This is a genomic window from Yoonia maricola (assembly GCF_002797915.1).
Classification (GTDB): domain Bacteria; phylum Pseudomonadota; class Alphaproteobacteria; order Rhodobacterales; family Rhodobacteraceae; genus Yoonia; species Yoonia maricola.
The window spans coordinates 522672-635341 of the sequence record NZ_PGTY01000002.1; the positions used below are offsets into that span (position 1 = coordinate 522672).

The window sequence follows — 112670 nt, forward strand, 5'->3', positions numbered from 1 at the left end:
TTCCATCTTCATCTTAACTTGTCCTCAGCAAATTCTTCGCACCAGCATTAACACCTGTTTCAAGTGCAGCCAAATAGCAAGAATAACACCATCTTTATTGCCATAACGGAAACAGACCAGCACGGCAAAAATATGGCGTATTCGCTAAAATTTCTACAAGAGTAACGGCACGTTATGCCGCCAGGTCTACCTGCAGCTCTCGCTTTATCTGGAGCATAAGGCTCACCGCTTCAAGTGCGACATCGTCGCTCTTTTCCATTTGCATCAGTTGTACCATATCTGCTGCATCAAATGCAGTGTCGCGCATGCGCTGCAATGATTGGTCGGCATCGTCACCGTTTTCGTTCAGGTAGTCGCACAGCCATTGAATATGATCAGATGTCATGGAAATCACTTCCGCAGGTCCATCGTCTCCCTGTTCCTCCAACACCGCCGAAAGTTCTGCACCCCGATCCTCGATATAGGTGATCACATGGGTGTAGGCGTCGCGCGTCGCAGGTTTCAGCGCCGGCACTACCTTTTTCTGTGCTGCCGCGGTATCTGGTTTTGCGGCTGCATCGCGGGAGATGTTTTTGCGCGCCGCAAGTTCGCGTAGACGCGAAATCGCGTCTTGAGCGGCGGGTTTGGCCTCTGCCGGTGTTTCCGGCTCTGCCGGGGCTGGGGCGGGTGTCTCTTTTGCTGCAGGCTCTTCTTGTTTGACAGCCACTTCTGGAGCGGGCTTTGGTGGGATCGCCTCTTGAGGTTCAGGTGCCTTGGGGGCGGTTTGCTTGGGCGCTTGTGCCAAGATGTCAGCATGTTGGTGCAACAGCACATCAGCCATATCCACTGCTGACTGACGCCCGCGTTCCACCTGCTTCAACACGGCAGAGATAAGCGCAGACCCACCGCTGTCGCGCATTGCCACTTTATCGACGGTGCCGTCAGCGCGACGTGCTGTGATGGCTTGGGTCGTGGCAATAGGCAGCACTTCGGCAAAGTCATCCTTTGCAGCCAGCTTGACCGCACCAACGGTCGTTTCCAGCATACCTTCAGTCTTGAGGAAATCCGCGCGCGTGATCATGCAGAAGGCGTGATCCTTGGTCAGATCAGGCATTGTGCTCCAAATCCGTTGCTCGGTGTCGTTAAAACCGCGGGTTGCCCATAGGGTCACGTCGCAGCGTTTAGCGGCCCATTGCGACGCGCGATGCACGGCATTGGGATCATTGGGTGCAACGACTTCAAGAACCGAAATTTTACGCAATGCGGGTAGTGGCATTCGCATTTCCACAAAAACCGGCGACAGGGCCGCAATCTCTGTCACATCGACATGATCCAATGCGGTCTTTGATCCATCAGGCAATGTACAGACAGATTTTTCAGCTGCGCCATATGACACTTGCAGTGTCGGCAGTCGCAAACCTTGCGGGATGACATCATGGCCAACCAGCAGATTCAGCAGCGTGGATTTCCCTGAAGCGGGCATACCCAATAAGCCCAGACGTACGGGTTTTTGCAGGCGCGCCAAAAGCTGTTCCGCTTTCGGCTGTACAGAATCAGGAAGCAGGCCGCTTTGAACGGCCTGCTCAAGATCCGTCTGGACCCGGTTCCCCAGCGATTGATTCGACATCACTTACCTCCGGCGGCAATCTTAGCCGGCGGCTCAGCCGCATCAACCTCCTCTGTCATTTCAATGTCATCGTTCAGCTCAATTTTCTGGAGCGGCTTGACCTCTTTGATCATCGTAGGCTCCGATGTATTGGCTGCAGCGGGTGCTATTGGCTCAAGCTTTTCAGCAGGATCATCGACTTTTTCAGGCGTTTTTTCCTTTTCAGGTGCCTTTTCCACATCGTCCAGCTCGACCACACGGGTCACGTTCGCCGTTGGCGCATCAACATGGCCAATTGGTTTCGCGCGGATCGCGCGGATAACCGGCTTGTTGTGGTTCAACTTGATCACCGAAAATGTGCAGTTGTCCTGATCGGGATCAGCCAGCGTTTCAATCGCCTCAAGCAGATAGCCCGCAATTTCCGCTGCTTTCTTGCGGCGGTAACGGTGCAGAATCTTTTGGATTTTGGGATCTTCCAAATATTGCAAACCATCACTGGAGACGACAACGATATCGCCAACCTGCAATTCAAACGGTGTCTTGGGGCAATCCGACTTGGCCACACGATCGCCCAGGATCACAGAGGTCAGGCAGTTGCGGTCAGGGTGGTTCCGGCCTGCTTCTTCATCAAGCAAACCCTGTTTCACCATGAAATCAATCTGCGGTGCCATGGAGTGATCTTCGTTCAGCTGCTTCATCGTACCGGCGCGGTAATGATAAAGCGGGCTGTCACCGATCGACATCCAATACATCCGATTTTCAACCAAAACGACAGACACAAGTGTCGCGCCCATGCCGCGGGTTTCGGGGTGCGATTTGACGTGATCGCGAACATAGCGGTTTGCGTTTGACGCAGACTCAGTCAGGAAACGTGGAATTTCGTTCTCATAGTCGGCGAAATTCGCGCTTTCGAACTTGAGTTCGCTAAAGACTTCTGTGACGACAATTTTACTTGCAACGTCACCAGCGGCATGGCCGCCCATTCCGTCAGCAAGCACGACAACGCCACTATCTGCCCCAAAGGGAAAATCAGCGACAATGGCGTCCTCTTGATAGTCACGCCCGCCCTGACAGATCGCAGATGCGACGTCAAAACGTGGTTCAGGCGATCGCCACATCTTCGTCCTCCTCGGTCGTACCGTCCGACCAGTTGAATGACTTGCCGCAAAGCGCTGCAAAGCGCAAAACAGTTTCACCGATGCGGATGCTATCACCGGACTTCAGCGTTTCATTGCTGATCAGCGGTTTGTCGTTCAGACGCACAATGTTCGATTTGCCGCCATGACCAAGCAAGAACTCCTTGGTATCGGCATCAAAGACAATTGCTGCATGGTTGGTACGCGAGATCGAATTGTCGCCGAAATCAAGCTGAACCGCCTGATCTTCGCCGCGCCCAATCTGTGACATGCCGGCCAGCAAAGGAAAGCTTTCGCCGCGTCCGGGACCTTCTGCGACAACAAGCCAGCCAACAGGGAACTTCACGCTCCGTGTCGGTGCTGCCTTTGGGGCATCATTGAAAAGATCCACCACATCACCGTCAGATTTATCAAACCCGATCAAGCGCGTTTTTGTACGACGCGACCGTGCCGGAGACCGTGCTGCTGCGGCAGACGCCACTGCGTGTTCGGCAGCCGGTGCTGCAGGCGTTGCTGTTGGTTCTGGCAAGGCGGACGCTGTTCCGTCATCTTCCAAATCCCAGATATTAACGGCAGCCGCCTCTGTCGGTTTTGGCTCAGCGCTGGCGCTTACGATCCGCACTTCTTTGGTCAAGACGTCGCTTGGCGTTGGTTGTTCATCCAACGGCACGGTTTCGTCGACCATCGATCCGATCGTGTCACGATAGGATTGCTCAAGAGAGTCCATCGGCGGCGCTGTCCGCGGCGGTTCTTCATTGCGTTTTTTACCAAGCAGATCACGAATGAATTTCATCTTAGCTACCTTCCTATTTACATAACGCCAGCCGCCCAACCGGGGCGTACTATACTATGTTACTCTGTAGTGCCCGTTGAGGCGAGTGATGCAACCCAAAGGCTGCCATCGCGTTGCACGGCAAACATAAACTGTTCCGTGCCGTTTTCGAATTCCCGCTGAAAAAGTGAAGCCAGCGAATCGCGTTGATCAATAACTTCGCCTGTCGGGATGTAAGATGTAATAACGTCGCCTACTTCCAAACCACCGGTTTGTGCAGTGTCCAGCGCAGCGATCGATGTGCTCCAGCCTGAACCGGCATAGACGGTTTCAAAACGTGTTCCATCATTAAGCGTGGCGCTTTGGACAACTGGCAAGATCCAGTTTTCTTGCGCAGCGCGACCGGATGACGGGTTCAAGGTGCCGAAAGTCACAGGGATTGTCGGCGAATCACCGAATGTATCGGCTTGTTCACGCAACACGGCCGGAATATCGGCAATCGCATCAATGGCAACTCCATTGACGCCTGTAATCACCAGACCTGGCTCTACCCAAAGTGGGGAAACTGGGCCTGCTGAGGCAATGATGTTTGAGTCGGCGCCAGCAGCGGTGAAGGGCAGCTGAACGCTCCACTCAACGACAACGGGCGGCGGTGCCAGTTCATTTCCGGGTGTCACAGCGGCAATTTCAACTTCAGGGCCGTTACCGATGGCTTCGACAGTCTCTGGTGTCGAAGGCAAATCAACTTCGGCACCCTGTGATGACGCAACCGGGCGGTTCGCAGATCCTTCAGGCAAAGCCGCACCTGTAGCTGGCTCTTCGCTGACAGGACGAGGGGTCTCAACCGGCTCTGGCAGTGGTTCGGCCTCGGGAACAAGCGCCAGTTCGACAGCACCAGGACGCGATGCCGGGCGCACCGTTGGCGTCGCTGCATCTGCGGCGTCAGGGCCCTCTACCACAGAAGGTGGCACCACAGTGTTTTGTGCGGCAATCGCGGATGGATCCCCAGAAATCTGCGGTGTTTCCGTATTCGCCAATTCCGCGGCCAATTCTTCTGCAACGGTTGGGGTCGCAGGTTCTGTAACAACGACTTCTTCTTCAGTAGCAGGCGCTTCGGTCACGGTTTCTGCAACCGTCGGTTCAGGGGCGGGTGCAGGCGTCGTCAGGAACGACGGCAGCTCGGCCTGAACTGGTGTTTCTTCAACAACCGGGGTGTCGTCACCACCGGTTGATGTCAAGACACCAACACCGATAAGCAAGGCAACCGCTGCGGCTGAACCAAGCAGCAAGGGCATTTTTGATTTCTGCTCTTTGGCAGCGACGGGTGCCGCTTTAGATGTGTCTGCCCCACTTTCCGTGGCAACGGCCCCACCCACGTTCAGCGTTGTCACGTTGCCATAGGTGCCGTCCATCATCTCGATCCAGTCTTTCGCAGACTGAACACGATCTTTGGGCAGCACGGCCAGGGCCTTGTCCATCGCTTCAAGGAATTCAGGCTCATAGTCGTCGAAACGGCCAGCCAGCGGCTGATATGGATCGGGCTCACCAGAGGCGATTGCAGCTAGGCGTGCTTGCGAGTTGGGCGGTACGTCACCGTTGATCAGATGATAAAACGACGCTGCCAATGCATAAAGGTCACTGCTAGGGCTTTGCTCGGACCCGGCGATATAGAATTCCTGTGGTGAGTATCCGTCCTTAACAACGCGCAACGCTGATAGAACGCGACTTTGCTTGGTGGCCTCTTCGCGAGCGGCACCAAAATCGATCAAAACCGGGTGGAAGTCTTTGTTGATCAGAATGTTATCCGGCGAGATGTCGCGATGCAGAATGCCCTGATCGTGGATAAAGCTGACAGCACCAAGGACCTCTTTCAGGATCGACTTGATCTGCACAGGTGTCAGGTCATTGTTGGGATCTTCGATCGTATCCAGCAGATCGCGACCCGTCACAAAGTCGAGCGCCATATAAGCTGTTTCGTTGTCTTCGAATACCTGGTGCACACCAACAATATTTGGGTGATCCAGCTTGGATAGACTGCGCGCCTCTTGCACAAACAGGCGAACGATGGACTTCAGCTCGTTCTGGTGCGCACGCGAACGGGCTTGCACCACGTAGCGGCTGCGACGGCAGAACGCGCCGGGGAAGCATTCTTTGATGACAACCTTACGATCCAAGCTGTCGCGGGCAAGATAGGTAATGCCGAAGCCACCCGCATTCAGAAAGCTCTCAATCGTATACTGGCCGTGCATCAGTTTGGTGCCCGGCTTCAGCTCATCAACGAAGCTGTCCTTATCGGTTGCATCTTCTTTCTCTTGCGGCTTAGCCATCTGTCTATCCAGCTTTCAAAAATCACTCATCATTGGTCGTATGACCTCAGACTTCTAGTTCTCATTCAAATTAGGCCAAAAAGTGACGCTAACTTGTTGTTTAGTGGTTCTTAATCTTTGCGTTTATTGCGGATTACACACATTAAGTGAAACAGTGACCGGCGGAAAATCGCCGATTTTGCTCAATTTTAACTGAAAACACGTCGCTTTGTGTTCCGCCTGTGTCTTAGCAGCAAATGAGGCAGATTTCTTAGGGAAATAGCCGAAAATCGTAATCATGATTAAAATTTCTGCATTTTTGATACGATTCTGTGCCGCATCCACGCAATCTTGCACCGAAACGTGTTTCCAATGCGCCCGATTCTCTGACCACTGTTGAAAGAAGACGTAAAGCGCACAAGGCCGAAACCCCGCTTGTGGCAGCTTTCGCAAAGGTGCAGCATCACGTGCAGAGCGGAGGCATGAAATAATGGTGCGTGTATTTATCAACGGCTTTGGCCGGATCGGTCGGACAATGTTGCGGATACATGCATCAGGCGCTTGGCCTGAGGTCACAATCGTCGGCATTAACGATATCGCTGACCCAGCCCTCTGCGCGCATCTCTTCGAATATGACAGTGTTTTTGGCCCCTTTGATGGTGACGTCGCCTATGCTGAGGGCGGGCTTCACATTGATGGAAAGGCGATACAATGGACACAGACTGACGATATATCGACGCTTGACCTGTCAAACATCGATATCGTTCTCGAATGTACAGGCAAGGCCAACAGCCGCGATATCGCCGCGCGCGGCCTCCTTGCCGGTGCAGGGCGGGTCTTAATCTCGGGGCCGTCAGACGCGGCAGACCTTACGGTGGTTCTGGGTGCCAATGACGATCTTCTCAAGGATCAGCCGATTGTGTCGAACGCATCTTGCACCACCAATGCGCTGGCACCGCTGGTCAAGTTGATTGATGAAACATGGGGGCTGCAAACGGGGTGGATGACAACGATCCACTGCTACACCGGCAGCCAGCCCAGTATTGATGCGCCGCGGGGTGACATGTTGCGCAGCCGGGCGGCGGCACTGTCGATGGTGCCGACAACAACCTCGGCACAGCGGCTATTGAACGAAGTGCTACCGGATATCGCGGGCCGGATCGAAGCCGCAGCCTTGCGCGTACCCGTTGCATCAGTGTCGGCGGTGGATTTGTCCGTCACGCTTGATACCGCCGTGACACTCAAGGATGTCCATGCTTTGTTGCGTGCGCAATCCGGCGTCATCGGCTGGACCGACAAACCGCTGGTGTCGACCGACCTGCGCGCGCGATCGGAAAGCCTGATCGTGTCATTGCCGGAAACGCGGGTTACGCAGGGCGGCCTCGTCCGGGTCTTTGGTTGGTATGATAATGAATGGGGCTTTTCGTGTCGGATGCTTGATGTGGCGCGCATGATGACACAATCCCGATCATAGACGTCTGAAAGGGCCGTTGCGGTGGGGGCCGCCATGCGTTCAAGCACGTGTGAACCTTATGTCCCTTGTGAGAAACACCAAGTTGGCCTAGTTTTTACATGGGGCGGTCGGGAGTGAGGACTTGATATGTTTGGAAAATTCTTGCGCAGTGGGGCCGCAATACCCTTAGCGTTGCTTGCGGCACCGCTTAGTGCTTTTGGCACAACCTACGGAAACGAAGCCTGTAACAACGATACCAGTTATCTTGAAGAAAATGGTATCGTCTGTACCGCCGTTTTTTCGGATACGAACGTTTGGGACTTTCTCAATAACCTGCAACGCAGGATTACATTTGATGAACTCGTGGCGCTGAACCCGCTCCTTGAAATTGAAGGTTATGACACCGTATTGATTGGGATCACTTTCGTGCGGGTGCAGTAGGCGCTACACTTCGACCACGCGCGGCAATTACGTGCGTTTTTGCACATGGTCTCCATCACCATCCTGCAGCGTTATGGTCTTTCCCTTCTGCGCTGATAGCATTACTTTCGGGTGATAAAACAAAGGCCACCCCATGTCCGCAATCGTATCCGTCAATAACCTGCGTAAAGCTTACGCGGGGGGCTTTGAGGCTCTGAAATCTGTAAATCTCGACATCGAAGAAGGTGAGATCCTTGCACTGCTTGGCCCCAATGGCGCAGGTAAGACGACCCTGATTTCAACGATTTGCGGGATTACGGTCCCGACTTCTGGCATAATCACCGTGGGTGGCTTTGACACCCAGACCCAATTCCGTGCCGCCCGCAATCTGATCGGACTGGTGCCGCAAGAGATTAATCTTGAACCATTCGAGACGGTCATGAACTCGGTTAGCTTTTCGCGCGGGTTATTCGGCAAGCCGCGCAATGATGCCTATATCGAGGATGTTCTCAAACAACTGTCGCTGCATGACAAGAAGGACAGCAAGATCATGACGCTTTCGGGCGGCATGAAGCGGCGGGTGCTGATCGCCAAAGCACTCAGCCACGAACCCCGCGTTCTGTTCCTTGATGAGCCCACCGCCGGTGTGGATGTCGAGTTGCGCAAGGATATGTGGGAGGTCGTTGCAGGGCTGAAAGCCTCTGGTGTGACGATTATCCTGACCACGCACTATATCGAAGAAGCCGAAGCAATCGCCGACCGCATCGGCGTCATCAACAAAGGTGAAATCCTGCTGGTGCAGGATAAGGCCGACCTGATGGCGCAGATGGGGCAAAAGCAGCTCAAGATCGAACTGACCGATTCTGTCGATGTCATCCCTGACGGTTTGGCGACCTACGATCTGGAACGCGCCAAGGATGGCCTGTCGCTGACCTACAGCTACGATACCAAAGGCGAACGCACCGGGATCACAACCCTTTTGAACGATCTGCAAAAGGTCGGTCTGCACCTCAAAGATATCCAAACCCAGCAAAGCAGTCTTGAGGACATCTTTGTCGGCTTGGTGAAGGAAGAGCCATGAACCTCAACGCCGTTTGGACGATCTACATCTTCGAGATGCGCCGCTTTTTCCGCACAATCACGCAAAGCCTGATCTCACCGGTCCTGTCGACGTCACTCTACTTTGTGGTTTTTGGTGCCGCCATCGGTAGCCGCATCCAAGAAGTTGAAGGCGTCAGCTATGGCGCTTTCATCGTGCCGGGCCTGATCATGCTATCGGTGATGACGCAGGCGACCTCAAACGCGAGTTTTGGCATCTACTTTCCCAAATTCATCGGCACGATCTACGAACTTCTTTCAGCACCTGTCAGCTTTCTCGAAGTCGTAGCAGGCTACGTTGGGGCCGCTGCAACCAAGGCGCTGTTCATCGGTGTGATCATCCTGATCACTGCCTTCTTTTTTGTAGATATTCAGATCGCACACCCCATTGCGATGATGGCTTTCCTTGTCCTTACCTGTGTCAGCTTTGCGCTTCTGGGGTTCATCATCGGCATCTGGGCGGACAATTTTGAAAAACTGCAACTGATCCCGCTTCTGGTGATCACCCCGCTCGTGTTCCTGGGCGGTTCCTTCTACTCCATCACCATGCTGCCCCCGGTCTGGCAGACGATTACGCTGTTCAATCCTGTTGTCTATTTGATCAGCGGTTTCCGCTGGTCGTTCTTCGGCGAAGCAGATGTTGCGATCGGTGTGTCCCTTCTTGCCATTGCCCTCTTTACCGGCGCATGCCTTGCGATCATATGGTGGATTTTCCGCACCGGCTGGCGGATCAGGCAGTGACCCTTGCGTGCGACCTTGTAAGGCCTAAGTAGTTGAGCATGAAAAAATATATCCCCTTCATGAAGTCAGAGCCTTTTGTTGCCGTCATCCGGCTGCAAGGGGCTATTGCGAATTCCGGGCGCGGCTTGGATAATCCCGGCCTCGCGCCGGTGATTGAAAAAGCCTTCAGCAAAGGCAAACCCGCCGCTGTCGCGCTGGAAATCAACTGCCCCGGTGGATCGCCCGTGCAGTCCTCATTGATCGCCTCACGTATCCGCCGTTTGGCTGACGAAAAGAAAATCCCTGTTTTTGCCTTCGTCGAAGACGTCGCAGCCTCTGGGGGCTATTGGTTGGCCTGTGCTGCGGATGAAATCTACATCGACAGCTGTTCTATCACCGGATCTATCGGTGTGATCAGCGCGGGATTTGGTCTGCCCAATGCGATCGAAAAAGTCGGCGTGGAACGTCGTGTTCACACCGCCGGAAAATCCAAATCCATGATGGACCCGTTTAAGCCCGAAAAACCGGCTGATGTGAAAAAGCTGAAAGGCTGGCTGGAAGACCTGCACGCCACTTTCATCGACTACGTGAAATCGCGGCGCGGTACCAAGCTGTCGGATAACCCGGACCTTTTCACCGGCGAAGTCTACATCGGCCAGAAGGGCATCGACGAGGGGCTGGCAGATGGCATCGGCCACCTTGCCCCTGTGATGAAAGAACGCTTCGGCGATGACGTGAAATTCCGCCGTTACGGGCAGAAGAAGCCACTGCTGGCGCGTTTCGGCGCACAAATCGTCGATGACGCCGTGGCAGGCATCGAAGAACGCGCGGCCTTTGCGAGGTTCGGTCTTTGATCCTCAAGGCGATCTTTGTCTTTCTGGCGTTCATGCTGGTGCTGGCGATGTTCGGCAAATGGCGGTTCCCGGGACAGGCGCGGTTGGCGCAAGCCAAATGCCCCAAATGCCTGCGCTACCGCATCGGCAAAGGGCCATGTGCCTGTGAGAAACGCAAATGAGGGCGCTGGTCACTGGCGCAGGCGCGCGGCTGGGGCAGGCGATGGCGCTATATCTGGGGCAACGTGGCTATGATGTGGCCGTGCATTATGCAGGGTCAGAGGCTGGCGCAGAGGATACCGTGGCCCAGCTCGCAGCGCTGGGGCGTTGTGGTGCGGCATTGCAGGCTGACCTGTTGGACGAAGACGCCACGCAGGCGCTGGTTGGCCGCGCGTCCGATGCGTTGGGCGGTCCGCTGACCTGTCTGGTCAATAACGCTTCGATTTTTGAATATGACAATATAAGCACCGGCACTCGCGACAGCTGGGACCGGCATATGGAATCCAACCTGCGCGCGCCATTTGTTCTAACCCAGAACTTTGCAGTACAAGTGCCCGACCCTGAAATGGATGACCAAGGCGAGCCTGTTGCCAAAGGCCTTGTCATCAATATGCTCGACCAGCGGGTACATAAGCTGACACCAGAGTTTATGAGCTACACCATCGCCAAAATGGGCCTTTGGGCCATGACGCGGACCACAGCGCAAGCACTGGCCCCACGCGTGCGGGTCAACGGCATTGGTCCGGGGCCGACCCTGCAAGGCGGGCGGCAAAGCAAGGACCACTTTAACAGGCAGCGCGCGGCGACTGTCCTCAAGCGCGGCGCGAACCCGTCTGACATTACCGCGGCACTCGGATATTTCCTCGATGCACCCGCGGTCACTGGGCAAATGCTGGCGGTCGACGGTGGTCAACATCTAGCTTGGGAAACGCCAGATGTGCTGGGTGTTGAGTAGATGCGCCGGCAAGTTGTACACCTCGTCTGACAGCAATTCACGAAACTGTCACAAAGGGTCTATTTTTCAAGGCGTTAACCAGATCGTAATTAAAATATATATATTTTTCAATGTCTTGCAAAAATGCCTAATTTTTAAGCAAACCAGTGAAACCAGCTAAATACAACGAAAAAATACACCTCTCCGGGATTAACCCACGGAGTTATCCACAGAAACCGTGGATGCCTTTTCTCTTGTCCCCGGTGCGTTACCATTGCAGCCAAACGAGAATCACAGAACCGATAGATGACCGAGCAGCCAACCAAACAGACAAAGACCGGATATGACGTGATCCACGGCTATCTGCGGACGCTCGATGCATCGCCGGGCGTCTACCGCATGCTCGATGGTGACAGCCGTGTTCTCTATGTTGGCAAGGCACGCAACCTGAAGGCGCGTGTTTCGAATTACGCCCGTCCCGGCCAGCATTCGCCGCGTATCACCCGCATGATCCGCGAAACCGCGTCGATGATGTTCCTGACCACGCGGACAGAAACCGAGGCGTTGCTGCTCGAGCAAAACCTGATCAAGCAGTTGAAACCGCGCTACAATGTGCTGCTGCGCGATGACAAGTCCTTCCCCAACATTCTCGTCGCCAAAGATCACGCTTTCCCGATGATCAAGAAGCATCGCGGCGCAAAGAAGCAAAAGGGTAACTACTATGGCCCCTTTGCTGGTGCCGGGGCGGTCAACCGCACACTCAATCAACTGCAACGGGTCTTTTTGCTGCGTAACTGCTCCGACAGCGATTTTGAGACCCGCACGCGTCCTTGCCTGCAATATCAGATCAAACGCTGCTCTGGTCCTTGCTGTGGGCTGATCTCCGAGGCTGATTACGCAAGCTCCGTCCGCGACGCCGAGAAATTTCTGCAAGGCCGTACCAAAGGCATCCAAGAAGCGCTCGCCAAACAAATGCAGGATGCCAGCGAAGCGATGGAATTTGAACGCGCCGCCGCATTGCGCGACCGGATCAAAGCGCTGACGCAGGTGCAATCGGCGCAAGGCATCAACCCCCAGAACACGGCGGAGGCAGACGTGATCGCCCTCCATCGCGACGGCGGCCAAGCCTGCGTGCAGGTGTTCTTCATCCGCGCGAACCAAAACTGGGGCAACCACGACTACTACCCGCGCGTGTCCGGGGACGAGGACCCCTCAGAGGTCATGGAAGCCTTCGTTGGTCAGTTCTATTCGAACCGCGAACCGCCACGCATGCTGATCTTGTCACATGGTCTCGATAACGACGATCTGATGGCAGATGCTTTGGCCGAAAAGGCAGAACGCAAAGTCGAAATCATCGTCCCCCAACGCGGCGAAAAAGCCGAATTGGTGCAAAACGCCTTACGCAACGCCCGCGAGAGCCTCGCGCGCAAGATGTCCGAAACCGCGACGCAAGCGCGCCTGTTGAAAGGTGTGGCCGAAGCGTTTGAGATGGATAAGGTCCCGCAACGGATTGAGGTCTATGATAACTCCCACATCCAAGGCGCGCATGCGGTTGGCGCGATGGTGGTTGCGGGGCCGGATGGTTTCGACAAAAACCAATACCGCAAGTTCAACATTAAGGACGATAGCCTGACCCCTGGCGATGACTTCGGCATGATGAAAGAGGTGCTGACCCGCCGCTTCCAACGCCTATTGAAAGAAGACCCGGAGCGGACGCAAGGTACGTGGCCAGACCTGTTGCTGATCGATGGCGGCCAAGGACAGGTAAGTGCGGTGCGCGAAATAATGGACGACCTCGGTGTCAGCGACATTCCTATGGTGGGCGTGGCCAAAGGCGAAGACCGCGATGCGGGCAAAGAGGAATTCCACCGCACCGGCAAACCGGTCATGGCATTGCGGCACAACGACCCGGTGCTTTATTTCATCCAGCGGATGCGGGATGAGGTGCACCGCTTTGCCATTGGCACACACCGGGCGAAACGATCAAAGGCAATCGGGGCAACCCCGCTGGATGACGTGCCGGGCGTCGGGGCCACGCGTAAGCGGGCCTTGCTGGCGCATTTCGGTTCGGCCAAGGCGGTCGCACGCGCGAATTTGGCGGATTTGAAGGCGGTGGACGGCGTGTCAGCGAAACTGGCACAGACGGTCTATGATTATTTCCACGAGAACGGGTGAGGCGAAACCGACCTCCTCAATCAATCCTTGTAGTACTTCTGCCCGCGGTACCAATAGGCTTTGCGTTCTGTTTCTTCTTTGGGCGGTTCATCAGGCGTGATAGCCGGCGTATCCGCCTGTTCTTCGCCAGCCTCTTCGGCCGTGGCAAGAACGGGCAGATCATCCAGATCCATCGCAGTCGATTTGGCCTTCCGACCGACACCTAACTTCACCACAACAAACGACGCGTTGTCTTGATCAGGATGATCCAGTTCCTGAATGGCCTCGATCAGCGCATCGGCAATGGCGTTGCTTTGCCCATCCTGGGTCAGCTGCAGCGTTTTAGCGATCAGAGAATTGGATATCGTTTGCAACCCGTCGCTAGCCACGATCAGAAGATCATCGGGAAGCAGTGCAATCGGTCGGCTTGGGCAGTCGATCATGTCGATCTCTTGGCCGGTTATCGCTGAGGTCAGTGTATTGCGGTCCGGGTGGTCGCGACCGACGTCAGCCGACATTGTGCCGGTCTTGACCATCATGTCGATCTGCGGTGCCATTGAGTGATCCTTGTTCAGCTGGCGCAGCGCGCCATCGCGGAACAGCAAAAGGGGTGAGTCACCCACCGATACCCAATAAAGCTTGTCGCGGCTGATGACGATGCTGAGAAGCGTCGATCCCATACCGTGGGTTTCGTCATGCTCTTTCGTGTGCATTGCGACGCGTTTGTTTGCGGCGTCGGTGGCCTCTCTTAGCGTGGCGGGGATGTTCAACACGCCATCCTCGATCATCTGATCGTTGGTTTTCAGCTTTGAAAACATCTCAGCAACAACAAGGGCGCTGGCGGTGTGGCCTGAGGCATGGCCACCCATCCCATCGGCAAGCACGGCGAAACCCGTATTCTGACCGATAGGAAAACTGCAAACAAGACTATCTTCTTGATAAGGGCGCGCGCCCTTCAAAGCGACGGTTGCGACATCAAAACTGAGGGTATTTGTACTGACTTCTTTAATATCTAACATGATAATTGTACCAACTCACAAACGCCAAAGGGGGCGGGTTACACGGAAACCGCGTTAATATACTGTTAAACAACGGTCGTCGCAGACGTGGCGAAGAGTTGGCGAATTTATGGTTTATTTGTGACTTTGCCTTATCTGTGTTGGTTTGTCAGACCCGGAAAGGTTGAGCTGCTGAAATTTTGTGCAACTCTTCGCTTTATACGCAGTTTTGTGGTTGGGTTTTGGGGGCCGTAACGGCGCGTACGGACGTAGCAAGATTGCTATATTGCATGATTCGAAGTGGATGTTTTCTACAGCGCAGCCGGAATAGCAGTTCGCACCGAAGGTCTCGCTATATGTCCGCCAATGACTGTGGGACCAAGCGCAGGTTGTGACATCAGCACAGACCGGACGAATTTGAAAGCAGTGGACGGGGTGTCAGTGAAATTGACGTGAACGGTGTATGATTATTTTCATGAAAATGGGTGGGGGTTGCCCGAAGCCGACAGCGGCGCGGCAGTTCTTAAGTGAACCTTAAATGGCAGCTTTGCGGGACGAAGCGGACTTTCATTGCAGCTGTCCGAATGGCTACTATTGGCCTTGGAACTCAATGCTCACATTGAAGCAGCGAAAAACTGCATCTGGAATCTTTTGTGAAAAAAAGACACTGGTCGTACCATTCCCTGAATCGACAAACTGCATGTCCCTGCCTGTTCTGTGAGAATTTATTGTCACGCTTTCTGGGGTTTCTTCAAAGAGCGCAGCGAGCCCAGGTGTTTGTGACAAGTTTGAACTCAGTTCCTCTCCATTTGCATTGATGCGGCATGCAATCACTTGGCCAATTGTCGTATTTGGTACCTGTATCTCATAAGGGTGAGCCATCCTAAGCGGAAATGACTTAACAACGAAATCCGAGATTTCATCGTATTCTACGACAGCCCTAGAGTTATACGGACTGCGGTTAGTCGACTCCGCAAAAGCTGCGTGAGATATCGCCAAGGACAAGGAAAGAGCAAAAACCGCATGCGCGACTTTATATTGTTTCATCATGTCGAAATTGCCTCGTCTCATGTTTGCAACGCTTGGGTGGCTGCTTAGCAGACATTCGAGCAAGCTGCAGCGTTTAGAAGTTTGGGCTTTCAACGGCCATTCAACGCCTCACCCCCCCACCATATAAGGCATCAGAATAACTTCGTTTTCCGGCCCGATCTTCGTGAACCACGCCTCGCGGTAGATCACCCCGTCCAGCGCCAACGACACCCCCCGTTTGATCTGCGGTGCCAATCCGGGGTGTTTCTCGGCCAAGGCGTCCAGCAATTCCTTGAAATTGCTGGCCTCTACCTCGACCCATTCCTCGCCATCCGCCAAGGCACGCAGCGATCCCCAGAGTTTCACGCGGACCATGTGCCTAGCCAGTCATCGCCTTCAGCAAACGGGGCGGCGACATCGGCAGTTCCGTCATCCGCACACCCGCCGCCCGTGACACCGCATTCGCAATCGCGGCCAAAGGTGGGACAATCGGCGTCTCGCCCACGCCGCGCACGCCGTAGGGGTGGCCGGGGTTGGGGATTTCGAGGATCACCGTTTCAATGTCCGGCAGGTCTGACGCCACAGGCACGCGGTAGTCGAGGAAGCCTGCGTTCTGCAACCGCCCGTCTTCGCCGTAGATATACTCTTCATTGAGCGCCCAGCCGATACCTTGCACGGCCCCACCCTGCATCTGCCCTTCGACGTAGTCGGGGTGCACCGCTTTGCCTGCGTCCTGGAACACGGTGTAGCGCAGGATTTTCGTAGCCCCGGTTTCTGGGTCCACTTCGGTATCGCAGAGGTGCACGCCAAAGCTGACGCCCGCCCCGTCTGCGTTCACTTCATGGTGGCCTGCAATCGGCCCGCCGGTGTTGCCCGCAATGGCGGCTATCTCGGCCAGGCTCATCGGTGGATGCGTGCCCGCGTTGGGCCCTGCCGGTTTCGCGCAGCCGTCTTCCCAGATCACGGCGTCCTCATCAATGTCCCAGATTTTCGCGATCCGGCGACACATCTCTTTGATCGCGGCGCGCGCGGCCTCAATCGTGGCGAGCCCGACGGCAAAGGTCACGCGGCTGCCGTCCGTGATGTCGTTGAAGCCCAGCGATGAGGTGTCGGCGATCACCGTGCGCACTTTGTCGTAAGGCACGCCCAATTCTTCCGCTGCCATCATTGAGATGGACGCGCGAGAGCCGCCGATATCCGGGTTGCCTTCGACGACGCCCACGGTGCCGTCATCATTGATGTTCAGCGACACACAGGTATTGCCACCGAAGTTGAACCAGAACCCACAAGACAGGCCCCGCCCTTGGTTTGGGCCAAGGGGAGCGGTATAATGTGGATGTGCCTTGGCGGCCTCAAGCGTGGCGACCAGCCCGATATCATTGAAGGTCGGTCCATAGGATGACAGCGTACCTTTGCGTGCGGCGTTCAACAGGCGCACGTCTAGCGGATCAAGACCCAACTCCTGACATAACTCATCCACCACACTCTCGACTGCATAGATCGAGGTCGGCGCGCCCGGCGCGCGGTAGGGGATTTCCTTGGGCCGGTTTGTCATGGCGTTCCAGCCAACGGTTTCGACCGCTTCCAGATCATAGGCCGCAAAGGCCGCCTGCGCGCCCATGTCGACGGTCGCATTGGGATAGGCCCCGCCGGAATAGCGCAACTCACCGCGCGCCGCAGTGATGCGCCCGTCTTTGGTCATACCGATCTTGATATCCATTGAGGACGAGATTGTGGGCCCTGTGGCCTTAAGTACCTCATCGCGGGTCATCACGATTTTGACGGGCTTGCCCGCTTTGCGGGAAAGCGCCAATGCGACCGGTTCGATAAACGTCGATGTTTTGCCACCAAAGCCGCCCCCAATTTCGGAAGATGTGATGCGCAACTGGCTTTCCTCAACGCCTAGGACAGCTGCGCAATTCGCACGTACCATGTATTGGCCTTGGGTGCAGCACCACACCTCGCCACGCCCATCGCTGCCAAGGCTCGCCATGCAGGCTTGTGGTTCGATATAACCTTGGTGGGTGGCAGCCGTCTTGAAGCTGCGTTCGATGATCTTGTCAGCCTTGGCAAAGCCCGCGTCCAAGTCCCCGTGCCCAAACTGGCAATGGGTCGTCACGTTCTGCGACATGCCCGCAGGCACGGTTTCCAGCGCGCGCCCCTCCTGCACGACGGGTGCGTCAGGCTTCATTGCTGCATCGACGTCGGTCACATGGGGCAGAACCGCATAGTCGACCTTGATCAGCCGGATCGCCTGTTTTGCGATTGATTTGCTGGTCGCTGCCACTGCTGCAACGGCATGCCCATCGTAAAGCACCTTGTCGCGGGCAAGGCAGTTGATCGCGACATCGGCAAAGCCTTCGTCCTCTGGCTGTGCCAAATCCGCTCCGGTCACAACCGCCTTCACCCCGGCCAACGCCTCAGCCGCCGACGTATCAATCGATACGATCCGCGCATGGGCATGCGGGCTGCGTAGGATACGGCCATGCAGCATGCCGGGGGCAGAGATATCCGCTCCATAAGCGGCTTTGCCAGTGACCTTGTCGATCCCGTCGGGGCGCGCGACCCGCGTACCGACAACTTTGAAATTACGCTCAGCTTGTGCATCGAATGCCATGTTACGCGCTCCTCATTTCAGCCGCAGCGGTTTGGACCGCTTTGATGATTTTGTCGTAGCCCGTGCAACGGCACAGGTTGCCTGCCAGCCAATAACGCACCTCGGTGTCGGTCGGATCAGGGTTCTTTTCCAGCAAGGCCTTGGCCGCGACCAGAATGCCCGGTGTGCAGACACCGCACTGCAAAGCCGCTTCCTCAACGAAAACACGCTGCAAAGGATGCAGCTCCTCGCCATTCGCCATGCCTTCGATGGTTTCGACTTCTGCGCCTTGCGCCTCGACGCCCAGCACCAGACACGCGCAAACCAGACGCCCGTCCAGCATGACGCTACAGGCCCCGCAGTCACCCGTACCGCAGCCTTCTTTTGCCCCGGTCATCCCAAGCCGGTCGCGCAGTACGTCCAGCAGGCTTTCGTCGGGCTGGCACAGGAATTCTGTGCTATCGCCATTGATTGTTGTTTCAACTGGGATCGTTTTCATGCCTGACCTCCGGCGCGTGCATACGCGATATGGGCGGCGCGCTTGGCCAGCACGCCTGCGGTTTTGGTGCGGAACTCAATGGTGCCGCGTTTATCGGTGATGGGGTTGCACGCAGCTTCGACCACGCTGACGAGACTGGCGATGGCTGCGTCGTCCAGCTTTGAGCCGATTAATGCATCGCCTGCGTCTTTGACAAGCAAGACGGTTGGCGCAACAGCGCCCACGGCGACATGCGCGGTGGCAACAACTCCATTCCCATCAAGCTCCAAACTCACCGCAGCAGATGACACCGCAATGTCCATCTCGGTACGCGGGATAAAGCGCAGGTAAGCGTCGGACGCGTTGTCCGGGCGTGCAGGTAGGAAGATTGAGGTGATAAACTCGCCCTTGGCCAGTGAATTTTTGCCCGGTCCCGTTGGAATATCGATGACCGGCACGTCACGGACACCATCAGGGCTTTGTACGCGGGCAACCGCCCCGGCCGTCACCATGGCAGGCACGCTGTCACCCGCAGGCGACCCGGTACACAGGTTGCCCGCCATCGTCGCGCGGCTTTGCACCTGAGACGATCCAATCAACTCAACCCCCTCAACCACACCCGGCCACATGGCTTTCAGCGCGGTATGCTCGCCCATCTCAGCGCCCGAGACAGCGGCGCCCACACGAAACCCACCATTCTCGGCCGCAATATCACGCATGCCGGGTAGATGTTTCATGTCGACCATCAAGTCAGGCTCAACCATTTCGGCCTTCAGCTGCACCAGCACATCTGTGCCGCCTGCCAAAATGCGCGAGGTTCCATCCTCATCGCGCAACAGCGTTGCTGCCGCCTCAAAGCTTTCAGGCTTAACGTATCTCATCGGGTGTTCCCATGTATCGGTAGAAGGCGCGGATCACATCGCTCCGCTTTATGCATATTGTGTCCTGAGTCCCCCAAAGGGTCAAACCCATTCCGGCCTAGAGAATGCAGATTCTCGCCACGCCCACTGGTATCGGGCGCATACCCGCGCTACCACTCGGTCATGACAATGAACCTGCCTAATGTCCTGACCATCCTGCGGCTTGCCGCGGCACCCGGTGTTGTTGTGATGTTCCTTTATTTTACGCGGCCATTGGCGGACTGGTTCGCACTGGTCCTTTTTATTGTCGCCGCTTTGACTGATTTCCTTGATGGATATCTGGCGCGGGCATGGAAGCAGGAAAGTAAATTGGGTGCTATGCTGGACCCGATTGCAGATAAGGCGATGGTGATCATCGCATTGGTTGTCATTACAGGTTTCTCTGGCATGAACCCATGGATTTTATTGCCCGCGACATTGATTATCTTTCGTGAGGTCTTCGTCTCTGGTTTGCGCGAATTTCTGGGCGACACCGCAGGCACACTCAAGGTTACCAATCTTGCCAAATGGAAAACCACAGCACAGATGGTCGCGATCTCCATGCTGTTTGCAACCGGCGCGTTTGAGCATTACTTTGGTATGCAATCGCTCGCCATGACCCAAGAAATGGTGACTGCTGCGATCGAAGGCACCGGCCCGGACGAGTTGGGCCTGTGGTGGAAACACCAAGGCATGATGATCAGCTGGTGGGGTGGTATCATCATCTTGTGGATCGCGGCGTTGCTGACGATACTGACGGGATGGGATTACTTTAATAAATCACGTCCTTATCTGACGGATACGAAGACATGAACGTTGTCTACTTCGCATGGGTCCGCGAACGGATCGGCTTGCCGCAGGAAACGGTCGAAACGGATGCTCTCACGGTCAACGACCTGATCGCTGAACTCAGCAAACGCGAAGACCGCTACGCCGCGGCCTTTGCCGACATCAGCGCGCTGCGGGTGGCGCTGGATCAGGAGCTATCGGATTTCGATGCGTCCTTGCATGGCGTGCGCGAGGTCGCCTTCTTTCCGCCGATGACAGGTGGCTAATGACTGTCCGTGTCCAGTCTGAGCATTTTGATGCCGGGGCAGAGCTCAATAGCTTTGCCCAAGACCGTACCGACATCGGGGCGGTTGTCAGCTTCACCGGGGTTGTACGCGACACCAAGGGCGATCTGCAAGAAATGCTGATTGAGCACTACCCCGGCATGACCCAAAGCGCGATCACCAAGATCGCGGACGAAGCGGTGCAGCGCTGGGCGCTGGTCGATGTTTTGGTTATCCACCGCTACGGTCCGCTAAAACCGGGTGAGCCGATCATGATGGTCGCGACCGCATCCGCACATCGGGCAGCAGCTTTTGAAGCGGCAGACTTCCTGATGGATTATCTCAAGTCCCGCGCGCCGTTCTGGAAAAAAGAAGTGACCAATAATGGCGCATCATGGGTCGATGCCAAGGACGCTGACGAGGACGCGCTTAAGCGCTGGTAGGCCAAACCTCTGCTGGATCACGGGCCAATGCGGCACAGGGTTCATGACGAGGGCAGGTGGTCAGGTGGTTGTTGATCAACCCCGTCGCTTCCATGAATGCATAAACAATGGTCGGGCCGCAGAAGCGAAAGCCAGCCTTCTTTAAATCCTTCGATATCTGCGCAGTCATCGGTGACTGCGTCGGGATCAACGCGCGATCAGCGTGTGTCGTGCGGAGTGGGATGCCATCAACGTAGTTCCACAAGAAGCGATCAAAGCCTACCTTCGTGTCCAGTTCCTGCCATGCGCGCGCGTTGCCAATGGTGGCCTCAATCTTGCCGCGATGACGAATGATACCAGCGTCGCCGAGCAGACGTTCCACATCCTTTTCCGTCCATTTAGCGATTACGTTGGGATCAAACCCCTGAAAAGCTGCGCGAAAATTCTCACGCTTTTTCAGGATCGTGATCCATGACAGACCGGCCTGAAACCCATCCAAGATCAGCTTCTCCCACAGGGTCCGGCTGTCATACTCTGGCACGCCCCATTCTTCATCGTGGTAGTCGATGTAAATCTGCTCAGGTCCGGCCCAGCCGCATCTTTCCGTCATCATTCTGTCCTTAACCGGTTGTTCACGCCCCCGGCGCATATTGGCCGCGTCAGTATGGAGCGGATACATGCAAAACACCACGCTCAGCCGCGCGCATCTGGAAGAACAGGCGCTGGTTGATCCTCTAGTATATGCTATGGCAAGCCGTGATGCGGACGTGCCGCGTCTTGTGCGCGAGGCATTATCGGATGGGCGGGGGCAATTGGCTTTTCATCCTGTGGTGACCGCTGACAATGACAATCTGGTCGCTTTTCACGAAGGGCTGATGCGGCTTTCTGATGAAGACGGGCGTTTGATCCCCGCTGCGCATTTCATGCCGCAAGTGGAAGATTCCGATCTGGGGCGTGAAATTGACTGCCTATCGCTGGAACTGGCGCTGCAACAATTGCGCACACACCCGGGTTTGCGACTGTCAGTGAATCTGTCGGCAAGGTCCATCGGCGACGGCGAATGGCGACGTACGCTGGATCGGGGATTAATGAGCGGGGATAATCTGGGGGATCGCCTGATCTTTGAGATTAGCGAAACCTCGGCCATGATGCTGCATGAAAACGTCATTCGTTTTATGAGTGAGATGCAGCCAAAGGGCGTTGGTTTCGCCTTGGATGGGTTCGGGGCTGGACTGATCGCATTTCGGCACCTCAAATCGTTCTTCTTTGATCTGGTGAAGATCGACAAAAGCTTCATCCGCGGGATCGACAACGACCCCGACAATCAAGTGCTGGCCGAAGCACTGATCACAGTCGCCCATCAGTTTGAAATGTTCGCCGTGGCCGACGGGGTCGAAACCGCAGGCGAGGCCGCTTTCCTGCAAGGGCTGGGGGTGGACTGCTTGCAAGGATATCATTTCGGGGTCCCCCGGCTGGAGCTTTGAAAGGGGTTGCGACTGGCGCATAGGGGCTTTGATTGCCTCACGTCAACTTGTCTTTTACGCGATGTTTCGAGCGGTAAACGGGGATTGTCTTGCACCTGATACGCGTAGATGGCACCCTTATGGCCAGCTAGAAACCCGAGGGGAACCACACATGACCAACGTCGTTATCGCATCCGCAGCCCGCACAGCCGTGGGCAGTTTTGGCGGATCATTCGCAAACACACCCGCCCATGACCTTGGCGCTGCGGTCCTTGAAGCCGTTGTTGAACGCGCAGGTGTCGATAAATCAGAGGTCAGCGAAACGATCCTTGGTCAGGTTCTGACAGCCGCACAGGGGCAAAACCCGGCACGGCAGGCGCACATCAACGCCGGTCTGCCAACAGAGTCTGCAGCGTGGGGCATTAACCAAGTGTGTGGGTCCGGTCTGCGCGCTGTGGCGCTGGGCGCACAGCACATCCAATTGGGCGACGCCGCTATCGTGGCCGCGGGCGGTCAGGAAAACATGACGCTCTCCCCCCATGCGGCACACCTGCGTGCGGGCCAGAAAATGGGCGATATGAAGTATATCGACACCATGATCCGCGACGGTTTATGGGATGCCTTCAACAACTACCATATGGGTCAAACTGCTGAAAACGTCGCAGAAAAGTTCCAGATCACGCGCGATATGCAAGACGAATTCGCCGTCGCGTCTCAAAACAAAGCCGAAGCTGCGCAAAAGGCCGGCAAGTTTGATGACGAAATTGCAGCCTATACTGTGAAAACGCGCAAGGGCGACATCGTCGTCGATAAAGACGAATACATCCGTCACGGCGCGACCATGGAGGCCATGCAAAAACTGCGGCCTGCGTTTACCAAAGACGGTTCTGTCACAGCGGCCAACGCATCCGGCCTGAACGATGGCGCGGCAGCTACATTGCTGATGTCCGCGGATGAGGCCGAAAAGCGCGGGATCGAGCCTTTGGCCCGTATTGCGTCCTACGCCACAGCCGGTCTCGACCCATCTATCATGGGTGTGGGTCCGATCTACGCATCGCAAAAGGCATTGGACAAAGCGGGCTGGTCCGTCGGCGATCTTGACCTTGTCGAAGCCAACGAAGCTTTTGCGGCACAGGCCTGTGCGGTGAACAAGGAAATGGGCTGGGACCCTGAAATCGTGAACGTGAACGGCGGCGCCATTGCGATTGGGCACCCGATCGGTGCGTCCGGTTGTCGCGTCCTGAACACGCTACTGTTCGAAATGAAGCGCCGCGACGCCAAAAAAGGCCTCGCTACTTTGTGCATTGGCGGCGGCATGGGCGTTGCCCTGTGTGTTGAGCGCCCCTGATCTAAATCAGGGCGGCGCATCCTTGCGCCGCTCTACATCTGAATAATCAAATACCTGAGGAGGAACTACTATGGGACGTGTCGCACTCGTCACGGGGGGGTCGCGCGGAATTGGCGCGGCTATTTCAACAGCATTGAAGGACATGGGATGCAGCGTTGCGGCAACCTATGCCGGTAATGATGAAAAAGCCGCCGCCTTTACTGCGGAAACGGGCATCAAAACCTACAAATGGAACGTGGCTGATTACGACGCTTGCAAAGACGGCGTGGCACAGATCGAAGCGGATCTTGGCCCTGTTGAGATATTGATCAACAACGCTGGCATCACCCGCGATGCACCTTTCCACAAGATGACACCACAACAGTGGCACGAGTGCATCGACACGAACCTCAACGGTGTCTTCAACATGACCCATAACGTCTGGGGCGGCATGCGGGAACGCAAGTTCGGGCGCATCGTGACGATCTCTTCAATCAACGGGCAGAAAGGTCAGTTTGCCCAAGCTAACTATGCGGCGACCAAGGCGGGCGACATCGGCTTTACCAAGTCACTGGCGCAAGAAGGCGCACGTGCTGGCATCACAGTGAACATCGTGGCCCCTGGCTATATCAACACCGAGATGATGAGCACGATCCCCGAGAAGGTTATGAACGAAGTAATTCTGCCGCAAATTCCGGTTGGCCGCCTTGGCGAAGCCGCCGAGATCGCGCGCGCAGTCTGCTTCTTGGCGTCTGACGACGCAGGTTTCGTGACAGGGTCGACCCTGTCTGCAAATGGCGGTCAGTATCTGGCGTAAGCCGAGCCGTACGACAAATAACAAGGGCCACGCTGATCAGGCGTGGCCCTTTTCCGTTCGGCTGCCGGGTGTGCAGCCGGAGCGAAGTTCTTAGCGGCGGCGTGTGAACCAACGAACGGCATTGCGCAGTGCTTGTGCACGCTCTTTATGCGCACGTTGGATACCTTCACGGATGCGGGGGCTTGTTGTTGTCTCGTACATGGTGCGTTCCTTTGGTGTGTGTTTTTGTTTGTCTTGATGTCCTCAATATGCGTATTGCGCGCCCTTTGGACAAACGAGACTTTCTATTGCTTCAGTTAAGCTGTATTAAACTGAAACATGTCAGATAGATTGCCCCCACTTACCGCCCTGCGCGCGTTCGAAGCGGCTGCCCGCCATATGTCATTTGCCAAGGCAGCAGATGAATTGAACGTCACACCCGCTGCGTTATCCTATCAAATAAAGGCATTAGAGGCGGATTTGGGGCAACCTGTCTTTCGCAGGCTCAATCGTGCGGTAGAGTTGACAGAGGCGGGGCGCTGCCTTGCGCCGGGCGCAACAGATGCCTTTACCACGCTGTCCACTGCGTGGCGAAGTACAAAAAGATTAACTGACAGCGGCGTGTTGACGGTCACTGCGGGGCCTGCCTTTACGTCAAAGTGGTTGGCACCACGCATGTATGATTTTGCCCAAGCCCACGAAGACATCGACCTGCGGTTTTCAGCAACCTTGCGGATCGTTGACTTCAACCGTGATGAGGTAGATGTCGCCATCCGCTTTGGTCTTGGCGGGGACGAAGGCGTGTATTCACGTCCGATCTTTGATGAATGGATGACGCCAATGATGACCCCGCAATTGGCAAAGGCATACGACACGCCAGACAAGCTTGTGAAGGCCACGTTTATTCACGACGACTCCATTAATTTCCTTAAGCTACCCACGGGGTGGGATGCCTGGCTGAAAGCTATGAAGATCAAGGCTGATACATCGCACGGCCCCCGCTTCTCGCAGGCGGACCATGCCATTGATGCAGCCATCGCCGGGGCAGGGGTTGTGATGGGGCGGGCATCACTTGTCGCCCGTGCACTGGAAGACGGGCAGTTGGTTGCCCCATTTGACCTTGGTCTGACTTCAGAGGCGCAGTATCGGTTCATTTGCCCATTGGGAAATGAACGGCGCCCACATATTGCCGCGTTTGAAGCATGGGTCTTGGAAGAAATTCAATCGTCCAAGCACATCGCTGAGGGGCGAAGGTTGATCAATGCCAGTGATCTGCTCTGACAGCGGGTTACACACCAGCTGTCAGCGCGTGGTGTGAGTGGCTAATGTGTGCTCAGGCGCGTGATTTCTTCCTTGAGCATCAGCTTTTGCTTCTTAAGCTTCGCAATTTCCATGTCGTCAGAAGCAGGGCTGCGCTGCATCACTTCGACATGCTCGGAGAGGTGTTGATGTTTCTTCTTCAGTTCCTGCAAATGCGAACTCAAGCTCATGGTCGTCCTCCTCTGGTTTGGTGTGTTACTGATTGCAACATATCTGACCGACACTGTCACGCCGCATGGCAGCAATGTAACAGAATTTCAGGGTGTCAGACGATTGTTGCCAATTCGTTAAGGCAGAATGGGCAATTCCGCGCCACTTCGCAAAGCATCCGAAACCAAAGGTGTATAACTATCCTGATCGCATTGATGTGTGTCACCTTCATGCATGATCAGCGCAGGCGCCATCCGAAACGGTGTTCTCCCCTCTTGCCGTGCTTGCAACAGAAACAACTCTGGCGCACGGCTCGCGCGCCCCGCAACGGGCCGTACGACAATCGCACCCAGACGCCCGACCAGCGCATCCAAAACCTCTGGCAAACGCTCCATCCGTTGGATCAGGGTTAGATATCCCCGCGGACCAATACGCTTTGCCCCGGTATCGATCCAATCGCCCAACGGGGTGTCACCACCGAAGGCAATATCCTTGCCTGCGTCGTCCGACACCGTGCCAGCGGCCCGATCATAATAAGGTGGGTTCATAATCACGTGATCAAACCGCTTTTGGCGGAGGTCGGCAGGCAAGGCGCGCAGGTCCGCAGTAACTGCCGTAAACGGCATGGCGTTCTCGGCTCCGTTGCGTCGGGCCAATGCGGCATAATCGGCCTGCACCTCAACCCCAGTGATCTGCAAATCTGGCACTCGCGCGGCCAGACAGAGCGACGCCACGCCAACGCCGCAGCCCAATTCCAACACGGATTGCCCGGGTTTAGCGGGTACGGACGCTGCCAAAATCACTGGATCAACGCCCGCGCGATACCCCCGCCGAGGCTGCCAGATCTTAATCTTGCCGCCTAGAAAATCATCTTGTGTCAGTTCCTCAGACACGGCCTAGATCAATCTCGCCATCGCGCATCACGGCCTCTGCCATGAACAAATCGCGGTCCAGCACCATCAGCCGCCGCGGCATAATGCCTATGCTGCCTTCAAGCACGCTCATGTTTACGTCAAAGGCGAACCAGTCTATACCCTCGCTGTCCAACAGGGCGGTTGCAAAGGCAAGGACGGTGGGGTCATTGGTGCGCAAAAGCTCTTTCATAATCCAAGACCTAAGACGCCCTTTTGCGGATGTCTATTCACATGACGGAAACTTGCATGAGCCTTGATCACGCCGCCACCAAACCGCACGAACAACTGGCAGCGGCATTGGCCGATGATCTGACGGCAGTAAACGGGTTGATCCGCAAACGGATGGCCTCGGAGCACGCCCCCCGCATCCCCGAGGTCACAGCGCATCTTGTCGAGGCAGGCGGCAAACGTTTGCGCCCAATGCTGACTTTGGCAGCGGCGCGGATGTGCGGCTATGACGGCCCCTATCACGTGCATTTGGCCGCAACGGTTGAGTTTATTCACACTGCGACCTTGCTGCACGACGATGTGGTCGATGAAAGCAGCCAGCGGCGCGGGCGGCCCACCGCGAACCTTTTATGGGACAATACATCGAGCGTTTTGGTCGGTGACTACCTTTTTGCGCGTTCGTTTCAGTTGATGGTTGAAACGGGTTCGTTGCGCGTCCTCGATATTCTGGCAAACGCCGCTGCGACCATCGCCGAAGGCGAGGTGCTGCAACTTACCGCAGCCAGCGATTTGGCGACGACTGAAGACATCTACTTGCAGGTCGTGCGCGGCAAGACCGCCGCACTTTTCTCTGCTGCGATGGAGGTTGGTGGTGAGATCGCGGGCCAAGACGCCGCTACGAAACAGGCGCTCTTTGACTATGGCGATGCGTTGGGCATCTCGTTCCAGATCGTTGATGATTTGCTGGACTATGGGGGCACCAAGGCAACTGGAAAAAACGTCGGTGACGACTTTCGTGAGCGCAAGCTTACCTTGCCAGTAATCCGTGCGGTTGCGGCGGCGAATGCCGAAGAACACGCGTTTTGGGAGCGTACTATTCAGAAGGGCAAACAGGAAGATGGCGATCTTGACCATGCCATTGCCCTGCTTGCCAAACACGGCACAATGGAAGCGACGCGACACGATGCCCTCGTTTGGGCTGAAAAGGCCAAATCCGCGCTGGACGCGCTTCCTGATCATGCGCTTAAGACGATGTTGACTGACTTGGCCGACTATGTGGTTGCGCGCATTACCTAAGAAAAAGGGCTGCCTATTAGACAGCCCAATCAGTTTATTCTGATGAACGACTCGCCGCGACAGCCGCCCGCGCGCTTTCAACTAACGCCGCACCGTCGTAACCCTTGGCGTCCATCTCGGCGATCCATGCGGCGGTCACATCTGCGCCCAGTGCCTTAATCCGGTCCGTCTCAGCCTCGGATAGCTGCGCAATCTCATTGCCATCCGCGGCCATCAGATCACGTCCCACGACATCACCGGTGTCATGCGCACGCCCCGCCCACTGGCTGGCCATCATGCCAGAATTAGCGTCGATAATCGCGCGCAGATCATCAGGCATGCCTTCGTAAACATCCTTGTTCATCGCCCATATGAAATAGAGGTTATAGAGCGCTTTATCGCCTGCGACGTCGGTATGGCTGTCGGTCAACTCATCCAGCTTGAGAGATGGCGACATTTCCCAAGTGATCACACCACCATCGACGACACCGCGTGATAAGGCTTCGGGGAACTGCGGTACGGGCATGCCGATTGGTGTTGCGCCGAGTTCTTCCAACAAAAGGGTTGCTGGACGCGATGGACCACGCAGTTTTAGGCCGGCAAAATCCTCTACGGTTTCAACCGATGCGCCGCGCTTGTGCACGATACCCGGCCCATGCATGTGGGCGGCGATGACGTGCACATCGGCGAAGTCATCCATCAGATATTCTTGGGTGAATTCCCAAGCAGCGGCACTGGCCTCTTCACCCGACTTCGTCGTCATGAAAGGCAGTTCCATCGCTTCCGCTTCGGGGAAACGGTTTGGCTGATAGCCTGGGATCACCCAGCCACCATCAATCGCGCCGTCGCGGATCAGATCGAACTGATTGGGTGCGGCACCGCCTAATTGCATGAACGGATAAAGCTCGACCTTGATACGACCCTCGGATTGTTCCTCAATAGCGTCAGCCCAAGGCTGCATGAAATAAGTAGGGTTCGCACTGGCGGGGGACACAAAGTGCTGAAAGCGCAGCGTGACCTCCTGAGCGGCTACAGAAGTTGCACAAAGACCAAGAGTGGTCAGCAAAGCGGCAGATTTAAACAGGTGCATAGCGTGCATCCTTTTCGTCAGGTTTTCAGGGGAAAGGCGTCACCGCTAGCGACGCAAATAACATAGGCGATGGCGGAACTAGTTGCAAGTCATTCGCAAGAGGGGAAATTGCAGGCGATTTTCCCTCTATGCTTAGCCACCGTAGGTCGGATGAAACTTACCGCTGGGCGAGAGGGTAAAAATCTCGCACCCATCTGTGGTGATCCCAATGGAATGCTCAAACTGCGCGGAAAGTGATTTGTCGCGGGTCACTGCGGTCCAATCATCGCCCAGAACCTTGGTTTCTGGACGGCCCAGATTGATCATCGGTTCAATGGTAAAGAACATCCCTTCCTCAAGCCGTGCACCGGTGCCGGGGCGACCGTAGTGCAGCACATTGGGTGGGGCATGAAATACACGGCCCAGCCCATGCCCGCAAAAATCGCGAACAACAGACATGCGGTGACTTTCGGCATAAAGCTGAATGGCATAGCCGATATCGCCAAAGGTATTGCCGGGCTTGGCCGCCTCGATCCCTTTCATCAGGGCATCATGGGTGACTTGGATCAAACGTTCGGCTTTGCGGGGCAGGTTGCCTGCAACATACATGCGGCTGGTATCGCCAAACCAGCCGTCCAAGATGACAGTGACGTCGATATTCAGGATATCACCATCCTTCAGCTTTTTGTCGCCGGGGATGCCGTGACAGACTACATGGTTGACCGAAATACAGCTTGCGTGCTGATAACCTTTGTAGCCGATCGTGGCCGATACAGCGCCAGCATCTTCAACCCACTGGGTGATCAAACGGTCCAGCTCACCGGTTGTCTGGCCGGGCATGACATGGGCCGCGATGTCATCCAGAATTTGCGCGGCCAAGGCGCCTGCCTTTGCCATGCCGGCAAAGTCGCCAGACTCGTAAATCCGGATACCATCTTTGGTCAGATGCGCTGTATTCGTTTCCAACGGGGTCGTTCCTTTTGCGGTGTTACTGGCGACATAGGCGAAAGCTGCGCCAAATTCTAGGGTTGGAACAGGATCGGATCACCAAGAGTGATTGCCTCGGGGCTTATCATACAGGATTGCGCCAGAACGGTCACGCCCGCGACTGCGGCATTATCAAAAGCGGCTTTATAGGTGGGGTCAATATCAGCGGCCAAAGTCATCGTGGTGCAATCTGTACGCTGGACGAGATAGAACATAATCGCGCGATGGCCTGCATTTACCATGCGTCCCAGTTCCGCCAAATGCTTTGCCCCACGCGCCGTCACGCTGTCGGGGAATTCGGCCAGTCCCGATTGGCGCGACAAAGTCACGCTTTTCACTTCAACATACGTATCGGGGCCACCGCCACTGAGCAGAAAATCAATCCGGCTGTTTTCACCGTACTTTACCTCTGACCGCACCAGATCATAGGCAGGCAACCCCGGCACCTGATGCGCCATCAAGGCGGCCTTCAGGGCACGGTTCGGGACCGACGTATCAACACCGGTAAAATGTCCATTCTCGTGGTCCACCAAGCGCCACCCGAACTTGAGTTTCTTTTTGGGGTCATCATTGGGTTCCAGCCAGACTTTCATTCCCGGCTCGGCCAGCCCCAGCATTGATCCGGGGTTCGCGCAATGGGCTGTCACTTCGCGCCCATCTTCAAGCCGTACATCGGCCAGAAACCGTTTGTAGCGGCGGATCAGACGGGCAGGGACAAGGGGCGTGGCAAATTCCATGGGCACGCTATAACCTTTTACATAAGACAGGAGAACACCCCATGCCCAACCCCACCGCCGCGATGCTTGTGATAGGCGATGAAATCCTTTCAGGACGAACGCGCGACGCGAATATGCACTACCTTGCCGGGCAGTTGACTGAAGTAGGTATCGACCTGAAAGAGGTGCGCGTTGTCAGCGATGACCGCGATGCGATCATCGCTGCGGTCCGGGCGCTGTCGGGCGGTTACGATCACGTCTTTACCAGCGGGGGCATTGGCCCGACGCATGATGACATCACTGCCGATTGTATCGCTGCGGCCTTTAAGGCGCATATTGATATACGTGATGATGCGCGGGCCTTGCTTCAGGCCCACTACGACCGGTCTGGTCTGGATCTGAATGATGCGCGACTGCGCATGGCGCGTATCCCAGATGGGGCCACATTGATTGACAACCCGGTCAGCACCGCACCGGGGTTCAGCCTTGAAAACGTGCATGTGATGGCGGGTGTACCGTCTGTATTCAAAGCGATGGTGGCCAGTGTCCTGCCCACACTGACAGGCGGCGCACCGCTGTTGTCACGGACCTTGCGTTTGATGATGGGCGAAGGGGATATCGCCGCACCTTTGGGCGTTTTTGCCGCAGAGTTCCCCGATCTTTCCGTCGGATCCTACCCGTTTCAAAGAGATGGCAGCTATGGCTGCAACATCGTCGTGCGCGGTAGCGATGCCACCTTGCTGGAGAGAGCGATGACAACACTGGAGGCGCGGTTCCCCGGATGAGCCTTCCAACAGTGCAAAAGCTTTACGCGGTGGTTGATGGCACATGGCCGCCTGCGGCCAAGCAAACACATGGTCCGTGGACGGTCAGGCTGGATAACAGCGGCAGCAGCCGGGTGAGTGCCGCCACAGCAGAAGGACGGGTGACGGATGCCGATATCCCGCAAGCGGAAGCGGTGATGCATCAGGCCGGACAAACACCGCTTTTCATGATCCGTGAAGGGGATGACAGGCTTGACCGGGACCTTGCTGCGCGGGGTTATGTGATCAAGGATCCGGTCAACCTTTATGCTGTACCCATCGCGAAGGTCGCAACTGAACGTCCCCCGCCGGTGACAAGCTTTGAAATCTGGCCACCCCTTGCCGCCCAAGCTGAGGTATGGGCTGCCGGTGGCATCGGTCCGGGGCGCTTGGCCGTGATGGAGCGCGCGCCTGACCCAAAAACCACGCTGATGGGGCGGCTGAATGACCGGCCCGCAGGCACGGTCTTTGTCGGTATTGCCGCAGATTGCGCGATGATCCACGCACTAGAGATCAGCAAGGACCATCGCCGACAAGGGCTTGCGCAGCATCTGACGCGGGCTGCTGCGTTCTGGGCGCAAGACAACGGCGCGGATTATCTGACCTTGGTGACCACACAGGCAAATGATGCCGCAAACGCGCTCTACTCTTCCCTCGGCATGACGCTTGTGGGACAGTACCACTATAGGACTTTGCCGGAGTGATCCCTTGACCGACCAACCCACCGCCCTTGATCTGCCAATGGTTGACCCACTGCCCGACGCCACCCAGAAATACTTTGATATCTGCCAGGAAAAACTGGGGATGGTGCCCAATGTGCTCCAAGCTTATGCCTTTGATATCGACAAGTTGAACGCGTTTACCGCGCTCTACAATGACGTGATGCTGGCAGATTCCGGTCTGTCCAAGCTGGAACGCGAAATGATCGCTGTGGTCGTATCTTCTATCAACAAATGCTATTACTGCCTGACAGCGCATGGGGCGTCCGTGCGCCAGTTGTCGGGCGATCCCAAACTGGGTGAAATGCTGGTGATGAACTGGCGGGTCGCCGATCTGGATGCGCGGCAAAAGGCGATGCTGGGTTTTGCCGAACAAATGACCGTGGCCAGCGCCACGATCGTAGAAAAAGACCGCGATGCGCTACGACAGGTCGGGTTTTCGGACCGTGACATTTGGGATATCGCCGCGACGGCAGGTTTTTACAATATGAGCAACCGCATCGCCTCGGCCACTGATATGCGGCCAAACGACGAATACCACGCCCTCGCCCGATGATCCGCATGTGCGCTGCCCTTCTGGCCGTTGCCGGTAGCATGGCGCAGGCCCAAACGCTGGATTTTCCCAGCAACGCCAATTTGCAGACGGAAGTGGTGCGCGACGCCGACAGCTATGTGATGCCGCGCGGCATCTGGGATCGTGGCGAAATGCCCACCCAAACGGTTGAAGGCCGCGTCACGCAACAAGTCTGGCGGATCGCGGCGGCATCGCTGACGACCCTGCAATTGGTGCGGCCATTGCGTGAACAGCTGCGCAATGACCGGTATCAGATCATCTTTGAATGCCAGACCGAGGCCTGCGGGGGGTTCGATTTTCGTTTTAGCGTCGAAACACTGCCGCCACCCGATATGCGCATCAACATCGGTGATTTTCGCTTTCTTGCCGCACAGCGAATAGGTGCAGACGGCCCTGAATATCTGACGCTCATGGCCAGCCGCACAACAAGTGCAGGTTTTGTTCAGATCACCCATGTCGGCCCGATGGCGGAAGCACCTGAGCCCATCGCGCAGGCCAATGAACCACCGTTGCGCGCCTTTGGTGCAGCACCTGATGCCACACTAGCTGACCAGCTTGATGATGTCGGGCGCGCCGTTCTGGCCGATCTGACGTTTGAAACCGGATCAGCGCGACTGGCAGATGCAGAGTTCGCATCATTGCAGGCGCTGGCCGCTTATCTTGCTGCCTTCCCCAGCAGGACAGTTGCACTTGTCGGGCACACAGATTCGTCCGGCACGCTCGAGGCGAATATCGCCCTGTCAAAACGCCGTGCCGCGTCTGTGCTTGAGCGTTTGGTCAGCACATACAACGTAAACCGGGCGCAATTGGCGGCCGAAGGGATGGGATACCTCGCGCCGATTGCGTCAAACCTGCAAGAGGCAGGGCGCGAAGCAAACCGGCGGGTCGAAGTGATTGTCACATCGACAGAGGATTAGCGAACCGGCAGTGATGGATTTGGCGTGCATGACTGATGCTTGTCAGCCTCTATATGAAAGCCCCTTGGTCAGCGAGCATCTCAGGGCCCAACAAAAAAGCGCGGCCAAAACACGGCCGCGCCAGTTAGGTGATAAAAACACCTTGGGAAAATTACCAAATATCAGGGCCTTTGTCGGCAAAGGCATGGGCCAGAAAATCAATGAAAGCGCGTACTTTCGGTTGTGTGAAACGGCCTGGCGGATACACCGCGTAAATGCCTTGCGTTTCAACGGGAAGGTCGGGAATTGCCACCTCAACCAAACCTTCGCGCATGGCTTCGGCGTAAAGAAAGCTGGGCAGATAAGCGATACCAAGCCCGCCGATGCAGGCATTCAAAAGCGATTGCCCATCATTCACGGTCAGCCATCCCGCGGTGCGCACCTGGCGCTTTTCGCCGGAGGGGGCAGTCAGTTTCCAAACGGCTGAATTGGCCTGATTAGAGTAATGCAGCAGCTTGTGCTCGTTCAGGTCGTCAATCTTTTCGGGGCGGCCATACTGCTCAAAATAAGCAGGGCTTGCGATCATGCGTTTGGTCGTGTCGGTCAGCTTGCGCGCGCGCAGGGTGCTATCTTCCAGCTCTCCAATGCGGACGGCCATGTCAAAGCCTTCCGAGATCAATTCAACATAGCGGTTGTTCAGCGCCATGTTGACAGTGATGTCAGGGAATTCGCTCAGAAAGTCGCCCAATACAGGCGACAGATGGTTCACACCAAAATCAGTCGCCACACTGATGCGCAGCAGGCCCGATGGCGCAGATTGCATGGATGTGACCAGTGCATCAGCCTCGCCTGCGTCGTTCAGCACGCGGCGGGCACGGTCATAGTAGGCCAGTCCAATCTCTGTCGGGCTGACGCGACGGGTGGTGCGGTTCAACAGGCGCGCGCCAAGGCGGGCCTCTAGCGAAGACACATGTTTGGAAACAGCAGATTTGGAGATGCCCATCTTTTTGGCCGCATCTGTAAAGCCACCCTGGTCCACAACAGTGGCAAAGGCCTCCATTTCCGTCAGACGATCCATATGAACTTCCTAGCACTCTTTTTTAATACCGTTGTTTCCTGTTTGAGGATGAAATCGGGCAGGAATGGGACAAATGCCTGACAATAAGGGGGTATGAATCGGTTTTGATGCTGCGGTGGAAACAGCAATTCGCGCGACATTGTTGATCCATGGATGCAACACTCCGCAGGCATGGGGCGTTGTTTAAAAGGTTTTTTAGTTGCGACTTGGTCTGTAGATGTCTGGCCCTAAGCAGGTTCCTTTCATCTGACGGCCATCGGCGATAGACCCAAATGGCAGGATGACATCAACAAAATGTGGAGAATGAAATGACAAACGAAAACATAGGTTTCATTGGTGTCGGTCTGATGGGTCATGGCATGGCAAAGAACATCCTTGCTGCGGGCCATACGGTGACGGTCATCGCGTACCGCAATCGGGCGTCTGTTGATGACCTCGTCGCGCAAGGTGCGACAGAGGCGACCGATCTTGCCGCATTGGCCCAGGCCTCTGACGTCATCCATATCTGCGCTCCCGGTTCTCCTCAGGTTGAGGGGATCATCGCCGGGTTAGTGCCCGGCCTACGCAAGGGCAGCGTCATCGTTGATTGCTCCACCTCCGATCCGGCCTCGACCGAAAAGCTGGCTGCAATACTTGAGGGCCAGGGGTGTCACCTTGCCGATGCTCCGCTTGGCGGCACACCGGTGCAGGCAGAGGCAGGCGCGCTTAGTACGATGGTTGGCGCATCGGATGACATCTTTGCACGGATCAAGCCTGTGATTGATTGCTGGGCGGCATCAGTCGTGCATTTGGGGCCAACTGGGATGGGCCACAAAATGAAACTACTCAACAACTTTCTGTCGATGGGCTATGCCGCGATGTATGCAGAGGCGATGGCGCTGGGGCGCAAGGTTGGCATCAGTGTGGACCAGTTTGACAGCGTGATCCGCGGATCGCGCATGGATTGTGGGTTCTATCAAACCTTCATGGGCTATGCGTTGGAAGGGAACACAGAGGCCCATAAGTTCACACTGACCAATGCCTATAAGGATACCCGATATCTGGCGAATATGGCTGATGGGGCATCGATAGCAAACCCTGTTGGCACTGCGATCAAGAATACCTTTGCCGCAGCGGTCAACATGGGTGGTGATGGTGCAGAAGACTATGTGCCGCATCTGGTTGACTACGTCGCCAAGATGAATGGGCTGCCGCCGGGCAAAGACTGATACCGCTGCGTGGAGTATCAGCGATTTACCGCAGCTGGTTTATGGGGTGTAAATGTCTGCTATTGAAGATCTGAACCAATAAGCAGATCGTTGGGTGAAAACAGTGGATATCAAACGTATTGTCAGCACTAAAGAAGGGCGAAGCGATGCTGTTACCTTCAATGGTATGGCTTTTCTGGTCGCTTATGATCCCGACGCTGCGGAAGGCATTGAGGCGCAAACACGAAACTGCCTGCGCTTTCTTGATGCCAAACTGCGAGAGGTGGGAAGTGGAAAAGACGCACTCCTTCAGGTCACTGTTTTCCTAAGCGATATGACGATGAAGTCGAAAATGGATGTAGTGTGGTGCGATTGGATCGGAGCATCTGAAAATTGGCCGCAAAGAGCATGCGTTGGGGCCGACTTGGGCGACGACGTCACACTTATCGAAATCACGGCTATCGCTGCTCAACGTGAGAGCTACCAACTGTGTACGTGAAGCCGAATAGTTTCTGACGTACCAAATGCCACCACTACCAATTTAGGTGCTGTACTATTGGTGTCAGATTTGCGCCGCCAGCCGGGTCCCTTGGTCAATCGCGCGTTTTGCATCTAGCTCTGCCGCCACATCTGCACCGCCGATCACATGGACCGAGCGGCCTTGGGCGATCAACTCATCCGCCAAGCTGCGCTCCGGCACCTGTCCGGCGCATAGCACAATCGTGTCTGCTGCGATCACCTTTGGGTTCTCGCGCGCCTCACCATGGCTGACATGCAGCCCTTCGGCGTCAATTTTTTCATAGTTCACGCCGCCAACCATCTGCACATTCTTCATCTGCAAACCGGCGCGATGAATCCAGCCAGTGGTTTTGCCTAACCGCTTACCAAGCTTCTCGGGCTTGCGCTGCAACAGGGTAACCTGCCGCACGGGCGCTTCAGGCTGAGGCCCCTCTGGCCGCAACCCGCCGCGCGTTTGCGCAGGATCACCGACCCCCCATTCGGCAAGCCATTCATCCAAATCTTCGGTCGGGCTGTCGTCGGTGACAAGGAACTCTGCCACATCAAAACCGATACCACCTGCACCAACAATCGCCACGCTCTTGCCAACCTTCGCTTTCCCGCGCAGCACATCAATGTAGGACAGCACATTCGGACCATCTTGACCGGGAATTGCGGGATCACGCGGGGCGACACCGGTGGCGATGATGATCTCATCAAAACCCGCCAGTGCCTCTGGCGTTGCCGTGGTACCCATCTGCAAGGTGATCTCCGCTTTGGCGACCATCGTACGGTAGTAATCGACCAGTCCCCAGAACTCTTCCTTCCCCGGTACCTGCTTGGCCATGTTCAATTGGCCGCCAATTTCATCGGCCTTATCAAAGATCGTAACAGCATGACCACGTTCCGCCGCCGTCAGCGCCGCAGACAGACCAGCGGGGCCTGCGCCGACAACGGCGACTTTCTTAGCGGTATCAGTGACGTCGATGGTCAGTTCTGTCTCGTGGCACGCACGTGGGTTCACCAAACAGGACGACAATTTCCCGCTGAACGTATGGTCAAGACAGGCTTGGTTGCAGGCAATACAGGGTGCGATCTCTGCCGCTTTGCCCGCCTTGGCTTTCGCCACGAAATGGGCATCTGCAAGGAAAGGACGGGCCATGCTGACCATATCGGCGCACCCATCGGACAGAACACCTTCGGCCACCTCTGGCATATTGATCCGGTTGGATGTGATGATCGGGATCTGCACCTCGCCCATCAGCTTTTTGGTCACCCATGTGAACGCGCGACGGGGCACAGAGGTGGCAATCGTCGGAATACGCGCCTCATGCCAGCCGATGCCAGTGTTCAGGATCGTGGCACCCGCAGCCTCTACTGCCTTGGCGAGTTGCACGACTTCTTCCCAAGTCGATCCGTTCGGCACCAGATCAATCATCGACAGCCGGTAAATCACGATAAAGTCTGTTCCCACCGCCTCACGCACCCGCCGCACAATCTCAACTGGCAGGCGCATCCGGTTCTCGTAAGACCCACCCCAGCGGTCGGTGCGTTTGTTGGTATGGGTGACGAGGAATTGGTTGATGAAATACCCCTCAGAGCCCATCACCTCGACCCCGTCATAACCCGCCTCCTTCGCGCGGGTCGCGGCGGTTACGATATCGCTGATCTGTTTCTCAATCCCATCTTCGTCCAGCTCTTTCGGTGGAAAAGGCGAGATCGGGGATTTGACCGCAGAGGGTGCTACACACGCAGGGGAATACGCGTAACGCCCAGCATGCAAAATCTGCATCGCAATTTTGCCGTCCGCATCATGCACCCGGTCGGTCACGATGCGGTGGTTGGCGATGTCTTCATCGGTGTAAAGACCGCCGGCACCGGGAAACACACCACCCTCGGCATTTGGTGCCATGCCACCAGTGACCATCAACGCGACATCCCCGCGCGCACGTTCGGCATAGAACTCCGCGACGCGGTTCCAATCCTTCGTCTCCTCCAACCCGGTGTGCATTGACCCCATGAGCACACGATTCTTCAGTGTCGTGAAACCCAGATCGAGGGGGGACAAAAGATTGGGATATTTGGTCATAAAGGTGCCTCCACTTTGGGCAATCATGGCGAAAGCTGATGGCGACGTCACCCTCAACGTCGCGTAATATCCGTGGCGATCTGGCCAGTGCGAAAGGTTTTGCGAAATGGGCGCGCTGCGGTAGGCTGTCGGGCGACTAAGAAAGGACTGGAAAATGGAAGCGAGCTTTTCCCGGCGCAAGTTGCTGACACCGGCTGAACTGCGGGCATTGTCAGAACGATCTGATCTGCAAGGCGGGCTGCAAATGGCCAGTCATGTGGGCGCAATTGTGGTTGTTGGCGTGTTACATGCGCAGGCCTTGGGTACCGGTTGGGTTTGGGTGACGGGTCTTGCCTTGGGCGTCCTGCTGAACTTTCTTTACGCCGCCCAGCACGAGCTGTCCCATGCGACCGTTTTCAAAACCCGCAAACTGAACGAAGTCTTCGGGCGCATCATTGGTTTCATCCAGATATTCCCGCGCGATTTCGACCAGATCATGCATTTTGCGCATCACCAATACACGCAAGACTGGGAACGCGATGGCGAGTTGGTGCGCGAACCCTATACGCTGACGACCTACCTTTTGTGGCTCAGTGGGATCACGTATTGGCGCAATCGCGTCTTAGGCGTGTCGCGCCGCGCCTATGGGGTAATTGTCGAGCCCTTCATTCGCACCGAGGAAGAAGCCCGCGTGATCTTTGAAAGCCGCCTGCATGTGCTGGGCTATGCCGTGATTGCGCTGCTTTCGGTGATCTTCTCATCATGGGCTGCGCTGACATTCTGGATCATTCCGATGGTCCTGACCAAACCCATTCACCAGCTGCAAAACACGATCGAGCATCTGGGGCTGTCCCATGACAATGACATCATGGAAAACACCCGCTCGACCCGCGCTAATGCACTGCAAAACTGGCTGTGCTGGCAGATGCCTTATCACACAGCACACCACACGTTCCCCGCTGTGCCGTTCTGGAAGCTACGCGAATTGAACGATCGGATCGAAGATAAGGCAGGCGAAGTGCACCGCATGGGCTGGGTGGAATTCCAGCGCGAGGTCATTGGCAAGCTGATGGCAAAAGACGAAAGCCAATATCCGATGGATGAGGTCTGGATCATTCCGCGCAGCGGCGGGCGTGTGACGCGGATGCCTGCCGAGTGAGGCAACTCAAAATCTACACCTCGCTTTGGGCGATGCAGCCGCATGACCAGACGGGCGTGAAACTGCCCTACGATCAGGTTTGCGAAATGGTGAGCGGAGCAGGCTTTGATGGCATGGCGATTGATCTGGGTGCCTCTGACGTGGCTGTTGTCCATGCCGTCAGGCCACATATGGAGGCGAACGGCCTCACACCGCTAATCGTCGCCTTCCCCAAAACCATTGAAAGCCTCGAAGACACCCTGCACATGGCCGCCGATTTTGGCGCGCCGTTCGTCGATGTGATCGGTCAAGTCATGCCCATCGCCCTTGACGACATGGTACCAGTGATCGAGACGTGGATGGGCATGTCCGACCGCATCGGCGTGCCAATCCAGTTCGAGACCCATCGCAACTGCATCACCAACGACCTTTATACCACGCTGCAACTGCTCGACCGCATCCCTGACATGCGAATTTGCGCGGACCTGTCGCATTACGTCGTGGACCGCGAATTTTGGTTCCCCCTGTCCGATCATGACCTCGGGTTGATGAGCCGCATCCTGCAACGCTCAGACAGCTTCCAGGGGCGGGTGGCATCGCGGCAGCAAATCCAATTGCAACTGGATTTTCCGCAAAATCAAAAATGGGTAGAGTTGTTCAAAGGCTGGTGGCGCGAAGGGCTGGCCGACTGGCGGGCGCGGAACGCGTCAGGGGACTGCGTCTTTGTGTGCGAGTTGGGACCACCGGAATACGCAATGACCGGGCCAGACGGTGCCGAGATGTCAAACCGTTGGGAAGAAGCGCAGGTGATCAAAGGCTGGGTGCAGGAGATTTGGGATGATTTGGGCGGAGATGGGTAGGGAAGGTCTGTTGTGCGGACAAAGCGTGCTTTCGCTGCGGCTGCGCCAATGGCAACTTTTGGGTTCCATCGAAACAATGACACGCACTACCCCGCAGACGGGTCAGCTTGGAAAACCTGGGCTTAGATGGCCGCTCCACAACGCCCATCTGCAATCGTGTATGCTTCCAATATATATCGGCCAAACGCCCCTCCTGAAACTACGCGAACTGCGATGAAGTTCGGTTGTTCGATATCTGTCTGCTGCCGCACAAACGGAATGACGGACGGCGCATAGTGGTTGCAAAGCGCTAGCAAAAGTTCATCCACGTTGTCATCGCCAAACAAGCCTTCTGGGACTGGATCGGGTTGTATACGCATCTCAATGCCCGTGCCGTAAGACGAGTGGTTCAAGACACCGGCATCCACCAGTTGCCACCGAACATCCTGAGCGGATGCATCCGAGGCAGCCAATACCAAAATGCTTGCTAAGGCTCTGATGGATTTCACGGGAACCCCTTCTGGTTCAAGTTGTTGCAGTCACCGCATCTAATCGCATTGCGGTCATTGCAGCAAGGTGCAGCATCAAGCACTTTGGGCTCAATCCAGCCGTTCGCCCAATCAAAAAACCCCACCGCTTTGTAGCGATGGGGCAAAGGGATGCCCTTTACGGGCCACCCAACCGCGCATCCGGAGAGAGGAAGCGGTTGGGCTTATCCGGTCTGACTTAAGGCAGCAGAACGCTGTCAATCACGTGGATCACGCCGTTTGAGGCAATGATGTCCGCTGTTGTCACGGTAGCGACGTTCACTTTCACGCCATTGCTGCCGTTCACGCGCACTTCGGCGCCGTTGACCGTTACAACGTCCAGATGCTGGCCCGCCAACTGGTTAGAAGTCACCGCACCGGGCACAACGTGGTACGTCAGGATCGCAACCAGCTGATCCTTGTTTTCTGGCAGAAGCAGGCTGTCGACAGTGCCCGCTGGCAGTGCGGCAAAGGCTTCGTCAGTTGGTGCGAAGACGGTGAAGGGACCTTCGCTTTTCAGCGTATCGACAAGGTCAGCCGCAGTTACAGCGGCGACCAGCGTGTTAAAGCTGCCGTTGGAGGCGGCGATGTCGACGATATCAGGCTCGCTCTCCATCGGTGCGCATGCGGCAGCGATGGCAACGCCAGCGGCGAGGATGGATGATTTGATAGCAAAACGACGGTTCATGGGGGTGTTCCTTTCAGTCCCTGTTAACGAAGTTGTTACGGGGGCTCGACCGGATTGGTTGTCATTCTGACAATGAGTTTATGGACCGTATTAAACGCATCCAGTTGATGCATTCACACGTAGGGGGCGCCCTAACTGTCCGCGCAATGCTGGCGGAAGGCCTTTTGGAGTAAATCCAGTTCACTGCGCAGCAAAGTAATCTCGGCGCGTAGGTCGTCAGTCAGCGGCTCACCACAGATGATGGCAAAGCTGCCAATCGTGCTGCCGCAGTCGTCGTTGATAACAAAGGTCTGCACGCCATCGCTGATCAAGGCGCTGGGTATGGGGATGGCGACGCGCCAAACATCTTGCTTTGCGTCTCGCGTGCAAGTGACCTGATCCAGCGTCTGTCCCAGATGTGTTACATGCAGGTCAGGTTGCTTGCTCCCTGCGCCGACAAGATCGCCCTGCCAAACGCCTGCGGTGATTTGGGCATTTATAAACTGCATCAGGCTTGTCCTTAGATGTCCGCACGCGGATAGCGGCAGAGGGTCAGGTGGCGGATAGTAATCTGGTTCATGGCCGGTTTTTCGATCATCAGATCAACCCACATCCGCTCTGCGCGTTTTTCGTTCAGGCCGCTATAGGCCAGATCAAACTCAACCATGGTTTCGGGTTTGTCATCTGGTAAGGTCAACAAGATCTGTTCGGTATTGGGCCCGTTCTTGACGTTCAGTCGAGCATAGATCTGCGTTGGTCGCTCACGTTCAATCACCCCGGCAAGGCGAATAAGATGCCGTTTACGCAGCCCTTCACAAGATGCCTGCGGAATTTCGACCACCAGTGATAGATAGCTGCCTTCAAAATGAAAGGCCTGTAGCGTAACCCCGAAAGGGGCCAGATCCGTGGCGCGAGCATTGCGAGTTTGACGCAGGCTGACCTCCGCGCGTTTGCAGTCATGAAAGATGACAAGTTCAGATGTCATCTCCATTTTTGACAACGCGGGTGCGATGCCATGTGGCGTGACTGCTGCACGCCACAGCTGGGGCCGCCATGCCCAGTCGGTGCCGGGCGGTTGCGGGAAGGTGGTCGATCCAATCCGGGGCAGCGCAAGCCTGCTGTCCGCCGCGTGCCGGAAAGCGCCCGCGTGGCGGTGCAGCGTCTTGGCCGCTTCATTCTCGCGGGCAAGTGCGGTGAGGTCCATCTTTGGCACGTCTTTGACAGCCCTGCGCCAACGCGCAACCGCGCGGCGTTGCAGGAACCGGTCAAGCGGGCCGGGCAGGGGGATGGGCATCGCGGTCTTTTCCTTTGGTCGTGGCAGAGTGTGCCAAACAAGGACTACTTTGAAAACCGCTTAGGTTGGCCGATGGCGGATATTCACGGCGCCCAAAGCGCGCCGGATACAGCACGATCATATCCATGCGCAAACATCGCCGCCATATACCGGGACGAAAACCGGTCGCTTGGGTCATAGTGAATGCCACTGTCGGCACTTACTGAGGTCACGCGAAATCCCAATCCATGATCATGGGCCAGCAGACGGGCTGTGTTGACCGAAGATGCTGCACTGGACCGCACCATCGCGGTCATCGCCTGCTGCGAAATGCCCAAGGCGGTTTCGGCGCTTTTCTGAGGTTCAGGATCAAGGGTGTTGTTGATCAACAGGTAGGCCGCGCCACCCTGTGCGGCGTTGGAGCTGACTTCAAATGCGGCGGGGGGTGTTGCCAGAAACTGCATCTGAATGCCACCATCCACATGTGTTTCGACCATGGTTTCGCCTTCATGGTCAAAGTGGATTTTTACAGGTGAGAACAATCCGGGCAGGGCGCCTGACGCGCGGATCACGGATCGAAAAAGATCGTAGAACCCGGCTTTGGCAATCTCGCCCATGTCCCAGACAATCGCGCGGGATGTGGCAAGGTTGGCAGTTACAACGAACATGCGGCCGCCTGCCTCATGTTTGCGGGTGATCGCTTCCATCACCGGGGTAGGTGTATAGGTGGCGATCAGATCGGCAAGCGGGGCGGTATCATAAATGCCATCACTGGATACCGCGGCAAGTCCGCGGAACCGCATGATATCGTCAGCATCATGATCCAGGAACATATGTTGCAACGCCTCATCCCTGTCCGCGCCCAGAAAGGCCATCGGTGCAATCAATGCGCCCGTTGACACCCCGGTGACGATATCAAAATCCGGCCGCTGCCCCGTCTGCGACCAGCCGCACAAGGCGCCAGCTCCAAACGCACCGTCCTCACCGCCGCCTGATAACGCCAGCATTTGTGGCTTGGCTGTCAGGCGCGACAGATCCAGATGGCGCGCCCAGATATCCACATCCGCATCCGCTTGAAAACGTAGGCCCGCCAATGGATCTTCCATGGCGGATAACGCGCGCGTCGCCACGATTTCAGTGGATTGTTCGGCGCAGGCCGCGACAAAAGAGGTTGCCGTCAACCCAAGTAGAAAGCGACGCCTGCCCAAACTGGTGGCCTCGCAAAAGCTGCGCATCATCCGCAATGACCTCCTTGGTATCGCGCTGTTTGAAAGCCGTTAGTTTGAACGCCGCGGTTGTTCAGGCGCGTTGTCTTCCAAAACTTGTGCAACGATCTGTTGTGTTACAGCAGGGTTTTCGGCTTTCAGACAGTTGGCAATGGCTGCCGGATCAGGGCGTTGAGGGCGTGCGCCTTCGGCCGGGCGAGGCATGCAGGTTTCCAAAGCCGCAGTGGGGACATGGAGATCAGCTGCCAATTCATCAAGCGGTGGACCGGGGGGTGGGCCGTTTTGGGCCGTGGCTGCCATTGGCACCACAGTTGCTGCTGCAATGCACCAGATTGTCAGTTGTTTTGAGAAGAAAGTATTCATGATTGCCTCGCACATGTGTCATCCTTGTTTTCAAGGATCACGGGATATACGCGAGGCATCACGAATTCCGTCGCCGGGGCTTCAAGAAAAAATGCATTCACACTTTCGCCTATCCGGCGTTAGGTGATGTCTCGGGTGTTGCTTCTTCAATGGTTGTTGCTGCCGCCTGCACGCCTGCAAGGATCAGCTTGAGCAGTGTCGCACCAGGCCCCTCGGTCAGCGGGGCCGCGGCAAGGCCGCGCACGCCGATGGTTACCAAACGACCGTTGATATTCGTAAATGCGCGCCATTCTTCCTGTTGCAACCCGGCAAAGGGTGGTGGGCCTGCATCGGCAAAATGGACCATCACCTGACTGTTAAAAGCCTGACTGGACAGGATATCGACATCTGCGGCATCCCCGCTTTGGCTTAACAACCGCGCTCCATCCTCTGTGATCAGATAGTCCCGCAAGGCCAGTTCATCGACAGCAGCGCTGCCGCTTTCTGCCGGGCCAACCTGAACCGTTGCAAACCCGATCACACTTGGCACGCCCGCCTGCGCCCCCAAAGTGGCGCAGGGTGCGAGGATCGCAAAATCGCGTGCTGTCTGGCTGGCCACTTCATCTACGCAATAGCCCTCAGGGGTGGTTGCAACCACTGCCCCTTCGCCCAGTGCGACAGATCTTGTGGCGGGTGACGTGGCTGTATCGGTCAGGGTGCAGGCTGTGACAGACAGCACCCCGCAAAGCACGGCAATAAAACGGATCATCAGGGTCAGAGATCCATGTAGATGTGTTTTTCAGACTTCGCACCGGGATGTGTGACCGCACCAAGCCGTGCACCGCCGACCAGTTGGGCGTATTTCCACAAAGCGCCAGAGGCATAGATCGTCTCTTTCGGGCCTTTCCAGTTCGCCTTGCGTTCCGCCAGTTCTACGTCGCTCAGGTCCACTTTCAACTCACCTGTGATCGCGTTGATCGTGATCACGTCGCCGTTCTGCAACAGGCCAATCGGCCCGCCGTGTGCGGCCTCCGGCCCCACATGTCCCACGCAGAACCCGCGCGTCGCGCCCGAGAAGCGGCCATCGGTGATCAGAGCCACTTTCTTGCCCATACCTTGGCCAGACAGCGCGGCGGTCGTCGCCAACATCTCGCGCATACCCGGCCCACCAGCGGGGCCCTCATTCCGGATGACGATGACTTCGCCTTCCTCATACTGGCGCGCCTTGACCGCTTCGAACGCTTCTTCTTCGGACTCAAAGCAGCGGGCTGGACCCGTGAACGACTGTTCTTGGGTATTCATACCCGCGACCTTCACAATCGCACCCTCGGGGGCAAGGTTACCCTTCAGACCAACAACGCCACCTGTTGGTGTCAGTGGGTTTTCTATGGAATAGATAACCTTATTGTCGGCCTCGCCTTTGATCATATCCAGTTCTTCGCCTATGGTCCGGCCAGAGGCTGTCATGCAATCTTCATGGATCAGACCCGCTTTGCGCAGTTCCTTCAGCACAACAGGCACGCCGCCTGCCTCGTAAAGGTCTTTAGCCACATACTGACCACCCGGTTTCAGATCGACGAAATAGGGCGTGTCGCGGAAGATTTCACAGACATCAAAGAGGTCGAAATCAATCCCTGCCTCATGCGCAATGGCAGGCAGGTGCAAGCCCGCGTTGGTCGAGCCACCTGTACAGGCGACAACACGCGCTGCATTTTCCAGTGACTTGCGGGTCACAACATCACGCGCGCGGATGTTCTTTTCGATCAGGTTCATAACCGCCTCGCCAGAGGCGATGCCGTATTGGTCGCGGCTTTCGTAAGGCGCAGGCGCGCCGGATGAATTCAACAACGCAAGGCCGATTGCTTCAGACACACAGGCCATCGTGTTGGCGGTGAACTGACCGCCACAAGCACCAGCCGATGGGCAGGCCACGCGCTCAAGCACTTCCAGTTCCGCGTCAGACATATTGCCGGCTTGGTGCTTGCCCACGGCTTCGAACACGTCCTGAACCGTCACGTCCTTGCCATCAAGACGGCCCGGCAGGATCGAACCGCCGTAGATAAAGACGGACGGCACGTTCAGACGGACCATCGCCATCATCATGCCCGGCAGGGATTTGTCGCAGCCCGCAAGGCCGACCAGCGCATCATAGCAGTGCCCGCGCATCGTCAGTTCAACCGTGTCGGTGATCGCCTCACGCGAGGCGAGCGAGGACCGCATCCCTTCATGCCCCATCGCGATGCCGTCAGTCACCGTAATCGTGGTAAACTCGCGGGGCGTCCCGTTGGCCTTTTTCACGCCCAGCTTGACCGATTGCGCCTGACGGTTCAGGGCGATGTTACAGGGGGCTGCTTCGTTCCAGCATGTCGCGACACCCACCCAAGGCTGCTTGATCGCTTCCTCATCCAGACCCATTGCGTAAAAATAAGACCGGTGCGGCGCGCGCGCGGGCCCTTCGGTCACATGGCGGCTGGGAAGGTGTTTCTTATCAACCTGATCTTTAGGCATCTGGGGTGTCTCCTCGCGAAATCGTTAGAAACGGTCTAAATAGCGGGCCGCAGTTGCGCAAGGGCACAAAGCCTGACAACAGTTTGCGATGCGCCACAACTACGCCCCCCACGAAGACTTCATCCAACCGGCAAGGGCAGAGCCAAGTTTGCGCCACGTCTTTTCGGTCACGGTGATCTATGTGGTCGCTTTCTACCTTGCGCCGGTTTTGGTCTATCTGATGCTACCGGCGTCGCTGAACGCCGACCTTTACGAAATGACAACGCCCATGGGGTCGTTGCTGTCCTTTGCGACATTCGGCATATCGGCCTATGTCCTTGTAAAAATAGTGCAATTTTTTCACAGGCGGGGGTTTTGGTCGCTGGTTGGGCCGTACCGCCGGGCGCTGACGGATTTACGCAAAGTGGCGGTCGCCGTCGCAGGGCTGCAGTTCTTCGTCCAGATTATCCTGCCATTCGGGTCCTGGGGCGAGGTGGCTGAGGTGCGTTCCATTCCCTTATGGCTCCTGCTGGCGCCAGTCAGCCTTTTGGTTATTTTCATTCAGGTCAGCACCGAAGAACTGGTCTTTCGGGGGTATTTGCAGCAGCAGCTAGCCTGTATCTCAAGTAACCCATGGGTCTGGATGGTGCTGCCGTCCGCGCTGTTCGGGGCAGTGCACTATTGGAATGGCAATAGCCCGCCAGAGGGGACTGTCTATGCTGTCTGGGCGGGTCTCTTGGGGTTGGCCTGCGCCGATCTGACAGCGCGCACCGGGTCGCTTGGTGCAGCTATCGGGCTGCATTTTGGTGTGAACGTCGTGGCGACCATGTTTGTGGGCATTCAGGATTGGCCGTTTTCAGGGCTGGCGCTGGTGCTTCTTGCGTACTTTGATCCTGATGTGCTGAGTGCCGAGATTATTGCCGAAGGCACCACATGGGTGATCTTCAGCATGATCATGTCGGCCCTTTCGGTTCTGATCATCTGGCTGGCAGCACGCATTGCCATTCGGCGCTGATTGCATTTCGCCACACTCCGTCATATTTGAAATGTAGAACATCCCTTAAAGGCTGCGCCGATGAACTGGATCACCAACTATGTCCGCCCTACGATCAACTCGTTGTTTTCGCGCCGGGAGGTGCCGGATAATCTTTGGACCAAATGCGATAACTGCGGCACGATGCTGTTTCACCGCGAACTGGCGGATAATCTGAACGTCTGCACCAATTGCGATCACCACATGGCGATTGGGGCGCGGGACCGCCTGACATCGATCTTTGATGGCGGCGTTTTTGTCGAAGTGGAGGTGCCAGAACCGACTGTAGATCCGCTGCATTTCCGTGATCAGAAACGGTATACAGATCGGATCAAGGAGGCCCGCAAGAAAACCGGCGAAAAAGACGCGATGCTGGTGGCCGAAGGCGAGATGGGGCGCACGGGCGTAGTTGTTGCCGTGCAGGATTTTTCCTTCATGGGCGGGTCGATGTCGATGTATGTGGGCAATGCGATTGTGGCGGCGGCTGAACGGGCGATTGAACTGGGGCGCCCGCTGATCCTGTTTTCCGCCGCTGGCGGCGCGCGAATGCAAGAAGGCATTCTTGGTTTGATGCAGATGCCGCGCACCACGATTGCGGTGCAGATGCTGAAAGAGGCGGGTTTGCCTTACATCGTGGTTCTGACCCATCCCACCACCGGTGGTGTGACGGCCTCCTATGCGATGTTGGGCGATGTGCAGATCGCCGAACCCAATGCGCTCATCGGCTTTGCCGGGGCGCGGGTGATTGAACAAACGATTGGTGAAAAACTGCCCGAAGGGTTCCAGCGCGCCGAATACCTGCTGGATCACGGGATGCTGGACCGGGTGACGAAACGCACGGACCTCAAGGATGAACTGGTAACAATCGCGCGCCTCTTGATGAAACAGCCAGCCCCGGTAAAGGGCGACTTGCCCGCCCCTGAAATCCAATCCGAAGCCGCCGAGGAAATCGAAGCGGCGGAAGCAGCCGAGAAGTGACGCAAACCTCTGACGTGATCCTGGAGCGGATGATGGCCTTGCACCCCAAGGTCATTGATCTGACCTTGGACCGCGTATGGCGGCTGCTGGCGGCAGTGGGTAACCCGCAAGATCATCTGCCGCCTGTGATCCATCTGGCCGGGACCAACGGAAAGGGTTCCACCCAAGCAATGATCCGCGCGGGGCTGGAGGCGGGTGGTGCCAAAGTCCACGCTTACACATCACCGCATCTGGCCCGGTTTCACGAACGGATAAGGCTGGCCGGAGAGCTGATCACAGAAGAGGCGCTTACCGATGTGCTGGACCGCTGTTATGTTGCGAATGGCCCGGACCCGATCACCTATTTTGAGATCACGACGGTTGCGGGCCTCTTGGCTTTTGCCGAAACCCCTGCCGACTATACATTGTTGGAAGTCGGCCTTGGCGGGCGTCTCGACGCAACCAATGTGATCGCTGATCCTGCCATCACGATTATCACGCCGGTTGATCTGGACCATCAACAGTTCCTTGGCAATACGCTGAGCGCCATCGCGGGTGAGAAAGCGGGCATCATCAAACGCGGCATACCCTGCGTTGTCGGCCCGCAGCACGACGAAAGCATGGATGTGATCGAGGCAAAGGCGGCCGCGCTCGGCGCTCCGCTTCTGGCCTATGGTCAGCATTGGCATGTGAGCGTAGAGCGTGATCGATTGATCTATCAAGATGACCACGGGTTGCTTGATCTGCCTCTCCCGAACCTGCCCGGCCCGCATCAGATCATGAACGCTGGCAGTGCCATCGTGGCCCTGCGCGCGTTGGGCAAGGATGAGGCGGCTAGCGAGGCGGCGGTGACCGGTGCCTATTGGCCCGCGCGGATGGAAAAACTGACCGAAGGTGCTTTGGTCGATCTGGCCGCACCGGCCGAGCTATGGCTTGATGGCGGGCATAATCCCGCCGCCGGACAGGCCCTCGCCGATACGCTGCGCGGCCAACCGCCCAGACCAACCCATCTGATCTGCGGAATGTTGAACACCAAGGACATCAGCGGCTACCTGCGACATTTGGCGGGGGTGGCCCAGACGCTGACGGCTGTTTCAATTCCGGGTGAGACAGCAACGATCCCTGCGGATCAGACGGCGGCGGAGGCTGAGAAAGTTGGCCTGCCTGCGCAGGTGGCAGATGATGTGCAAGGCGCGATCAGGGCAATCACGGCCCAGACCCCAAATGCGCGCATCCTGATCTGCGGATCGCTCTATCTGGCGGGGCATGTGATGCGGGAGAATGAGACGTGATGAAAGCGCTGGCAGTGGCCACATGTTTGTTAGCCAATGGCGCCCATGCCGCAGATTTCTATTTCTGCTGGAAAGGGTCCAACGGCTATACGATGACCGGGCAGATGAGCATCAACCCCACGTCACTCAACAAACCTATCGTCACGCAAGACGATGTGACGCTCTTTCGGATCGCGGGCTATCAAAATGAACGTTTGTTGGGAAAATGGGATATGGCGAGCGCACGGGAGGGTGCAAGCTGGCTGCTGAACTACGACCCCGCACGCAGCGTCTTTATGACGCCGGGCGAAATGGGGCTGGGGGTCAGCCAAGCCTGGAACGCTGATGGGACAGCAATGGACTGCGGCAACCCCGGCTTTGGGTTCAATCTGGGGAATTTCGCGCAGGATTTCTGCCTCAACGGGGTGTGGGTCGAAGAAAGCGGGATGCCCCCAGAGACACCTTTTCTGGTCAGCCCGGTTCCGGTTGATCCCTTGTGTCGGGTCTATGCGCCAACGAGTTGAGTTAGGCACAGGGCAAACCAATACTATGCTGCGTCAGTTTACCGGATACACCGACGCGGCGAAACAGCCGGGCTTGGCATTGTGGATATGCGCATAGGCGATCTGATCATCCTCAAAGACCTGTGCGATGGTATCTGCGACACCGTCGCCCTGCACCACCTCGGCCGCGCACATCATATGGTCCTGATCAAAAAACCGTAGTGAGATCAGGCGAGAGCGGATAACCTCTGGCACCTCGTTCACCGCGCAGTGCGCTTGGGTTGCATTCTCGCGGATGAAAACGGCGTGACTTGCGTGATACGGGCTGTCTTCGGGCTGATGGGTGTAACTGATCAGTATGACACTCTCGCCAATCTCGGCATCTTGCATGCTGACACGACACGGCGTGCCGGGCTTTGCGGTCACGATCTGGCGGGACGCTTTTCGCGCGGCCAGTGCCGCGTCATCAAGGCCAAATAAATGCGAGAACGCATCCAATCGCAGCGGTTTGATTTGAAAGTCCATGGTTGGGTCACTCCTCTTTTTTTGCTGATGTCTGACTACAAAACCGATGCATAGCAGAGCGACCCGCTTCATGCGGTTTCAGGGGCTGGGTGCGATGTACCTGCTCGCCGTATCTAGAATCATCCTGTTTTCCACCGATTCGCGAATCAGTGTCTTGACGCCGAATCACTTCATCGCGTAGGGTCTCCCTTAACGTGAAGCGCCATAAGAAATAGGCGTGTGCGAGCAGTATTGGCAGGGCAAGTGGATGGGTCGTAATGGCCTGTCTTCTTGTTTTTCTGGCCGCCCTTATTCACGCCTTTCAAAATGCCGCACCCGCAACAATTTGCCGCCACGACTTTGTGTGATTTGCATGCCAGCCTCACGCTGAGTAGGGTGCTTTAACGGCCATGAAAGGGTAGAGTTTGACGGTTCTGAAACGTTCTTTTGCGGGGGCAATCGCGGCTTTGATGATCGCAGGCGCACAACCGGTCACGGCCGATCCTGATGCGGGTGCTTACCTGGCCGCGCGGCAAGCGGGGCTTGCCAATGACTTTGGGCAGGCGGCGCGCTTTTTCACCGAAAGCCTGATTGCCGATCCTACAAACGCCTATCTGCTGGAAAACGCGATGACGTCTTATATTGCGCAGGGTGATATCGCGCAGGCCATCCCGGTGGCGCAGACAATCGTGGGTCAGGGCAATGATAGCCAGATTGCCTATCTGACCTTGATGATTGCGGATGCGAAATCCGGCAACTGGGCCGCGATGCTGGATGGATTAGAGGCAGGGCGTAATGTCGGCCCGCTGGTTGATAGCCTTGCCGTCGGGTGGGCGTATTTGGGACAGGGCGATATCGGGCAGGCGATTGCCAGCTTTGATAAGGTGATCGCGACCGAAGGGATGATGGTTTACGGGCTGACGCATAAGGCCTATGCGCTCGCTTCTGCTGGTGATTTTGAAGGCGCCGAGGCGATTTTTTCAGGCGATGTGCCCGGCGGAATGCGCTACAGCCGCCAAAGTGCGATTGCGCACGCACAAATCCTAAGCCAGCTTGGCCGCAACACCGATGCGCTGGGCATCGTGGATGCCGTCTTTGGTGAACAGTCCGATCCAAGCATCGCACAACTGCGCGCGCAGCTGCGTGCGGATGAGGCCGTGGCCTACAGTGCTGTGCGCACCCCTGAACAAGGATTGGCCGATCTGTTTCATGTGATTGCGGGTATGGTGCAGGACGATGCGCCAGAGCAGTTCACGCTCATGTATACCCGTGCTGCCACTTATCTGTGGCCAGAAAACACGCCGTTGGTTCTGATGAACGCAGGCCTGCTGGAGGAACTCGAACAATATGATCTGGCGAATGCGGCGTATGCCACCGTCGCCCGCGATGATCCGTCATTTCACGTCGCAGAACTGGGCCGCGCCGAGGTGCTGCGCAGCGCCGGGCGCAATGGTGCCGCGATTGAGGTGCTGGAGGCACTGACCCGCAGCCACCCTGATCTCCCCGAAGTCTATGCCACCAAAGGCGACACCCTGCGTCAGGCGGAACGCTATAAGGACGCAATCACAGCCTATTCGCGGGCACTGACGCTTTATGATGATGGGAATAGCGCACGTTGGTTTGTTCATTTCACCCGCGGCATTGCGCATCATAAGGTTGATGACTGGCCGGGGGCCGAGGCCGATTTCCGCGCGGCCCTTGCCCTGCGCCCTGATCACCCGCAGGTGCTGAACTATCTGGGCTATTCCTTGGTGGAACGCGGCGAAAAGCTGGATGAAGCGCTTGGCATGATCGAAACAGCTGCCGCTGAACGGCCTGATAACGGAGCCATCGTGGATAGCCTTGGCTGGGTCTATTTCCAATTTGGCCGGTATGAAGAAGCTGTCGAACATCTTGAGCGCGCAGCCTCGCTTGAGCCGGTCGATCCGGTGATCAACGATCATCTGGGTGATGCGCTCTGGGCCGTTGGCCGCGAAATCGAAGCGCGCTTTCAGTGGGAGCGCGCGCTGTCTTTCGATCCTGTCGAGGAAGAAGCGCTCCGTATCCGTGACAAGTTGCAGCGTGGGTTAGATCTGGTTTTGGTCGATGAGGGGCGCGCGCCCATTCGGATCGCCAGTGGCGACGATTAAGGCCAACGCACCCGCAAAGGTCAATTTGACCTTGCATGTGACCGGTCAACGCGATGATGGGTATCATTTGCTCGACAGTCTGGTCGTCTTTGCAGATGTGGCCGATCAGATCAGCGCCAGCATTGCCCCCGATTTACGGATGACGGCCAGTGGTCCGTTCTCTACCGGCGTTCCCACGGACCACACTAACCTCATCATGCGCGCAGCCGAGGCTTTGCGCACCGTACGTGGTGTGACCAAGGGTGTAGCACTGACGCTTGAAAAACATCTCCCCCATTCCGCAGGCATTGGCAGCGGATCTTCGGACGCAGCGGCCACGCTGGCCATGCTGGCTGAACTGTGGCAGGTCGCCCCACTGCCCGCCACCGCCCCCGAAGTGGTTGCCTTGGGCGCAGATGTCCCCGTTTGCGTGGGCGCACCGCGCCCTGTGCGGATGTCGGGGATCGGTGATATGCTGTCGCCTGTCGTCACGCTGCCCGATTGTGCCTTGGTCTTGGTACGTCCTCCGGTCGATGTACCGACAGCGTCCGTGTTTCAGGGGCTTGTGTCCAAGAACGGCAGCCCGATGTCAGAATTGCCAGAGGGTCTGGACTATGACGGGTTTGTGCATTGGCTGCGGGCACAGCGCAACGACCTGCAAACGCCAGCCGAAGCGATAGCGCCTGAAATCACCGAAGCGATTGCAAAGCTGAAGTCGCTGCCAGCGGTATCGGTTGCCGGAATGTCGGGGTCAGGGGCTGCGTGCTTTGCCTTGGTCAAGGACATGGCGACAGCGCGCCATGTGGCGCGCATCGTGCAGGTGGCCAAAATGGATTGGTGGGTTGCTCCGGCGGCACTGCTTTAGGGCCTGTGCATGAACGGGAATGCCCACGGCCCCTAATCCGCGTCGCCTGATCCGTCCATCCGCTTCCATAGCAAGCTGAGCAGCGTCTCACCCGCCAGTGGGTTCACACAATCCGAGATCAGAACAGGCGCACCAAATGGTACTGGTGCGGGCAGTGGCAGGCTGGCCCGCTCTTGCCTGATCACCCGTGGGATATTGCTGAAGTCGGTCATATCAGTCATGACGCAAGTTTAGCGAAAGAACCCGCAGCGGGCAAATCTGGGACGAAGAGAAGGCGCGAGACGGCGGGTATCAGATCAACATGATTAAGTGTTCAGCTTTGCTACGACGCGGCGCGCAATAGGTCTGCCACCTCTGCCATCGACCAGACTTTGATCGCCCCCGTCCCATCCAGTCGCGCCGGATCACCGTCTGCAACATAGCCAAAGCAGCGCACCCCCGCTGCTTGCGCCGCGCGACACCCTGACGGCATATCGTCAATCATGACGGTTTGCGCAGGCATTACCCCGGCATCCGCCATAATCTGATAAAGCATATCCGGCTTCGGTTTCGGCGCATATTGGTGGCCTGAATAGATGCGTCCTTCAAATCGCTGCCAGAGACCGGAGGGGCGCAGGGTAATCTCCATCTTCTGCATTGGCCCGTTAGACGCGATGGCGATGGCAATACCCTTTGCCATGAGTTGATCAATCAGGTCTTCTACTCCTGCGATCACCGCAACACCTTGGCGCAACGCATCAAAGACCACGCTGTAAATCTCATCAAGCCAGCCTTCGGGTAACTTCGCCCCGCGCTTTGTAGCCTCAACTCCGACCGACGCCATCGTACCACCCGAAAACAGCGTGACAATCTCATCCTCCGCAATTGTCAGCCCGTATTGCTCCAGAAAGTCCGCGATAATCCGGTTCGTGACCGCCTCGGTATCGACCAGCATGCCGTCGCAATCAAAGATGACCAGTTCAAGCGTCATGGCGCAAAAAGCTGACCCAAGTATCGCCGTAACGGCGCTGATCGAGGCTGGTGAAACCCGGTGGGGCGATTTGGGCGCGGCTTTCTTCCCAGACAATCAGGGCCTCGGGTGCGATCCACCCCGCCGCTAGCGCCGCAGTCAGAGTCTTGCCACCTAATTCCTGTCCATAGGGCGGGTCAAGAAACACCAATTGACAGGGCGTGCCTTGCGGCAGCTTCGCCGCGTCAACGCTTAACAGCGTTACATCACCAGCCCGGCGCAGCTTGGCGATGTTGTCGCGGATCAGCTTTTGCGCGACACGCCCGCTATCGACAAAAGTCACATGGGCCGCTCCGCGCGACAGCGCCTCTAACCCCAACGCACCGGTGCCTGCAAACAGGTCCAGCACCCGTGCGCCATTGATCGGATCGCCAAAGCGCCCGCCTTGCAGCACATTGAACAGGCTTTCGCGCACCCGGTCGGTCGTGGGGCGCAGATGCGCGCCCGCATCGCCTTTGCCGACCACCGCCAGCGCCGTACCGCGATGGGTGCCGCCAATGATCCTCACGGCTTGAGTAGCGCCTTCATGTCAGTTGCCGGATCGGTGATCAGTGCCGGATCAGGGCTTCGCCCCGCCTCGATCAGGCGTTTGCCGATCATATAGTTGCGCGGGTCGTTCATCGCATCGACGGCCAACAGTGTCGCGCCGTCATAATACCAGTTTGACTGCACACCGGGCGCATCGCCATGGCGGACATACACATCCGTATAACCGATATTCAGCCCGGCAATCTGCAACTTGCAGTCATATTGATCTGACCAAAACCACGGTTTGGGCACATAGGGCTGATCGCCACCAGCGATGTTCACTGCAACTGTTTCGGCCTGATCAATGGCGTTGCCCACACTTTCCAACCGGATCGTCTCTCCTTGGAATAGGCAAGAGGCACAATCGCCCGCAGCCCAGATATGTGGGTCAGAGGTGCGACCATGGGCGTCGGTCGTGATACCATTGCCCACATCAATCCCTGCGCTTTCTGCAAGGATCGTCGCGGGGCTGATGCCAACGCCAACAACGGCGAAATCAATCGCAAGCTCTGTGCCGTCCGTCAAAACGGCACCGGATACATGGCCGTCACCCACCAGATGATCGAGGCCAACGCCTTCACGAATGTCAACGCCATGCGCGCTGTGCAACGCGCGGAAATAGTCGGATGTCTGAGGTGCTGCCACCCGCTGCAAAATGCGATCCGCCATCTCTACCAGCGTCACCTGCAATCCTAGCTTGGACGCGACCGCCGCCGCCTCCAGCCCGATATAGCCGCCACCGATAATCAAAACACGCCTGCCTGCCGTAAATGCCGGGGCCATCGCGTCGGCGTCACTCAGATCGCGTACCGCATAGACACCATCCAGCATTCCGCCGATCGTGGCAGGCAGCATGCGCGGATGTGCGCCGACTGTCAGGGCCAGCTCATCATAGTGCAGTTCGTCACCATCACTCAGCATGATCGTCTTTGCGGCGCGATCAATGCCAGTGACACGGGTGTCCAAGCGTAGGTTGATATCCTGATCAGCATAGAAATCAGCTGGTCGCAGATAAAGCCGTTCCTCGGCCATTTCCCCAAGCAAATAAGCCTTTGACAGGGGGGGACGCTGATAGGGTGGTACTTTTTCGGCACCAATCAAGGTGATGTCACCCTCAAACCCGATGCTACGCAATTTCGCAACAAGCGATGCGCCGGCCTGGCCTGCGCCGACGACGACGACATGGGTCATGTTGTTTTTACCTTCTTGTCTCACTGGTGCTTGTTAGCGCAAACTCTATATGTGAAGCGACGAAAGTTACAATTACCAACAGGGGCTAAAAAATGACAATCAAGACGGGCGATGCGCTACCCAATGCAACATTGCTGCACATGGGCGAAGAGGGGCCAGAACAAGTCGTTCTGTCTGACAAACTGGACGGCCGCAAAGTTGTTATCTTCGGACTGCCCGGCGCCTATACAGGCGTCTGCTCTACCGCACATGTGCCCAGCTTCATGATCACCTTTGATGACTTCAAAGCCAAAGGCGTGGATGAGATTATCTGTATCTCCGTCAATGATCCTTTTGTGATGCAAGCCTGGGGCGAAAAAACCCGCGCGACAGAAACCGGGATCACAATGCTCGCCGATGCCGAAAGCGCGTTCACCACAGCCATTGGCATGAATTTCAGCGCACCACCGGTTGGTTTCGTCAACAGGTCCAAACGATACTCTATGCTGGTCGACAACGGCGTCGTTTCGATCCTGAACGAAGAACTCAGCCCGGGCGAATGCGAAATTTCAGCTGGCGAGACACTGTTGGCAGCAATGGATTTTCAGGAAAAAGCGCTGGATTAGATTATAGGGGCTATGCTGGTTGGGGATGGCTCTATGGCATTTGTACGCAGATACGAATGTCGGGTTTGCGCCCTAAAGTGATGAATGCTGCACATGTCATGAATGTTCGTCTTTACGACTGACAGACTGTGCGGCCCCGCCAAAAGAAGGCCGAGATCGCCTAGTTGTTTATGCTCATATTACCTCCCCTCGTTGACCGGCACATGAACGCGATTGCGAGGAACCAGGATCGCGCGATACCAAGAGCGGTCTCGTCGGCCCATTCTTCGCACAGGCTTGATGCAAAAAAAGCAATGGTCATCATAGTCGCAGATCGCCATGTTACGAAAGTCTTGGAGAATAGTTATGGAAAATGACAAGGGCCCCAAAGGCTATCACGACGTGGGTGGCGATCCTGCGGGTGACATTCCAATGGTCGATCTCCCATGGCTTCATTGGGAAAAGCAAGTCGAGGCAATCCGTGGTCTTCTTGGTGACGGCACGCGCCGGATCGTCTCGCTTGACGAGGTTCGGCGCGGATTCGAGAGCTTCGGCGTTGAGAAATACAACACCCTGTCATTCTACCGACGCCGGTTGGCAGCCATGACCGATGTTTTGATTGAAAAAGGGATTGTCTCGCGCGCTGAACTGGATGAGGCGATTGAGGCTGGGACGTTGCGCTGGACGGACGTTGATACGCCTCCATGAAACGGTTCGCGGCGGGTGACATTGTTCGGGTTCTGGCACTTGGGAAGACGGGGCATGTTCGTATCCCACACTATATTCGCAACCAGATTGGACGCGTGACGGAGTATTGCGGCACATATCTCAACCCAGAGGATCTGGCGGTGGGCAATACCTCTGGTCGCGCGGTTGATCTTTACCGGGTGGCATTTGCGCAGACACAGCTTTGGCCAAACGATGTGATCCCGCATCATGACACGCTAATCATTGAAATCTACGACCACTGGTTGGCCCCCGTTAAGGAGACCCAAATGCCCCATGATCATGACCATGGTGAACATGAGGCGCTTGTCATCGAGGATGAGGCTGGAAACATTGAAGCCCAGATTATCGTGGATGCTCTGCAGGAGGTACTGATTGGCAAGGGCTTGTTGACGGCGCTTGAAGTCACAGGCGCCATCGCCAAACTGGAAAGCCCCGGTATTCACCTTGGTGCGCAGGTTGTGGTGAAAGCGTGGACTGACCCGGACTATCGCGCCCGCCTTCTGTCTGATGGCCGCGCTGCCGTCCAAGAGCTCAACATTCCAGTCACCGAGGCACGGATCATCGTGGTTGAGAATACGCCTCAGCTGCACAATCTGATCACGTGTACACTGTGTTCCTGTTACCCAAGGTCCATTCTTGGCCAGCCGCCCTCTTGGTATATTTCGAAAGCTTATCGCGCGCGGTCTGTCCGTGAACCGCGCCGCGTTCTGGCTGAGTTTGGCCTGGACTTATCCGAAGATATTCAGCTGGTCGTGCATGATAGCAACGCCGACATGCGGTATCTGGTCTTGCCAGAGCCGCCTGAGGACCTCGACAGATTTTCGTTGAATGAACTCGAGGCGCGGATTTCGCGGGACCACCTAATTGGCGTGGCGAGAGAGGTCGTGTGAGGCAACGCGCCTCCAAAGCCGACCCCTACGTGCCACAAAACCTGATGCAGTGGGAAAAACACATCCATGCGTTTGTGAGCCTTTGTGCGGAGGATGTTCCAAAGGAAGGTCCACTCGCCGGCCTGACCGTCGGTGTAAAGGATGTCATTGATGTCGCCGGCGTCCCGACCCGCAATGGCAGCGACGCTTACAAAGATGCCGAACCTGCCTTGCAAGATGCCGCTGTCGTTGCAGCACTGCGCAATGCCGGTGCGCGGATCGTTGGCAAGACTACGACCACAGAATTTGCATTCACTGATCCGACGCCTTGCCGCAATCCGCATGACCTGAACCGCAGCCCGGGCGGGTCGAGCAGCGGATCGGGGGCTGCGGTTGCAGCTGGTGTCGTTGATATCGCGCTTGGTACGCAGACCGCCGGGTCGCTGTGTCGGCCTGCAGCTTATTGTGGGGTTGTTGGTTTTAAGCCGTCTTACGGCATGTTGCCAACGGCAGGTGTTACGCCGCTTGCCGCCAGTTTTGATACCGTCGGGATCATAGCCTCCTCCGTAGCACTGGCGAAAAAGGCATTTGCAGCAATCGCCCCCACCAAGATCAGCGCAGCAGAGCCTTCGTCCCTAAAGGTTGTCACCGGGCTGTGGCAAACCTCTGTGCATGTGGATGAAGATGCCTTGGCGGGTTTACACAGCGCAACCACCGCCCTTGGCACACATATCGACAACGCGCCACTCAGCGCTGATGTTGACGCCATCGTCAAAGCGCATCGGATCGTAATGAATTATGAGGCAGCACAGGCCCATGGCGTTATGTTACAAGACGCCCGGGTTGATGTGCTGAAGCCTAAGTTTCTGGCCGGCCTCAAGGCCGGGTTGAAAATATCGCCAGATGAAGCCAAACAAGCAGCTGATTTTCTGGCCGACGCGAAGCAGCAATTTTGGGGTGCCCTTGCTGGTGCAGAAATCGTGCTGACCTTGCCGGTTCCCGAAGGGGCACCTTTGATTGACGGCACCACCGGCTATCAGGATTGGCTGACCCCTTGGACTGTCTTTGGCGGCCCGCTTGTCTGTTTGCCTTGGGGCCCTGATCGCCTAGGCCGACCCAGATCAGTGATGCTGGCCGCGCATCCGGGACAAGACGTCCAGATTTTGGAAACGGCCGCGCAGCTGGAAAACCGCAGTCCTGATTTGCCAAGACCGCAACTTCCTTCCTAGTCCTTTAGCCGCACAATCGCATCCACTTCGACCGAAGCATTGCCTGGTAGACCAGAGACACCCACCGCAGTTCGGGCGTGCCACCCATCATCCCCAAACAGTGCTATGAACACTTCTGTCGCGCCATTGATCACTGCGGGGCTGCTGGGAAAGCCGGAGTGGCAATTGACGAACCCGCCCAGACGCAGGATCACATCGACCCGGTCGAGATCACCTTCGCAAGCCTCTCTTAAACGGTAGATGAGGTTCAGCGCACAGATTTTGGCCGCCTCTTTTGCGGCTGCGATCCCTTCGGGCGTATCTGCAACGGGGCCCGTGTGGGTCACTTCGCCTGCCCATTCACAAATCTGGCCAGACAGGTAAACAAGCACCCCGTCTTTACGAAACGGCAAAAACTGGCCGCGCGGTGTCCAATCAGGCGGCAATTCAAGACCCAGGCCAGCGAGCCGTTTTTCGACCTGCGATGTCATGCAGTGACGGCCTCTTGCGCCAAAAAGGCCCGCCAATCACCAAGTTGGGTGATATCCGTCGCCCCTTTGAGGCCACTTGCTTCACAGATGAACCCTTTCACCACCGATCCATCGGACAAGGCGATTGTACCGATCCCCAATGGCGCAGGGATGCCAGCCATGAAGGTTCCGAAACCTGTTTTGGGCAACGACCACACCTCGACCGCGACAGAACCAGTATCGGGCCCTTCAGCGCGGACCAAACCTGGCCGTGCAGGTGGCCCGCCCGCCAATGCGTAGAACTTATAGTCCGGAGCCGTTCGCGTTTTGCGGATAAAAGTCGCCCCCAGATCGGTCAGCTGCCAATTTAGCGGCAATCCAGTCATATGCGCCCCGCAAACCGCTAATTCGATCTGATCCGAAGGCTGTTCTGGCAAAGCAGCAGGTGTCGGGATTGGATGACTGGTCGCACCCATCCTGCGTGCGCAATCGGCCTCGAACCCGCGCGCGACAGCCGCAATCAACGCATCCTGACCCGCACCCGCCAAGAGCGTCACGCTCCCCGGTCTGCTATCGCTACGCGGCGCTGTGGGCACAGCGATGCCACACATATCCAATAGGTTCACGAAGTTCGTATATGTGCCGTTGTTTGAATTGGGTGTGACGGGATCAACCGCCAGATCGGCCACGGTGTAGAAAGTCGGGATTGTTGGCACGCAAAGCAAATCAACACCGTCCAACATGGGCTCTGCCGCGCGTTTCAACTCAGCCAATCGGTACATTCCGCGAAACGCATCTGCGGCCGACATGCTTTCCGCATGGGTGATAATCTGTTTGGTTACTGGATGGATTGCGCCGGGGTCAGTCTTCAACAAATCCTCGATGACTGTGTAGCGTTCCGCCACCCATGCGCCTTCATAGAGCATGCGCGCAATCGCATAGAGCGGTTCGAAATCTACGTATTCAATTTCTGCGCCACCCGCCTTCAACAGCGCAACGTCCCGATCAAAGGCGGCCTGTTGGATCGTGTCTCCGAAGAATTCGATGGTGGTGGCATCCGGGACGCCGATCCGCAACGGTTTGGTTGGTGCTGCTAACGGCTCATGCGCAAGGGGCTTCGAATAGGCATCCGCGGGATCAAAGCCGCGCGCGACTTCGAAAGCCGCATAGGCATCGTCGACAGTCAGAGCAAAGATTGACACCGTTTCGGTCGAGCGGCAGGCTGGCACAACGCCGCTGGCGGATATGGCCCCCAACGTTGGCTTGAGACCGACAATGTTGTTCAGGGCAGCAGGCACCCTGCCAGACCCAGCGGTGTCAGTCCCAAGCGAAAACGTCACGATGCCGTGGCCAACAATCACGCCAGACCCACCTGAGGAACCACCCGGTACGATCTCTGGATCAACCGCATTCAGTGGTGCCCCATAAGGCGTGCGGACACCAACAAGCCCGGTGGCGAATTGGTCAAGGTTGGTCTTGCCGATCATCAGGGCCCCTGCGGCGCGTAAGTTTGCGATGACAAAGGCATCCTTCGTGGGCTTGTAAGCGTAAGCTGGACAGGCCGCCGTTGTCTCAATCCCTGCGACATCAATGTTGTCTTTGGCCGCAAAAGGAATGCCCCAAAGTGGCATATCAGGGTTGTAGGCCCCTAGGGCTGTCGCCTCTACGCGCAGGCTTTCGCGATCGCGCAGATGGATAAAGATGCCCGGATCATTCACTAAATCCAACCGTGCAAAAATTTCATCAATGACGTCAACAGGGCTGGTGCCCGCAGCATAGGCTTCGCGCAAGGCGCTCAGTGTAAACGGAAGATGGCTAGGCATGGTATTCTCCGGGTCTTGGTATTTAACTTATATTGCGGCGTTGGGGTGGCTTGGGGGCCGCTGCAAGCAAGGCGTTGGTATAGTCACTTTGAGGGTTTGACATCACCTGCTCGGCCGCACCTTGTTCGACGATTTCACCGTCTTTCATGACGATCACATGATCACAAAGCAGCCGCACAACATGGAAGTCGTGGCTAACGAAAAGATAACTAAGCCCCAGTTTGGCGCGCAAATCCACCAAGAGGTTCAAAACGACCGCTTGGATCGACACATCAAGTGCGGCTGTCGGTTCATCCAAAATCAGGAACTTGGGATCAAGCGCGATGGCACGCGCAATGCCCACACGCGCCTTTTGCCCGCCCGACAGCTGATGCGGAAACCTATCAAGCAAGGGCAAAGGCAGCCCCACAAGCACCGCCAGTTCTTCGATCCGCACAGCCAGCTTTGCACCACGCATCCGCGCCAAGCGCCGCAGCGGTTCCGAGATTGTCTGACGCGCTGTGTGCCGCGGGTTTAAACTGTCGGTGGCGTCCTGAAAGACCATCTGAATATCGGCACGCCTGCTGTCTTTTGCAAAGCTTCGCGCTGGGACGCGCGCGATGTCGTGCCCATCAAAAATGATCTGCCCGCTGGTCGCGTCCATCAACCGGACCAAAATCTCTGATGTCGTGGATTTGCCGCAGCCGCTTTCACCTACAAGCCCGACACATTGGCCTTGGTTGATCATAAATGAAATGCCCTTCACCGCATGCACGGGGCCGGATTTCCCGGCATAGGTCTTGGTCAGGTCGCGGACCTCTAGGATAGGTTGATCGCTGACCGTCGGGGTTAGCTCTTCCCCACGCTCTTGGGGTGGCAGCAAGCTACGCACAGTTTCTCCTGCACGCGGGGTCGCGTCCACGAGTTTGCGGCTATAGGGGTGTTGCGGGTCGCTGAATATCTGAACAGGGTCGCCTTGTTCGACGATCACACCGTCCTTCATCACCAAAATCCGGTCGCAATATTGCGCGGCAAGGCCAAGATCATGGGTAATCAGGATACTACTCATTCCGCGTTCGCGGATCAGATCGCGCACAAGGTCCATGACCGCTTTTTGCGTTGTGATATCAAGTCCAGTCGTCGGTTCGTCGGCGATCAGCAGACGTGGGTCACAGGCCAATGCGATTGCGCAGACGATGCGCTGGCACATGCCGCCCGAGAGCTCGAAGGGATAGGCATCATAGCGCGCCTCGGCATCGTTGATCTTGACGGCCTCAAGCGCTGCAATTGCTTTGGCACGCGCATCATAGCGGGTGGCGCGGGCGTGATGGCGCAGTACGTCTTCGATCTGGTGCCCAACCTTACAGATCGGATTAAGTGCCGCGCGTGGGTTCTGGAAAATCATAGAAATTTCGCGGCCACGGATATCGCGCATATCGTGCTCAGCGGCCCGGCGCAGGTCGATGCCTGAATAGGTCGCCTCGCCCGCTTTGATTACCCCACCCGCATCAAGGATGCGCATCAACGCATAAGATGTCACCGATTTGCCAGAGCCACTTTCCCCGACAATCCCAAGGATTTCACCCTTGGCCACTTCAAAGCTGATCCCACGCACGGCATCGACCTCACCCCTGCGGGTCTGGAATGAGACCGCAAGGTCTTTAACAGATAGCATCTTGCTCATGTCCGTTTCCGCGGATCGACAATATCGCGCAATCCGTCCCCCAAAAGGTTGAAGGTGAAGACCGCGATCATCAGCCAAAGACCAGGGAAGACCGCCAACCACCATTCGCCAGAGACGATAAAGTTCGCCCCTTCTGCCACCATAATACCCCACTCGGCGGTGGGCGGGCTGACACCCAACCCGATAAAAGACAGCCCGGCCGCATTCAGGATCGCCCAGCCGAGGTTCAGTGACACCTGCACCATCATTGGTGGCAAGGCGTTGGGAAAGATGTGCATTGCAAGAACGCGGATATCGGAATTGCCGGCAAGCTTGGCCGCCCGTGCAAATCCTGCATCGCGGCGAATATTCACCTCAGCCCGCACGAGGCGTGCGTAAAAGGGCATATTGATGATCGCAGTGGCGTAGATAATGTTTTCAATCGTGTTCCCCAGCGCCGCAACAATCCCCATCGCGAGTACAAACAATGGAAAAGCCATAATCGTATCAAGGAACCGGTTTAAAATAATGTCCGGCCAGCCGCCCCAATAGCCCGCGATACATCCCAAGATCGAACCAACAACAAAGGACAGCGCCACAGCCGCAACAGAGATCGACAGATCCAACCGTGTGGCCACGATCACGCGGCTGAACACGTCACGGCCCACATTATCGGTCCCAAACCAATGCGTGGTCGAGGGCGGCTGCAGCGCATTGGCGGCGTTGGTCGCCAGCGGATCATAGGGAACCAAAGACGGTCCAAAGACGGCCGAGAAAATCAACAGTGCGAACATGCCAAATGCGATCAACGTGACAGGGTTCGCCCGCAGGACGTATAGAATATGATCGAAGTTGCCCCGCGTCTTGGGCGCAGGTTCTTGGGATACTTCAGTCATTTGGAGGAAAATCCAATCCGTGGGTCAATGGCCGTGTAAAGCAGGTCAATCACAAGGTTGAGCGCCACAAACAAAAGGGCCATAGCGAGTACAAACCCCTGCACGGCCGCGTAGTCTGATACAACCAAGGCCTCGACCGCATAAGATCCGATACCGGGCCAAGCAAAGACCTTTTCCACCAGAACATTGGCCCCAAGCGCAAAGGAAAACACCATGCCAAGCGTTGTGACGACGGGCAGCAAGGCATTGCGAAAGGCATAGCGGTACAAAATAGTTCTGTTGGACAATCCAGCGGCCCGCGCCGTGCGGATGAAATCCGACGACAGCGCCGTCAGCATTGCCGCCCGCGTCATCCGCGCAATAGGCGCCAGCGTGAACAGCGCAAGTGTGGTTGCAGGCAAGATCAATTGTTTCGCCGCCCCTCGCCATGTCTCCCAATCGCCCATCAAGGCCGCGTCAATCAGGTAGAACCCCGTGACGTGATCAGGATCAAGGTAGATGAAATCCAACCTACCCAACGGCGAGGGCGCGATCCCTAGCAGGTAATAGAAGATGTAGATCAGCAAAATACCCGTGAAAAAGGTGGGCAACGATACGCCCGCCGTCACGACAACACGGCACAGATGATCCACCCAAGTGCCCGGACGCGTTGCGGCCAAAACGCCTAGCGGTACGGCAATCACAATGGCCAGAATAAGCGCTGACAAAGTCAATTCCAACGAGGCCGGCAAACGCTTTGCCAGATCAGCGGCAACCGACCGCCCGCTTGAGAGCGATTGGCCAAGGTCGCCTTGCAGCAAGTTCCCCACATAGATGAAGAACTGCTGTACCAGCGGTTTGTCCAAACCCATAGCGACACGGGTTTGCTCAATTGATGCGGTATCAGCCGCCACCCCTGCGAAATAAACCGCTGGATCACCAGGCAGCGCCCGCGTCAGCAAAAAGCTGATGATCACGACGCCGATGACAACCGGGATGGATTGGGCCACGCGCAACAGGGTCGCACGCAGCCGAGGGGAAGAGGCAAGCATCACTTATGCGCGCGTGATTGGACGGACGTCCAACTGACGGTGGAACCAGAACTCATAGCCCTCTGCCCCGTTCATCGCGACGTTCAGTGCCGGTTGGTACAGCGGGATACGTGGTAGCTCATCCAGCACGATTTCAAACATGCGCATGATCTTTGGCGCGTATTCCGGATCGTCCATTGGCATGTGCAACGTGGCATTCGTCAGCTCTTCGACTTCCTCGTTGCGGTAGTTGGATGAATTGAACAGGTGACCGTCCTGATAGGCCCAGAAGAAGTAGTAATCGGGTGTGTTGAGCCAGCCGCCGAAGTTCTCAAGATGCAATGGCAGGCGTTTTTCGACCAGAACAGCCGTCCGCCAGTTGGCACCCGGGATCTTTTCGATGGTGACATTGATCCCGATCTCACCAAGTGCCTCTTGGACCAGTAGCGCGGTGGGCTCCATCCAAGACGCCAGGTCCAGGCTGATCGACAATGGCACGTCGAACCCGTCCGCATAGCCAGAGGCGGCCATAAGCTCCTTCGCCTTGTCAATATCCGTGTAATACTGCGTCTTGCGCGGCCACGCGATATCTGTGATCTCTTCCTCACCGCCCCACATGGGCAATCCGCGACCATAGGCTGCGGCCTGAAAGATATCCTCGTACGGGATCGCGTAAGCGATGGCTTTGCGAACATTTGAATCCTGGAACGGCTCAAACGCAAAGTTTGGGTTCAGGCAGTGGATGCAGTTTTCGACGGGGGTCGAGAACACATCAAGCGTATCGGCCAGTTCTGCGGCGTCCTTGTCGGGGATGTCGAATGCGACCTGCACATCGCCCCGTTCTACCAGTGCGCGACGGGTCGCGGGACTTGGGACTTCGCGGATCACAACACGCTGCAACGCGGGCAACGGGCCACCAACCCAATCGTCATTGCGCTCATAGACAAGCTGTTCACCGGGCGTCCAGCGCGCCACCTTATACGCACCCGATCCAGCAGGTGTCGTGTGAAGGTATTCCGTCGCCCAAGGGTCGTCTTCGGTTGCGTTGGCCAATGCCTCAACCGAATTCATGATATAGGGCACAGGGACAGCCAAATCCGGGATCGTCAGCTTGGACGCACGGTCCAGCTTGATCACGAAAGTCTCTTCATCGACGGCTTCGAATTGGTCGGGACGTTCCAATCCGCCGGCCTTCATCTGAACGGTTGGGAAACCCCCGACCGACACGGCGCGATCAAAGGACCATTTGACGTCTTGGGCTGTAACCTTGCGCCCATCCCAGAAAGTCGCGTTTGATTTCAGCTTGAAAGTAAGCGTTAGGCCGTCCTCAGACTCCGTCCAACTTTCGGCAAGCTCTGGCTCGATCACCTCATAATCGTAGGAGAACCCACCGTCGGGTGTTTGCTTCGTCCCGAATGACAGCAAGCGATCATAACAGTTGATCCCAACCTGATAAGATGCGCGACTTGTGCCAGAGCGGTGCAGATCAAGGCTGTTGATGGTTGCACCCGTCACAACGACCAGCGTGTCTGATCCTTGGGCCGCGGCAGGCATCGCACGCAGAAATGGCAGAACGGAAGCGCCCGCAGCACCCATCTTTAGAAAGTTACGTCTGGAGGTTGTATCGGTCATGTTTCTCTCTCGCTGTTGTCTGTTTTCTTAGGATTCGGCAGTTGGAAAGAGGTTGCGATGGATTACCGTGCACTTCTAATGCTATAAAATCATATATACGTTGCATTTTTTGCATCATAGCGAGAAAAGGTACGTCATTTGAAATACTTAAAGACCTTTGAGTTGATCGAAGCGGTGGTTCGGGCTGGATCAATTAGAAAAGCTGCCGAAGACACCAACCTGACCGCTTCGGCGCTGAACAGGCGGATACAAAACTTCGAGCAGGAATTTGGCTGGCCGATCTTCGAGCGCCTGCCACGGGGGATGCGGCTGAACCCAGCAGGAGAGTTGTTGATGCAGCATATCCGCTTGCAGCGGACCGACTTGGCCCGAGTCCAATCGCAGGTGGCTGATTTGTCAGGGCAAAGGCGCGGGCATGTTTCTATTGCGTGTTCGCAAGCCCTGCTTCCGTATTTCCTCCCCGAACAAATCGCGATTTACCGCGCCGCACACCCCGGTGTCAGTTTTACGGTCAACGTCCGGGATCGGGCGCAAGCCGAGCAGGATCTCGCATCGTTCAGCAGTGACATTGCCCTTGTCTTTGAGCCCATCCACCTTGTGGATTTCGAAGTCCTCTATGCACTTCCACAACCCGTTCACGCCGTCTTCAAAAGCGACAGCTTTTTGGCACGGCAAACCGAATTGCGTTTGAGGGATTGCTTAACCCAGCAACTGGTCTTGCCCTCCACCGCTTACGGTGTGCGCCATCTGCTCAACAATGCGGCGGCCCGAAAGGGGCATAGCTTGACCCCGATTGTCGAAACCGAGTCATTTGAACTGATCCGCCATTACGTTACCCGAGAGAACGCTGTTGGCTTCCAGATCCCCATTGGATTGAGCACCGAACAGCAGCCGGACATCATGCATTTGCCATTGTCGGAAAAAGACATCCCAGCAGGGCGTCTTTTGCTTGGCCAAATGAAGGGTCGCGCGCTCCCCTTGGCCTCGTTCAAGTTTAGCCAACAGCTTACTGCAGCGCTGGCGCATTGGGCGGAATAGCCCAGCAACAACTTGTGGAAGAGTGCTGCAAAATTTGCATCATTATGTTGCGAAACTAGCAGACGACAGCATCGCTTTAATGGGTTCATGATAAGCCGAAGGGAATTGGGGCGCTGCATGAGCACGTCCATTCCGATGTCGCTACGCCATAGGAGCTTACCAATGTCATTCAAATCATTCTCCCGCCGGGGTTTCCTCAAGAGCACCGCTGCAGTTGCAGGTGTAACCGCACTTCCTCAATTTGTCGCCGCTGATGGCCATGCGCCTCTGACCGTGGGCTTCATCTATGTCGGCCCAAAGGATGATTTCGGCTATAACCAAGCCCATGCCGAAGGCGCTACTGCTGTGAAGGCAATGGAAGGCGTTGTTGTTGTCGAGGAAGAAAACGTCGCCGAAACCACCGATGTCCAGAACTCCATGGAGTCGATGATCAATTTTGACGATGCAAAACTGCTGTTTCCAACGTCATTCGGCTATTTCAATCCACATGTTCTGGAAACTGCCCCCAAACACCCCGACGTCCGGTTCCAGCACGCGGCGGGCCTCTGGTCAGAAGGTATGCCAACAAACGTCGGCTCTTATTTTGGGTATATCGGCATGGGGCAGTACTTGAACGGGATCACAGCCGGCCACGCAACGACCACCAAAAAGATTGGTTTTGTTGCCGCCAAGCCTATTCCGCAAGTTCTTCTAAACATCAATTCGTTCCTGCTGGGTGCCCGTCAGGTTGACCCTGAAATTACTTGCCAGGTCATCTTTACCGGCGAATGGTCTCTTGCGGTCAAAGAGGCTGAAGCCACCAATGCGTTGGCTGACGCAGGTTGTGACGTGATCACATGCCATGTCGATGGCCCCAAAGTTGTCATGGAAACTGCTGCAGGACGTGATTGCTTTGTCTGCGGATATCACGCCAACCAGGCCCCCCTTGCGCCGGAGAAATACCTGACCGGTGCCGAATGGAACTGGGCCGGTGTTTACACGGGCATGGTTCAGACCGTTTTGGATGGCGGTACCATCGACAACTTCGTGCGGGGCGGTTTGGCCGACGGGTTCATCAAGATGTCGCCTTTGGGTCCAGCTGTGTCTGACGCCTCACGCGCGCAGTTCGAAGCCGTGAAAGCAGAGATCATGGCCGGTGGCTTTGCCGCAATCAAAGGCCCGTTGAACGATAACACAGGTAATGCGCTTTTGGGCGCAGGCGATGCGTTGGTTGAAACCGATATCGCCTTGGAAAGCATGGATTACCTGGTCGAGGGCGTGATCGGCTCAACATCCTGATCATAAGATCAAGGGGCAGCCATGACGGATCAAACAGCATCGACACCGCTTGTCACACCATCGCCCAATGGTTTTTTGGGGATGCTCGCGCGTCGGTCCGAGGCCGTCATCCTGCCCCTTGCTGCTTTGTTGGTTGGCTTTGCGGTGTTCAGCATCTTCTTGTTGCTGCAAGGCAAATCACCGACCGAGTTTTTTGCTCTGACCTACCGCGCGGGCTTTGGCACCGCGTTTTCATGGCAAAACACCCTGTCCCGCACCGCCCCTTTGTTGTTTGCCGCTCTTTGTGTCGCCTTGCCTGCCCGTTTGGGCCTCGTGGTCATTGGCGGTGAGGGCGCCATCGTTTTGGGCGGCGTTGCTGCAGGGGCCATGGGGGCCCTTCTTGCACAGAGTTCCGGTCTGATTGCTGTACCAATGATGGTCGCGAGCGCGATGATTGTTGGCGGTCTATGGATCGGAAGTGTTGGGGCCTTGCGCTATTATCGCGGGGTAAATGAAACGATTGCCAGCTTGCTCATGGCTTATATCGCGATAGCCCTGATGAACCATCTTGTTGAGGGTCCGCTGCGTGACCCGGCGAGCCTGAACAAACCTTCAACAGCACCGCTGGCTGACAATTTGCGCGTGGGTGATATCCCAGGTTGGGAGGTCCACTGGGGTCTCGCTTTCGCGGTGCTTTGCTGCGTGTTGGCTTGGGTCCTCATCGAGAAAACCACATGGGGCTTTGCTGCAAGGATCGCGGGCGGCAATATGCGGGCCGCACAGGTACAGGGCTTGCCAGTGGGTCGTTTGATCGTCGGCTTCACAGCACTTGGCGGTGCGCTTGCAGGGCTGGCAGGATATTTCGAAGTCACCGCTGTACACGGCGCGGCCAATGCGAGCTTGGCAACAGGATATGGTTACACAGGCATTCTGATCGCCTTTCTTGCGCGGCATAACCCGCTTGCCATTATCCCTGTAGCCATCCTGCTGGCCGGGTTTGAAGCGTCTTCAGGCCTGATTCAACGACGCATGGACCTGCCAGATGCCACAACCCTTGTCCTGCAAGGCTTTGTCTTCATCTCCATCCTGATGAGCGACACGCTCTATGGCCGCTTCAAGGTTTTTGCGCCTGAACGCTGGAGGTCGGCATAATGGAAGATCTGGGCCTGTGGGTCATCCCCCTCGCGATCTTAGGCGGCGCAATCCGCGTCTCGACCCCGTTCTTATTCGTGAGCCTCGGCGAGGTTTTGACCGAACGGTCCGGCCGCATTAACCTTGGGCTGGAAGGCACGTTGGTCTTTGGGGCTATGTCAGCCTACGCCATCGCATATCTCACCGGATCGCCATGGCTCGGTGTTTTGGCCGCCGCTGCAGGTGGGGCAGTTTTCGGGCTGATCCATGGGCTGATTTGTTGGCTTCCCCGCGTCAACGACATCGCTGTAGGGATCGCGATGATGATCCTTGGCATGGGCCTCGCCTTCTATTTTGGCAAACCCTACGTGCAGCCTGTGGCTCCTGATTTGCCGTCGATCAGTTTTGGCTGGTGGTCTGACGTCCCACAGGTGAAAGCGGCCCTGCGCGTGAACGTGCTATTCCTGATCGGGGCTGTGCTGGCATTCGCCATGTGGTGGATGTTTCGCGCGACCAAAGTAGGGCTGGTCATCCGTGTGGTGGGTGACAGCACTGATGCAGCCCGTGCGATGGGCCTGCGCCCAGCGTTAATCCGCACGCTGGCCACTGCTGCCGGCGGGGCTTTTGCGGGTGTGGGCGGTGCGTATCTATCCCTGTTCTATCCCGGCAGCTGGAACGAGGGCATCTCATCTGGTCAAGGCCTGATGGCCGTGGCCCTCGTGATTTTCGCCCGCTGGAATGCCGTCGCTTGCTTTGGCGCTGCCTTGCTGTTCGGCGGTGCTGGCGCACTGGGACCAACCCTGCAGTCGGTTGGGGTGTCTGAAGGGTACTACCTGTTTTTCGCCGCACCCTACGTGCTGACGCTGGGTGTTCTTATCGCAACCTCCTCGCCCACACGTGCCATGACCGGCGCCCCGGGTGAGTTGAGCATTACCAAATAGGAGAGTGACATGAATGGTCTTGGAGGTCTGAACAAATCCCCCAATGGTGTGGTCATCGGTCTGGTGCAACTCAAACTGCCCACCGTCGTCACGCCAGATGATCTGGCCGCCCAAACGGCCCGCATCGTTGAGATGACAGCAAAGGCACGGCGTAACATGGGCACGATGGATCTTGTCGTGTTTCCAGAATATGCGCTGCACGGCCTGTCGATGGACATCAATCCCGACATCATGTGCACCATGGACGGCCCCGAAGTTGCGGCTTTCAAGCAAGCCTGCATCGACAACGACATTTGGGGGTGCTTTTCGATCATGGAAAAGAACCCCGGCGGCATGCCTTGGAATACCGGGCTGATTATCGACAATATGGGCGAGGTCAAACTCTACTATCGCAAGATGCACCCGTGGGTCCCGGTCGAACCTTGGGCCCCCGGCGATGGCGGCATTCCGGTGATCGAGGGGCCAAAGGGGTGCAAACTGTCGCTCATCATCTGCCATGACGGCATGTTCCCCGAAATGGCACGTGAGGCGGCCTATAAAGGGGCGGAGATCATGCTGCGCACGGCGGGCTACACCGCACCGATCCGCGACAGCTGGAAATTCACCAATCAATCCAACGCGTTTTGTAACCTGATGGTCACGGCCAATGTCTGCATGTGCGGCACGGACGGCACCTTTGACAGTATGGGCGAAGGAATGATCTGCAACTTTGACGGCAGCATTATTGCGCATGGGACATCTGGCCGCGCGGATGAGATCATCACCGCCGAAGTCCGCCCTGATCTTGTCCGCGAAGCGCGGATCAACTGGGGGGTTGAGAACAATATCTACCAATTCGGCCATCGCGGTTATGTCGCCGTCAAAGGCGGCGCGCAGGATTGCCCCTACACCTACATGACCGATCTGGCTGCTGGGCAATATCGCCTGCCATGGGAGGATGAAGTCAAAACCACCGACGGCACAGACTTTGGCTTTCCCGCACCAACCGTCCTCTTCAAAACAACACCTGAGGCCGCCGAATGACCATTCAAGCCGACCCCTACGTCTGGCCCTACAACGGCGATCTGCGCCCAGAGAACACGGCGCTAATCATCATCGACATGCAAACCGATTTTTGCGGCACCGGTGGCTACGTGGACAAAATGGGTTACGACCTGTCCATGACCCAAGCCCCAATTGCGCCGATTAAGGCGGTGCTCACAACAATGCGCGCCAAAGGCTACCACATCATCCACACGCGTGAAGGCCACCGCACCGATCTGGCCGACCTGCCCGCCAACAAGCGCTGGCGCAGCCAACAGATTGGCGCAGGCATTGGGGATCCCGGACCTTGCGGTAAAATCCTTGTACGCGGTGAGGCAGGTTGGGACATCATCCCCGAGCTTTACCCAATTGACGGCGAACCCATCATTGATAAGCCCGGCAAGGGCAGTTTCTACGCAACCGATCTGGAAATGATCCTGCGCACGCGGCGGATCGACAATCTCATCCTGACGGGCATCACCACAGATGTCTGCGTTTCCACGACAATGCGTGAAGGCAATGACCGGGGCTTTGAATGCCTCATCCTGTCTGATTGTTGCGGGGCAACAGACAAAGGTAACCATGACGCAGCACTCAAGATGGTCACCATGCAAGGCGGCGTCTTTGGGGCCGTCAGCGATAGCGAAACGCTGCTGAGCCAGCTGCCATGACCCAAGGCGCAATCGGTGTTGAAACGCTGCATATGACGATGAGATTTGGGGCTTTCACGGCACTGGACGATTGTTCGATCCATATCAAGCCCGGCAGTTTTCACGCGCTGCTAGGCGAAAATGGCGCAGGCAAGTCCACGCTCGTTAAATGCATGATGGGGTTTTACCCCGCAACATCGGGCGAAATGCTCGTGGACCGCAAAGAAGCCCGCATCGACGATCCCAAAGCCGCCCACGCGCTTGGCCTTGGGATGGTCTATCAACACTTTACCTTGGTGCCTTCGCTGACCGTTGCAGAAAATCTGGTGATCAGCCGCGAAGACGCGCCTTCCGTGATCGACTGGCGTGCCGAGCGTGCTGCGCTGCGAACCTTTATGGAGAAAATGCCCTTCCGGGTGCCTCTGGATCGACCGGTCAGCGCCTTGGCGGCGGGCGAAAAGCAAAAGCTGGAAATCCTCAAGCAGCTTTACCTTGGACGGCGTTTTCTGATCCTTGATGAGCCTACCTCGGTTCTGACGCCAGATGAGGCTGACGAAGTACTGGGCCATGTCCGCAAGCTTTGCGCGGATGGTGCGATCTCGGTCCTGATGATCACCCATAAATTCCGCGAAGTGACGGCCTATGCGGATGAAGTCTCGGTCCTGCGTCGAGGTAAACTGGTGGGCAGTGGCAAGGTTAGCGACCTTAGTCACGCCGATATGGCCGCAATGATGATGGGCGACGCCACCTTGGCCACGGCCGCCGAACGCACCGGCGATGCTGGCGCGCCGATTTTGCAGCTTCAACAGGCACGTGCGAAAGACCGGTCCGGTCTCAAAGACATCGAAATTACGAATCTCACGGTGCATGCAGGCGAAATCGTCGGGATTGCAGGCATCTCTGGCAATGGCCAAATGGAGCTGATGGAAGTCCTGACCGGACAGCGGCCACTGGAAGGCGGTACAATCCGCGTCAAAGGCGCGCCATACGGTGCCACACGGCAAGAGGCCCAGACCCACAGCGTCCGCTATCTGCCTGAGGAGCCTTTGCAAAACGCCTGCGCGCCGCGCATGTCCGTGGCCGAAAATATCGCCTTTCGCAACTTTGATGGCGCGGGCTTTTGGCTGTCGCCGCGTAAGATGCGCGACCATGCAAACGATCTTGTCGCCGCTTTCAAAGTCAAAACAGCCTCGATCAACAGCCCCATGCAATCCTTATCGGGGGGCAATGTGCAGCGCGCGGTTCTGGCGCGGGAATTATCGGGCGCGGTTGATCTACTCATTATCTCCAACCCCTGCTTTGGCCTTGATTTTTCAGCCGTCAGCGAAATCCGTGCGCGCATCATGACCGCACGCAATAGCAACACGGCGGTGTTGCTTATGTCCGAAGACCTTGATGAAATCATGGAATTGGCGGACCGGGTGATGGTCATGTCCGAAGGGCGCATCGCCTATGATACGCCGATTGCACAGGCGGATATCGCCACTATTGGCCATCACATGGGGGGGCATGCCTGATGGTGCAGATTGCAACCGCCCGACCCTTTGTGTTCGATTTTGATCCCAAGACAACCGCTCTCATCGTGATTGACATGCAACGAGACTTTATCGAGCCGGGTGGCTTTGGGGAAACGCTTGGTAATGATGTGTCGCTGCTACAAGCGATTGTGCCAACGACCGCCAAACTACTGGCACTTTGCCGCGCCCATGGTTTGCCCGTTATTCACACCCGCGAATGCCACAAACCCGATCTTTCCGACCTGCCAGATGCCAAGCGTGACCGGGGCCAACCCAGCCTGCGGATCGGTGATCCGGGGCCGATGGGCCGCATCTTGGTCGCTGGCGAAGACGGGGCCGATATCATTCCGCAGGTCTATCCGATTGCAGATGAGCTGGTGATCGACAAACCCGGCAAAGGTGCATTCTACGCGACAAGCCTTGCCGATCATCTGGCACAACGCGGCATAAAGACCCTGATATTTGCCGGGGTCACAACCGAAGTCTGCGTGCAAACCACGATGCGCGAGGCAAATGATCGCGGCTTTGAGTGCCTGCTGATCGAAGACGCCACCGAAAGCTATTTTCCCGCCTTCAAGACCGCGACGCTCGATATGATCCGCGCGCAAGGCGCCATTGTGGGCTGGACAGCAACCTACGCAGAGTTAGCGGCAGCATTCAATGATTGACCCCTTAGTCGTCAGCGATGTGATCAATACTTGGCAGGATCTGCCTTTCGCGCCCTTTCGCGAAGGCGTTGAGGTGCATTACATTAAAGAAGGGTCGCCAGCTTTGGCCATCTTGCGGTACGCGCCGGGTGCCATGGTTCCGCTGCACTTGCACACGGGGCTGGAAACGATCCTTGTTCTCGAAGGAAGCCAGTCGGATGAACGCGGCGACTATCCGAAAGGATCGCTTGTTCTGAACGCCGAAGGCACGTCACATTCGGTCTGGTCCGAGACAGGCTGCGCCGTATTGATCCAATGGGAACGACCCGTCAAAATTCTGGAATGATGGGCAGTTAGGTGCTCCAGATCGCCTCGTATTTTGCGATAATCTCATGCATGCGCACTGACCCAAAGCTTGGGTCATGCCCACCATGCACCATAGAAACGTCTAACGCCTTCAGCTTTTCAAAAGTCTTTAGATAGTCAGGAACGCTCATCCCCGGGCCTTCATAGATGAGGGGGCCATCATAGATGGCGTCGGCTCCAAACAGCACGCCGGATGACGCTTCAAAAAGCCCAATGCCGCCCGGAGAGTGACCCGGAAGATGCAATACAGAATACTGATGATTGCCCAAATCAACCACGTCACCTTCGTTAAGCAAACCGGTCGCGGGCGCGCCGCGCAAAACATAGGATTTCGGATCGTATCCGGCAAAGGGCAATGCGTCGATCAGCAGTTCGTCAATCGGCGGGTAGCCTGCATCAAGGAAGGTCTGCAAAAGCGACGCGGGGATATCGTCACGATAAAGCGACGACAGTCCGGAGGGGCTTGCCATTTCATCAGCTTCGGCCGGATGGACAAGGCGTGTCTCAAACTCATGCACGCAGCCGATATGATCAATATGGGTATGCGATGACACGCAGATGATGTCTTTGTCCGGGTTGGATCTGAACGTATCAAGGTAGGGTTTCAAGGGAACAATTCCCATGCCCGTGTCGAGGATCATATCGCGTTCGCTGCCTTCAACCAAAAACATGTTGGCCTGTTCGAGCACATGCACATGCGGCTCCAAAATCAGCGTTGTATCATCGTCGATTTTCGTCGAGGTGTACCACTGTGTAGCAATAGGAAGTGTCATCTTGTTTCTTCGCTCCTTGCGCTTTTCCTGTGCCGCCAGTGACCCAAATGCGGGCGTTGATGGCATCTTGGAGCGCAACACATTGCTCTGCCAGCGTTTTGAGTGTTTGGGCAGTAATCCAATAAAACAACGCGGCAGGTCAGGCACTAAGTGCAAAATTTAGGCACCTTTGGTACCCGAGTCATACGTCTGACGCGTTGTTTAACTGTGCAGGCTCTATTTTCACTGACCAACGGTGGAACTGATCCAAGTTTTGGTCTCAGATCAGAATGAGAAACTAAGGCCCTTTGGCCATCACTGGGAAGGACAGTGCATTGGAATTCAAATCGCCCGCGAAGCCGAACCAATTGGCGCCTCGCTTTACAGAAATCGCCACCTTTATGCGGGTGCCCATCGCGCAGACTTTGGAAGAGGCCGACATCGGGATGTTCGGCATCCCATATGATGGCGCGCTAACAAACCGCCCCGGCACACGTCACGGACCGCGTGAAGTACGCAATCAATCCAGCCTGATGCGGGCCGTCAACCACGCCACCCGGATCAACCCGTTTGAACTGGCACAGATCAGGGATATGGGCGATGTACCTTTCACCCGCATGTTTGAGGTCGAGGCGAGCCACAAAGAAATTGAGGCCTTCGCCAATATGCTAATTGAGGCAGAGGTGATGCCCTTTGCGATTGGCGGCGATCATTCGATCAGTTTACCGCTGCTGCGCGCCATTGCAAAAGAACCCATTGCTTTGATCCATATTGATGCACACGCAGACACAACCGACAGCTTTCAGGGGTCCAAGTTCAACCATGGCGCCCCATTCCGCCGGGCAGTAGAGGAAGGGCTGATTGATCCAACAAAGACCATCCAGATCGGCATTCGCGGCACACAAAATACGTCGGATGGTTGGGATTTTTCCGCAGCTTCAGGCATGCGTGTCGTGTTCTGCGAAGAGTTTCATGAAAAAGGGCCTGCCGCGATTGCAGCAGAGGCGAGAGCGCTAGTGGGCGATATGCCCGTCTATCTGACCTATGATATCGACAGTCTTGATCCGGTTTATGCGCCGGGGACAGGGACGCCTGAGATTGGTGGCATGACCACACATCAGGCGCAGATATTGCTGCGCGGTTTGCGCGACCTGAACTATGTCGGCGCAGATCTTGTCGAAGTCTCCCCACCTTTTGACGTTGGGGATGTCACGTCGCTTGCTGGGGCTGCACTTGCCTATGAAATCCTGTGCCTGCTCGCGGAAGTTCACCAAAAGAGGGCGTTTGAATGATGCATGTGCAGGCATGAAAACCCTCACTCGACATGACCTTCTTGATATTTTGATGGGCTGCGCAATTCTAGGTACCGGCGGCGGCGGCGACATGGCCGAAGGGATCGGCCTGATCGATGATGCCTTGGCTAAGGGCAAGACGTTCGACATGGTCACCCTGGACGACGCGCCGCCCGACGCACTGATCTGCACGCCCTACATGCTGGGGGCGATATCGGCACTACCGTCCGAGGAAGAAGCGGCCTATGCCCGCCTGCCACGGATCGACGGACCGGCCATCCTTTTGGCCTATGCGCGGTTTCAGGAATATCTGGGGCAAGAATTCTATGGAACGGTGTGCTGCGAGCTGGGTGGCTCAAACACAGCCGTGGCCTTTTATGCGGCCGCTATGTCCGGGCATATGATCATCGACGCTGACCCTGCAGGGCGCGCCGTGCCAGAGATCACCCATTCCACCTATTACATCAATGACCTGCCAGCCGCACCCATCGTGCTCGCCAATGAATTTGGAGAAGTGATGCTGCTGGAAAACATCCACGATGACCTGAGGGCCGAGGCCATCGTCCGTGCCCTTTCCGTGGTCAGCCGCAACGATATTGCTGCAATCGATCATGCGCTGCCGGTGCGGGATGTCCGTGATGCGATTATTCCCGGCACAATCACGCTGGCGCAAACCATGGGACGTGCGCATCGCAAGGCGCGCGCGGAGGGCCAAGACGCGGCTGAGGCGGTGGCCCAGACAGGGGGTGGCGCTGTGATGTTTCGCGGTATGATCAGCGATTGCGACTGGCGGACGGAAGGCGGGTTTACCTTGGGGTCTATCACGATCCTTGGCAGTGATGAATATCCGGGCAAAACTTACCGCATCAGCCTGAAAAACGAAAACATGGTTGGCTGGCTGGACGGCGTGGTACACGCGACCATTCCCGATCTGATCTGTCTTATGGATATGCAAACCGGCATGCCGATTTCAAACCCCGATTATGCGAAGGGCATGCAAGTGGCCGTTGTGATCCTTCCGGCCCCCAGTCAGTTCACCACTGCGCGCGGGCTGGCGGCCTTTGGTCCGGCTTATGTGGGGCTTAATCAGCCGTTTCGGTCACCGCTGTCACCGGCGGACTAGTCCCCATTGACCTGAAGTCGCTTCGCGCTTTGTGCCCCATCAAAGCCTTGGCTGTGCCAATACAGATCATCGCCGCGCTCTAGCACCACCTGCCCCTCCTGAAACGGGTTGGTTGCTAGCATTGCGATCCCTGATGCCCCGTCCCACGTCCCCAGCACATATTCGCTCGCGAAATGCTGCTGCAATGCTGGAAACTCTGCTGTGCTTCTGTCCAGCTTGGCAATCAAATCACCGGTCGTTCCAAGCGGTTTGGGGCCGATGCCTAGCAAGAAGCTTTCCTCATTTTCGATCAGCACCCCGGTCATTGCATCGCAGCTAACCTGCGCGCCGCGTAGAGGCGATTGAGAGGCGAGCTGCCAAAGTTCACGGTACTCTGCCAAAACGCCGTCTTCGATCAACCCACCGGTCTTATCAAATGACATCAGCCCGATATCTGCCTGCCCCGGAACCCCGTGCCAATTGATCTGGCGGTGCCATGTGCATTGGCTGTCTGCAACGGTAATGTGGCCCGCAAACCCTTCGGCATCCATCAGATTTCGCAGAGATGATTGATCCAAATCTGCCAAACAGGACAGACCTGTCAGGTCCGGCCGTTCCAATGGAATTCGCAAATCCGCGAACAGTGCTCCGGCCTGCAACCAGTGCACGCGGGTCGTGGCATCCTCAAACCCAGGCGCCTTGATCCAGTCCCGTTTCCAATGGCCTTGCAGATGGTCTTGCGTAATCAAGCGGCGTGCCGTTTGTGGCTACTCATCCCAGCGATCAGGTCCGCGCTTGGAAGGACTGCACCAGTTTGCAAATACTCCATCGCATTGAGCGAAGCATCGTGTGCCGTCTGCGATGAACCTGCGACACAATCCTTCGCGACACGGCAGTAATAATCGCTCTGATGTGCGTCGGCGAATGTGTAATGCACGCACACATCGGTAAGGCAGCCAACCAGGATAAGTGTCTCAGCCTTCAGACCCCTCAACAATATCTCAAACTCGGTCCCGAAAAAGCACGAATAGCGACGCTTATGGATAAAGTAATCAGTCTCACGCATACCCATCTCTTCGGCGGCAACCGGCGTGCCTGGGTTGCCTTCGAGGCAATGAACATCTTCGGAACCGTCCAATTCGCGCCCATAGTCGATCATATCTTTGCGGTGGATTTCCTGAAAAAAGATCACCGGAATGTCGTTATCGTGAGCCGCATCCACCATTGTGCGCGCACGCTTTTGGTTCTCAAAGAAATTCGGCATATGCGGGATGCCGTTATCATAGTCGCGCATGAAGGCAGATTTCTGAATATCAACGACGATCAACACAGGGTTTCCGACGATCATGGGTTGCTTGGGCATGGTTTCAGGGTCTTTCGCACTAATTTTTGGATTGATCTGCGCCCATCAGGCGCGGCAGGTCACCCCAGCGGGCGACCGCAGCAAAGACAAGGATAGAAACCACAAGGAAAGTGATCGCGGCCACAGCCATTGTGGGCGTATATCCATTGCGCAGAGAGTTGAAGATTTGCAGCGTGACCGTCGCATATGACGATGCCGAGACAAAGAAGATCACGATGAATTCGTTGAACGACAGCACCAGCACAAAGAAGAACCCAGAAATCGTGTAAGGTATGGTTTGCGGCAGAACGACTGTGCGAAAGGCGATTTGTTCCGTCGCACCCATGGTCGCAGCCGCGTCCAGATGCGACCGGTCGATGGATTGTAATCCAATCGAGATCGTCACCAAAGGTAATGCCATCAGCAAGATTGCATGGCTGACCACCCCTGACCAGACATGCCCCAAACCGCCGGTAAACGCCCAAAAAAATCCAAGCCCCACGCCGATGACAATCGGTGGCACCGCAAAAGGCAAAGACCCAAGACCTGCAAGCACCTTGGACAGTTTCGACCCCGACGACCACAGTAAATAGGCAACAGGCCAAGCGATCAAGACGGCCAATGTTGCGGCCCCGAAGGCAACGATGATCGAATTGGCCAGCGCGTTGGTCCAGACCGGTTCTGAGACAAAGAACTCGCCGAAGCGCGCCAATGTCGGGTCTCGTGGTGGGAAGAACATGCTTCGCCCCCCATTCAGTGCGGCGCCGCATACAACGACAATGGGCAAGGCCAAGACAAGCGCGGCAAGCGCGATGAAGATATGTCCGCCTATCCGCATCAGCGCGCCTCGGCTTTACGGTTTAGCAGGTGACCGAAGTACAGGCAGATGCTCGCCGAAATCAGCAGGATTACCGCCTGCGCCGATCCAAAAGGTGCGTTCAGGTTTGATCCGCGAATGTTGGAATAGATCGCCACCGCTGTGGTTTGTTTGTCCGGCGTCGCGAAGACGCTGATGGTGACATAGCTTCCCAATAAGAAGACGAATAACAGCAAAGTTGTTCCCATCAATGGCAAGCGGATCGAGGGGAGCGTCACGGTCCGGGTGACCGTCCAGCGGCTTGCACCCATAGTGCGCGCGGCCTCTGACAATGATGGGTCAAGCCGGGACAAGGCCGGGTACAGCAGGATCACCGCATAGGGCCAGACAAGATAGCTCATCGTGAGGATCGTTGCGAATTCGGACGGTTTGAATTTCACGTTGCGCGGGTTGGCCAGACCGATATCTCGCAGGGATTGGAACCATCCCACATCCTTTAGCCATTGGGTCGTGCCAGTGACCTGAAACAGCTTTGGCAAGCCCGAATTGTTCGACAACAAAATGTCCCAGCCCATGACGATAAACACCTCTGACATCGACAAAGACGACAGGATGAATACCAACCAGATCGCTTGGGTGCTGCGTTTGAGCCGAGTGAGCAACAACGTAAACGGCAGAGCCGTTAGCACGGCAAGAACCGAGGCGATGATTGCGAAGTAGAACGAGTATCCCAGTTGTTGCAGGTAGAGAAACGTGACTTCATCCGGCCAAAGAGTCCCGACAAAAAACCTTTGATAGTTCTCAAAGCTAAAGCCCCATACCCATGCAGCCCCCTCAACCTTGCGACCAAAGGAAATCACGATCACCAGTATGAACGGGACCACGCAGAAGACCACCATCAAGGCACTCAGCACGCCGTAAAGCGCGCCTTTTCGCGTTAGCCCGCGCGTGGCTTTCGCAGGGCTGTCTGCTGCGACATCAATATCTTCGGCCACGGTCATGCCGCTGTGCGCGGGTAGACCCGCAACGCATCAGCAGGCAAGTGCACCAACGTCTTATCACCTGCCGTCAGTTTCTGTTCGTCGGACCCGGCGGCATATTCAACGATGATCGGGCCAATATCGGTGGTCAAATGGTATTCCCGCACGGGGCCAAGATCGCGCACAAATCCGACAACCGCCGGAATACGGTTTTGTCCGGGTTCCCTCGCAAGGCAGGCGCTTTCAGGTCGAATTGCAAGTCGCACTGGGCTGTCAGGAGCAAAATTCGCGGGCGTCTCCAAGGCTTGCGATCCAATCATGACGCCTCCGGACTTATACAAACCATCAAAGAAATTCGCCTTGCCGATGAAATCAGCGACAAAGGCATTTGTTGGTCTGTGGTAAATCTCTTGTGGCGGCGCGACTTGTTCAACACGCCCATTCGACATGACAACAATAGTGTCAGCCATCGTCATCGCTTCGCGCTGATCATGGGTGACGACGATTGTCGTGATCCCCAGGCGTTGCTGCAAAAGGCGCAGTTCGACCTGCATATCTTCGCGCAATTTGGCATCCAAAGCGGACATCGGCTCGTCCAGCAGGAATACCTGAGGTTCTTGCGCCAAGGCCCGAGCAATCGCCACGCGCTGACGCTGCCCACCTGACAGTTCACCAACGCGGCGATCGCCAAAACCATTCAGTTGCACAGTGGCTAGCAAACTCTCGGCTTTTTCCAGCGCTGTCGGCTTCGGCATTCCCCCGATGATCAACGAGTACGCAACATTTTCGCGCACGGTATAATGGGGAAACAGGGCAAAGCTTTGGAACACCATCCCAAATTTACGCTTATGGGCGGGCAGATCAGTGATATCGTCATCGCCCAGCTTAATCTGGCCGCGGGTCGGATTTTCCAAACCGGCAATCATACGCAAAAGCGTCGTCTTCCCGCAACCCGACGGCCCAAGCAGGGCGGTCAATTGCCCTTTGGCAAAGGTCAGATCAGTGGGTTCAACTGCGCGGGTGTTTCCAAACGTCTTGGAAACACCCGACAGGATCAAGCCAGACATGGGCGCTTAGGCTTCCGCCAACATCTTGTCCCAGCTTTCCTTGATGAAGGTCTCATTATCAAGATAGGCCTCATAGGCCGGCTTGATTGATGGAGAGCCCGAGACAAAGGCGAACTCTTCATCAGTCAGGTCGGTTGCGGATTGATCTACCAAAGGCGCCGTCCCGATGTTGCGGCTCATCAATGCTTGGGTTGCCGGATCGCAAGAGAAATCCATGAATTCCGCCGCTTCTTCCGATTTTTCTGAACCCTCGGACAAGCACCAAGATCCGTAATCCTGCAGGTTCCCTTCCTTGGGGAAGGTCGGCTGAATCGGGAAACCGTCAGAGGCCATCAGATTGGCCACATCGAGATAGTACTGACCGCCGATCACATCGCCATTCTTCATACCTTGTTCCATCTGGCTTTCAGCATTCCACCACAGCGTCACATTCGGCTTGATCTCACGGACTTTGTCGATAATCGCCAAAATGCCGTCATCTGACATCATCGTCGCTTCACCTTCAAAGAAAGTAGCAGAGGTAATATCCAGCAGTCCCGAAGAATATACGTTGCTCAGGCCAAGCGAAGCTTCGAACGTATCCGTGTCCCAGAAGTCAGCCCAACTTGCAGGGGTCTCGACCTCATTGGGGTTGAACACCAACGCAGTGAACCATGACATCGCGCCAACACCCTGCGGACCTTCGGGACCTTCGAAGATGAAATAACTATCCAGATTGCTGGCATTCCCGATCGCAGACACGTTCAGCGGCGCAATCAAGCCACCGATGCGGCTGGCCTTGATCATCTGCTGACGCCCATACAAAGAGATATCGGTCGGCACTGTGCCCGCAGAGGCAGCCTGCTGCATCGTGACCAGCCAGTCGGCAGAGTTAGGCTGCGTTACGCTTTCGACTTCTATCCCTGTGGCTGCGGTAAACTCTGGGTAGACGAATGACTTGAAGCTATCCTCGAAGTAACCGCCATACGAACCAACTTTCAGGCTTCGGCTTTGCGCGATCAACGGTGTTGCCAAGCTTGATGCAGCGACGCTGGCCGCGCCTGATTTCAGAAGTGTACGTCTGTTCATTTTTAACATTGGTTTCCCTTTCGGCGCGCTGAGGCGCCTTCCCATTTAACTTCACCCTTCCCGAGGCGTCTTATAGAAATGATTGCGCGCGCAGAGCAGATTTTGGTCAATGGAAGTGATCGAAATCTATCAAACGGCGCTGGCAGCTGATTAAAATTAGAGCATTCAAGCAGTTTGGATATCTTTTCTTAGTCGAAAGGGAGTCGTCTTAACCAAGTACTATCGCATGCTGTTTGCGCACTCAGAATTGGGAAAATCATGTCGGAAACTCAGGAACTCAAAGCGCTCACCGTGGATGATGCCACGCTACCGGTCATCGATCTATCGGGGCTTTTCTCTGACAACCCGGACCACAAGGCGGAGGTGGCCCGCGCCCTTGGCGTTGCTGCACGCACGTCGGGGTTCTTTTATATCACAGGGCATGGTGTTTCGCAGACGCTCATGGACGCAGCCTTCGCAGCCTCTAAGCAGTTTCACGAAATGCCACGTAGCTTCAAAATGAAGTACTGGTCCGGCTTCACCACAAACCACCGAGGCTACGTACCGTTTGAGGAAAATGGAACAAAGTTCCCCAAGATCATCAACTTCAATGAAGCCTGGGATATGTCTTTTGAGGCGCCCGCCGATCATCCCGACTATATTGCTGGGTGGCGGATGACCGGCCCGAATGTCTGGCCGGATCTGCCCGGATGGAAGGACACTATTTCGGGGTATTATGATGGCATCTTCAATCTTGGACTGCGAATGCTCGACGCCTTGGCACTAGAGCTTGGCGTCCCCGCAGAAGACCTGACACGTCATATCACATGCCCCACGTCCCAACTCCGTCTTCTGAGGTACATCGAAAACGATATGCCACAGACAAAGGATGTGACCGGTATCTCGGCTCACTCGGATTTCGAATGTTTCACTATCCTAATGCAAGGCGCTCCCGGCCTGCAGGTGATGAACGCAGACGACGTCTGGATCGAGGCGCCGCCGATACCGGGCACTTTCATCGTCAATATTGGCGACATCTTTGAGACATGGTCAGGTGGCCAGTTTAAGTCGACGCAGCATCGGGTCGTGAACACAGGAAAAGAGCGCTATTCGATGCCGTTGTTCTTCGGACTAGACTATGACGCCGTCGTTGAACCGTTGGAAAAGTTCCGTACGCCGGAAACTATTGCCAAGTATCCGCCAATGAAGGCGGGCGAGCATCTGATGCGCATGTCCGTGAACACATTCCGCTATATGGCAGATGCAAAGGCTAACGGCGTTTTCACACCAGATTATGAGGTGTTGGAAGAAAGCCCCTTCGCCCGCGAAGCCAAAGAGCCCGCATCATAGCATGTTGCCGCATCCTGATTTTGAAGCTTTGGATGTGCCAACATCCATCGCGTTGAGTGATTATCAGCTTGGTGTGCTGACGGCAGCGGATGTCGAGACAGATTTCGAGGCGGTCACCCGCTCTCAATCCGTGCTGCAGGGCCTGTTCGGCCCGGATTGGCCAGAGGGGCTTACCTTTCAGGACAACTTGATTGACCTACACTGGCATCACCGCGAATTCACCGCCAAACGGTCCTACGCTTGGGTGATCAGAAATCGCTCCGGGGCCTATTTGGGCTGCGCTTACCTCTTCCCCAAGATTGGGGGACGCGGCAGTTGCGACGCGGCCTATTGGATGGCGGATGCACCTGAACGACTATCGCATCTCGCGGCCTTTGGCCCTCATTTTGAGGCGTGGCTGACCGCGCTTCTGCCAGAGTCGCTCTTAATCAGCTTCAAGAGCAATGCACATCTTTGATGTCTGCAGACATTTGCCTGAACATTCTAACGGAGACGATACGCTGATCAAAAAGCGCACTCATGAACCACGCTTTTCAACAGTGCGCATCGCCCGGATCATTTGCGCCGCCAATTGCGCCAGAATGCGGCCGCCGCCCCCGAGGCGACGACCGCGAACCAGATCATTGAAGGCAACGCCGTTGTAGCCACAACAACTTCGTGATGTGCAAAGGTCGGCGTTGCAGCGAATAGGGTTACTATCGTGATGATCAAAGCTCTCATGTGTGGCCCTCCGCTGCGGCAGGGTGGTTTTGCAAAAAACTACGTAGATCGGTGACGTGTTTCGCGTCGAGCGACACATAGACAAAGCCCAGGTTCGTTCGCTCTGTCACCATGTCGCCGGGATAGGGCAGATAACTGAGTTCACGAGATCCAAAAGATGGGCTGGCTGTGCCGACTTGCCATTCAGTGGTCAGCGTTACATCCACCAACTTCATCGATGCCCCTCCATTGGGGCAATCGATCTCCAATGGAACACCAGCTATCCGTAGGTACGCCATCTTGTCCTTGGCCCCGATAAACCCGTCGATGAATTGGGTTGTCAGGACCAGTAGCTCTTCGGCCTTATCTGCATCAGGCATATGGCTGTGCAGATGGTCAGGATGGTCGTGGTTGTGTCCGATATGGCCGATGTGACCGTTCACGATATCATGTGGCATTGGACCACCGCTTTCCTTCAAATTCCCCATGCGGGATCTTGACCGGCTTATCCATATGCCGCTTGTGCGCGCCCATTTTGCCTGATGAAACAAGCGATCCCAGGACGTCGACGATCACCCGTGTACCCATGAGGGCGGTGATTTCGGATTGATCATAGGGTGGCGCGACTTCGACCAGTTCCATCCCGCAAATACCTTCGGCAGCAACCTTGGACACCAGACCCAAGGCTTCACGCGGCAGGAACCCACCGGGCTCCGGCCAGCCTGTGCCTGGGACAAAGCCACAGTCAATGCTGTCGATGTCAAAGGACAGATACACCATGTCCACACCGTCCCACGCCATCTCAAGCGCCATTTCGGCCGTCTTATCGATGCCCATCTTTTCCATGTCACCCATGGTAATGATGTTGGTTTCGCGGTCCCGCGCGACCTTCACCGCGTCGCGGGGTACTTGCCAGCCACCGATACCTACCTGCACAAGGTTTTTGGCGGGCACGTTTTCCATGTTGGTTGCATGAAACCAGGGGGTCGTATGCATCCGCTCATCAAGGTCTTTTTCCTGAATATCCGCATGGCGGTCGAAATGGATAATCCCGATTTTCTTGGACGTACATTCTGCAATCCCGCGCACGCAAGGGAAGCCAATGGAGTGATCTCCGCCGATCATAATCGGCAATGACCCAGACGAGGCCACGTGGTTCACCGCTCGGCTGATCTGGTCAAAGGTCTTTTCGATATTGGCGGGGATCGTGAACACATCGCCCGCGTCACATAGCGTCATTTGTTCACGCAGATCGACGGCCATTTCGTAGTTGTAGGGGGTATAAAGCGCACTGATCTTACGTACCCCCTGCGGGCCAAAACGGGTGCCTGCGCGATAGGTCGTGCCGCCATCAAAGGGGATACCAAGAACGGTCGCGTCGTAGTCACCAACCTCGGTCACGTCTTCGGCGTAGGGGGCCTTCAGGAACGTATTGATGCCCGCGTAATGGGGCAGCTCGCCCCGCGCAAAGGTCGGGATGGATTTGTCTTCGATGCTATCAGCGCCGGTGAGCCCCATACGCAGCGCCCATTTGCGTTCTTCAGCCCAACCGCTGCCCGGCAGATCGGCTTCATCCTGCATGGCTTTCCAGCCGCGCAGCTTGGTCAGGTCGGGGTGGTGATGGCGGCGTTCATCGTGCCAGTGATCAACCGGGTTGTGGGATCGCGATCTATCCGTTGTCCTGCAAAACATGGGTGTCCTCCTTGAGTGTTTGGAAAGGTATGCCGCCGTCGCGGGCGTCAAAGTCGTAGGTGATTGTGGCCCCGTTCAGGCTTGGGTCTTGGGGGTCCCAGCGTGGCTTGTCGAAGACAAGCACGCGGTCACCCAGCTTGAAGGCTTCCTCCAGATCATGGGTGACCATAAAGACGGTCATGCCTGTTTCGGCGCGCAGATCGCGCAGGAAATCATGCATTGCCAGCCGGGTGCCCGGATCAAGCGCACCAAAAGGTTCGTCCAGCAGCAAGATGCGTGGTTTTGCTGCAAGCGCCTGCCCGATGGCCAAGCGTTGTTGCATACCGCCTGACAGCGTCGCAGGATATTGATCCGCCACATGATCCAGCCCGCAGCGGGCAAGTGTTTCATCTGCACGCGTGCGCGCGGCTTTCAAATCAGCCCCAAAGAACCGCCCCCAAGGGCGCCGCAGGCTTTCGCCCGCAACCACATTTTCGCGGACCGTCATATGCGGGAAGACAGAATAACGTTGAAAGACAACGCCGCGATCCAGCCCCGGTTCGACTGCTGGCGGGGCGCCGGCGATGCGTACTTCGCCGCGCGTTGGGTTTTCCTGCGCCAAAAGAAGACGCAGAAAGGTGGATTTTCCGCAGCCAGAGGCCCCCACGATTGAGATAAACTCGCCTTCATCCACGCTGACATTGACCTGCTCAATGATGGGCCTGCGCCCGTAGGATTGAAACACGTCAGTGACGGTGACAAAGCTCATAGCCCCTCCTCCGCCCATGGGAATAACTTGCGCGACATAGCCCGCAGCGTCCAATCCATCAGGAAGGCCAGGATGGTGATCCAAATGACGTAGGTCAGGATCACATCCATCGCCAGATACCGGCGCACAAGAAAGATGCGGTAACCAAGGCCAAGATCGGCGGCGATTGCCTCGGCGGCGATCAAGAACAGCCATGCGGGGCCAAGGGACAAGCGAACCGCTTGGATAAGGCGCGGCATCACTTGGGGCAATGCAACCCGCAGGGTGATCACCCAGCTTGATGCGCCCAGCGTTTGCGCTTTGACCAGCAATTCTTGGGGTACTTCAATGGTGCGTTGGGACAAGTCACGGATGATGAATGGCAAGGTGCCGATGACGATCAGGACGACTTTGGATAATTCGCCCAACCCGAAAACAATGAAGAGGATCGGCAGCAATGCCAGCGGCGGGATCATTGATAAAACGGCAACGAATTGTGCCAGAAAGCTCCGGGCCAGCGGCAAGAGCCCAATCATCAATCCAATGACCAATCCAAGGCTCGCAGATATACCGATACCAAGCGCCAACCGCTTCAAACTGGCCCATGTATCGTGCCAGAACAAGATGCGTCCGCTCCGCCTGTCGCCTTCAGTGGTCAAACGCACCGCTGTGTCCCAGATTGTGCTGGGCGCCGGCAACAGTTTATCAGACGGGTTCGCGGTCAGCCGGATGTCCGACCCAATCGCGTAGGCAATAAACACCAGCACAAAAGGCAAGACTGTCAAGAAGACCGCAAGCGGGCGGCTGGGCTTTATGTTGATTGCACGCATGGGGGAATTACCTGCCGCGAGGTCGCGGCAGGCCTTTCACTTACAGGGCGCCGTCAGCTGCCATTTGCATGTAGGTCGTGTCGAAGCGGAACGTGACGTTGTTTGCATCACCGGTGATCGTTCCATCGGGGTATTCGACGCCTACGAAATCGGCCGATGGCGCGCCCTCGCCCAAGATCCCCTTATCGAACAGGAATTCCGCAACATTGGTCATTGTCTCTGGCAATTCTGTCCCAGATGTAAAGGCGATGGCGTCTGCCGGGGTGAAGAACATCTCGGTCGAGCCGAGCTGAGCTTGATATCCCGCCAAATCGGTACCGGACGCTTCGGCCATCGCTGTCAGCACCTCTTCATCGCCCGCAGCCATCAGGCCCATGACCTCGTACCAGGCCCCCACCAGCGCTTTGCCGAAATCAGGGTTGGCGGCCAGCGTTTCGGTGTTCACAACCATCAGGTCAATAATTTCGCCGGGGATGTTGGAGCTATCGAATAGTTTTTTGGCGTTGGGCTCTTCCAGAATGGCCGATACCAGCGGATTCCATGTCACGACGGCCTCAACATCATCGGCCGCAAAGGCCGCGATCATATCAGCATCCGAGGTATTGATGACCCCGTCTAAATCCGCCTCTGACAGGTCAACACTGTCCAATGCGCGGGCCAGCAAGTAATGCGACACCGACAGCTCCACCAAATTGACAGGCTTGCCTGCAAGGCTGGCCAGATCGCCGTCGCCCTTGATGATCACAGCGTCATTGCCGTTGGAATAGTCACCCACGATCAGCGCGGTGGTATCAACGCCGCCACCTGACGGGATCGACAATGTGTCCATGCTGGTCGCGGTGACGCCATCAAACGCACCGGCGGTATATTGGTTGATGGACTCCACATAGTCGTTGATCTGCACGATCTCGACATCAATGCCGTATTGATCGGCCCATTTGTCCATGATGCCGCTATCTTCCAAATAGCCCCACGGCATCCAACCCACATAGATCGACCATGCGACACGGAACTCCGTTTTTTCTTGTGCGGTTACGCCTGTCGCAAGGCACAAGGCCATCGCCGTCATTGTCAAAAGGTTCTTCATCTCTCGGTCCCATCGTTGTTTCACAAATGGAATGACCGCGTGGAGGGCATAGCGGAGCGCGGGTCAAACCTGCGCAGTAGCCTCCCGGGATTTTGCCCCGCCGTGTACCGATTAGGATTGACCAATCGGCGATATCTCTCGGACCTGACCTTGCGTCGCAAGCGGAACCCTAGACATCCTGCCCCTTCATCCACGCTGACAAATGATCAGCGATCAAGCGTCTGACAGGGACGAGATCGCTACAGTTCGAGATTGCTCAAATTTTAATCGCATCCACTCTGGCTTGATTGATTTGACTCCGCTGTGTCGATACCCCAATGCGTTGTGCAAAACGCTCGAACACTTCGAGCGCGAAGCATGGGTACAATTAAGAACGAGCAATTCACTATCCAGATATAGTTGCATCGCCGCAAGCAGACGGCGGTCAATACCACTGGCTTCCAGAACGACATCATAACCACTGCGATCAGTATGTTGCCGGCCGAAGAACTGGCGTCTCGATTGGACCGGGATGAATTTCTGACTACCAGCTTGATTGCCGAATTCATCCGGAAGACGCCTCCGAAAGACTGGCCGCAACAACTATCCATACATGTTGCGGGACTTCTAGACCGGTCCAAAAAAGCGCCACGTGGCCGCCCGCCAAACAAGTATCAGGTCGTTGAGGATGTTCGCATTCAAATCCACCGTCGGTCGGCCTTGAAAGTCTTGCAGGGAGAGACGGATGACATTCCATCTGAATTTGTGGAACTTGTCCTACAAATGAAAGACGATCTGGAGCCATCACCGGCGCTGTATGAGAAAGCAAAGGCGATTACGTCGATTCTGATCCTTGGCCACGATGGACATGTCAAAAAAGTACAAGACCGGTACAGTTCCAAAAAAAACCTAGAATTGTTTGGAATGATTAATCCGGCTACTAAGCCGATGATGATTGGGCCTGTTTACAAGGAGTGGCACAATGAAAACAAAACCCGCGCGCCCTGAGCGCGATCTGAACCATATCGAACGCAGACATCAGATTCAGTCACAGCTTCGGCAACGTGACAGTATTTGTTCACGACCACGTGACGTCCCCCACCGGACGAACGGTCTTGTGCAGGTGGCAGTTCTCGTTCCGACCTGAACCCGGAGAAGTCATCGCCAAGGTCGAGTGACGGTTGTCGCTATAAGTAATCATTCCAACTCACAGCAAATCAAGCATTTGCCGATTGATGCTCTCAGCCCATACGCCAACAACCCACGCACACATTCAAATCAGCAGGTTCGTCAGATTGCCGACAGCATTGAAGAGTTCGGCTGGACCAATCCGGTTCTGATTGACGCTGACAATGGCATCATAGCTGGCCATGAGCGGATTGCAGCAGCGAAGTTGCTCGGCATGTCGGACGTGCCTGTGATGCGCGTCGATCATCTGACTGACGCGCAAAAGCGCGCATACATAATAGCCGATAACAAGCTTGCCGAGAATGCTGGCTGGGATGATGAACTGCTGGTTATTGAACTGCAGGCCTTGTCGGATCTCGCGCGCAAGCATGCGAACGATTGCCGCGCCTTGATGCGGACGGGCTGGTATCGGCGTCTCTTTCCCAAGACTCTCCTTCAAAAGGGGAGGTCGGCAGAAATGGACTTCAATACGACAGCAGGTGGTGAACGTCTGTCGACTTCGGTCGGTGGAACGCTGACCGGCCGCGGTGGCGACATCATCATTATTGATGATCCGATCAAACCAGATGAGGCATTGTCTGAAACAACCCGCAGGGCCGTACTGTCCTGGTTCAGCAATACATTGTCATCGCGACTAAACGACAAGAAACGGGGTGCCATCGTCTTGGTCATGCAGCGCCTGCATGAGGAAGATCTGGCTGGGCATCTACTTGAAGCTGGTGGCTGGTATCATTTATCTCTGCCAGCTATTGCGGAGGTTGATCTACAAATTCCGGTGGGAAGAAACCAAACCCATCAGTTTGCGGAGGGTTCAGCTCTGCATGCTGAACGAGAAAGCGTTATGCAGCTAGAAATCCTGCGTCGCAGCATGGGTTCAGCAAACTTCTCGGCTCAATATCAGCAAAGCCCGGTCCCCGTTGAAGATCTGCATGTCAAACGTGACTGGTTGCGCTATTGCGACGTACAGCCCGACCCAATCACCGGCGACAGAATTGTGCAGAGTTGGGATACGGCCAGCAAGGACGGTGTGTTCAGTGACTATTCGGTCTGTGTCACGGCACTCACCCGCAAGCGCGAGGTCTATATCCTTGATGTCTACCGGGCCAAGTTGCAGTTTCCAGACCTGAAGCGACGGGTTGTAGAACTTGCAGTCAAATAGGCCGTCAATGTTCTGCTGATTGGAGACTCACCGCTAAGGCCGCAACTGATTGAACCGTGATGGTGATGTAGCGGCCGGAGCCATGGAGCTAGCTTGTGTTAGTGGCTTTCGTATTGCTGCTGTTCGACCATCGTGCAGCATTATCGTCATAACAATGGCCGGGCTGGGGGAGATGGGCGAAGCCGCTTGCGCGGCATTGGCGCGCATGGCCAGTGGCATTTCAACGAATGATATCTGATATTAGCTCCTGACTAGGATAACACGTTGCTCGTTCACCGTTCTGTTCTTGCCATTGGCCTATTGATCGCCGCGTTTTATTGCCAATCAGACCGTCGGCACCGCCGACATCAAATCCGCGTTCTTCCAACTTACGTTGCATATCAGTAATGCGGACACGTGACAGATCACTCAGTCTATCCCACCCGCCAGCGAAATCGCCAACGCCGAATTTGATGCGATCACCCACGTGCCCAACAAACAGCGCGTAGACGTCACTTTCGTTGTATTCTTTCAAGACATAGAAGTTCGATGTCACGATAAATGCAGGTCCGTGCAGACCAGCAGGCATCAGCAAATAGCCTACCTCGTCAACTTCGGGACTTGGGAACGGGCGTCCCGACACGCGGGTGATGCCCATTGAAAGCCACTGCCGAATTGGTCGACCGTTGTCTGGACCTTCCAACGAACACGATACGGTGGCCGGAACGGCAACCTCAAAACCCCAATCCCGGCCTGCGTTCCAGCCATATTGCTGCAGATAGGATGCGATTGATGCCAGTGTATCGCGTTCAGACCGCCAAATGTCTGCGCGCCCATCGCCATCCCCATCAGTTGCGTAAGCAAGATAGCTGCTTGGCATGAATTGCGGTTGGCCAAGTGCGCCTGCCCAACTGCTTCTCATCTGGTCACGTGTGGCAAAGCCCTCTTCGAGCATTCTAAGCGCCGCGATGAGTTCATCTGCAAAGTATGCGGTGCGGTTACTCATAAACCCTTTGGTACTGAGAATTTCAAACGCATCATGCGGGATTGCCGCGCGACCGAAGCTGCTTTCGCGGCCCCAGATTGATAGAATTATCTGCCCCGGCACACCTGTTTGTTGCTCGATCTGAGCAAGCGTTGTTGCATGACGTGACGCCATCTGACGTCCAATACTTGCGGTACCTGACACGCCGCCCGGTGCAAAGTAGCTGGCCGGCGCACGAAACTCAGCTTGCGATTGACGGCTTTCGTCGGGTCTTCCCGGAATGACCAGATTAGGAAGGTCCCAGTTCAGATCCACATTGGACAACGCAGCTTCAAAGGTTGTTCTGTTAACGCCAGCTGAACTGGCTCTTGGCCAGACGTTATCTTCTAACCATGCTTGGAAATTGGCTTCGATTGACACGCGATCTTGTGCTTGCATTACACTTGGCAAGCATAGTGTGAGAAACACGATGACGCAGGCAGAGCATTTCATTGCGGTTCATCCTTACGAAGGCAGTCATGTCGCACATCAAACACCAAGAGCCCCAAGTAGACAAACCGTTCCAATCGTCCCCTTCATTCAATTATCGGCTGTCGTCCGTGAAGCACGGCCAATTATTACAACAAGGCACTCAATATGTGAGTTTTGGGCTCTCAGTCGCCATTAAATCGGTTGCAGCATGTTGGCATTGTGGGCGCACCAGCAGCGTCAAGGACGGCCCAAACCTGTCGTTCGCCAAACAACACGATCGCTGTAGTGCGGCCCGTCAAAGCGGAAATTGAAGTGGGTAGCCGTGAGGACCCGTTTAGAGCCCAAAGTGCATGATGCTGCGCTTCGAAGAGAGGTCCGCTTTCCGTATTCAATTGACGGCAATCAATACAAAATTCTGGTTTGGCTCTGGGACCGTTTTCCTGACTGAGTAGACCGGCTTCTAATGTTTGAGCCCAGCTATCAACTGTTGAAACTTCTCGCCCTGCACCGTGACGTGACCACGCAGCAATCTGGCGGCGAGTTCGGCTTCCCCGTACTCTAGGGCTTGAATAATCTCTTCATGTTCAGCCAGCGATTGAGCCATGCGACCTCGAAAGCGTAATTGAACACGACGAAAGGGTTTTAGCCTGTTTTGCAGTCGCAGAGCTTCTCCTTGCAAATGGGAATTTGTTGCCCCGCGATATATCTCTTGGTGAAAGCTCTCATTCTCCAGATAGTAACCTGCGGCATCCTCTCTCTCGACGGCATCTCGACATCTCGAATTTGCGTCAGCAAGGCGTTCCAAACCTTCGTCGGTCATTCTGGCTGCAGCGAAGCGACCACATGCCGCTTCCAGTTCAGCCATAGTTTCGAACATTTCGAGCAATTCCACAGGACCCGGTTGGCGCACGAACACACCACGACGTGGAATCTGTTCCGCCATTCCCGACATGACCAGTCTTTGCAAAGCCTCTCGGATCGGCGTCCGTGAGACGCTGAAATGTTCGGCAAGTTTGATCTCATCAAGTCTTTCACCATCTGCATACTCTCCTTGGAAAACAAGTTGCTCAAGGGAGTCTGCAATCTGGTCTGCGCGTTTTAATTCCATAGGACAATAATACTGCGCACCACATATGAGATGCAAGAATTAAGTTATTGTATACAAGATTATTGACTGGGGATGCAGAGTGGACAATGATGGACTATTGCCGCCCCTGAGGAGAGTCGGCGTTTAAATGGGAGGAAACTATGAACATGAAATTTCTTGCGACGGCTGCGTTAGCACTGACAGCAGGTTTGTCATCAACAGCACAGGCTGAAGAGCTACGTCTGTCTCATCAGTGGTCGAACACCGACATTCGTCATCAAGTCGCACAAATGGTCGCCGATGGGGTGGCCGAAGCCGATGTGGACCTTGAGATCAGCATCTTTGGCACACAGTCTTTGTTTAAGGCCCGCGAACAATATCGCCCCCTTAGCCGTGGACTGCTTGACATGACCGTTCTGCCACTCAGCTACGCTGGTGGCCAACAGCCTGCTTTCAACCTGACACTAATGCCCGGTCTGGTCAAAAACCATGATCACGCCGCTCGCTTGAGCGCGTCTCCATTTATGGAAGCACTTGAAGAGAAAATGGCCGATGATGACGTCATGGTTCTTGTACACGGCTATCTGGCGGGTGGATTTGTCGGGAAAGATGCCTGCATTACAAGCCCATCCGATGTTGAAGGTTTGCAAACGCGCGCTGCGGGTAAAGCATTTGAGCAAATGCTTGCCGGTGCAGGTGCATCAATCACCTCAATGTCGTCCTCCGAAATCTATAGTGCAATGCAAACCGGTATTCTGAACGCGGCGAATACATCCTCGTCATCGTTCGTGTCATATCGCATTTACGAGCAGGCAGCCTGTTACACGCCTGCCGCAGACGTCGCGCTTTGGTTCATGTATCAGCCACTCTTGATGAACAAATCGACCTTCGATGGGCTAAATGAAGATCAGCAGGCGGCGCTTATGGCTGCGGCTGCGGAAGCAGAGGCCTTCTATCTTGAAGAAGCTAAGAAGCAGGATGCAGCCTCGGTTGCGGTCTTCGAAGAGGCCGGTGTTGAGATCGCCGAGATGACGATCGAAGACTTCGAGGCGTGGCGCGCCTTAGCTCAAGAAACGTCCTATCAGGCATTCGTAGAAGAAGTGCCTGACGGACAAGAGCTTCTCGATATGGCGCTTGCTGTCGAATAAGCGTTCGCGGGCGGCAACCACCTACAGTGCTGCCGCCCCACCCAGTCTTTCTCGAAATACACTTTTGAAAGGATAGCTGACATGGCTGGCCAAAGCTCAGCCGTAGAATCGCGTACGGGTAATAACCTGTTTTTACGCGGTGTTGCGGCACTCTCTACTTTTGCGGGTTGGTGCTCTGCAGCCATGATCGTTGCTGCCGTCGCAATTACTTGCCAAATGATTTTCGTCCGGTTTGTGTTGAACCAATCCACCATTTGGCAAACAGAAGCTGTCATTTATCTGGCCATCGGTTCGACCTTGATCGGTCTGCCTTATGTGCAAAGGCTGCGTGGCCATGTGAATGTCGACCTGATCCCTTTGGCGCTTCCGAAAACGGCGCGCTACTACATGTGCATTCTGACACTTTCGCTGTCGATTGCGATGGTCGCGGTCCTGCTTTTTTACGGGTATGAACACTGGCATCTGACCTATGAGCGTAACTGGAAATCTGACACCGTTTGGGGTGTGAGGTTGTGGATTCCTTATCTGGCGCTTCCCGTTGGTTTTGGATTGTTCTTGCTTCAGCTGATTGCGGATCTCGTTGCTGTCATTCTCAAAATTGACAAGCCTTTTGGTCTGGAGGACGTGTAATGGACCCGCTCTTGCTTGGCGTAATTGTCGCCGTTGCCACGATCATTGTATTGTTTTCCGGTGTGTCTGTTGCACTTGGGTTGTTGATCGTTTCCACCGGTTTTATCTTAATTTTCGATGGTATGCGGTCTTTGGAGCTCTTGCCCGAAATCCTTTTTGGTAAGCTTGATAACTTTGCCCTTCTTGCCATTCCAATGTTCATCATTATGGGGTCATCTATTGCCTCGACCAGAGCGGGGGCGGATCTTTATGAAGCGCTCGAACGGTGGTTGACGCGCGTTCCCGGCGGGTTGGTCATATCGAACCTTGGTGCCTGTGCACTTTTCGCAGCCATGTCAGGGTCTAGCCCCGCAACTTGTGCGGCCATCGGGAAAATGGGTATTCCTGAAATGCGCAAGCGTGGATATCCCGATGGCGTTGCTGCTGGGTCAATCGCGGCAGGCGGTACATTGGGCATCCTTATCCCTCCCTCCGTTACGATGATCGTTTACGGCATTGCAACCGAGACCTCGATTGGCCGCCTGTTCCTCGCCGGTGTTATACCCGGGCTGCTGCTTGTGCTGCTATTTATGATATGGTCGCTCTATTCCACATGGCAATCCGGCGACAAACAGCTTCTCAACGCAGGCACGTATACTTGGAAGCAGAAGTTTGAGATTCTGCCACGGGTTCTGCCATTCTTGGGCATTATCGTCGGCGTTCTTTATGCGATGTATGGCGGGATAGCGACCCCGTCTGAAACGGCTGCGGTTGGTGCGTTGCTGTGTCTGCTCATCGCAATGATCATCTATAAGCTCTGGAATCCAAAGGATCTCTGGATTGTCCTGCGTGACAGCACAAAAGAGAGCGTCATGATCCTGTTCATCATCGCGGCCGCAGGCGTGTTTTCTTACATGCTGTCAAGCTTGATGATCACCCAATCCATTGCGGAATGGATTGGCACGCTAGACGTCAACCGTTGGGTGCTGATGGGCTTTGTGATGTTGTTCCTGCTAGTCGCAGGTTTCTTCCTGCCGCCTGTCGCCGTAATTCTGATGGCGGCTCCAATCCTATTGCCGATCATCACCACAGCTGGTTTTGACCCCATCTGGTTTGCGGTTGTCTTGACGATCAACATGGAGATCGGGCTGATATCACCGCCGGTTGGCCTCAACCTCTACGTCATCAACGGCATCGCACCGGATATCTCTCTCAAGACCATTCTGAAAGGCTCCTTGCCTTTTGTGGCTTGCATGGTGATCGCGATCATCCTGCTGTGCATCTTCCCGGGGCTTGCGACATGGCTGCCTGATGTTGTCATGGGTAAAGCGATATGAGTTACTTTTCCGAACTGATTTCGACGATATTTGAGCGCCGCTACCAAAAGGCGCTCTCTCTCGAAGCCGATGATAGGGCGACGTCGGATTTGTGTGAAGCGCTACTGAGTAGCCATGGTGAAGTGTCAGGCGTGACCCTCGCCCGCAACCTACTGGATCGCTATGGCGCGATGAGCCAAGATGAAAAAGCGGCATTTTTTGAGTTCATGAAACATGGGCTTGAGATCAACCCTGATGACGTCATCAGCACGCTGGACGCTTATAAAGCCAAACCTAGCAAAGGTACATACCGTGCCTTTGCTTCAGCCTGCGAGCCGCAGCGTCAGGAATTAGCTCGTCGCCTCAATCAAGTTCCGGGTGCGACGGGCCAGTTGGTTCAGATGCGCAAGGACTTGTTGGACATGATGAAGGAACGGCCAGACCTTGAACCTCTGGATGTGGATTTCAGACACCTGTTTGCATCTTGGTTCAACCGCGGTTTCCTTGTGCTTCGGCCGATTGATTGGGCCAGCCCTGCGGATATTCTTGAAAAGATTATTGCCTATGAAGCCGTGCATGAAATTGACAGTTGGAATGATCTGCGTCGGAGATTGAAACCGACTGACCGCCGTTGCTTTGGCTTCTTTCATCCAGCAATGGCTGACGAACCGCTCATCTTTGTCGAAGTCGCTCTGACCAAAGGTGTGCCCAGTTCGGTGCAGGATTTGCTTGCCGATGAACGTGACGAGATTGACGCAGAAGATGCGGATACAGCGGTTTTTTACTCGATATCGAATTGTCAGGCTGGACTGGCGGGCATCTCTTTCGGCAACTCACTGATCAAGCAGGTCGTGTCTGACCTGTCCAAAGACCTGCCCGGTTTGTCGACATTTGTAACACTATCACCAATTCCCGGCCTAAATACATGGCTGGACGGCACCGACCTCGACACCCTGAAAGTGGCTGACAACCAAGCACTGGCCGCACATTATCTGCTAGAGGCAAAGCGGTCAGACGGCATGCCCTATGATCCGGTAGCGCGGTTCCACCTTGGCAACGGTGCCTTGGTCCATGACGTTCACGCAGAGGCCGATACATCGCCGAATGGACGCAATCAATCCAACGGAACAATGGTTAACTATCTTTACGACCTTTCCCAAATCTCACAAAACCACGAACAGTTCGTGGGTGAAAAGACAGTAGTTGCATCTGCTGCAGTTAAGACGCTGAGCGGGTTGGTGACACCCAAAAGCTAAGGAAATGGAAGATGACAAACCCTCTATATGATACACTTTTTGGGCAGCACCAGGGAAAGACGACACCATTTCTTGAATTGGGGGATGGTACAGTTATCACGCACAAAGACTACCTTCAGCTGGCGGCACAGTATGCGCATGTCTTCAAAAAACTCAGCGTTCAGCCCGGTGATCGCGTAGCGGTCCAGATCGGAAAATCCCCGCAAGCTTTGGCGCTCTATGCAGCATGTGTACAGGCCGGTATCGTATTCCTGCCTCTCAACACAGCATACACAGCCGATGAGATATCTTACTTCATAGAAAATAGTGGCGCGCGAGTCATCATTTGTGACGGCAAACGATCCGGAACACTGCAACCGATTGCGGAGGCGACCGGCGCAATTCTTGAGACAATGAACAACGACGGCAGCGGCAGCTTTGCATTGCATGCGGAGGCAATGCCCACCGTGTACGCAACCACTGATCGATCAGAAGATGATCTTGCCGCGTTTCTCTATACATCAGGTACGACCGGACGCTCTAAGGGTGCGATGTTGACCCAGCGCAATCTCCTCTCAAATAGCCAAGCCTTGACAAAAGAGTGGTCGTTTACGTCCGATGATGTGCTGCTTCACGCCCTGCCGATTTTCCATACGCACGGGTTATTTGTCGCAACGAATATATCACTGCTTGCTGGCAGCAAGATTATCTTCATGCAGAAGTTCGATCTGGACGTCATCATTGAACAGATGCCGAATGCCACCACTATGATGGGTGTTCCAACATTCTACACGCGATTGCTGGAAGACGAGCGATTTACCAAGAAAGTCGCGGCGCATATGCGGCTTTTTGTTTCTGGCAGCGCGCCACTGCTTGCCGAAACGCATGCGCTGTTTGAAGAGCGTACAGGTCACCGTATTCTGGAACGCTACGGCATGACAGAAACCAATATGAACACGTCCAATCCATACACTGGTGAACGACGTGCGGGGACCGTTGGCTTCCCGCTGCCGGGTGTCGAGATCAAAATCACAGACAGCAAAACGGGAGCAACACTACCACAAGGGGTTATCGGTGAGATCGAAGTTCGTGGCCCCAACGTCTTTAAGGGTTACTGGCAAATGCCTGAGAAAACCTCCGAAGAGCTGCGTGAAGATGGTTTCTTCATTACCGGTGATTTGGGGCGGATTGATGAAGACGGCTATTTACATATCGTTGGGCGTAACAAGGACCTGATCATTTCCGGTGGGTACAACATTTATCCTAAAGAGATCGAGCTCTTGTTGGACGACGAAGAAGGCGTCCTTGAAAGTGCGGTCGTCGGCGTACCACATCCGGATTTCGGCGAAACAGTGGTCGGTGTCCTTGTCGCGGAAACAGGTGCCGACCTCGACCTTGACGCAATCAAGAACAACGTCGGAATCTCACTTGCGCGCTTCAAACACCCTCAAAAACTCGTCGTATTGCCAGAACTCCCTCGCAATACGATGGGGAAAGTGCAAAAGAAGGCATTGCGCGAAGAATACAAAGACCTGTTTGCCACGACATAAAGTACCTGAACCGATTTGCGGCTGCGTCCAGCGCGTTGTAGACCAATTCTGGTTATCGAAGGTAGAATCCGCAGATTGCACAAAGCAGACCTTAGCGCAGTTGCAGCGAAAGGTAACTTCGTCCCGCAGTTCAGTCATCAATATGGCTTGCAGAGAAAGTGGGGAATGAGCCCATTTCACCGGATGCTGCGGACTCTACGAATGACTGCTATATCGACGACCGCTTTTCGGGATCGTTCATGACGCGTCCGTCAAATCTTCTGCGAGCATGAGTGCGTTCCCATCTGGGTCATAAAAAGTTGCTGTTTTTACCATACCTTCGACGACATCCGTTTCGCCATCGAACCTAACTTTGGCGTGCTCCAGTTTCTGCCTTGCAGCGTCCAGGTCAGCTATCCCAAAGACGGGTACGCAGTTGCCCGGTGCAGGCTTGGTGTGCTCGCCAAGGCCAATTGTTACGCCAGCTGTATTCGTTTGAAGTTCTGACCAGCCTGCGTCGTCTGCATGATAAATAGTCTTAAATCCCAACATGCTGCCGTACCATTCAGCGCTTACGTGACGGTCCTTGACGGACAGAGAAATATTGATGGTTTCATCGGGCGAAATAAGAGACATGGTCTTTCCTTTTTTACCTAAATATATTAACTATACTTTATGGACATTAAGCTATTTGTCAACGTCACTTCAAGAGCTTGGGCGCTAGCCATTTTATCGAACTTGCACGCAGGTGTTGCGGGACGGCAGGCACCTTTGTTGGCTGCAACTGGCGCGAGTAGAACCGCTTTCGCCCAAAGCATGGATCACTTAATCACGGTGGGCTTGCTAGAACGAAACCCTGGTTATGGTCATCCATTGCGTCCGGAATTCCGACTCACATCGTTAGGAGTTTCAGCAGCTGCCATGGCCAACAAAATTCAAAGTGTAGCCGGTAAAGAAGACCAAGACTTGCTCCGTCGGTCATGGACGCTGCCAGTGTTGACGACGCTTCACACACCTAGCCGCTTCAATGACATCAAGCGGAGTTTGCCGTCAATTACGGATCGAGCATTGTCGCAATCGCTGAAAATAATGGAAGTCAGAAGCTGGGTGTGCCGTGCCGTTGACGAGACGGCTCGTCCACCGAGATCGATTTACTCTGCTGTGAATGCTGGCGCAGCGATTAGTCAGGCAACGGCACCAGAAATCAGGTTTGTTTAGCAAGACCGGACGTTCGTTCGGAAGTGGTGAAGGTCGGATAAGTCCCGCAAAACAGACGTCGCACCAAGATCGTAAAACCTACCCCTGCACCTGCACCACAGTCCGTGTCGGGAACGGAATATCCACGCCAGCCGCGTCCAGTGCCTCTTTCACCTGCCGTTTCATATCAGCCTGAAAGGCAAAGTAATCGGCACTATCGCACCACACCCGCACTAGAAAATCGACCGAGCTATCGCCTAGATTATTCACTTGAATAAATGGTTCCGGGTCCGCCTTCGCGCGTTCATCCGCCATAATGGTTGATCGGATTGTCTCTTCTGCCAGCTTTAGATTTGCGCCATATCCCACACCAAAGGTCCACTCGGCCCGGCGGGTGTCATAGCTGGAATAATTTATGATCGTATTGCCCCATACTTCCGAATTGGGAATGATGATCTGCACGTTACCGATAGAGGCAAGTTCGGTAAAATTCAGCGCAATCTCTTTCACCGTGCCCATCTGTCCGTTCACTTCGACAAAGTCACCGATTTTGAAGGGGCGGAAGAACACGATCATGACACCAGCCGCCACATTCGACAGCGTCCCTTGCAGAGCCAGACCAATCGCCAGACCCGCCGCACCGATGACGGCGACAACAGATGTGGTCTGTATCCCAAACGTGTTCAGTACAAAGAGAAAGGCAAAGCCAATAACAATATAGCGTGCAACATTGCCCAGAAAGTTGAACAGCGTGACATCCAGATGCGCGTATTTGCCGCCCAGATTGACCAACCTGCGGCGCGCCCAACCCCCCACCAGAAAGCCAACGAATAGGATCGCCAACGCGGCCAGCACGCTGCCAATCGCCGACACGAAGAATTCAAGCGTCAACAAGTCTGCGATGGTTTTCCCGTCCCAGAGTACGGTATTCAACAGTTGGTCCAATTCAGCCCCCGGCGAGTTTATCCATGATAGCGCCCAATTGCGCGTCCAATGCGCTTAGGCCATCTGCATCATGGGTCGTCAAGGTGACTTCAACAGTCTTATAGACGTTCGACCACTCGGGATGGTGGTTCAGCTTTTCAGCATGGATCGCCGCACGGGTCATGAACCCGAAAGCCTCAACGAAGTTAGTGAAGACGAATTTCTTGTAGATCGCTTCTCGCCCGTCTACCAAAGTCCAGCCCTGCGCCAAAAGCGGTTCGATTTTTTCTGCATGTTCTGCTGCGGTCAGTTTCTCGGTCATTGGTGATCCTCCATGTTCGATTTACGAAATGGGCCATAGCTGGTCAGCACTTCAATCTCGTTATCAATTGCTTCTCGCTCAGCCTCCAGATAGCGGGCAACGGCATCTTTGAACCCCGCATCGCCGAACCAATGCAGCGAATGGGTGGCTACCGGAAGATAGCCCCGTGCCAGCTTGTGTTCCCCTTGCGCGCCTGCTTCGACCTTACCCAGCCGATGCCGGATGGCATAGTCGATGGCGCGATAATAACATACTTCGAAATGCAGACAGGGATGGTGTTCAATGCAACCCCAATAGCGGCCGTAAAGCGTATCCCGCCCGATGAAGTTGAGCGCGCCCGCCACGGGTCGCCCATCGCGGATCGCCAGCACCATCAGCATGTCGTCGCGCATCGTTTGATGGGCAAAGTGAAAGAAATTCCGCGTCAGATATGGGGTCCCCCATTTGCGGCTGCCGGTGTCTTGGTAGAAGATCCAAAAAGCGTCCCAATGCTCCGGCTGGATTTGGTCCCCCGTCAGTTCAATGATCTCACCACCAAAGTTATTCGCTGTGCTGCGTTCTTTGCGCATGTTCTTGCGCTTGCGGCTGGAGAGCGAGCCCAGGAACGCATCGAAATCCGCATAATCCTCATTCACCCAGTGAAACTGCTGTCCGATCCGGGTAAGCAATCCCATTTCGGCCCCCGCGATCGCCTCGGCCTCGGTGCAAAAGGTGGCATGCACTGATGATAGTTCGTTGTCGGCGGCAATCTGTACTGCCCCCTGAACCAGCGCTGACATCCCCGTCACCTCATGCCCCGGTTTCGTCAGAAAGCGCCGCCCCGTTGCGGGGGTAAAGGGCACTGCGATTTGCAGCTTAGGATAATAGCGCCCGCCTGCATTTTCATAGGCATGTGCCCAGTTGTGATCAAAGATGTACTCGCCCTGACTATGCCCTTTGGCATAAAGCGGGGCGACCGCGATCATCTCATCCCCTTGCTTGGCCGTCAGATAGCGCGGCTGCCAGCCCGAACCGGGGCCGACTGATCCGCTGTCTTCCAAGGCCTTTATCAAACGGTGGGTCGTGAAGGGATCATTGGGGCGGCCATTGATGGCCTCAGGACAGGCGCAGGCATCCCAATCCTGCGCATCAATGGCGTTGATCGTCGGGTGTGCGGTGATCTCAATGGGTGCGTCGCTCATAAGGTGCAACTTGGGCGCAACGACCGCAGGGTCAAGCCAAGTAACCCTCAAAGGTCACATTATCGACAATACGGCGGGCCTCCGCTTCCGCCTTGGCGGACCGTATGGTCCATGTGAAAATATGTGCGCCTTGTGCTTTGAGTTCGGCCACACGCGGACGATCCAGGTCACTGGCTTCATGGCTGATAAAACAGGCCCCCACACGGTCATAATCAGGTATCTCGCGTAAGGTGTCCCGGACTTGATCCGGGACCTCTGGCCAGAACGCTGCCATATAACTGGACGTGGTGATCCCTCGCGGAATGTCCGGAGCGTATTGCGCACAAGCCGCTACCGCATGTGGGTTAAACGACATCAGCGCAACATCGCCGGAATAGGCTTCAAGCGCTGCACAGGTTGCCTGCTCCAACGGCCCCACATCCGCGCCCATCGCGCCATCCTGATCCTTGATCTCGATCAGCAGCGGGACGCGCTCCGCAACCAGCGCCAGCACAGCCTCAAGCGAAGGGATCATTCCGCCATCATCGGTCAGCGCAATTGCCTCTAACTGGGCGCGGGTCCGGTCACGCAACGGGCCGGCCTCGGCCGTCAGCCGGTCCAGCATATCATCATGAAACACCATCGCGTGACCATCGCGGGTCAGCTGCACATCCAGCTCAATCCCGTAACCAGCGGCAATCGCCGCCTCAATAGATTTCATGCTGTTCTCAACCCGCCCCGCCTTGCGATCATGCAAGGCGCGGTGGGTAATAGGACGCTCAAAGAAGGACGCAGGCAGGTTCATTTGATCTGAAAGATCGCTTCAATCTCAACGGCGACACCAAGCGGTAGACTGGCAGCACTCACAGCGGCACGGGCATGCCGTCCGGCATCGCCCAGCACCGCGACAAGGAAATCAGACGCACCATTGATCACCTGTGGTTGCTGGGTAAAATCAGCGGTTGAATTCACAAACCCGGTCAGTTTCACCACGCGGACCAACCGGTCAATATCACCCTCGCAAGCAATCTTCAGCTGGGTCAACAATGAGATCGCACAAAGCTGCGCCGCCGCGGCACCTTGTTCAATGGTAAGGTCATCACCAAGAACCCCTTGCACCAGACCATCATCGTTTTGGGAAATCTGGCCAGAAACGTAAACCATGTCTCCCACTTTCACGAACGGCAGGTAGTTCCCCTTCGCCTGCGGAACCGCCCCCATTTCAGGCAATGTGACACCCAGCTCGGCCAGTTTGGTTTCAATCATGCTCATCTCAGGTCTCCTTTTGGTCAGTTGTCGGGACGCTAGCGGGCAAAGGACGCAGGTGCAATCAGGTCACGCAGTGCAGGAACCGGCAAATGATGGATTGCCAATTGTCAGATGCTTCAGGAAGGTGTGGCGATGAGATTTGTTTTCCGAAACGTCACCACCGCATTTGCGCTCCTGCCTATGACATTGGCTGCCAGCCCGTACGACGGGGTCTACAAACAAACCGCCAACGCTGAATGCGCGCTGGTCGGGGTTGATGGTGGCGCGCTCAAGATTGAAGACGATATCTTTTATGGGGTCGAGGTCCAGTGTCGTATGACCAACCCGACCGATATCGACGATATGGGGGCCACGCTCTATGACATGCAATGTTCGGGCGAGGGCACATCATGGAGCGAACGCGCCATGCTGATGCCCGATGCCGATGACAGCGGGCTTTACATGATCTGGAGCGGCTATGCCTTCCGCTATGATCGCTGCGACAGCCCCTAGTTTTGCCCTGTCAGGATGCTGTCCAACAGGTTCAGAATATCTTGCGCGGGCGCTTGGCCGCCTTGACTTTCCAGCACCCCGGTTGAGGCTGGTTGCTGTGGAATCATCAGTGGTAGCGCCGTGGGTTGCTTGCCATCCAACACGCCCAGCATCGTTTCGCGCCAGATCGTGGCGGGCAATGTGCCGCCTGTAACATTCGTCAGCCGACTATTATTGTCATAGCCCATCCAAACGCCGGTCACATAGTCGCCAGTGAAGCCGATAAACCACGCATCGCGTGACCCTTGGGTGGTCCCGGTCTTGCCTGCAATCGGCCAACCAGCAATGCGTGCACGCTGCCCGGTGCCATCTTCAACCACCTTGGTCATCATCCAAGTCAGTTGACGGGCGGCTTCTTCACGGATGATCCGTTCGCCGATACCGACACCTGTCGCATCCATCAAAGGAATATCGTCTCCCATCAAGCGCAGGTCAGTCAGACCATATGGGGTCACTTGCGACCCGCCATTCAGAATACCAGCAAAAGCACCCGTCATATCCAATAGCGTGCTTTCCGATACACCCAGCGCCAGCGCCGGACCTGCGGCCAGATCACCCTGAACGCCAAAGCCGTTGGCCACATCGCTGACCAATCCGCGACCGACCTCCTCAGATACCAGAATTGCTGGAATGTTCCGACTGTTGGCCAGTGAGTCAATCATCGAAATCGGGCCTACGAACTTGCGATCATAATTCTCAGGACACCAATCGCCAGAGCCGGGCTGTTCAAAACAAACAGGCGAGTCGTCGATCATACTGTACGGCGACATCCCCAGATCAAGGGCGGCTGCATAGATGAAAGGCTTGAACGCTGATCCGGTCTGACGCAAGGCTTGCGTGGCCCTGTTAAACGCACCTGTGGCACTGATATTGCGCCCGCCCACCATTGCGCGCACAGCACCATCGGCAGACATGACGACAATCGCTGCCTGTGCCTCAGATCCTTCACGCACATCATTCTCAAACACCCGTATCAACGCCTCTTCCGCAGCGGTTTGAATGCGCTGGTCAAGCGTCGTGCGGATAATCACATCCTCTGTGGTGTCACGCGTAAAGAACTCTGGCCCGCTGGCCATCACCCAATCTGCAAAGAACCCGCCAGAGTTGGCACGGGCGGCATCGGTCAAAGTCGCCGGGTTTGTGCGGGCCTCATTGGCCTCAGCCGCACTGATATAGCCTTGATCTTGCATCAACCCGATCACAATCCCGGCGCGGTTTTGCGCGCGCTGCAGGTTGCGGGTCGGCGCATTGGCGGAGGGGGCGGTCAGCAGGCCAGCCAGCATCGCGGCCTGCGCGGGGTTCACTTCTGCTGCTGAGATGCCGAAATAGCGTTGGGCGGCGGCCTCAAACCCGCGGCTGCCCGCGCCCAGATAGGCACGGTTCAGATAGATCGTAAGGATTTCTTCCTTGGTATAGGCAATCTCCATTCCGACCGCGAACACAGCCTCACGAGCCTTGCGCCATAGTGTTGTACGGCGGCAATCGGCCTCATAGGCACTTTCGCTTTCCCATTTGGTCGGGTCAAACGGTACACCAAGACAAAGCAGCTTGGCGGTTTGCTGGGTAAGTGTAGAGCCGCCATTGCCGGACAATGGACCACGGCCTGCGCGCAGGTTGATGCGTACGGCAGAGGCGATACCGCGGGGCGAGATCCCAAGGTGGCGGTAAAAGCGTTTGTCTTCGGTCGCGACGACAGCATTGTGCAGATACGGAGACACGGTTTCGGCGGTGACCATGCCGCCAAACTGATCACCGCGCCATGCAAAGACATCGCCCTGAAAATCGGTCATGGTGACAGAGCCACGTGTGCGGCCGTCAATCAGGTCGGCCATTTCTGGCATATGGGCGGCAAAGTAGAACGAAAATCCGCCGATGATCAGGCCGACGACAAGGCCAATGCGCCATGTGAAGGCCCACAGCAACCTGAAGAACCAGCGAAACGGGGTCAAAAACCACCCTATGAACCCGCGTGGCTTGGCCTTCTTCGGTGCGGCCTTGCGTTTGCGGGCCGCAGGTTTTGCTGCCGCCTTCTTTGGCGGAGCCTTCTTTTTTGCCGCCGGTTTGGCTGCATAGCGTCTGTCAGCCACCAAAGGGGGCCGCTTGTTGCCGTTTCCACTCATGATCCGCTCGATTGACTGCTTTGGGTCTATTTTGGGCCACTATAGCGCGGCCTATCCCGAATGTAGAGCAGGGATGAGTCGCAATAGGCAGGTTTTTAAACCGCACAATAATCAGGCGATGTGATTAATTTGTGCAAAATTTGTGCAGAAGCCTATGTTAACGGCAGGCTCTGCGGGGGCGTCAATCTTGCCGCGCCGCCGGGCGTGCGCTTTGTCTTTGCGTGCAAGCGGGCGCTGCCGGAACAGGGGTCTGCAAGAGAATTTGCAAGGGGAAGAACGTGAAACTCATCATTGCAACAATCAAACCGTTCAAGCTGGAGGAGGTCCGCGAAGCACTGACCACCGTTGGCGTGCGCGGCATGATGGTGTCTGAAATCAAAGGCTTCGGCTCTCAATCCGGGCATACGGAAATCTATCGCGGTGCGGAATACGCCGTGAATTTCGTGCCCAAGGTGAAACTTGAGATCGTCGTGCAGGACAGCATGGCCGAACAGGTTGTGTCTACCATCGCCACAACAGCTAAGACCGAGAAAATCGGTGACGGCAAAATTTTCGTTCTCGACGTTGAAAGCGCCATGCGTGTGCGGACGGGCGAGACCAATGATGACGCGCTTTGATCGCGGAACGAGGGACAGAATTATGAAATTTACCAAGTATCTATCAGTCGGGGCCGCACTCACGCTGTTGCCGACTTTCGCGCTGGCACAGGACGCCGCGCCGAGCTTTGACGAGATCGGCCCGTACCTGATGACCACATTGCTGTTCCTTGTGGGTGGCTTCCTTGTGTTCTGGATGGCAGCCGGTTTTGCCATGCTGGAAGCAGGGCTTGTGCGTTCCAAAAACGTCACAACACAGCTGACCAAGAACATCGCCCTCTATTCGCTATCGGCGATCATGTATTGGCTGGTGGGCTTTAACCTGATGTATCCCGGCGATGCCTGGATCATCCCAGGTTGGTTCGGCACATTTGCGCCAACATCGCTTGAGCCTGTCGGTTTAGCAGCGGCTGATGCGGCTTTGGATTATGCATCCGTTGCATCCGATTTCTTCTTCCAGTTGATGTTTTGTGCAACAACAGCCTCCATCGTGTCTGGTACATTGGCCGAGCGGATCAAACTGTGGCCGTTCCTGATCTTTGTCGTCATCCTGACAGGTCTGATCTACCCAATCGGCGCAAGCTGGCAGTGGGGCGGCGGCTGGTTGTCTGAAATGGGCTTCTATGACTTTGCTGGTTCAACTGTTGTGCACGCGGCCGGTGGTTTTGCGGCCCTTGCAGGGGCGATCATCCTTGGTGCCCGTATCGGCAAGTACAAGGATGGCATGACCATTCCGATGCCGGGGTCTAACCTTGCACTGGCCACATTGGGTACGTTCATCCTGTGGCTGGGTTGGTTTGGCTTTAATGGTGGTTCGCAGCTGGCTGCGGGTACTGTCGGCGATATCACTGACGTCGGCCGTATCTTTGCCAACACCAACATGGCAGCGGCTGCCGGTGCGGTTGCGGCGCTGATCATGACCAATGTGATGTATAAAAAGCCTGACCTGACCATGGTGCTAAACGGCGCCTTGGCCGGTCTGGTGTCCATCACAGCCAGTCCGCTTGAGCCAAGCCTCTTTGGTGCGCTTTGGATCGGTGCTGTCGGTGGTATCATCGTGGTCTTCGCGGTGCCGTTCTTTGACAAGCTCAAGATTGACGATGTGGTTGGTGCGATCTCGGTCCACATGGTTGCAGGTTTCTGGGGCACAATCGTCGTGCCGGTCTATGCCGACGCTAGCTTCGTGACGCAGTTCATCGGCTTCGTTGCTATCGGTGGCTTTACCTTCGTGGTCAGCCTCGTGGCATGGACGGTCCTGAAAGGTGTCATGGGCATCCGTGTGTCTGAGCAGGCCGAGATTGATGGTCTCGACGTGTCAGAATTGGGCATGGAAGCTTACCCTGAATTTGCAAAAGGCTGATCTCCTCCCTTTCAGCTTTTGAAAGAAACCCGGGCGTTCGCGCCCGGGTTTTTTGTTGGGTTAAGGTGGATCATGATACACCTTACCGTCTGCACAGGCATTTCTGCGGTAAAATTGGCTATTCTTGCACGAAACTGTCGCAATATAGACTATCATCGACCCATTCTGCGATGAAATTGCGCCCCATCGCACGATATCGTCGGGAAGATACGAATCCCCGAAGACCCGGAGCCTTCTCATGATACAGACCCCTTATCTTTTGTTCCTCGGCGATGCCCCTGATCAGCTTGCCGCGAAGGTGGCGCAAGGCATCAAGGATTGGCGCCCGGAAAATGCCGTTGGCCAATACCGGATGCCCGGTTGTGGTGCCGACGTCGGCATCGGCGATATGACCTTGGAAGAGGCGCGCGCTGCCGGTGCCCAAACCCTTGTGATCGGGGTGGCCAACCGTGGCGGTTATATCTCAAAGGCTTGGAAAGAGGTTTTGGTCAAGGCGCTACAAATGGGTTTCGATATCGCCTCCGGTTTACACAACCTCTTGCGCGATGAGGACGAGCTGGTCGCAGCCGCCCGCGTCAATGGACGTACGCTTTTCGATGTGCGCATCCCATCCGTCGCTTACCCGATTGCCAATGGTCAAAAGCGCACCGGCAAACGCTGTTTGGCCATCGGCACGGATTGCTCGGTCGGTAAAATGTACACGGGCCTTGCCATGGACGCCGAAATGCAGCGCCGCGGCATGAAATCCACCTTCCGTCCAACAGGCCAGACCGGCATTCTGATCACGGGTGGCGGCGTGCCGCTGGATGCGGTGATCGCTGATTTTATGGCCGGTGCGGTTGAATATCTGACCCCAGATAATGATGCCGATCATTGGGATCATATTGAAGGGCAGGGCAGCCTGTTCCACGTCTCCTACTCTGGCGTGACCATGGCCCTGATCCACGGCGGCCAACCCGATGCGCTGATCCTCGCGCATGAGCCCACCCGCACCCATATGCGCGGCCTGCCTGACTATGATCTGCCCAGCCTTGAAACCCTGCGCGACACGGCCCTGCCCATTGCCCGCGTGGCCAACCCCGCTTGCCAGATCACCGGTATTTCAGTGAACACCCAGCATCTGTCCGAGGAAGATGCCTTGGCCTAT

Annotated in this window: 120 protein-coding genes and 1 riboswitch (2 of these 121 cut by a window edge); of the genes, 59 read left to right on the plus strand and 61 right to left on the minus strand. The window is 56.0% G+C overall.

Annotation, left to right across the window (positions count from 1 at the left end; translation table 11 throughout):
• From BC777_RS12740 to BC777_RS12760, 5 genes are all read right to left on the minus strand, one after another.
• Window positions 1–12 carry the beginning of a dynamin family protein gene (locus BC777_RS12740; protein WP_100368544.1) on the minus strand. 2076 nt of this gene lie to the left of the window's left edge, so 12 of the gene's 2088 nt are visible here — the first part of the coding sequence; it begins with the start codon at window positions 10–12; the stop codon falls past the left edge of the window.
• A 160-nt stretch (window positions 13–172) separates the two neighbouring features.
• Entirely contained in the window at window positions 173–1606 is a 1434-nt protein-coding gene (locus BC777_RS12745) for a hypothetical protein (RefSeq protein ID WP_100368545.1), read from the minus strand.
• Window positions 1606–2703: a PP2C family protein-serine/threonine phosphatase gene (locus BC777_RS12750; RefSeq protein ID WP_100368546.1), complete on the minus strand. Its 1098-nt coding sequence runs from the start codon at window positions 2701–2703 to the stop codon at window positions 1606–1608. Before BC777_RS12750 ends, BC777_RS12745 begins: the two co-directional genes overlap by 1 nt.
• Window positions 2687–3514, minus strand: a complete 828-nt coding sequence (locus tag BC777_RS12755; RefSeq protein WP_100368547.1) for an FHA domain-containing protein — start codon at window positions 3512–3514, stop codon at window positions 2687–2689. Before BC777_RS12755 ends, BC777_RS12750 begins: the two co-directional genes overlap by 17 nt.
• 59 nt (window positions 3515–3573) lie before the next feature.
• Complete coding sequence (locus tag BC777_RS12760) at window positions 3574–5820, minus strand: serine/threonine-protein kinase (RefSeq protein ID WP_100368548.1); 2247 nt, start codon at window positions 5818–5820, stop codon at window positions 3574–3576.
• Window positions 5821–6289: 469 nt separating this feature from the next.
• Between BC777_RS12760 and BC777_RS12765 the strand changes: the two genes are divergently transcribed.
• From BC777_RS12765 to uvrC, 8 genes are all read left to right on the plus strand, one after another.
• On the plus strand, window positions 6290–7273 hold the full coding sequence (locus tag BC777_RS12765) for a type I glyceraldehyde-3-phosphate dehydrogenase (RefSeq protein WP_100368549.1): 984 nt from the start codon (window positions 6290–6292) through the stop codon (window positions 7271–7273).
• A 126-nt stretch (window positions 7274–7399) separates the two neighbouring features.
• Window positions 7400–7693 carry a hypothetical protein gene (locus BC777_RS12770; protein WP_100368550.1) on the plus strand — a complete coding sequence of 98 codons (294 nt, stop codon included), beginning with the start codon at window positions 7400–7402 and terminating at the stop codon, window positions 7691–7693.
• Window positions 7694–7826: 133 nt separating this feature from the next.
• Window positions 7827–8753, plus strand: coding sequence for an ABC transporter ATP-binding protein (locus BC777_RS12775; protein WP_100368551.1), 927 nt, complete (start codon window positions 7827–7829; stop codon window positions 8751–8753).
• Complete coding sequence (locus BC777_RS12780; protein ID WP_100368552.1) at window positions 8750–9511, plus strand: ABC transporter permease; 762 nt, start codon at window positions 8750–8752, stop codon at window positions 9509–9511. Before BC777_RS12775 ends, BC777_RS12780 begins: the two co-directional genes overlap by 4 nt.
• A gap of 38 nt (window positions 9512–9549) precedes the next feature.
• Entirely contained in the window at window positions 9550–10344 is a 795-nt protein-coding gene (locus BC777_RS12785; RefSeq protein ID WP_100368553.1) for a S49 family peptidase, read from the plus strand.
• Window positions 10341–10505, plus strand: coding sequence for a hypothetical protein (locus tag BC777_RS19375; protein ID WP_168769134.1), 165 nt, complete (start codon window positions 10341–10343; stop codon window positions 10503–10505). The genes BC777_RS12785 and BC777_RS19375 overlap by 4 nt, the downstream gene beginning before the upstream one ends.
• The gene (locus tag BC777_RS12790) at window positions 10502–11278 is read left to right on the plus strand and encodes an SDR family oxidoreductase (protein ID WP_100368554.1); all 777 of its coding nucleotides are present in this window, start codon (window positions 10502–10504) and stop codon (window positions 11276–11278) included. Before BC777_RS19375 ends, BC777_RS12790 begins: the two co-directional genes overlap by 4 nt.
• Window positions 11279–11563: 285 nt before the next feature.
• Window positions 11564–13432, plus strand: a complete 1869-nt coding sequence (gene uvrC / locus BC777_RS12795; RefSeq protein WP_100368555.1) for an excinuclease ABC subunit UvrC — start codon at window positions 11564–11566, stop codon at window positions 13430–13432.
• A gap of 20 nt (window positions 13433–13452) precedes the next feature.
• Here the strand turns inward: uvrC and BC777_RS12800 are convergent, their stop codons facing one another.
• From BC777_RS12800 to BC777_RS12825, 6 genes are all read right to left on the minus strand, one after another.
• A complete protein-coding gene (locus BC777_RS12800; protein WP_100368556.1) occupies window positions 13453–14430 on the minus strand; it encodes a PP2C family protein-serine/threonine phosphatase in 978 nt (325 codons plus the stop codon).
• A gap of 570 nt (window positions 14431–15000) precedes the next feature.
• Entirely contained in the window at window positions 15001–15459 is a 459-nt protein-coding gene (locus BC777_RS12805) for a hypothetical protein (protein WP_100368557.1), read from the minus strand.
• Between the two features lie 108 nt (window positions 15460–15567).
• The gene (locus tag BC777_RS12810; protein ID WP_008231651.1) at window positions 15568–15813 is read right to left on the minus strand and encodes a MoaD/ThiS family protein; all 246 of its coding nucleotides are present in this window, start codon (window positions 15811–15813) and stop codon (window positions 15568–15570) included.
• Between the two features lie 4 nt (window positions 15814–15817).
• Window positions 15818–18055 carry a xanthine dehydrogenase family protein molybdopterin-binding subunit gene (locus BC777_RS12815; RefSeq protein WP_100368558.1) on the minus strand — a complete coding sequence of 746 codons (2238 nt, stop codon included), beginning with the start codon at window positions 18053–18055 and terminating at the stop codon, window positions 15818–15820.
• 1 nt (window position 18056) lies between these two features.
• The gene (locus tag BC777_RS12820; RefSeq protein ID WP_100368559.1) at window positions 18057–18533 is read right to left on the minus strand and encodes a (2Fe-2S)-binding protein; all 477 of its coding nucleotides are present in this window, start codon (window positions 18531–18533) and stop codon (window positions 18057–18059) included.
• Window positions 18530–19393, minus strand: a complete 864-nt coding sequence (locus BC777_RS12825; RefSeq protein ID WP_100368560.1) for an FAD binding domain-containing protein — start codon at window positions 19391–19393, stop codon at window positions 18530–18532. Before BC777_RS12825 ends, BC777_RS12820 begins: the two co-directional genes overlap by 4 nt.
• Window positions 19394–19555: 162 nt before the next feature.
• On the opposite strand from BC777_RS12825, the gene pgsA reads away from it, so the two are divergent.
• Genes pgsA through BC777_RS12840 form a run of 3 tightly spaced genes read left to right on the plus strand, consistent with a single transcriptional unit; the run spans window position 19556 to window position 20906 of the window.
• Entirely contained in the window at window positions 19556–20224 is a 669-nt protein-coding gene (pgsA, locus tag BC777_RS12830; protein ID WP_100368561.1) for a CDP-diacylglycerol--glycerol-3-phosphate 3-phosphatidyltransferase, read from the plus strand.
• A complete protein-coding gene (gene moaD, locus BC777_RS12835; RefSeq protein ID WP_100368562.1) occupies window positions 20221–20466 on the plus strand; it encodes a molybdopterin converting factor subunit 1 in 246 nt (81 codons plus the stop codon). Before pgsA ends, moaD begins: the two co-directional genes overlap by 4 nt.
• Window positions 20466–20906 (plus strand): molybdenum cofactor biosynthesis protein MoaE, encoded by a 441-nt coding sequence (locus tag BC777_RS12840; protein WP_100368563.1) that lies wholly within the window; start codon window positions 20466–20468, stop codon window positions 20904–20906. The genes moaD and BC777_RS12840 overlap by 1 nt, the downstream gene beginning before the upstream one ends.
• On the opposite strand, the gene BC777_RS12845 is transcribed toward BC777_RS12840, so the two are convergent.
• Window positions 20893–21495, minus strand: a complete 603-nt coding sequence (locus tag BC777_RS12845) for a DNA-3-methyladenine glycosylase I (RefSeq protein WP_100368564.1) — start codon at window positions 21493–21495, stop codon at window positions 20893–20895. The two genes, BC777_RS12840 and BC777_RS12845, sit on opposite strands and share 14 nt — an antisense overlap.
• Window positions 21496–21562: 67 nt before the next feature.
• On the opposite strand from BC777_RS12845, the gene BC777_RS12850 reads away from it, so the two are divergent.
• The 4 genes from BC777_RS12850 (at window position 21563) to gcvA (ending at window position 25752) form a co-directional block, all read left to right on the plus strand.
• Window positions 21563–22369 carry an EAL domain-containing protein gene (locus tag BC777_RS12850; protein ID WP_100368565.1) on the plus strand — a complete coding sequence of 269 codons (807 nt, stop codon included), beginning with the start codon at window positions 21563–21565 and terminating at the stop codon, window positions 22367–22369.
• 151 nt (window positions 22370–22520) lie between these two features.
• Entirely contained in the window at window positions 22521–23696 is a 1176-nt protein-coding gene (locus tag BC777_RS12855; RefSeq protein ID WP_100368566.1) for an acetyl-CoA C-acetyltransferase, read from the plus strand.
• A 70-nt stretch (window positions 23697–23766) separates the two neighbouring features.
• Entirely contained in the window at window positions 23767–24492 is a 726-nt protein-coding gene (phbB, locus tag BC777_RS12860) for an acetoacetyl-CoA reductase (protein WP_100368567.1), read from the plus strand.
• Between the two features lie 318 nt (window positions 24493–24810).
• On the plus strand, window positions 24811–25752 hold the full coding sequence (gene gcvA, locus BC777_RS12865) for a transcriptional regulator GcvA (RefSeq protein ID WP_100368568.1): 942 nt from the start codon (window positions 24811–24813) through the stop codon (window positions 25750–25752).
• A 41-nt stretch (window positions 25753–25793) separates the two neighbouring features.
• Here the strand turns inward: gcvA and BC777_RS12870 are convergent, their stop codons facing one another.
• The 3 genes from BC777_RS12870 to BC777_RS12880 all read right to left on the minus strand — a co-directional run bounded on the left by BC777_RS12870 (window position 25794) and on the right by BC777_RS12880 (window position 27045).
• Entirely contained in the window at window positions 25794–25961 is a 168-nt protein-coding gene (locus tag BC777_RS12870; protein ID WP_100368569.1) for a YdcH family protein, read from the minus strand.
• A 117-nt stretch (window positions 25962–26078) separates the two neighbouring features.
• Window positions 26079–26834, minus strand: coding sequence for a tRNA1(Val) (adenine(37)-N6)-methyltransferase (locus BC777_RS12875; protein WP_100368570.1), 756 nt, complete (start codon window positions 26832–26834; stop codon window positions 26079–26081).
• The gene (locus BC777_RS12880) at window positions 26827–27045 is read right to left on the minus strand and encodes a putative signal transducing protein (RefSeq protein ID WP_008231632.1); all 219 of its coding nucleotides are present in this window, start codon (window positions 27043–27045) and stop codon (window positions 26827–26829) included. The genes BC777_RS12875 and BC777_RS12880 overlap by 8 nt, the downstream gene beginning before the upstream one ends.
• Window positions 27046–27101: 56 nt before the next feature.
• Between BC777_RS12880 and BC777_RS12885 the strand changes: the two genes are divergently transcribed.
• On the plus strand, window positions 27102–28100 hold the full coding sequence (locus BC777_RS12885; RefSeq protein ID WP_100368571.1) for a polyprenyl synthetase family protein: 999 nt from the start codon (window positions 27102–27104) through the stop codon (window positions 28098–28100).
• Window positions 28101–28134: 34 nt separating this feature from the next.
• Here BC777_RS12885 and BC777_RS12890 read toward each other — a convergent pair whose 3' ends face one another.
• From BC777_RS12890 to sfsA, 3 genes are all read right to left on the minus strand, one after another.
• Window positions 28135–29178, minus strand: coding sequence for a TRAP transporter substrate-binding protein (locus tag BC777_RS12890; RefSeq protein ID WP_100368572.1), 1044 nt, complete (start codon window positions 29176–29178; stop codon window positions 28135–28137).
• Window positions 29179–29301: 123 nt separating this feature from the next.
• Complete coding sequence (map, locus tag BC777_RS12895) at window positions 29302–30114, minus strand: type I methionyl aminopeptidase (protein ID WP_100368573.1); 813 nt, start codon at window positions 30112–30114, stop codon at window positions 29302–29304.
• A gap of 56 nt (window positions 30115–30170) precedes the next feature.
• Window positions 30171–30872: a DNA/RNA nuclease SfsA gene (sfsA, locus tag BC777_RS12900; protein WP_100368574.1), complete on the minus strand. Its 702-nt coding sequence runs from the start codon at window positions 30870–30872 to the stop codon at window positions 30171–30173.
• 41 nt (window positions 30873–30913) lie between these two features.
• On the opposite strand from sfsA, the gene BC777_RS12905 reads away from it, so the two are divergent.
• The 4 genes from BC777_RS12905 to BC777_RS12920 are packed head-to-tail and all read left to right on the plus strand — an operon-like array spanning window position 30914 to window position 33864.
• Entirely contained in the window at window positions 30914–31636 is a 723-nt protein-coding gene (locus BC777_RS12905) for a competence/damage-inducible protein A (protein ID WP_100368575.1), read from the plus strand.
• Window positions 31633–32358, plus strand: coding sequence for a GNAT family N-acetyltransferase (locus BC777_RS12910; RefSeq protein ID WP_100368576.1), 726 nt, complete (start codon window positions 31633–31635; stop codon window positions 32356–32358). The genes BC777_RS12905 and BC777_RS12910 overlap by 4 nt, the downstream gene beginning before the upstream one ends.
• 4 nt (window positions 32359–32362) lie before the next feature.
• Window positions 32363–32929, plus strand: coding sequence for a peroxidase-related enzyme (locus BC777_RS12915; protein ID WP_168769159.1), 567 nt, complete (start codon window positions 32363–32365; stop codon window positions 32927–32929).
• A complete protein-coding gene (locus BC777_RS12920; RefSeq protein WP_100368577.1) occupies window positions 32926–33864 on the plus strand; it encodes an OmpA family protein in 939 nt (312 codons plus the stop codon). Before BC777_RS12915 ends, BC777_RS12920 begins: the two co-directional genes overlap by 4 nt.
• 151 nt (window positions 33865–34015) lie before the next feature.
• On the opposite strand, the gene BC777_RS12925 is transcribed toward BC777_RS12920, so the two are convergent.
• Window positions 34016–34921, minus strand: coding sequence for a LysR family transcriptional regulator (locus tag BC777_RS12925; RefSeq protein WP_100368578.1), 906 nt, complete (start codon window positions 34919–34921; stop codon window positions 34016–34018).
• Window positions 34922–35217: 296 nt separating this feature from the next.
• On the opposite strand from BC777_RS12925, the gene BC777_RS12930 reads away from it, so the two are divergent.
• Complete coding sequence (locus tag BC777_RS12930; RefSeq protein ID WP_311135476.1) at window positions 35218–36129, plus strand: NAD(P)-dependent oxidoreductase; 912 nt, start codon at window positions 35218–35220, stop codon at window positions 36127–36129.
• A 94-nt stretch (window positions 36130–36223) separates the two neighbouring features.
• Window positions 36224–36607: a RidA family protein gene (locus tag BC777_RS12935; protein ID WP_100368580.1), complete on the plus strand. Its 384-nt coding sequence runs from the start codon at window positions 36224–36226 to the stop codon at window positions 36605–36607.
• A gap of 63 nt (window positions 36608–36670) precedes the next feature.
• Here the strand turns inward: BC777_RS12935 and BC777_RS12940 are convergent, their stop codons facing one another.
• Complete coding sequence (locus BC777_RS12940; RefSeq protein WP_100368581.1) at window positions 36671–38695, minus strand: NADPH-dependent 2,4-dienoyl-CoA reductase; 2025 nt, start codon at window positions 38693–38695, stop codon at window positions 36671–36673.
• A 154-nt stretch (window positions 38696–38849) separates the two neighbouring features.
• On the opposite strand from BC777_RS12940, the gene BC777_RS12945 reads away from it, so the two are divergent.
• Entirely contained in the window at window positions 38850–39833 is a 984-nt protein-coding gene (locus BC777_RS12945; protein WP_100368582.1) for a fatty acid desaturase, read from the plus strand.
• Window positions 39830–40672 carry a sugar phosphate isomerase/epimerase family protein gene (locus tag BC777_RS12950; protein WP_245834351.1) on the plus strand — a complete coding sequence of 281 codons (843 nt, stop codon included), beginning with the start codon at window positions 39830–39832 and terminating at the stop codon, window positions 40670–40672. The genes BC777_RS12945 and BC777_RS12950 overlap by 4 nt, the downstream gene beginning before the upstream one ends.
• A gap of 122 nt (window positions 40673–40794) precedes the next feature.
• Here the strand turns inward: BC777_RS12950 and BC777_RS12955 are convergent, their stop codons facing one another.
• The 8 genes from BC777_RS12955 to ilvD all read right to left on the minus strand — a co-directional run bounded on the left by BC777_RS12955 (window position 40795) and on the right by ilvD (window position 47194).
• Complete coding sequence (locus BC777_RS12955) at window positions 40795–41160, minus strand: hypothetical protein (protein WP_100368584.1); 366 nt, start codon at window positions 41158–41160, stop codon at window positions 40795–40797.
• Between the two features lie 217 nt (window positions 41161–41377).
• Complete coding sequence (locus BC777_RS12960) at window positions 41378–41866, minus strand: fasciclin domain-containing protein (protein WP_100368585.1); 489 nt, start codon at window positions 41864–41866, stop codon at window positions 41378–41380.
• A 131-nt stretch (window positions 41867–41997) separates the two neighbouring features.
• Entirely contained in the window at window positions 41998–42354 is a 357-nt protein-coding gene (locus BC777_RS12965) for a hypothetical protein (protein ID WP_100368586.1), read from the minus strand.
• A gap of 11 nt (window positions 42355–42365) precedes the next feature.
• Window positions 42366–43139: a DUF6478 family protein gene (locus BC777_RS12970; RefSeq protein WP_100368587.1), complete on the minus strand. Its 774-nt coding sequence runs from the start codon at window positions 43137–43139 to the stop codon at window positions 42366–42368.
• A gap of 83 nt (window positions 43140–43222) precedes the next feature.
• On the minus strand, window positions 43223–44356 hold the full coding sequence (locus BC777_RS12975; RefSeq protein WP_100368588.1) for a patatin-like phospholipase family protein: 1134 nt from the start codon (window positions 44354–44356) through the stop codon (window positions 43223–43225).
• 39 nt (window positions 44357–44395) lie between these two features.
• Window positions 44396–44722 carry a hypothetical protein gene (locus BC777_RS12980; protein ID WP_100368589.1) on the minus strand — a complete coding sequence of 109 codons (327 nt, stop codon included), beginning with the start codon at window positions 44720–44722 and terminating at the stop codon, window positions 44396–44398.
• Window positions 44723–44816: 94 nt separating this feature from the next.
• Complete coding sequence (locus BC777_RS12985) at window positions 44817–45455, minus strand: dihydroxy-acid dehydratase (protein WP_100368590.1); 639 nt, start codon at window positions 45453–45455, stop codon at window positions 44817–44819.
• A gap of 5 nt (window positions 45456–45460) precedes the next feature.
• Window positions 45461–47194, minus strand: coding sequence for a dihydroxy-acid dehydratase (ilvD, locus tag BC777_RS12990; protein WP_100368591.1), 1734 nt, complete (start codon window positions 47192–47194; stop codon window positions 45461–45463).
• An 88-nt stretch (window positions 47195–47282) separates the two neighbouring features.
• On the opposite strand from ilvD, the gene BC777_RS12995 reads away from it, so the two are divergent.
• From BC777_RS12995 to BC777_RS13010, 4 genes are read left to right on the plus strand one after another with little or no spacing between them, the layout of a single operon-like run.
• Window positions 47283–48188, plus strand: a complete 906-nt coding sequence (locus tag BC777_RS12995) for a CPBP family intramembrane glutamic endopeptidase (RefSeq protein WP_100368592.1) — start codon at window positions 47283–47285, stop codon at window positions 48186–48188.
• 60 nt (window positions 48189–48248) lie between these two features.
• Complete coding sequence (gene accD / locus BC777_RS13000; RefSeq protein ID WP_100368593.1) at window positions 48249–49184, plus strand: acetyl-CoA carboxylase, carboxyltransferase subunit beta; 936 nt, start codon at window positions 48249–48251, stop codon at window positions 49182–49184.
• 29 nt (window positions 49185–49213) lie between these two features.
• Entirely contained in the window at window positions 49214–50455 is a 1242-nt protein-coding gene (locus tag BC777_RS13005; RefSeq protein WP_100368851.1) for a bifunctional folylpolyglutamate synthase/dihydrofolate synthase, read from the plus strand.
• A complete protein-coding gene (locus BC777_RS13010) occupies window positions 50455–50958 on the plus strand; it encodes a hypothetical protein (RefSeq protein WP_100368594.1) in 504 nt (167 codons plus the stop codon). Before BC777_RS13005 ends, BC777_RS13010 begins: the two co-directional genes overlap by 1 nt.
• Window positions 50959–50991: 33 nt before the next feature.
• Here BC777_RS13010 and BC777_RS13015 read toward each other — a convergent pair whose 3' ends face one another.
• The gene (locus BC777_RS13015) at window positions 50992–51462 is read right to left on the minus strand and encodes a DUF1203 domain-containing protein (protein ID WP_100368595.1); all 471 of its coding nucleotides are present in this window, start codon (window positions 51460–51462) and stop codon (window positions 50992–50994) included.
• 404 nt (window positions 51463–51866) lie between these two features.
• On the opposite strand from BC777_RS13015, the gene BC777_RS13020 reads away from it, so the two are divergent.
• Both BC777_RS13020 and BC777_RS13025 read left to right on the plus strand, forming a co-directional pair.
• Window positions 51867–53570 carry a tetratricopeptide repeat protein gene (locus BC777_RS13020; RefSeq protein WP_245834353.1) on the plus strand — a complete coding sequence of 568 codons (1704 nt, stop codon included), beginning with the start codon at window positions 51867–51869 and terminating at the stop codon, window positions 53568–53570.
• Window positions 53557–54414 (plus strand): 4-(cytidine 5'-diphospho)-2-C-methyl-D-erythritol kinase, encoded by an 858-nt coding sequence (locus BC777_RS13025; protein WP_100368596.1) that lies wholly within the window; start codon window positions 53557–53559, stop codon window positions 54412–54414. Before BC777_RS13020 ends, BC777_RS13025 begins: the two co-directional genes overlap by 14 nt.
• 32 nt (window positions 54415–54446) lie before the next feature.
• Here the strand turns inward: BC777_RS13025 and BC777_RS13030 are convergent, their stop codons facing one another.
• The 4 genes from BC777_RS13030 to BC777_RS13045 form a co-directional block, all read right to left on the minus strand.
• Window positions 54447–54635, minus strand: a complete 189-nt coding sequence (locus BC777_RS13030; RefSeq protein WP_133122560.1) for a hypothetical protein — start codon at window positions 54633–54635, stop codon at window positions 54447–54449.
• A 101-nt stretch (window positions 54636–54736) separates the two neighbouring features.
• Window positions 54737–55384, minus strand: coding sequence for an HAD family hydrolase (locus BC777_RS13035; protein ID WP_100368598.1), 648 nt, complete (start codon window positions 55382–55384; stop codon window positions 54737–54739).
• The gene (gene rsmD / locus BC777_RS13040) at window positions 55374–55931 is read right to left on the minus strand and encodes a 16S rRNA (guanine(966)-N(2))-methyltransferase RsmD (RefSeq protein ID WP_100368599.1); all 558 of its coding nucleotides are present in this window, start codon (window positions 55929–55931) and stop codon (window positions 55374–55376) included. Before rsmD ends, BC777_RS13035 begins: the two co-directional genes overlap by 11 nt.
• Complete coding sequence (locus BC777_RS13045) at window positions 55928–57142, minus strand: NAD(P)/FAD-dependent oxidoreductase (protein ID WP_100368600.1); 1215 nt, start codon at window positions 57140–57142, stop codon at window positions 55928–55930. Before BC777_RS13045 ends, rsmD begins: the two co-directional genes overlap by 4 nt.
• Window positions 57143–57234: 92 nt before the next feature.
• Between BC777_RS13045 and BC777_RS13050 the strand changes: the two genes are divergently transcribed.
• From BC777_RS13050 to BC777_RS13065, 4 genes are all read left to right on the plus strand, one after another.
• Window positions 57235–57747 carry a peroxiredoxin gene (locus tag BC777_RS13050; protein ID WP_100368601.1) on the plus strand — a complete coding sequence of 171 codons (513 nt, stop codon included), beginning with the start codon at window positions 57235–57237 and terminating at the stop codon, window positions 57745–57747.
• A gap of 345 nt (window positions 57748–58092) precedes the next feature.
• Entirely contained in the window at window positions 58093–58434 is a 342-nt protein-coding gene (locus BC777_RS19625; protein WP_100368602.1) for an SH3-like domain-containing protein, read from the plus strand.
• Window positions 58431–59345, plus strand: coding sequence for a nitrile hydratase subunit alpha (locus tag BC777_RS13060; protein ID WP_100368603.1), 915 nt, complete (start codon window positions 58431–58433; stop codon window positions 59343–59345). Before BC777_RS19625 ends, BC777_RS13060 begins: the two co-directional genes overlap by 4 nt.
• A complete protein-coding gene (locus BC777_RS13065) occupies window positions 59342–60553 on the plus strand; it encodes an amidase (RefSeq protein ID WP_211095377.1) in 1212 nt (403 codons plus the stop codon). The genes BC777_RS13060 and BC777_RS13065 overlap by 4 nt, the downstream gene beginning before the upstream one ends.
• Here the strand turns inward: BC777_RS13065 and BC777_RS13070 are convergent.
• The 6 genes from BC777_RS13070 to BC777_RS13095 are packed head-to-tail and all read right to left on the minus strand — an operon-like array spanning window position 60550 to window position 68005.
• Complete coding sequence (locus BC777_RS13070; protein WP_100368604.1) at window positions 60550–61023, minus strand: RidA family protein; 474 nt, start codon at window positions 61021–61023, stop codon at window positions 60550–60552. The genes BC777_RS13065 and BC777_RS13070 overlap by 4 nt on opposite strands.
• Window positions 61020–62825, minus strand: a complete 1806-nt coding sequence (gene atzF, locus BC777_RS13075) for an allophanate hydrolase (RefSeq protein WP_100368605.1) — start codon at window positions 62823–62825, stop codon at window positions 61020–61022. The genes BC777_RS13070 and atzF overlap by 4 nt, the downstream gene beginning before the upstream one ends.
• A gap of 22 nt (window positions 62826–62847) precedes the next feature.
• Window positions 62848–64488 carry a dipeptide ABC transporter ATP-binding protein gene (locus tag BC777_RS13080; protein ID WP_245834355.1) on the minus strand — a complete coding sequence of 547 codons (1641 nt, stop codon included), beginning with the start codon at window positions 64486–64488 and terminating at the stop codon, window positions 62848–62850.
• The gene (locus BC777_RS13085) at window positions 64485–65363 is read right to left on the minus strand and encodes an ABC transporter permease (protein WP_100368607.1); all 879 of its coding nucleotides are present in this window, start codon (window positions 65361–65363) and stop codon (window positions 64485–64487) included. The genes BC777_RS13080 and BC777_RS13085 overlap by 4 nt, the downstream gene beginning before the upstream one ends.
• A complete protein-coding gene (locus tag BC777_RS13090) occupies window positions 65360–66394 on the minus strand; it encodes an ABC transporter permease (protein ID WP_100368608.1) in 1035 nt (344 codons plus the stop codon). The genes BC777_RS13085 and BC777_RS13090 overlap by 4 nt, the downstream gene beginning before the upstream one ends.
• Before the next feature lie 3 nt (window positions 66395–66397).
• Complete coding sequence (locus tag BC777_RS13095; RefSeq protein ID WP_100368609.1) at window positions 66398–68005, minus strand: ABC transporter substrate-binding protein; 1608 nt, start codon at window positions 68003–68005, stop codon at window positions 66398–66400.
• Window positions 68006–68143: 138 nt separating this feature from the next.
• Here BC777_RS13095 and BC777_RS13100 point away from each other — a divergent pair, with 138 nt between their 5' ends.
• From BC777_RS13100 to BC777_RS13140, 9 genes are all read left to right on the plus strand, one after another.
• Entirely contained in the window at window positions 68144–69043 is a 900-nt protein-coding gene (locus BC777_RS13100; protein ID WP_100368610.1) for a LysR family transcriptional regulator, read from the plus strand.
• 162 nt (window positions 69044–69205) lie between these two features.
• Window positions 69206–70321, plus strand: a complete 1116-nt coding sequence (locus BC777_RS13105) for a BMP family ABC transporter substrate-binding protein (RefSeq protein WP_100368611.1) — start codon at window positions 69206–69208, stop codon at window positions 70319–70321.
• A gap of 21 nt (window positions 70322–70342) precedes the next feature.
• Window positions 70343–71452, plus strand: a complete 1110-nt coding sequence (locus BC777_RS13110; RefSeq protein WP_100368612.1) for an ABC transporter permease — start codon at window positions 70343–70345, stop codon at window positions 71450–71452.
• Window positions 71452–72372 (plus strand): ABC transporter permease, encoded by a 921-nt coding sequence (locus BC777_RS13115; RefSeq protein ID WP_100368613.1) that lies wholly within the window; start codon window positions 71452–71454, stop codon window positions 72370–72372. The genes BC777_RS13110 and BC777_RS13115 overlap by 1 nt, the downstream gene beginning before the upstream one ends.
• A gap of 9 nt (window positions 72373–72381) precedes the next feature.
• Window positions 72382–73395, plus strand: a complete 1014-nt coding sequence (locus BC777_RS13120) for a formamidase (RefSeq protein ID WP_100368614.1) — start codon at window positions 72382–72384, stop codon at window positions 73393–73395.
• Complete coding sequence (gene biuH, locus BC777_RS13125; protein WP_100368615.1) at window positions 73392–74066, plus strand: biuret amidohydrolase; 675 nt, start codon at window positions 73392–73394, stop codon at window positions 74064–74066. The genes BC777_RS13120 and biuH overlap by 4 nt, the downstream gene beginning before the upstream one ends.
• Window positions 74063–75562, plus strand: a complete 1500-nt coding sequence (locus BC777_RS13130; RefSeq protein ID WP_100368616.1) for an ABC transporter ATP-binding protein — start codon at window positions 74063–74065, stop codon at window positions 75560–75562. Before biuH ends, BC777_RS13130 begins: the two co-directional genes overlap by 4 nt.
• A complete protein-coding gene (locus BC777_RS13135; RefSeq protein WP_100368617.1) occupies window positions 75562–76230 on the plus strand; it encodes a cysteine hydrolase family protein in 669 nt (222 codons plus the stop codon). Before BC777_RS13130 ends, BC777_RS13135 begins: the two co-directional genes overlap by 1 nt.
• Window positions 76223–76555: a cupin domain-containing protein gene (locus tag BC777_RS13140; RefSeq protein WP_100368618.1), complete on the plus strand. Its 333-nt coding sequence runs from the start codon at window positions 76223–76225 to the stop codon at window positions 76553–76555. Before BC777_RS13135 ends, BC777_RS13140 begins: the two co-directional genes overlap by 8 nt.
• Before the next feature lie 7 nt (window positions 76556–76562).
• Here the strand turns inward: BC777_RS13140 and BC777_RS13145 are convergent, their stop codons facing one another.
• Window positions 76563–77348 carry an MBL fold metallo-hydrolase gene (locus BC777_RS13145; RefSeq protein ID WP_168769161.1) on the minus strand — a complete coding sequence of 262 codons (786 nt, stop codon included), beginning with the start codon at window positions 77346–77348 and terminating at the stop codon, window positions 76563–76565.
• A gap of 314 nt (window positions 77349–77662) precedes the next feature.
• Here BC777_RS13145 and speB point away from each other — a divergent pair, with 314 nt between their 5' ends.
• Together speB and BC777_RS13155 are read left to right on the plus strand one after the other, a co-directional pair.
• A complete protein-coding gene (gene speB / locus BC777_RS13150) occupies window positions 77663–78619 on the plus strand; it encodes an agmatinase (RefSeq protein ID WP_245834357.1) in 957 nt (318 codons plus the stop codon).
• A gap of 13 nt (window positions 78620–78632) precedes the next feature.
• Window positions 78633–79742, plus strand: a complete 1110-nt coding sequence (locus tag BC777_RS13155) for an S-methyl thiohydantoin desulfurase family protein (RefSeq protein ID WP_100368855.1) — start codon at window positions 78633–78635, stop codon at window positions 79740–79742.
• Here the strand turns inward: BC777_RS13155 and BC777_RS13160 are convergent.
• Genes BC777_RS13160 through BC777_RS13185 form a run of 6 tightly spaced genes read right to left on the minus strand, consistent with a single transcriptional unit; the run spans window position 79739 to window position 84995 of the window.
• The gene (locus BC777_RS13160; RefSeq protein ID WP_100368620.1) at window positions 79739–80470 is read right to left on the minus strand and encodes a hypothetical protein; all 732 of its coding nucleotides are present in this window, start codon (window positions 80468–80470) and stop codon (window positions 79739–79741) included. The genes BC777_RS13155 and BC777_RS13160 overlap by 4 nt on opposite strands.
• A complete protein-coding gene (locus BC777_RS13165; protein ID WP_168769162.1) occupies window positions 80467–81084 on the minus strand; it encodes a cysteine hydrolase family protein in 618 nt (205 codons plus the stop codon). The genes BC777_RS13160 and BC777_RS13165 overlap by 4 nt, the downstream gene beginning before the upstream one ends.
• Window positions 81085–81103: 19 nt before the next feature.
• Window positions 81104–81901 (minus strand): ABC transporter permease, encoded by a 798-nt coding sequence (locus BC777_RS13170; RefSeq protein ID WP_100368621.1) that lies wholly within the window; start codon window positions 81899–81901, stop codon window positions 81104–81106.
• Complete coding sequence (locus BC777_RS13175) at window positions 81901–82881, minus strand: ABC transporter permease (protein ID WP_100368622.1); 981 nt, start codon at window positions 82879–82881, stop codon at window positions 81901–81903. Before BC777_RS13175 ends, BC777_RS13170 begins: the two co-directional genes overlap by 1 nt.
• On the minus strand, window positions 82878–83927 hold the full coding sequence (locus BC777_RS13180; protein WP_100368623.1) for an ABC transporter ATP-binding protein: 1050 nt from the start codon (window positions 83925–83927) through the stop codon (window positions 82878–82880). Before BC777_RS13180 ends, BC777_RS13175 begins: the two co-directional genes overlap by 4 nt.
• Window positions 83928–83933: 6 nt before the next feature.
• Window positions 83934–84995: an ABC transporter substrate-binding protein gene (locus BC777_RS13185; RefSeq protein WP_168769163.1), complete on the minus strand. Its 1062-nt coding sequence runs from the start codon at window positions 84993–84995 to the stop codon at window positions 83934–83936.
• A gap of 258 nt (window positions 84996–85253) precedes the next feature.
• Here BC777_RS13185 and BC777_RS13190 point away from each other — a divergent pair, with 258 nt between their 5' ends.
• Together BC777_RS13190 and BC777_RS13195 are read left to right on the plus strand one after the other, a co-directional pair.
• The gene (locus tag BC777_RS13190) at window positions 85254–86324 is read left to right on the plus strand and encodes an isopenicillin N synthase family dioxygenase (protein ID WP_100368625.1); all 1071 of its coding nucleotides are present in this window, start codon (window positions 85254–85256) and stop codon (window positions 86322–86324) included.
• A gap of 1 nt (window position 86325) precedes the next feature.
• On the plus strand, window positions 86326–86781 hold the full coding sequence (locus BC777_RS13195; RefSeq protein WP_100368626.1) for a hypothetical protein: 456 nt from the start codon (window positions 86326–86328) through the stop codon (window positions 86779–86781).
• 98 nt (window positions 86782–86879) lie between these two features.
• Here BC777_RS13195 and BC777_RS19385 read toward each other — a convergent pair whose 3' ends face one another.
• The 6 genes from BC777_RS19385 to BC777_RS13220 are packed head-to-tail and all read right to left on the minus strand — an operon-like array spanning window position 86880 to window position 91359.
• A complete protein-coding gene (locus tag BC777_RS19385) occupies window positions 86880–87044 on the minus strand; it encodes a hypothetical protein (RefSeq protein ID WP_168769164.1) in 165 nt (54 codons plus the stop codon).
• The gene (locus BC777_RS13200) at window positions 87041–87481 is read right to left on the minus strand and encodes a hypothetical protein (RefSeq protein ID WP_100368627.1); all 441 of its coding nucleotides are present in this window, start codon (window positions 87479–87481) and stop codon (window positions 87041–87043) included. The genes BC777_RS19385 and BC777_RS13200 overlap by 4 nt, the downstream gene beginning before the upstream one ends.
• Window positions 87471–88715 carry an agmatinase family protein gene (locus tag BC777_RS13205; RefSeq protein WP_100368628.1) on the minus strand — a complete coding sequence of 415 codons (1245 nt, stop codon included), beginning with the start codon at window positions 88713–88715 and terminating at the stop codon, window positions 87471–87473. The genes BC777_RS13200 and BC777_RS13205 overlap by 11 nt, the downstream gene beginning before the upstream one ends.
• Window positions 88693–89463, minus strand: a complete 771-nt coding sequence (locus tag BC777_RS13210) for an ATP-binding cassette domain-containing protein (protein ID WP_100368629.1) — start codon at window positions 89461–89463, stop codon at window positions 88693–88695. The genes BC777_RS13205 and BC777_RS13210 overlap by 23 nt, the downstream gene beginning before the upstream one ends.
• Window positions 89460–90272: an ABC transporter permease gene (locus tag BC777_RS13215; RefSeq protein WP_100368630.1), complete on the minus strand. Its 813-nt coding sequence runs from the start codon at window positions 90270–90272 to the stop codon at window positions 89460–89462. Before BC777_RS13215 ends, BC777_RS13210 begins: the two co-directional genes overlap by 4 nt.
• Window positions 90273–90312: 40 nt before the next feature.
• Complete coding sequence (locus tag BC777_RS13220) at window positions 90313–91359, minus strand: putative urea ABC transporter substrate-binding protein (protein WP_100368631.1); 1047 nt, start codon at window positions 91357–91359, stop codon at window positions 90313–90315.
• Between the two features lie 79 nt (window positions 91360–91438).
• A riboswitch (guanidine-I (ykkC/yxkD leader) is annotated at window positions 91439–91543 on the minus strand.
• Window positions 91544–91758: 215 nt separating this feature from the next.
• Here BC777_RS13220 and BC777_RS13225 point away from each other — a divergent pair.
• On the plus strand, window positions 91759–92346 hold the full coding sequence (locus BC777_RS13225) for a hypothetical protein (RefSeq protein WP_100368632.1): 588 nt from the start codon (window positions 91759–91761) through the stop codon (window positions 92344–92346).
• 166 nt (window positions 92347–92512) lie between these two features.
• Entirely contained in the window at window positions 92513–93685 is a 1173-nt protein-coding gene (locus BC777_RS13230; protein WP_211095378.1) for a ParB N-terminal domain-containing protein, read from the plus strand.
• A gap of 220 nt (window positions 93686–93905) precedes the next feature.
• On the opposite strand, the gene BC777_RS13235 is transcribed toward BC777_RS13230, so the two are convergent.
• Both BC777_RS13235 and BC777_RS13240 read right to left on the minus strand, forming a co-directional pair.
• On the minus strand, window positions 93906–95141 hold the full coding sequence (locus BC777_RS13235) for a lytic murein transglycosylase (RefSeq protein WP_100368633.1): 1236 nt from the start codon (window positions 95139–95141) through the stop codon (window positions 93906–93908).
• Window positions 95142–95580: 439 nt separating this feature from the next.
• Entirely contained in the window at window positions 95581–96228 is a 648-nt protein-coding gene (locus BC777_RS13240) for a GntR family transcriptional regulator (protein WP_100368634.1), read from the minus strand.
• A 140-nt stretch (window positions 96229–96368) separates the two neighbouring features.
• Here BC777_RS13240 and dctP point away from each other — a divergent pair, with 140 nt between their 5' ends.
• The 5 genes from dctP to BC777_RS13265 all read left to right on the plus strand — a co-directional run bounded on the left by dctP (window position 96369) and on the right by BC777_RS13265 (window position 102065).
• A complete protein-coding gene (gene dctP, locus BC777_RS13245; RefSeq protein ID WP_100368635.1) occupies window positions 96369–97355 on the plus strand; it encodes a TRAP transporter substrate-binding protein DctP in 987 nt (328 codons plus the stop codon).
• Between the two features lie 81 nt (window positions 97356–97436).
• The gene (locus BC777_RS13250) at window positions 97437–97985 is read left to right on the plus strand and encodes a TRAP transporter small permease (protein ID WP_100368636.1); all 549 of its coding nucleotides are present in this window, start codon (window positions 97437–97439) and stop codon (window positions 97983–97985) included.
• On the plus strand, window positions 97985–99301 hold the full coding sequence (locus BC777_RS13255) for a TRAP transporter large permease (protein WP_100368637.1): 1317 nt from the start codon (window positions 97985–97987) through the stop codon (window positions 99299–99301). Before BC777_RS13250 ends, BC777_RS13255 begins: the two co-directional genes overlap by 1 nt.
• Entirely contained in the window at window positions 99298–100536 is a 1239-nt protein-coding gene (locus BC777_RS13260) for a malonyl-CoA decarboxylase (protein ID WP_100368638.1), read from the plus strand. Before BC777_RS13255 ends, BC777_RS13260 begins: the two co-directional genes overlap by 4 nt.
• 11 nt (window positions 100537–100547) lie before the next feature.
• Window positions 100548–102065, plus strand: a complete 1518-nt coding sequence (locus tag BC777_RS13265; RefSeq protein ID WP_100368639.1) for a malonate--CoA ligase — start codon at window positions 100548–100550, stop codon at window positions 102063–102065.
• 237 nt (window positions 102066–102302) lie between these two features.
• Here BC777_RS13265 and BC777_RS13270 read toward each other — a convergent pair whose 3' ends face one another.
• Entirely contained in the window at window positions 102303–102680 is a 378-nt protein-coding gene (locus tag BC777_RS13270) for a VOC family protein (protein WP_100368640.1), read from the minus strand.
• A gap of 39 nt (window positions 102681–102719) precedes the next feature.
• Between BC777_RS13270 and BC777_RS13275 the strand changes: the two genes are divergently transcribed.
• On the plus strand, window positions 102720–103262 hold the full coding sequence (locus BC777_RS13275) for a winged helix-turn-helix transcriptional regulator (RefSeq protein WP_100368641.1): 543 nt from the start codon (window positions 102720–102722) through the stop codon (window positions 103260–103262).
• Between the two features lie 78 nt (window positions 103263–103340).
• Here the strand turns inward: BC777_RS13275 and BC777_RS13280 are convergent, their stop codons facing one another.
• Genes BC777_RS13280 through BC777_RS13300 form a run of 5 tightly spaced genes read right to left on the minus strand, consistent with a single transcriptional unit; the run spans window position 103341 to window position 106919 of the window.
• A complete protein-coding gene (locus BC777_RS13280; protein ID WP_100368642.1) occupies window positions 103341–104186 on the minus strand; it encodes a mechanosensitive ion channel family protein in 846 nt (281 codons plus the stop codon).
• Between the two features lies 1 nt (window position 104187).
• Window positions 104188–104487 (minus strand): 4a-hydroxytetrahydrobiopterin dehydratase, encoded by a 300-nt coding sequence (locus BC777_RS13285; RefSeq protein ID WP_100368643.1) that lies wholly within the window; start codon window positions 104485–104487, stop codon window positions 104188–104190.
• Entirely contained in the window at window positions 104484–105668 is a 1185-nt protein-coding gene (locus BC777_RS13290; protein ID WP_100368644.1) for a GNAT family N-acetyltransferase, read from the minus strand. Before BC777_RS13290 ends, BC777_RS13285 begins: the two co-directional genes overlap by 4 nt.
• 31 nt (window positions 105669–105699) lie before the next feature.
• Window positions 105700–106452, minus strand: coding sequence for a glycerophosphodiester phosphodiesterase family protein (locus BC777_RS13295; protein ID WP_100368645.1), 753 nt, complete (start codon window positions 106450–106452; stop codon window positions 105700–105702).
• Complete coding sequence (locus BC777_RS13300; RefSeq protein ID WP_100368646.1) at window positions 106449–106919, minus strand: RidA family protein; 471 nt, start codon at window positions 106917–106919, stop codon at window positions 106449–106451. The genes BC777_RS13295 and BC777_RS13300 overlap by 4 nt, the downstream gene beginning before the upstream one ends.
• Window positions 106920–107048: 129 nt before the next feature.
• On the opposite strand from BC777_RS13300, the gene BC777_RS13305 reads away from it, so the two are divergent.
• Window positions 107049–107408, plus strand: a complete 360-nt coding sequence (locus BC777_RS13305) for a hypothetical protein (RefSeq protein ID WP_100368858.1) — start codon at window positions 107049–107051, stop codon at window positions 107406–107408.
• Here the strand turns inward: BC777_RS13305 and BC777_RS13310 are convergent.
• A complete protein-coding gene (locus BC777_RS13310; protein ID WP_100368647.1) occupies window positions 107405–109567 on the minus strand; it encodes a transglycosylase domain-containing protein in 2163 nt (720 codons plus the stop codon). The genes BC777_RS13305 and BC777_RS13310 overlap by 4 nt on opposite strands.
• Window positions 109568–109845: 278 nt before the next feature.
• Here BC777_RS13310 and BC777_RS13315 point away from each other — a divergent pair, with 278 nt between their 5' ends.
• The 3 genes from BC777_RS13315 to dgcN all read left to right on the plus strand — a co-directional run.
• Window positions 109846–110184 carry a P-II family nitrogen regulator gene (locus BC777_RS13315; RefSeq protein WP_100368648.1) on the plus strand — a complete coding sequence of 113 codons (339 nt, stop codon included), beginning with the start codon at window positions 109846–109848 and terminating at the stop codon, window positions 110182–110184.
• Window positions 110185–110206: 22 nt separating this feature from the next.
• Window positions 110207–111523 carry an ammonium transporter AmtB gene (amtB, locus tag BC777_RS13320; RefSeq protein WP_100368649.1) on the plus strand — a complete coding sequence of 439 codons (1317 nt, stop codon included), beginning with the start codon at window positions 110207–110209 and terminating at the stop codon, window positions 111521–111523.
• A gap of 238 nt (window positions 111524–111761) precedes the next feature.
• Window positions 111762–112670 carry the 5' portion of an N-acetyltransferase DgcN gene (gene dgcN, locus BC777_RS13325; RefSeq protein ID WP_100368650.1) on the plus strand. 93 nt of this gene lie beyond the right edge of the window, so the window shows 909 of its 1002 coding nt (coding positions 1–909); the start codon lies at window positions 111762–111764; its stop codon lies beyond the right edge, outside the window.

What these genes read in the sequence shown, in the direction of transcription:
- BC777_RS12745 (WP_100368545.1), bottom strand. Translation starts at nt 1,606, where the DNA reads ATGTCGAATCAATCGCTGGGGAACCGGGTCCAGACGGATCTTGAGCAG.
- BC777_RS12750 (WP_100368546.1), bottom strand. Translation starts at nt 2,703, where the DNA reads ATGTGGCGATCGCCTGAACCACGTTTTGACGTCGCATCTGCGATCTGT.
- BC777_RS12755 (WP_100368547.1), bottom strand. Translation starts at nt 3,514, where the DNA reads ATGAAATTCATTCGTGATCTGCTTGGTAAAAAACGCAATGAAGAACCG.
- BC777_RS12760 (WP_100368548.1), bottom strand. Translation starts at nt 5,820, where the DNA reads ATGGCTAAGCCGCAAGAGAAAGAAGATGCAACCGATAAGGACAGCTTC.
- BC777_RS12765 (WP_100368549.1), top strand. Translation starts at nt 6,290, where the DNA reads ATGGTGCGTGTATTTATCAACGGCTTTGGCCGGATCGGTCGGACAATG.
- BC777_RS12770 (WP_100368550.1), top strand. Translation starts at nt 7,400, where the DNA reads ATGTTTGGAAAATTCTTGCGCAGTGGGGCCGCAATACCCTTAGCGTTG.
- BC777_RS12775 (WP_100368551.1), top strand. Translation starts at nt 7,827, where the DNA reads ATGTCCGCAATCGTATCCGTCAATAACCTGCGTAAAGCTTACGCGGGG.
- BC777_RS12780 (WP_100368552.1), top strand. Translation starts at nt 8,750, where the DNA reads ATGAACCTCAACGCCGTTTGGACGATCTACATCTTCGAGATGCGCCGC.
- BC777_RS12785 (WP_100368553.1), top strand. Translation starts at nt 9,550, where the DNA reads ATGAAAAAATATATCCCCTTCATGAAGTCAGAGCCTTTTGTTGCCGTC.
- BC777_RS12790 (WP_100368554.1), top strand. Translation starts at nt 10,502, where the DNA reads ATGAGGGCGCTGGTCACTGGCGCAGGCGCGCGGCTGGGGCAGGCGATG.
- uvrC (WP_100368555.1), top strand. Translation starts at nt 11,564, where the DNA reads ATGACCGAGCAGCCAACCAAACAGACAAAGACCGGATATGACGTGATC.
- BC777_RS12800 (WP_100368556.1), bottom strand. Translation starts at nt 14,430, where the DNA reads ATGTTAGATATTAAAGAAGTCAGTACAAATACCCTCAGTTTTGATGTC.
- BC777_RS12805 (WP_100368557.1), bottom strand. Translation starts at nt 15,459, where the DNA reads ATGATGAAACAATATAAAGTCGCGCATGCGGTTTTTGCTCTTTCCTTG.
- BC777_RS12810 (WP_008231651.1), bottom strand. Translation starts at nt 15,813, where the DNA reads ATGGTCCGCGTGAAACTCTGGGGATCGCTGCGTGCCTTGGCGGATGGC.
- BC777_RS12815 (WP_100368558.1), bottom strand. Translation starts at nt 18,055, where the DNA reads ATGGCATTCGATGCACAAGCTGAGCGTAATTTCAAAGTTGTCGGTACG.
- BC777_RS12820 (WP_100368559.1), bottom strand. Translation starts at nt 18,533, where the DNA reads ATGAAAACGATCCCAGTTGAAACAACAATCAATGGCGATAGCACAGAA.
- BC777_RS12825 (WP_100368560.1), bottom strand. Translation starts at nt 19,393, where the DNA reads ATGAGATACGTTAAGCCTGAAAGCTTTGAGGCGGCAGCAACGCTGTTG.
- pgsA (WP_100368561.1), top strand. Translation starts at nt 19,556, where the DNA reads ATGACAATGAACCTGCCTAATGTCCTGACCATCCTGCGGCTTGCCGCG.
- moaD (WP_100368562.1), top strand. Translation starts at nt 20,221, where the DNA reads ATGAACGTTGTCTACTTCGCATGGGTCCGCGAACGGATCGGCTTGCCG.
- BC777_RS12840 (WP_100368563.1), top strand. Translation starts at nt 20,466, where the DNA reads ATGACTGTCCGTGTCCAGTCTGAGCATTTTGATGCCGGGGCAGAGCTC.
- BC777_RS12845 (WP_100368564.1), bottom strand. Translation starts at nt 21,495, where the DNA reads ATGACGGAAAGATGCGGCTGGGCCGGACCTGAGCAGATTTACATCGAC.
- BC777_RS12850 (WP_100368565.1), top strand. Translation starts at nt 21,563, where the DNA reads ATGCAAAACACCACGCTCAGCCGCGCGCATCTGGAAGAACAGGCGCTG.
- BC777_RS12855 (WP_100368566.1), top strand. Translation starts at nt 22,521, where the DNA reads ATGACCAACGTCGTTATCGCATCCGCAGCCCGCACAGCCGTGGGCAGT.
- phbB (WP_100368567.1), top strand. Translation starts at nt 23,767, where the DNA reads ATGGGACGTGTCGCACTCGTCACGGGGGGGTCGCGCGGAATTGGCGCG.
- gcvA (WP_100368568.1), top strand. Translation starts at nt 24,811, where the DNA reads ATGTCAGATAGATTGCCCCCACTTACCGCCCTGCGCGCGTTCGAAGCG.
- BC777_RS12870 (WP_100368569.1), bottom strand. Translation starts at nt 25,961, where the DNA reads ATGAGCTTGAGTTCGCATTTGCAGGAACTGAAGAAGAAACATCAACAC.
- BC777_RS12880 (WP_008231632.1), bottom strand. Translation starts at nt 27,045, where the DNA reads ATGAAAGAGCTTTTGCGCACCAATGACCCCACCGTCCTTGCCTTTGCA.
- BC777_RS12885 (WP_100368571.1), top strand. Translation starts at nt 27,102, where the DNA reads ATGAGCCTTGATCACGCCGCCACCAAACCGCACGAACAACTGGCAGCG.
- BC777_RS12890 (WP_100368572.1), bottom strand. Translation starts at nt 29,178, where the DNA reads ATGCACGCTATGCACCTGTTTAAATCTGCCGCTTTGCTGACCACTCTT.
- sfsA (WP_100368574.1), bottom strand. Translation starts at nt 30,872, where the DNA reads ATGGAATTTGCCACGCCCCTTGTCCCTGCCCGTCTGATCCGCCGCTAC.
- BC777_RS12905 (WP_100368575.1), top strand. Translation starts at nt 30,914, where the DNA reads ATGCCCAACCCCACCGCCGCGATGCTTGTGATAGGCGATGAAATCCTT.
- BC777_RS12910 (WP_100368576.1), top strand. Translation starts at nt 31,633, where the DNA reads ATGAGCCTTCCAACAGTGCAAAAGCTTTACGCGGTGGTTGATGGCACA.
- BC777_RS12920 (WP_100368577.1), top strand. Translation starts at nt 32,926, where the DNA reads ATGATCCGCATGTGCGCTGCCCTTCTGGCCGTTGCCGGTAGCATGGCG.
- BC777_RS12925 (WP_100368578.1), bottom strand. Translation starts at nt 34,921, where the DNA reads ATGGATCGTCTGACGGAAATGGAGGCCTTTGCCACTGTTGTGGACCAG.
- BC777_RS12940 (WP_100368581.1), bottom strand. Translation starts at nt 38,695, where the DNA reads ATGACCAAATATCCCAATCTTTTGTCCCCCCTCGATCTGGGTTTCACG.
- BC777_RS12945 (WP_100368582.1), top strand. Translation starts at nt 38,850, where the DNA reads ATGGAAGCGAGCTTTTCCCGGCGCAAGTTGCTGACACCGGCTGAACTG.
- BC777_RS12960 (WP_100368585.1), bottom strand. Translation starts at nt 41,866, where the DNA reads ATGAACCGTCGTTTTGCTATCAAATCATCCATCCTCGCCGCTGGCGTT.
- BC777_RS12965 (WP_100368586.1), bottom strand. Translation starts at nt 42,354, where the DNA reads ATGCAGTTTATAAATGCCCAAATCACCGCAGGCGTTTGGCAGGGCGAT.
- BC777_RS12970 (WP_100368587.1), bottom strand. Translation starts at nt 43,139, where the DNA reads ATGCCCATCCCCCTGCCCGGCCCGCTTGACCGGTTCCTGCAACGCCGC.
- BC777_RS12975 (WP_100368588.1), bottom strand. Translation starts at nt 44,356, where the DNA reads ATGATGCGCAGCTTTTGCGAGGCCACCAGTTTGGGCAGGCGTCGCTTT.
- BC777_RS12980 (WP_100368589.1), bottom strand. Translation starts at nt 44,722, where the DNA reads ATGTGCGAGGCAATCATGAATACTTTCTTCTCAAAACAACTGACAATC.
- BC777_RS12985 (WP_100368590.1), bottom strand. Translation starts at nt 45,455, where the DNA reads ATGATCCGTTTTATTGCCGTGCTTTGCGGGGTGCTGTCTGTCACAGCC.
- ilvD (WP_100368591.1), bottom strand. Translation starts at nt 47,194, where the DNA reads ATGCCTAAAGATCAGGTTGATAAGAAACACCTTCCCAGCCGCCATGTG.
- BC777_RS12995 (WP_100368592.1), top strand. Translation starts at nt 47,283, where the DNA reads ATGCGCCACAACTACGCCCCCCACGAAGACTTCATCCAACCGGCAAGG.
- accD (WP_100368593.1), top strand. Translation starts at nt 48,249, where the DNA reads ATGAACTGGATCACCAACTATGTCCGCCCTACGATCAACTCGTTGTTT.
- BC777_RS13005 (WP_100368851.1), top strand. Translation starts at nt 49,214, where the DNA reads ATGATGGCCTTGCACCCCAAGGTCATTGATCTGACCTTGGACCGCGTA.
- BC777_RS13010 (WP_100368594.1), top strand. Translation starts at nt 50,455, where the DNA reads ATGAAAGCGCTGGCAGTGGCCACATGTTTGTTAGCCAATGGCGCCCAT.
- BC777_RS13015 (WP_100368595.1), bottom strand. Translation starts at nt 51,462, where the DNA reads ATGGACTTTCAAATCAAACCGCTGCGATTGGATGCGTTCTCGCATTTA.
- BC777_RS13030 (WP_133122560.1), bottom strand. Translation starts at nt 54,635, where the DNA reads ATGACTGATATGACCGACTTCAGCAATATCCCACGGGTGATCAGGCAA.
- BC777_RS13035 (WP_100368598.1), bottom strand. Translation starts at nt 55,384, where the DNA reads ATGACGCTTGAACTGGTCATCTTTGATTGCGACGGCATGCTGGTCGAT.
- BC777_RS13045 (WP_100368600.1), bottom strand. Translation starts at nt 57,142, where the DNA reads ATGACCCATGTCGTCGTCGTCGGCGCAGGCCAGGCCGGCGCATCGCTT.
- BC777_RS13050 (WP_100368601.1), top strand. Translation starts at nt 57,235, where the DNA reads ATGACAATCAAGACGGGCGATGCGCTACCCAATGCAACATTGCTGCAC.
- BC777_RS19625 (WP_100368602.1), top strand. Translation starts at nt 58,093, where the DNA reads ATGGAAAATGACAAGGGCCCCAAAGGCTATCACGACGTGGGTGGCGAT.
- BC777_RS13060 (WP_100368603.1), top strand. Translation starts at nt 58,431, where the DNA reads ATGAAACGGTTCGCGGCGGGTGACATTGTTCGGGTTCTGGCACTTGGG.
- BC777_RS13070 (WP_100368604.1), bottom strand. Translation starts at nt 61,023, where the DNA reads ATGACATCGCAGGTCGAAAAACGGCTCGCTGGCCTGGGTCTTGAATTG.
- atzF (WP_100368605.1), bottom strand. Translation starts at nt 62,825, where the DNA reads ATGCCTAGCCATCTTCCGTTTACACTGAGCGCCTTGCGCGAAGCCTAT.
- BC777_RS13080 (WP_245834355.1), bottom strand. Translation starts at nt 64,488, where the DNA reads ATGAGCAAGATGCTATCTGTTAAAGACCTTGCGGTCTCATTCCAGACC.
- BC777_RS13085 (WP_100368607.1), bottom strand. Translation starts at nt 65,363, where the DNA reads ATGACTGAAGTATCCCAAGAACCTGCGCCCAAGACGCGGGGCAACTTC.
- BC777_RS13090 (WP_100368608.1), bottom strand. Translation starts at nt 66,394, where the DNA reads ATGCTTGCCTCTTCCCCTCGGCTGCGTGCGACCCTGTTGCGCGTGGCC.
- BC777_RS13095 (WP_100368609.1), bottom strand. Translation starts at nt 68,005, where the DNA reads ATGACCGATACAACCTCCAGACGTAACTTTCTAAAGATGGGTGCTGCG.
- BC777_RS13105 (WP_100368611.1), top strand. Translation starts at nt 69,206, where the DNA reads ATGTCATTCAAATCATTCTCCCGCCGGGGTTTCCTCAAGAGCACCGCT.
- BC777_RS13110 (WP_100368612.1), top strand. Translation starts at nt 70,343, where the DNA reads ATGACGGATCAAACAGCATCGACACCGCTTGTCACACCATCGCCCAAT.
- BC777_RS13115 (WP_100368613.1), top strand. Translation starts at nt 71,452, where the DNA reads ATGGAAGATCTGGGCCTGTGGGTCATCCCCCTCGCGATCTTAGGCGGC.
- BC777_RS13120 (WP_100368614.1), top strand. Translation starts at nt 72,382, where the DNA reads ATGAATGGTCTTGGAGGTCTGAACAAATCCCCCAATGGTGTGGTCATC.
- biuH (WP_100368615.1), top strand. Translation starts at nt 73,392, where the DNA reads ATGACCATTCAAGCCGACCCCTACGTCTGGCCCTACAACGGCGATCTG.
- BC777_RS13130 (WP_100368616.1), top strand. Translation starts at nt 74,063, where the DNA reads ATGACCCAAGGCGCAATCGGTGTTGAAACGCTGCATATGACGATGAGA.
- BC777_RS13135 (WP_100368617.1), top strand. Translation starts at nt 75,562, where the DNA reads ATGGTGCAGATTGCAACCGCCCGACCCTTTGTGTTCGATTTTGATCCC.
- BC777_RS13140 (WP_100368618.1), top strand. Translation starts at nt 76,223, where the DNA reads ATGATTGACCCCTTAGTCGTCAGCGATGTGATCAATACTTGGCAGGAT.
- BC777_RS13145 (WP_168769161.1), bottom strand. Translation starts at nt 77,348, where the DNA reads ATGACACTTCCTATTGCTACACAGTGGTACACCTCGACGAAAATCGAC.
- BC777_RS13155 (WP_100368855.1), top strand. Translation starts at nt 78,633, where the DNA reads ATGAAAACCCTCACTCGACATGACCTTCTTGATATTTTGATGGGCTGC.
- BC777_RS13165 (WP_168769162.1), bottom strand. Translation starts at nt 81,084, where the DNA reads ATGCCCAAGCAACCCATGATCGTCGGAAACCCTGTGTTGATCGTCGTT.
- BC777_RS13170 (WP_100368621.1), bottom strand. Translation starts at nt 81,901, where the DNA reads ATGCGGATAGGCGGACATATCTTCATCGCGCTTGCCGCGCTTGTCTTG.
- BC777_RS13175 (WP_100368622.1), bottom strand. Translation starts at nt 82,881, where the DNA reads ATGACCGTGGCCGAAGATATTGATGTCGCAGCAGACAGCCCTGCGAAA.
- BC777_RS13180 (WP_100368623.1), bottom strand. Translation starts at nt 83,927, where the DNA reads ATGTCTGGCTTGATCCTGTCGGGTGTTTCCAAGACGTTTGGAAACACC.
- BC777_RS13185 (WP_168769163.1), bottom strand. Translation starts at nt 84,995, where the DNA reads ATGAACAGACGTACACTTCTGAAATCAGGCGCGGCCAGCGTCGCTGCA.
- BC777_RS13190 (WP_100368625.1), top strand. Translation starts at nt 85,254, where the DNA reads ATGTCGGAAACTCAGGAACTCAAAGCGCTCACCGTGGATGATGCCACG.
- BC777_RS13195 (WP_100368626.1), top strand. Translation starts at nt 86,326, where the DNA reads ATGTTGCCGCATCCTGATTTTGAAGCTTTGGATGTGCCAACATCCATC.
- BC777_RS19385 (WP_168769164.1), bottom strand. Translation starts at nt 87,044, where the DNA reads ATGAGAGCTTTGATCATCACGATAGTAACCCTATTCGCTGCAACGCCG.
- BC777_RS13200 (WP_100368627.1), bottom strand. Translation starts at nt 87,481, where the DNA reads ATGCCACATGATATCGTGAACGGTCACATCGGCCATATCGGACACAAC.
- BC777_RS13205 (WP_100368628.1), bottom strand. Translation starts at nt 88,715, where the DNA reads ATGTTTTGCAGGACAACGGATAGATCGCGATCCCACAACCCGGTTGAT.
- BC777_RS13210 (WP_100368629.1), bottom strand. Translation starts at nt 89,463, where the DNA reads ATGAGCTTTGTCACCGTCACTGACGTGTTTCAATCCTACGGGCGCAGG.
- BC777_RS13215 (WP_100368630.1), bottom strand. Translation starts at nt 90,272, where the DNA reads ATGCGTGCAATCAACATAAAGCCCAGCCGCCCGCTTGCGGTCTTCTTG.
- BC777_RS13220 (WP_100368631.1), bottom strand. Translation starts at nt 91,359, where the DNA reads ATGAAGAACCTTTTGACAATGACGGCGATGGCCTTGTGCCTTGCGACA.
- BC777_RS13235 (WP_100368633.1), bottom strand. Translation starts at nt 95,141, where the DNA reads ATGAAATGCTCTGCCTGCGTCATCGTGTTTCTCACACTATGCTTGCCA.
- BC777_RS13240 (WP_100368634.1), bottom strand. Translation starts at nt 96,228, where the DNA reads ATGGAATTAAAACGCGCAGACCAGATTGCAGACTCCCTTGAGCAACTT.
- dctP (WP_100368635.1), top strand. Translation starts at nt 96,369, where the DNA reads ATGAACATGAAATTTCTTGCGACGGCTGCGTTAGCACTGACAGCAGGT.
- BC777_RS13250 (WP_100368636.1), top strand. Translation starts at nt 97,437, where the DNA reads ATGGCTGGCCAAAGCTCAGCCGTAGAATCGCGTACGGGTAATAACCTG.
- BC777_RS13255 (WP_100368637.1), top strand. Translation starts at nt 97,985, where the DNA reads ATGGACCCGCTCTTGCTTGGCGTAATTGTCGCCGTTGCCACGATCATT.
- BC777_RS13260 (WP_100368638.1), top strand. Translation starts at nt 99,298, where the DNA reads ATGAGTTACTTTTCCGAACTGATTTCGACGATATTTGAGCGCCGCTAC.
- BC777_RS13265 (WP_100368639.1), top strand. Translation starts at nt 100,548, where the DNA reads ATGACAAACCCTCTATATGATACACTTTTTGGGCAGCACCAGGGAAAG.
- BC777_RS13270 (WP_100368640.1), bottom strand. Translation starts at nt 102,680, where the DNA reads ATGTCTCTTATTTCGCCCGATGAAACCATCAATATTTCTCTGTCCGTC.
- BC777_RS13275 (WP_100368641.1), top strand. Translation starts at nt 102,720, where the DNA reads ATGGACATTAAGCTATTTGTCAACGTCACTTCAAGAGCTTGGGCGCTA.
- BC777_RS13285 (WP_100368643.1), bottom strand. Translation starts at nt 104,487, where the DNA reads ATGACCGAGAAACTGACCGCAGCAGAACATGCAGAAAAAATCGAACCG.
- BC777_RS13290 (WP_100368644.1), bottom strand. Translation starts at nt 105,668, where the DNA reads ATGAGCGACGCACCCATTGAGATCACCGCACACCCGACGATCAACGCC.
- BC777_RS13295 (WP_100368645.1), bottom strand. Translation starts at nt 106,452, where the DNA reads ATGAACCTGCCTGCGTCCTTCTTTGAGCGTCCTATTACCCACCGCGCC.
- BC777_RS13300 (WP_100368646.1), bottom strand. Translation starts at nt 106,919, where the DNA reads ATGAGCATGATTGAAACCAAACTGGCCGAGCTGGGTGTCACATTGCCT.
- BC777_RS13305 (WP_100368858.1), top strand. Translation starts at nt 107,049, where the DNA reads ATGAGATTTGTTTTCCGAAACGTCACCACCGCATTTGCGCTCCTGCCT.
- BC777_RS13310 (WP_100368647.1), bottom strand. Translation starts at nt 109,567, where the DNA reads ATGAGTGGAAACGGCAACAAGCGGCCCCCTTTGGTGGCTGACAGACGC.
- amtB (WP_100368649.1), top strand. Translation starts at nt 110,207, where the DNA reads ATGAAATTTACCAAGTATCTATCAGTCGGGGCCGCACTCACGCTGTTG.